Raw genomic sequence first — 115,343 nt, 5'->3', positions numbered from 1 at the left:
TTTTAGGACAAGAGGATTCCCACATACAAGATTCGTTCTCAACGGGTCTTCTAGAGCACCCACATTATACACGCCCTGCTGAATTTCGCGGAATGAAAGTACCTGATGTTTTACTATCGGGCAATCACGCAAAGATTGAGCAATGGCGTACGGAAGAATCTTTGAAAAGAACATTCGAGCGTCGTCCTGATTTACTCGAGAATTATCCATTAACAGACAAGCAAAAATTGTATTTAGAAAAACTTAAAAACAACGATAAAGATGCTTGATTGCTATCTATATTTATGATAACATCTAATCTGTACTTCTATGTGAAGTACTGAATTACGGTGTTCCGCTGTGGCATAGATTGCGTGCAAGAGCATCTGTCTAAGGAGAGAAAAACAATGTCAAACATTATTACAGAGATTACAAAAGCTCAGCTTCGCACTGATCTACCAACTTTCCGTCCTGGTGATACTGTTAAGGTACACGTGAAAGTAGTAGAGGGTACTCGTGAACGTGTCCAAGTATACGAAGGTGTAGTAATTAAACGTCGTGGTGGCGGTATTAGCGAAACTTTCACAGTTCGTAAAATTTCTTACGGTGTAGGTGTTGAACGTACATTCCCTGTACACACACCAAAAATCGCTAACTTAGAAGTTGTACGTCGTGGTAAAGTACGTCGTGCTAAACTTTACTACCTACGTAACCTACGTGGTAAAGCTGCTCGTATTAAAGAAATTCGATAATTATGACTTAAAAGTGAGGGGCTTGTGTAACAAGCCCCTTTTCTTTTTGCTTGTCATCTTAAATAGCTATCAACTAAAATGAGGATAGACAAGGGGGCAAATCTCGATGGAGAAACAGATAAAGGAAAAGAATGAATTATGGGAATGGACAAAGGCACTTCTAATTGCATTTGCGATTGCAGCGATTATTCGTTATTTTTTATTTACACCCATTGCAGTAGATGGCCAATCCATGATGCCAACCCTTGAAGATGGCGACCGTATGATTGTGAATAAAATTGGTTATAAAATAGGTGAACCAAAACGCTTTGATATTGTTGTATTCCATGCTCCTGAGAAGAAAAACTATATTAAACGTGTTATTGGGCTTCCGGGAGAGACATTGGAATATAAAAATGACCAATTATACATTAACGGTGAACCGATAGATGAGCCTTATTTAGATGCTTACAAATCAAAAATTACAGAAGGTACTTTAACCGAGGATTTTACATTAAAAGACATTGATGTAAACCTAAAAGATAATGTAATTCCAGAAGGCTATGTTTTCGTTATGGGAGATAATCGTCGATACAGTAAGGACAGTCGTATTATTGGAGTCGTCGATCAGAAAGAGATTATTGGTAATACAAGTCTGATTTTCTGGCCGTTCAGTGATATTAAAATTGTAAAGTAATTCTTGAAAGGGAGGGCTAAACACTCCCTTTTTCTTTTAGTTTAGGAGGTATAGATATGACTATACAATGGTTTCCGGGGCATATGGCAAAGGCCCGTAGAGAAGTAACAGAAAAATTAAAGCTAGTTGATATTATATTTGAATTAATAGATGCACGTTTACCGCTATCTTCCCGAAATCCGATGATAGACGAAGTGATTAATCAAAAACCGCGTCTCCTTATCTTAAATAAACAAGATATGGCAGATGAGCACGAAACACGTAAATGGGTTGAATATTTTGCACAACGTGGCCATAAAGCAGTAGCAATCAATTCCCTTGAAGGCAAAGGATTACAGCAGGTTACAAAGGCTGCTCAAGAAATATTAAAAGAAAAATTTGACCGTATGAAGTCACGTGGGATGAAGCCAAGAGCTATTCGTGCAATGATTGTTGGAATTCCAAACGTAGGGAAATCGACGCTCATTAATCGTCTAGCAAAGAAAAATATAGCAAAAACGGGGAATACTCCAGGGGTAACTAAGGCTCAACAATGGATAAAGGTAGGCAAGGAGCTAGAATTACTCGATACACCAGGTATTTTATGGCCGAAATTCGAAGATCAAGAAGTAGGCTTTAAATTAGCCTTAACAGGTGCTATAAAGGATACAATAACGAATATGGAGGATTTAGCTGTATATGGTCTACGCTTTTTATCCGTTCATTATCCGGCACGAATGGAAGAACGCTATGGCTTCCAGTTTATCCATGAAGATTTAGTGGATACCTTCGATCATATCGGTAAACTTCGTCGTGTTTTCGGTCCTGGAGGAGAAATCGATTATGATCAAGTAGCTCAACTAATCGTTCGCGATATTCGTGGGTTACAATTAGGCAAACTAACATTTGACTTTGTTGCCGAACAACTTGAAAAAGAAACAGAGCAGTAATAATACGAAACTTTAATTAGTGGCGTTTTTCATCTCCACTGATTATTAGTCTTCACCAATTGGGCATTTACGAGCAGTGAATCCCTCACCTAAAATCTTTGCTTTCGATACAAATAAATTACTGCCCGTTAATGCGGGATAACGAACGTAAAACTGTCATACTCACGCCTTAAATCGTGAGCGTGACAGTTTTTCTTTTAGGAATACTTCTTTTTGCCGATAAATGATATAGAGCGAGAAAAAGAAATTATATTATTATTGATATAGAAAAAAGGGAATACATATTTTTGGTTTATCACCAAAAGTTGAGGATGTCTTTTATTAAAACATATGCTATATATAAGTTGATTGGAGTGGAGGCTGGGCGATTCCTTGGGGATCAGCGTCACAGATGAGACCCTGCAGCGAGCAGCGCGAGTGAAGCGGCTCATCGGACGCCCCCAGGAAGCTTTGCTCTGCGCGAAAGCGAAGCGTCAGCGGCAAATGTTTTATCTGTGCGAAAGCGAAGCGGCAGCAATAAAGCGCCCAGCCGGAACGGAAATCAACCACACGTTATGGTGATGATCCATACTTTGAGAGAATCCACTACCTTCTAGTGAAAAAATGGCTGATATTAGTAGAATGTTCGATAACAATCAGCGCAAAATGTTTTAAACTGTTGATGTAGACAAAAAGGGAGTATATATATGAAAACGATTAAAGAAATTACTACAGCATTGAAGGAAGCGGAGGAATGGCAGGACTGGATGACGGGGGTAGCAGCCGATGAACGTGCAGGCGTGCAAAAGGCTTGGCAAAGCTGGCAAAAGCGTCAAGAGAAAAAGGAACAGATATTGAAGGAACATCAAGCGAAAATTGATTTCGATCGAAGCTACGGAGGAGAAAATACCTTAATTGCAGGGGTAGATGAAGCAGGGCGTGGACCGTTAGCTGGACCAGTAGTAACTGCTGCTGTTATTTTACCTGTAAACTGTGAGGCTCTAGTCGGATTAAATGATTCAAAGCAATTATCAAAAGATAAACGCAATGCGTATGCTGCTTTAGTAAAAGAGCATGCATTATGTTATTTTATCCATTTCCAATCAGCACAACAAATTGATGAATTAAATATTTACGAAGCGACGAAGCAATCGATGAAGACAAGTGTAGAATCATTATCTATTAAACCTAATTATGTGCTAGTTGATGCTATGACGCTACCAATCTCTTTTCCACAGGATTCAATAATTAAAGGGGATGCGAAAAGCTTAGCTATTGCAGCTGCATCCATATTGGCAAAAACGGCTCGAGATGATTATATGGATCAATTGGACGAGGAATTTCCTATGTATGGTTTTGCTCAACATGCAGGATATGGAACAAAACAGCATTTAATAGCCCTTGAAGAATTTGGTCCAACTATTCATCATCGCAAATCATTTGAGCCGATAAAGTCAATGCTTTAACTTGTTTCAGCAATGTTTTATGTAGCGAAAGCGGAGCGACAGCTACAGATGTTTTATATAGCGAAAGCAAAGCGACAGCTACAAATATTTATTGTACAAACATCCGCTGAAATAAGTTAATGTTCCGGCGGATGTCATTTAACAGGCACACCAAGCGAAAATTAGAAATGACATTTGTTAAAACGTATATCATGTGGATAAGTTGATTTGAGCTACGCCTGCGCCCCCCTAGGAAAGCGTTCAGTCGGAGCAGAAATCGTCCCCACGTTAAAAAAGGACGCCAATTACGCCAAGGAGTAGTTGATGAAAGGAGTATGTATATGACAGCCACATCTTTTAATCCGATTCAAATGCAACAAACTGCTTTAACCCCAACTAATCAGCCACTTACTTTAAAACAAGGACAAGTATTTCAAGGAACAATCAAACAATTATATCCAGATCAAATGGCAGAAATACAAGTTGGTCAGCAGAAATTTATTGCTAAACTCGAAGTGCCGCTAAAAGCAGGTGATGCCCACTTCTTCCAAGTAACTGGTACAAGCCCACAAACAGAACTAAAAGTTGTTACCGGCCCTATGGAGCAAACGGCTTCTCAAAGTCAACAAATTAATCAGTTACTTGAATCAATGAATTTGCCCAAAACAGCTGAGATGCAGCAAATTCTAGCTCATTTTATGAAAGCGCAGCTACCGATTTCAAAAGAGCAGCTGATGCAGGCAGAAGTGTGGTTAAAGGCATTACCAGAGGGTGTTACTAAGATGGATGCCCTGCAAGCCATTCAAAAAATGGTGGAGTTTAAAATGCCGATGACAAATGATGTTTTTCAAGCTCTTATTAGTGGACAAAAAACGAATGGCATGATTTCCGTAATGGAAAACTTTACGCAACTTTTAACGAAGGATATAGCTTTACCAGAAAACCTTAAGCAAAATCTAATGCAACAAGTACAGGCTATTGCAAAGCCTTTTGAAGTAGAAACAGGTAGTTTAGTACTTGCCAAGTCCATACAAATATTAACGAATAATGCTGCTTCTATGAGTGAAAAGATTCAAGCCATGAATATCTTAAAAGAGGCAGGGATACTTCCTCAGCAGGCAACTTTGCAAAACTGGTCAAGTCTTAGCGATATAAAGTCTATACAGTCAAATCAGTTCCAACAAGCTGGAGAAGTTATTCAAACCATTTTAACGACAAAATCTGACAATATAAATCATCTTGTTGACCAGCTTAAATCTTGGACAGCAAATCAAAGTTTGCTTACCAATGAACAAAAGCAGTCATTAAATCAACTTATCGATCGATTTAATCAGCTACCAGCAACTAAACAAACGCTAGAGATTTTCGCAAAACAGATGCAAGAACAGCTTATAAAAGCGTTTGCAGAAAATTCTTCGGAGCGTTTATTTACACAAGACGCCAATGCTCTTTCAGTAAAGGACCATTTATTATCGCTTTTAAAGCATGAAGCTACTACTCCACTACAAAATGAAGCATTCATGCGAAGTCTTATGAAAAATAGTGTTGAATCCCCGCAATCAATGATTCAACAGATCGTTACGCAGGCAGATGCCCATGTACAAAATTCTATGGACAGTAAAGCAATGGAACATGCACTTAAAACGGTATTAAAAAATCTAGGAGTTAGCTATGAAGCGACACTTAGTAATAAGTCAGCAGATTTACAGCAGATTGCCCATCAATTAAAACCGCAGCTACATACATTATTGCAGGAAACACATGTTACTCCGCAGCTGAAGGAAGCTGCGGAAATGTTAATGGCACGTATGAACGGCATGCAGCTAGCATCAGGAGAGAATGGCCATCAGCACCAGCTTATTATGCAAGTACCATTGGAATTCTTCGGCAAGAAAATGGATGCAACATTACAGTGGAATGGACGCATGAAGGAAGATGGTAAAATTGATGCCAATTATGCGCGTATATTATTTTATTTACAAATGGAATCTATGAAAGAGACGGTTATTGATATGCAGGTTCAAAATCGTGTAGTTTCTGTGACAGTATTTAATGAAAATAATGATATTATTCCGCTTGCAGAACCACTAAAAGCAGCATTAAAAAAAGGACTAGCTGAAAAAGAGTATCAACTTTCAGGCGTTTTTATTAAACAATTTGAAAAAGCCCAACCTGAAATAACCCCTGTAGTAGAACAGCAGGAGGAACATAGTGGGGTGGATTTTCGCATATGAGTGAAGAAAAATTTACTCGAAAAGAGGCTATCGCTCTCACGTATAAGTTAGGACGTTTTGATAGTCCAACAGTCGTAGCAAAAGGAAAAGGGAAAATAGCGGAAAATATATTAGCACGCGCGAACGAGCACGATGTCCCGGTTTATGAGGATCCTAACCTTGTTCAATTACTTGGACAATTAGATTTAAATGAGTCAATTCCAGAAGAATTGTACGAAGCTGTCGCTGAGGTATTTGCATTTATATATCGATTAGATCAACAATATGCGCAAAAATACAGAAAAAACGAAGAATTCTGATTTTCATAAAACTCTGTTTTAGTACACTAAACAGAAGAAAACGTCATATTAAAAGATAAAAAATGAATAAAAGACAAAGTGTAGACTTTATCAGAATCTTTCGTTAGAATAGATTATGTTAGTAAAACAATTTTATGCAAATGTTTGATGGGAGGATGTATTATGAATATCCATGAATATCAAGGGAAAGAGATTCTTAGAAAATATGGTGTAGCTGTACCGAACGGAAAAGTTGCTTTTTCCCCTGATGAAGCAGTGAAAGTAGCAAAGGAACTTGGCTCTAATGTGACAGTAGTCAAGGCGCAAATTCATGCAGGTGGACGCGGTAAAGCAGGTGGCGTAAAAATCGCTAAAAACCTTGACGAGGTGCGTACATATGCAAAAGAATTACTAGGCAAAATTTTAGTAACTCATCAAACAGGTCCTGAAGGAAAAGAAATAAAACGCTTATATATTGAAGAGGGTTCTGATATTCAAAAAGAATACTATTTAAGTTTAGTATTAGACCGCGCAACATCCCGTGTAACAGTGATGGGATCAGAAGAGGGCGGCATGGATATTGAGGAAGTAGCGGAATCACATCCAGAAAAAATCTTCAAAGAAGTTGTGGATCCTGTTGTGGGATTAACAGGTTTCCAGGCACGTCGCATGGCGTTCAATATGAATATTCCAGCTAACCTAGTAGGGAAAGCTGTTAAATTAATGTTAGGCTTATATCAAGCATTTATCGACAAAGATGCTTCTATTGTAGAAATTAATCCACTTGTTATAACTGGGCAAGGAGAAGTTTTGGCGTTAGATGCTAAATTTAATTTCGATGCAAATGCGTTGTATCGTCATAAAGATATTGTCGAATTACGTGATTTTGATGAAGAAGATCCAAAGGAAATCGAAGCATCAAAATATGACCTTAGCTATATTTCGTTAGATGGCAATATTGGCTGTATGGTTAATGGAGCTGGTCTTGCGATGGCTACAATGGACACAATTAGCTATTATGGCGGAAGCCCCGCTAACTTCTTAGATGTAGGTGGCGGCGCTACGGCAGAAAAAGTAACAGAAGCTTTCAAAATCATCCTTTCTGATTCACATGTAAAAGGCATCTTTGTAAACATTTTTGGCGGAATTATGAAATGTGACATTATCGCTGAGGGTGTTGTAGCAGCTGCCAAAGAAATTGGACTAGCTGTGCCGTTAGTTGTACGTTTAGAAGGTACAAATGTAGAACTTGGAAAAGAAATTTTAAATGCATCTGGTTTGAACATCGTTGCAGCGGATTCAATGGCTGACGGTGCACAAAAAATTGTGGGACTAGTAGGCTAAGGAAGGCAGGGAGAACAATGGCTGTATTTATTGATAAAGATACGAAGGTAATTGTACAAGGGATTACGGGCGAAACAGCGCTTTTCCATACGAAGCAAATGCTTGAGTATGGTACTAAAATTGTAGCTGGTGTAACACCAGGTAAAGGTGGTCTTGAAATCGAAGGAGTGCCTGTATTTAACACTGTAGTGGAAGCTGTAGCTGCAACAGGTGCGACAACTTCAGTTATTTATGTACCTGCTCCATTCGCGGCAGATGCTATTTTAGAGGCAGTTGATGCTGAATTAGAATTAACAATCTGTATTACTGAACATATTCCTGTCCTTGATATGGTTAAGGTTAAACGTTATATGGAAGGTAAAAAGACACGTCTAGTAGGTCCAAACTGTCCAGGTGTTATTACGGCAGATGAATGTAAGATTGGTATTATGCCAGGGTATATCCATACAAAAGGGCATGTAGGAGTTGTTTCCCGCTCTGGTACGTTAACATACGAGGCTGTACACCAATTAACACAAGCTGGTATTGGCCAAACTACAGCTGTAGGTATCGGTGGAGACCCTGTCAATGGTACAAACTTTATCGATGTTTTGGAAGCGTTTAACAACGATCCAGAAACATATGCAGTTGTAATGATCGGGGAAATTGGGGGTACAGCTGAAGAAGAAGCGGCTGAGTGGATTAAAGCAAATATGACGAAACCTGTCGTTGGCTTTATCGGTGGACAAACAGCACCTCCAGGAAAACGTATGGGTCACGCTGGTGCTATTATCTCAGGTGGTAAAGGAACAGCAGCAGAGAAAATTAAGGCAATGAATGCTGCTGGTATTGAAGTAGCGGAAACGCCATCTGTCATTGGTGACACACTTATTAAAGTAATCAAAGAAAAAGGGCTATACGAAAAGTGTAAAACCCATTAAAATGGAAGATGTAGCACACTGTGGCTACATCTTTTACTTTATGTAGACACGGCTTTAATATGCTTCTAACGGAATTGTGTTCAAGAACTTCCCACTTCCTACTTACTTTTAAGAACCTTTCCTAAAAAAGCTGTGTCATTAAAGATGCGGTCATTTAATTTCTTCTATTTAAAAGGAGGTTTTTAAATGATTTTTTCAGTCGATACACAGAGATTACTAGCTTTACATTATATATACCCATTACCACTTCAAAAACTTCAGCAATTACTGTCCCCGGTGGATATACTAAGTTATTTTGAAGACGCGCCCCCTTACGAGATTGCAAAAGCACTGCAACTACCATCTCAAAGAGCATTGGAAATATCCCGGAGCTTTCGACAAATTATGACATTCCCTTTTAGGGAAGCTTATGAACGGGCCAATATTTCCCCTATTCCTTTTCATCATCCTTTTTACCCGGCGCAATTATTTGAAATATCAAGTCCACCTACTGTATTGTATGTGAAAGGTCGGTATTCTCTATTAACGGACGAAAAACAAGTAGCCATTATAGGCTCTAGAAAGGCTACAACTTATACAAAGATTGCGATGGATCTAATCGTCCCACCACTTGTTGAACACGGATATACTGTCGTAAGCGGGCTTGCAAGAGGGGCAGATACGATCGCTCATGAGACAACCATAAAGGTTGGTGGTTCCACAATTGCAGTGCTTGGTCACGGGTTTAATTATTTATACCCTATGGAAAACCAGCCTCTCGCTGAGCATATGGCGGAGCATCAGTTACTTGTCACGGAGTATCCTCCGTATATGAAGCCTGAGAAATGGCATTTTCCAATGCGTAATCGAATAATTAGCGGATTGTCCAAAGCTTTAGTTGTAACCGAAGCAGCATTAAGAAGTGGAACGCTTATTACAACAGATTATGCATTAGAGCAAGGAAAAGATGTATTTGTTGTGCCGGGTCCAATTAATGCGGAGCAATCAAAAGGCACAAATAAACTACTATTAGAAGGAGCTATTCCGGTGTGCAATGGTCACGAAATCGTTGAAACACTTACTCTCTTTTCTAACAAAAATTGAAAAAAAGTTGCATTATCTTAAAATCTGTTATACATTTTGCAACAGGTAACTTAAAAAATTAGCAATAGACCTCTCTAAGGGGGAGACATAGATGGCGGATTATTTAGTGATTGTAGAATCACCAGCAAAAGCAAAAACAATTGAACGATATTTAGGGAAAAAATATAAAGTGAAAGCGTCAATCGGGCATGTTCGTGATCTACCACGTAGCCAAATGGGTGTTGGTCCTGAAAATGATTTTGAACCTAAATATATTACTATTCGTGGTAAAGGTCCTGTTTTACAGGACTTAAAGTCAGCAGCTAAAAAAGTGAAGAAAGTCTTTCTAGCGGCCGATCCAGACCGCGAGGGAGAAGCGATTGCTTGGCACCTTGCGACTGCGTTAAATATTGATATTCATTCAGATTGTCGTGTCGTTTTTAATGAAATTACAAAAGATGCGATTGTAGAATCTTTTAAAAATCCACGTCCTATTAATATGGATTTAGTAGATGCACAGCAAACACGTCGTATATTGGACAGACTTGTTGGTTATAACATTAGCCCGATTCTTTGGAAAAAAGTTAAAAAAGGATTATCAGCAGGACGAGTTCAATCTGTAGCACTACGCATGATTATTGATCGTGAAAATGAAATTAAAAACTTCCAACCGGAAGAATATTGGACAATTGAAGGTTCTTTTGAAAAAGGTAAGAAAACGTTCGATGCGCTTTATTATGGTAATGGCAAAGAAAAAATTAAATTAACAAATGAAGAACAAGTAAAATCTATTTTAAAAAATGTTAAAGGTACAAGTTTTGAAGTTGTCAATGTATCTAAAAAAGAACGTAAACGAAATGCAGCACCTGCTTTTACAACATCTTCTTTACAGCAAGAGGCCGCACGTAAGTTGAATTTCCGTGCTAAGAAAACGATGATGCTTGCGCAACAATTATATGAAGGTATCGATGTTGGTAAAAAAGAGGGAACAGTCGGTTTAATCACTTATATGCGTACCGACTCAACACGTATTTCGGATACAGCAAAAACAGAGGCAATTGCCTACATTGAATCTAAATACGGCAAAGAATTCATCTCCACAGAATCGAAGCAGGCTAAAAAAGCATCCAATGCACAAGATGCCCATGAGGCCATTCGTCCAACTAGTACGATACGAACTCCAGATGAATTAAAAGCAGTGCTTAGTCGCGACCAATTGCGCTTATATCGTTTAATTTGGGAGCGCTTTATCGCTAGTCAGATGGCGCCGGCTGTACTTGATACAGTTGCTGTTGATTTACAAAATGGGGATGTTTTATTCCGTGCAAACGGCTCACAAGTTAAATTTGCTGGCTTTATGAAGTTATATATTGAGGGTACGGATGATCAAACTGAAGAAACAACAAAGCTTCTACCTGAAATGGAAGTTGGCGATCAAGTAAAATCTCTTGAAATTGAGCCAAAGCAACATTTTACACAGCCACCACCACGCTATTCAGAGGCGCGTCTTGTAAAGACAATGGAAGAGTTAGGTATAGGGCGCCCGTCCACATATGCACCGACCCTCGATACAATTCAGCGCCGTGGCTATGTCGTATTAGATGCAAAACGATTTATGCCGACTGAGCTGGGAGAAATCGTGCACCAACTCGTATTAGAGTTTTTCCCTGATGAAATAAATATCGAATTCACAGCACAAATGGAGCAAGATTTGGATGATATTGAAGAAGGTAGTCGTCAGTGGAAAGAAATTGTCCGTGAGTTTTATAAGGATTTTGAGGTCCATGTAAAGCATGCAGATGAGGCTATGGAAAAGGTTGTTATAAAAGATGAACCGGCCGGCGAGGATTGTGAGCTTTGTGGATCTCCAATGGTCTTTAAGCTTGGACGATATGGGAAATTTATGGCTTGTTCAAACTTCCCAGATTGCCGCAATACAAAAGCTATTATGAAACCTATTGGCGTAAAATGCCCATCCTGTGAAACAGGCGAAATTGTAGAACGAAAGAGTAAAACAAAGCGTTTATTCTATGGCTGCAATCAGTACCCTGAGTGTGAATTTGTTTCTTGGGATAAGCCAATTAGTAGACCATGTCCGAAATGTAGTGCATTATTGGTAGAGAAAAAAATTAAAAAAGGTGTGCAAATTCAGTGTACGAAATGTGACTATGAAGAGACACCTACTCAATGATAGAAAGATGGTAAGAACATGACTGAACAAGTAGTAAATGTAATAGGCGCAGGTCTTGCGGGCAGTGAGGCTGCTTGGCAAATTGCTCAACGTGGTGTGAAAGTTAGACTTTATGAAATGCGTCCAGTAAAGCAAACACCAGCTCACCATACTGATAAATTTGCAGAGCTTGTTTGTTCAAACTCACTACGTGCAAATGGATTAACAAATGCCGTAGGTGTGATTAAAGAAGAGATGCGTATTTTAGATTCTGTTATTATGAAGGCAGCAGATGCATGTTCAGTACCAGCAGGCGGTGCCTTAGCAGTGGATCGTCATGAATTTGCGGGCTATGTGACAGACTCGGTGAAAAATCATCCTCTTGTCGAAGTAATTCATGAAGAAGTCACGGAAATTCCAGAAGGCATTACTGTGATCGCTACAGGACCACTAACATCGAAAGCTTTAGCTGAAAAAATTCAGAGCTTAACAGGTTTAGATTATTTATATTTCTATGATGCAGCAGCACCAATTATTGAAAAAGACAGCATTGATATGGAGAAAGTTTATTTAAAATCTCGTTATGATAAAGGGGAAGCAGCTTATTTAAACTGTCCTATGACAAAGGAAGAATTTGATCGTTTCCGTCAAGCGTTAATCGAAGCAGAGGTTGTGCCATTAAAAGAATTTGAAAAGGAAATTTACTTTGAAGGCTGTATGCCAATCGAAGTAATGGCTGCTCGCGGGGAGAAAACAATGTTATTTGGACCAATGAAGCCAGTAGGTCTAGAAGATCCAAAAACAGGGAAACGACCTTATGCTGTTGTTCAATTACGTCAGGATGATGCAGCAGGAACTCTTTACAATATAGTTGGCTTCCAAACACATTTAAAATGGGGACCACAGAAAGAAGTATTGCAATTAATTCCGGGATTAGAGAATGTTGAAATCGTTCGTTATGGAGTTATGCATAGAAATACATTCATTAATTCACCAAAGGTTCTAGAGAAAACTTATCAGCTTCGCGAGCGAAAAAATATTTTCTTTGCTGGCCAAATGACAGGTGTCGAGGGATATGTTGAATCTGCTGGTAGTGGATTAATTGCTGGTATAAATGCAGCTCGATTAGCATTAGGGCAAGAACAACTTATCTTCCCATTCGAAACGGCGTTAGGAAGTATGGCGCGTTATATAACAGAAGCACAATCTAAAAACTTCCAGCCAATGAACGTCAACTTTGGAATTTTCCCTGAACTACCACCAGGACGTCGTTCAAAACCAGAGCGTGCAGAGATGCATGCTACACGTGCAATAAGCACAATTCGTAATTTTGTGAATTCACAAACAATTTGATTGCAAAAAGCCTCTAAAAGTTGATATACTCTTAGAGGCTTTTTCTTTTTTGTAGGCAAAATGCTAATTTACACGAATTTTATTATTTTGTATGGAGATTTTCTCAAAATATAAACATTTCCACTTGCTATATGATGAAGATAGGTATAGTGTCAATATGTATGTTTTCTACATTAACAATACCCAAAGTGACAAACTAAAGAGGATCATCGAAAATTGACATTCTTTTAATGGCAAGTGAAAGCACTTTAGGCTCATCAGCCAACGTTGAATTGCATTTGTAAAAAACGTATGCCATGTATATAAGTTGATTGGAGTGGAGGCTGGGCGACTCCTTGGGGATCAGCGATAGAGGAACGAAGGCTAAAAACATCACGTCCTGTGATAACGCCTTCGTGACCAACATCTTGCTGCTGACGCTTCGTTAGCACTACGCTTTCGCGCAAAAAACATCTGTTGCCCCAAGTGGCTCATCGGACGCCCCCAGGAAGCTCTGCGCGAAAGCGAAGCGTCAGCGGCAAATGTTTTATCTGTGCGAAAGCGAAGCGTCAGCGGCAAATGTTTTATCTGTGCGAAAGCGAAGCGGCAGCAACAAATGTTTTCTGTAGCGAAAGCAAAGCGACAGCAACAAATGTTTTATCTGTGCGAAAGCGAAGCGACAGCAACAAATGTTTTCTGTAGCGAAAGCGAAGCGACAGCAACAAAGCGCCCAGCCGGAACGGAAATCAACCCCACGTTATGGTGATGACCCATAATTTGAGAAGATTATCAATAAATCCATTGGTGGTGAATCTTTTAATGTTAGTTTCGTCCCAAGATGCACTTGAGCAGTTTATGCTTTATATCCAAATTGAAAAAAACTTCTCTGTTCATACAGTGCGAGAGTATGAATCGGATCTACTAGATTTTTTAGCGTTTTTGCAGGCGGAGGGCGTAAATGATTTAGCTAGTGTTGAGTATATACATGCACGTCTTTATGTGACGAAGTTGTACGATGAAAAGAGAGCAAGATCATCGGTATCAAGGAAAATCTCCTCAATACGCTCCTTCTATCGCTTTCTAAATAGACAGTACGGATTAGATGATGGGGCATTTCGATCACTTTATCATCCCAAAAAAGAATCACGCTTACCTAGTTTTTTCTATGAAGAAGAGTTGAAGCAGTTATTTGATGCGAATGTTGGCGATGATTTGAAATCATTAAGAAATACGGCTATATTAGAGCTGTTATATGCGACAGGTATTCGTGTAAGTGAGCTCACATCTATTCAAGTAGAAGATGTTGATTTCCATTATTCAATTATTAGGGTAATGGGAAAAGGGCGAAAAGAACGTATTATTCCATTCGGGCAATTTGCGAGTTTAGCTATGCAGGATTACATAGAGCAAGCTCGTCCACGATTGATGAAAAACACAAGTCATCAGCAATTGTTTGTCAACATGCGCGGTGGGGAACTTACTCCTCGAGGTGTACGTCATATTTTAACTGAAATGATTGACAAGGCCTCGCTCCATACGAAAATATATCCACATATGCTTCGCCATACTTTTGCCACACATTTATTGAATAATGGCGCAGATTTACGTACGGTGCAGGAGTTATTAGGCCACGCTCATTTAACTTCTACACAAGTTTACACACATGTAACAAAAGAGCATCTTCGTCAAACATATATGAATGCTCATCCAAGGGCATAATAAGCTAAGGAGGAAGGCAAATGGGACAAATTCATGCGACAACGATATTTGCGGTTCATCATAATGGAGCTTGCGCTATGGCAGGTGATGGTCAAGTAACCCTAGGGAATGCGGTTGTAATGAAGGGTACAGCAAGGAAGGTCAGACGTCTGTTTAATGGGCAGGTACTTGCCGGATTTGCCGGATCGGTTGCCGATGCTTTTACACTTTTTGAAATGTTTGAAGGAAAGTTAAATGAATACAATGGCAACTTACAACGTGCAGCGGTTGAAGTAGCTAAGCAATGGCGCGGTGATAAAATGCTACGTCAATTAGAGGCCATGCTGCTTGTAATGGATAAAAGTACGCTCCTTCTTGTTTCAGGTACGGGAGAGGTAATTGAACCGGATGATGGGGTTTTGGCAATTGGTTCTGGAGGAAACTATGCATTATCAGCAGGTCGTGCTCTGAAAAAATATGCGGGTGATACAATGTCTGCTCGCGAAATTGCAGAAGCAGCATTAGAAACTGCTGCTGAAATCTGTGTGTTTACGAATCATAATATTATCGTGGAGGCGCTTAACTAATGACAAAAAATAATTTAACGCCAAGACAAATTACTGAGCATTTGGATCGTTATATCGTTGGACAAAATGAAGCGAAGCGAGCGGTAGCTATTGCGTTACGTAATCGATATCGTCGCTCACTGTTAAGTGATGAGATGAAGGCTGAGGTAATTCCAAAAAATATTTTGATGATTGGACCTACAGGTGTCGGAAAAACAGAAATTGCACGAAGAATTGCAAAGCTAACGAATGCACCATTTGTGAAGGTAGAAGCAACAAAGTTTACAGAAGTAGGGTACGTTGGACGCGACGTAGAGTCAATGGTACGTGATGTAGTAGAAGCTTCTCATCGTCTTGTAAAAGAAGAAATGACGGAGTCTGTAAAGGACCAAGCAGAAGAATTAGCAAACGAAGCCATCGTTAAGCTATTGGTTCCTTCCTTACGAAAAAAACAGTCTATGCAAAATCCATTTGAAATGTTATTTGGTGGGAAAGAACCGCAAGCCAATGACGATTCCTCTGAAGAAACTGAAGTACGCTCCAAACGTGCGCAAATCGCTATCGATTTACGCAATGGTAAATTAGAAAATGAATGGGTTACAGTTGAAGTAACGGAACAAAATTCTTCTATTTTCGATGCGTTACAAGGAACTGGCATGGATATGTCAGCTAACAGTGGCATGCAGGATATGTTATCTAATTTGATGCCTAAAAAGCAGAAGAAACGCCGTGTACAAGTGAAAGACGCGCGCCGTATTCTAACAATAGAGGAAGCAAATAAGCTTATAGATGCAGATGAAGTTGCCCAAGAAGCTATTTCAAGAGCTGAACAGTCAGGTATTATTTTTATTGATGAGATTGATAAAATCGCTAGTAAGGATGGTAACTCCTCTGCGAATGTATCACGTGAGGGTGTGCAACGTGATATTCTGCCAATCGTTGAAGGTTCTACTGTAACGACGAAGTACGGTGCTGTCAAAACAGACTTTATGTTGTTCATTGCTGCTGGAGCATTTCATATGTCAAAGCCATCAGATCTAATTCCTGAATTGCAAGGACGATTCCCGATTCGAGTAGAGCTTGAAAAATTAACGAAACAAGATTTTGTACGTATTTTGAAAGAGCCAGACCAATCACTTATTTTGCAATACAAGGCATTATTAGAAACAGAAGGCGTGGAAATAAACTTTACGGAAGACGCGATTGAACGAATTGCAGAAATTGCAACCGAGGTCAATCAAGCGACAGATAATATTGGAGCTCGACGTTTACACACAATTTTAGAACGTTTATTGGAAGAATTATCGTTTGAAGCTGCAGAAATTGCGCCTGCGAATATTCCAATTAATGCTGCATATGTAGATCAAAAACTTGCGGGTATAGTAAAAAACAAAGATTTGTCACAGTTTATATTGTAAGCTAAGGCTGAATAGTTTCATTCAGTTATAAAAAACTTTAGAATATTAAGTAAATACTCTTCGGATTATTTATAGGAGGAACATATAATGAATTTATTAGAAAAAACACGTAAAATTAACTCGATGCTCCAAGCATCTGCTGGTAAGCCGGTAAACTTTAAAGAAATGGCAGATACATTAGGAGATATTATTGACAGTAATGTTTATATTGTGAGCCGTAAAGGGAAGCTTTTAGGCATTTCAATTCATCAACAAATTGAAAACGAACGTATGAAAAAGATGTTCGAAGAGCGTCAATTCCCAGAAGCGTATACACATAGCTTGTTTACAATTTCTGGAACATCTTCAAACCTAGATATTAATGACGAACATACTGCTTTCCCAGTTGAAAACAAAGAGCTATTCCAAAATGCATTAACAACGATTGTTCCGATTGTTGGTGGTGGTGAGCGTCTAGGTACATTAATTCTTGCTCGTTTATCTTCACAATTCGAGGATGATGATTTAATTTTAGCTGAGTATGGTGCAACAGTAGTTGGTATGGAAATTTTACGTGAAAAATCTGAGGAAATTGAAGAGGAAGCTCGTAGCAAAGCTGTTGTACAAATGGCAATTAATTCTCTTTCATACAGTGAGTTAGAAGCTATTGAACATATCTTTGAAGAGCTTGACGGCCATGAAGGTCTACTTGTTGCTTCAAAAATTGCAGACCGAGTTGGCATTACACGTTCAGTAATCGTAAACGCATTACGTAAACTAGAATCTGCAGGTGTAATCGAATCTCGCTCTCTAGGTATGAAAGGTACTTACATTAAAGTACTAAACGGTAAATTCTTAAATGCATTAGCTGAAATTAAAATGAAATAATAAAACGTTCTTTAGGAACGATGTTAGGCATCTGGAATGGATTTTCCAGATGCCTTTTAACTTCTCTCATATCTTTTTTTAACGTTAGTGAAACGACAGGTACAGAAGTCTTCCACCACTATAGATGGTGAGATAAATGTGGATTTAAGTTACTTTTCTATAGGTGTCCAAACACCTGAAACTGTCCTATGCTTCCTTTTTTGCGCAGATAAACAAAAGCAGCTCATTGGACGCCCCAAGTCGGTACAGAAATCACCCCCCTCGTTTTGCATAAAGATTTAATATGACACTTAAAATTCATTAGTAACATGAAGGCATCAGGAATAATTGTGTTCCAGATGCCTTTTTGAACTTTTCCGTATTTCGACAAGAAATCGACGAAAATTTCAGCTGATTTACAATGCTCTAATTAAGTCGAACTATGTTATAGTACTAAATAGGGGGGAGAAATAATCTATGTTTTAATTCTTTTCCTCATCTCCTATAGGTATGTTTTCAACCCTTATAGACGCAATTATCATTGCTTTCTCCCTAAATTAGATTTTTTGAGTATGCATTACTTTTTGCATAAATGAAAAAAATAGATGCTCCAATTGATACTTATAAGACAGTCTAGAATAACTATTCTGAATTTTAAGTATTTTTTACAACTTGTACTTAAATAGTAAAAAGGAACTCTAATATAGACATTGTGTCTACTGATATTTTGTTAAAAAAAGGAAAAAAATCAATCCTAAAACCGTAAACACTGTCTGAGTAGTGTAAATTAACTAGATATGTGTTGTGTCCTGTGAAGCCTGTAGTAGCAAGGGGTGCGGAAGTATTGTCCTGGTTATTTGCGAATAAAAATAGGTCTGATATACTATTAAAAAGGGACAAAAGACAATAGACACTAGGTATCATCTTAATTACAATTGTGTTATTGGATAAAAAATGAAATACATAAATGAGGTGAGTGTTTTGGATTTGTTTGGAGGAACTATTAGTAGTTTGGAAAACGGACTTTCCTATGCAACTTTGAATCATAAAACGATCGCTAATAACATTGCGAATGTCGATACGCCGAACTATAAGGCGAAAAGTGTAAGTTTTAAAGATATGTTGGAGAAAGAACAACAAATGTCACTGTCGGCATATCGTACTGATAGTAGACATTATGATTTCGAGATTCGACAATCAACACCTGGAGTGAATAATGTTGATGGCTTACGTTATCGAAATAACGGTAATGCCGTAGATATGGATGCTGAACAGGCGAAACTAGCGGAAAATCAAATTTATTACAACGCATTAATTGAACGTATGAACGGTAAGTTAAACACATTAAATACTGTTATTAAAGGAGGTAAGTAATAGATGTCTATTTTTCATGGAATGAATACCACTGCCTCAGCTTTAACAGCACAGCGTTTACGAATGGATGTCATTTCTTCAAATATGGCAAACATGGATTCAACGCGATCTAAACAAGTGAATGGGGAGTGGGAACCATACCGTCGAAAGTCTGTGACATTTACAGCACAAGAGGGACAGTTTTCAAATTTCTTTAATGTAGCACTTGGTAAAAACGCAAAAAGTGGCGTTGGTAACGGCGTAAAAGTTACACAAATAAAAGAGGATACAGAAACACCTTTCAAACTTGTGTATGATCCAACTCATCCCGATGCAAATGCAGATGGTTATGTAAATATGCCAAATGTAGATCCATTAAAAGAAATGGTAGATTTAATGTCAGCTACTCGTTCCTACGAGGCAAACGTAACTGTATTGAATGCAAATAAATCCATGCTGACAAAGGCTTTAGAGATTGGAAGATAAATAAGAAGAAAGGAAGATACATAATGACAATTTCGTCCGTTTCACAAATGACACCTATGCAGGTTGTAAATGAAACAAATAAACTTAAAACGACACCTTATGAAGCACAACAGAGCTTTGCGAACTCGTTAAAAGAAGCAATATCGAAAGTAAATGATCAACAAATTACTTCTGACAATCTTACTCAAAAGTTAATTAATGGAGGAGATGTAGAGTTGCACGAAGTGATGATTGCATCACAAAAAGCGAGCATTACATTAAATGCAACAATTGAAGTTCGCAATAAGGTGATTGAAGCTTACCAAGAAATAATGCGAATGAGTGTCTAACTTTATTTGAACAAGTGATTACATTCACTATTGAAGTAAAGAATATATCCCATAATTTATACTTTTTTAAATGAATGATTGATGTAGAGGATTGACGACTCCTTAAGGATTACGTTACAGATAATACCCTGGAGACAGAAGTGGCGAAGGTTAAAAGCATCAAGTCTTGAGATAATGCCTTGACCAACATCCTGATTGCCACAAGTGTGGCTCATCGGACGCTCCTAGGAAAAAGACTAATCGAAACGGAAATCAACCCGTTATGGTGATGATATTGATTGAATGTTATGGGATACCACTGTTTTCGCGAATTATTAGATGGATAGGTTATTCACTATAACCGGAGGATCATAATGAATGAACGATTGACGAAAATAAAAAACGACACCAGCCAATTTTGGACAAGTCGTAGTAAAAAACAAAAAATTGTGATGATTGGTTCTTTAGTAGGGGTTGTAGCACTTGCTATAGTTATTACAATTTTTGCTACAAAAACTACATATGTACCACTTTATAAGGATTTATCGACAAGAGAAATCGGACAAGTGAAGGAAGCGCTAGACACTCAAGGTGTAAAGTATGAAATTGAACCGGGAGGGACATCGATTTCAGTCCCTGAAGACCAAGTAGATTCATTGCTAGTGCAGTTGGCATCGGACGGATATCCGCAAACAGGGTCGATTGATTACTCTTTTGCAAAGGGCTCTGGATTTGGTATGACAGATAATGAGTTTAACCTCTTAAAAAAAGCAGCAACTGAAACAGAAGTTGCAAAGCTCATTAAAAATCTAGATGGTGTAAAAGATGCAAAGGTAATGATCAACGTTCCAGAAGAGGGCGTTTTCTTAAAGGATGTTAAAGATGAAGCGACAGCATCTATTGTTTTAAATACAGACCCTGGCTATAAATTTACAGAGCAACAAATTGCCACTATGTACAATTTAGTAGCAAAAAGTGTTCCGAATTTAAACACGGATAACATTGTTATTTCTAACCAATTCTCCGAGTACTTTGATCTACATGCTGCAACTGCTGATGGAACTTCAACAACGACAGCTGAAGGTCAGCTACAAGCGAAGAAATTGGTTGAGCGCGACCTACAGCGACAAGTTCAAAGTATGCTAGGTACGCTTATGGGACAAGACAAAGTAGTAGTTTCTGTGACAACAGACATTGATTTCAAAAAAGAAAATCGTGAAGAAAACCTAGTTACACCGGTTGACGAAGAGAATATGGCAGGAATAGAAATTAGTGCTCAACGTATTTCGGATCAATATTCTGGTACAGCTGCGGCTACTGGTACACCTGAAGCTGAAACGACAACAGATAACTTTACCACTTATAACGAAGGTACCATGGGTAACGGGGATTCCGAGCATACCGAAGAAACAATTAATTATGACGTAAACCGTATACGCAAAGAGATCCAAGAGGCACCATATAAAGTTCAAGATATAGGTATCCAAGTAATTGTTGAACCACCGACAGGAGCTGACGCAGGAACGTTACCAAATGGGGTTCAAGAGGATATCCAGAAAATTTTAAGTACTATTGTTCGTACGACGATTTCTAAAGATGTAGCAGCAGAACTTACTCAAGATCAAATCGATGAAAAAGTAGCTGTTTCAGTGCATCCTTTAAATGGTAAAGCAACAGAGACAGCTAGTGAAAAATCTGTTATTCCATGGTGGGTTTGGGTAATCGGCGGCATATTACTAGCTGTAATATTATTGCTTGCATTCTTCATTATCCGTTCACGTAAACGTGCGGAAGAAGAAGAAGAACTTAGTATCCTAGATGAACAAGAAGAATTAATGATTGAAGATATTAATGAAGAAATTGAAACGGAAGCTACAATGCGTCGTAAGCAGCTTGAAAAAATGGCAAAAGATAAGCCAGACGATTTTGCGAAGTTACTGCGTAGTTGGATTGCGGAAGACTAACTAGGAGGTTCGACTGTGTCCAAGAAAGATAAAGAATTAACTGGAAAACAAAAGGCCGCGCTCTTGTTAATTTCATTAGGGCCTGAGGTTTCAGCTTCTGTTTACAAACATTTAACAGAAGAGGAAATTGAACGCTTAACATTAGAGATTTCAAGCGTTAAAAAAGTAGAAGCAAACGTTAAAGAAGAAATTATTGAAGAATTTCACAATATTGCACTTGCGCAAGACTATATTACACAGGGTGGTATTGGTTACGCGAAGACAGTATTGGAAAAAGCACTTGGTGTAGAACAGGCGCAAACAATTATTAATCGTCTAACATCTTCTTTGCAAGTGCGTCCATTTGACTTTGCGCGTAGAGCTGATCCAGCACAGATTTTTAACTTTATTCAAAATGAACATCCACAAACAATTGCCCTTATTCTATCTTATTTAGAGGCAGGGCAAGCGGGTGTTATTTTATCTTCATTACCACAGGAAGTACAAGCTGATATTGCTAAACGTATAGCCGTAATGGAATCAACTTCTCCAGAAGTTATTAGTGAAATTGAATCTGTATTAGAGCGTAAATTATCATCAACCGTTACACAGGATTACACGGAAACGGGTGGCATTGACGCAGTTGTTGAAGTGTTAAATGGTGTAGACCGACAAACGGAAAAAACGATTCTCGATGCACTCGAAATTCAAGATCCAGAGCTTGCTGAAGAAATCAAAAAACGTATGTTTGTATTCGAGGATATTGTTACGCTCGACAACCGCTCAATTCAACGTGTTATTCGTGATTGTGAAAATGAAGACTTACTGCTTTCAATGAAAGTTTCAAGCGAAGAAGTAAAAGATATTATTTTCCGCAATATGTCACAACGTATGGCTGAGACATTTAAGGAAGAAATGGAAATTATGGGACCTGTACGTCTGCGTGATGTAGAGGAGGCACAATCTCGAATTGTTGCTGTCATTCGTCGCTTAGAGGATGCTGGTGAGATTATTATTGCACGTGGTGGAGGAGATGACGTCATTGTCTAGAATCATCCGTTCTGTATATACACAGTCCAATGGCGATCATGTCAAAAAAATTCAAATTCGTGACATGTTTGAGATGCAAGAGGTAGAGAACGGAGAAGTTCCACCTCAAAAACAAATTACTATCGAAGAAGTGCTAGAAGAGCGCGAACGTTTATTTGCAGAGGCTAGAGCTACTTTACAAGCTGAACGTGAGGCTTTTGAACAAGAAAAGCAAATGTTCTTTCAGGAAATTGAACATTTAAAGCAAGGTTGGGAAGAAGAACGACCTAATCGAGTGCAAGAAGCTTATGATGAAGGATTTGGTCAAGGCTATGAGGACGGGATAAACAAAGCTAATGAAGCGATGGCGCAATCTCTCCAAACGGCCAATGAAATAATCATTCATGCAGGGGAAAATGCTCGGAAATATATTGAAGATCAGGAATCGATTATTTTAGAGCTAGGCTTAACTACAGCAGAGCGAATTATTGATGCATCTTTAGAGCGAGACAACGAATTATTTGTTTCAATCGTTCATAGAGGACTTAAAGAAGCGAGAGAAATGAAAGAAATAAAAATTTATGTTTCGCCTACCTACTATGCTTTAATTACTGCTAATCGGGATGAACTAGCTGAAATGTTCCCAACTGACGTACCATTTATGATTTTTGTAAATGAGGAGTTAGAAAATGAAACAGATTGTTATATTGAAACAAATCATGGCCGTATTGTTGTAAGTATTGATGAGCAATTGAACGAACTAAGATTGAAGCTACATGAAATATTAGAAAGTAAGGAATGATCTAGATGAAAACGGCTCAATTAATCGAACAAATTCCTCAAATACCAACCTTTAAAAAATTTGGTAGAGTAACTAGAGTTGTCGGCTTGATGATTGAGTCACAAGGTCCAGATAGTTCTATTGGTGATGTCTGTAAAATTCATGTGGAAACTTCTAAAAACGGCCATCAAATCATCTTAGCAGAGGTTGTAGGCTTCAAAGATGAAATTGTCGTCTTAATGCCTTTTACTTCGCTTCGAGAAATATCAATTGGCTGCCTAGTCGAAGGTACAGGGGCACCGCTTGAGGTAAAAGTGGGCCCTGAGCTAATCGGTAAGGTACTTGATTCTATGGGGAATCCAATAGATGGAACTGTATTACCGAAAGGATTAATGACAGTTCCGACAGAGCAGGACCCACCCAATCCACTAACGCGCCCGCCGATAAATGAAAGACTTGAAGTAGGTGTTAAAGCAATTGATGGCATGCTAACAGTGGGTAATGGACAACGTGTTGGTATTTTCGCTGGTTCTGGGGTCGGGAAAAGTACATTGCTCGGTATGATTGCGCGAAATACCCAAGCAGATTTAAACGTAATCGCGCTAATTGGGGAACGTGGTCGTGAGGTTCGTGAGTTTATAGAGCGTGATTTAGGACCAGAGGGTTTAAGTCGATCGATAGTAGTAGCTGCTACCTCTGATCAGCCTGCACTAATGCGAATTAAAGGGGCCTTTACCGCAACAGCGATTGCTGAATATTTTAGAAATCGCGGCTTAAATGTCATGTTGATGATGGACTCTGTGACTCGTGTTGCTATGGCGCAGCGTGAAATCGGTCTTGCGACAGGTGAACCACCAGCTCAAAAAGGTTATACACCATCTGTATTTGCGATTTTACCTAAACTATTAGAACGCACAGGTACTAATGAGAAAGGCTCTATTACTGCCTTTTATACAGTGTTAGTAGATGGTGATGATATGAATGAGCCAATTGCAGATACGGTGCGAGGGATTTTAGATGGTCATATAGTCCTTGATCGAAACCTTGCTAATAAAGGTCAATATCCAGCTATTAATGTATTAAAAAGTGTCAGCCGTTTGATGAATCATGTGGCAGAGCCAGAGCACAAAAAGGCTGCAGAACGATTAAGGGAGCTCTATTATACATATGACAAGTCAGAGGATTTAATTAATATCGGTGCCTATAAGACAGGAACATCAAAAGAAATTGATGAAGCCATTTACTATGAACCTCTCATTACCGCTTATTTAAAGCAAGGCTATTTAGATAAGGTGACCCTAGAGGAAAGCAAGAATGAGTTAATTTCATTATCGATTGGTGGTGGAAAATAGGGTGGTAAGCTATATATATCGTTTTGAAAAAGTGTTAACCATTCGAGAGCAAGAAAAAAATGAAACAGAAATTGCCTATAAAGAATCTGTACGTTCTTTTGAAGAAATTGCAACTAAGCTATATGAGTTGTTAAAAAAGAAAGAAGATTTAATAGAGTTTCAGCAGGAGCGTTTAGCTGTAGGTTCATCAATAGAAGAAGTTCATCACTATGCACGGTTTATTGATAGCCTCGAAAAAACAATTACTGATGTACAGCAAAAAGTTGTTCAAGCTCGTGCAAAAATGAATTGGCACGAAGAAAAATTATTAGAAAAAAACTTGGAAGTACGTAAATTTGAAAAAATGCGAGAGAAAGATTTTAAAGTGTTTCAGCAGGAACAGGATCGTATCGAAGGCATTTTTTTAGATGAGATTTCATTGCTTACGTATAACAAGAGAGAAATCAGGTGATTTCATGGCGAAAACAGACAATCGACTTAAAGCAGAATTAGTAGAACAACCGCCTAAACGTAAATCAGGAGGCTTGCGAAAGTTTTTTACGTGGTTTGTAATACCTATTATGTTTGTAGCGGCAGTTCTACTTGTTGTTGCAACCCTAATGAATACGAATGTTTTTGATTTAGGGAAAAAGGCAGTTCAAAGCTTACCATTCGTTCCTTCAGAAGAACAACAAGCAAAAGATGCTGTCGTTAATAATGATTCCAAAGTTGTAAAGTTACAGGCCGAAATACAAGAAAAAGAAGCGGAAATCGTACAGCTTCAAAAAAAGATGGATACGGCAACAACTGAAAAAGAAAAGTTAACGACAGAAAATGAACAGTTAAAATTTGAAATTGAAAAATTAAATAGGGAGCAAAGTGATGTAAAGCGTGACTTTACTGATATTTTAAAAACATTTGATAAAATGTCCCCTAAAGCAGCAGCGCCAGTTCTTATTAAAATGAGCGATACTGAAGCACTTCGTATTTTAACAAACTTAAAACCAGATAAATTAGCTGCGATTTTAGAAAAAATGGATCCACAAAATGCTGCTAAATATACAGAAATGATGGCTAAACAATAAGGAAATCTGAAGGGGGGTGAAAAAATGGATGTGGCAATGATGCAAATGATGTCTAAGGCTATACCAGCTAAAACAGCAGCTACAAAACCTACAACATCAGGTGATTCCAATGTGAATGCAAATGGACCGTCGAACAAGTTTGGGTCTGTTTTTGGACAGATTATTTCTTCTTCAAATCAAATACAGCAGCCTACACAGTCAACAGACATAAAAGATACATCTGATTTGACAGCAGTTTTAAATGCTGAATCTATAGAAGACGTACTAGACTTACTGGGTATTCCACACGACGATGGCTTGTTAATGCTTCAAATTGGTGATGAAGGCAAAGCTGTTGCAATTGATGAAATGTTAAATCTGGATAACCTAATGGATGCATTGGGGATTGATACCGAGCAACTTCAACAATTAGTACAACAGTTGCTAGGAGAAGATAAAGAAGCAAAAGATGTATGGGAGCTTTTAGCAATAGTAGACGCTCAGGCACCAATGCTTCAAACGCAAATCGTAGCAGCTTTACAAGGCGAAGGACAAGTGACTCCAAAGGAAACAGCGCCATTACTTCAAGTGTTAAAGTTAGCACAATTAGTTGGGCAAAAAACGGACTTAACAGCATCACAAGAAAACTTGCTAACTGACATAAAAAGTCTTTTGACAACGATTCAAACACAAGTAGAGACGACTCTATCTGAACAGCAAGTAACAACTAAAACAACAGTAACGCTTCCGTTGCAAGGCTTCCAAAAAGTAGTTCAACAAGTTCAGGTTACAAAGCAGACAGACACAAGTCCTAATGAAATGGTGACTTCTAATACAGTCCAAACAAAAGCAGACACGTTCCAAGTGACACTGCCGGCCGCAAAGCCAGCACAGTCTGAGGCATTTTTGAAAGAGATGCAAGCAATCATCAATAAAGCCCAAATCTCGAATGCACAAGGTGTTACACGCTTAACTTTGAAATTGTATCCTGAAAATCTAGGAACAATACGTATCGAGCTTGTGCAAAATGACGGTGTCCTGACAGCACGACTACTGGCTTCTACGGCTCATGGACGTGAATTACTTGATAGCCAGGCACATCAATTAAAGCAAGCCTTTGTACAGCAAAATATTCAAGTTGATCGCCTCGATATTGCTCAATCATTGCAAGACGCAGATCGCCAACAACGCGACCAAAGCTTCTTCAATAATTTCTTCAAGCAACAACAGCAAGATGAGCAGGAGCAAAAAAACGACGATGACGATGAAGGCAAGACCTTTAGTGACTATCTAATAAGTGAGGAGGTGTAGGAGTGGCAGATACAACGACTGATAAAATGACTGGAAAAATAACCGATGACTTTTACTATAAGAATTATAAGAAGCCAGTTAGGGAAACGGGTAATAGCGAACTAGGTAAGGATGCTTTTCTACAATTACTAATTACGCAATTACGAAATCAAGATCCAACGAACCCTATGGACGACCGTGAATTCATTTCTCAAATGGCACAATTCTCTTCTTTAGAGCAAATGCAAAATATGACAAAAGCGATGGTATCATTACTTGCCTCACAGCAACAAACACAGCTTATGAGTTATACAACATTTGTTGGTAAGGAAGTAAAGTGGCATGAGAAAACGGATGAGAAGGATGAAAAAGGTAATTTTATAGTCAACGAAGGAACGGGCATTATTGAATCATTAAAATTTGTTGACGATGATGTAGTATTCGTATTAGCTGATGGTAAGGAGATAACACCTAGCAATATCTCAGCTGTTTTAGGCGGTTCAGGAACGAATTCGAATGATAACAATACTGAAAAAGAATCTCCTCTTGTACAAGCAAGCAAGCTAATTGGTAAAAAAGTTACCTATAAAGATGGCGAGCAAGAACTACAAGCGCGTATTGTTTCTGTTTCGAGTAAAGATGGCGTTATTTATTACGTATTAGACAATGACAAAAAATTAACAGATAAAGAATTTACCGAAATAAGCGAATAAAGGTGGAGAAGAATGATGGATCAGTTTTCAATACATCGTGTACCATTACATCCATCTATTCGCCAGACTCAACCAACGCCAATAAAATCACAACAATCGTTTAAAGCTCATTTACAGGATGCTACTAAGCAACAAGAACTAAAAGTGAGCAAGCATGCGCATGAACGTATTATCCAGCGTAATATTGCGATTACTGAACAAGAATGGCAGGTTGTATCGGACAAGGTATTTGAAGCGCACTCAAAAGGTGTCAAACAACCATTAGTCTTGATGGATCAAGCAGCTTTAATTGTCAGTGCTAAAAACGCAACTGTCATTACAGCAATGGATCGCACGGAGGCAAAGCAGCAAATATTTACAAATATTGATGGCACAATCGTGCTGTAAGGGCTGGACCTGTAATAGGAGGCCTAGGTGTGCTGATTGATAGAGGCACACAATTAAAAGACGAAGGGAGAACGACATTATGTTACGTTCTATGTATTCTGGTATTTCAGGTTTAAAAAACTTCCAAACGAAGCTGGATGTAATTGGGAACAATATTGCTAATGTAAATACTTATGGCTTTAAAAAAGGACGTGTAGTATTTAAAGATTTAATTTCTCAAACGCAAGCAGGTGCATCTTCACCATCTCAAACTCGTGGTGGTGTTAATGCTAAACAAATCGGTTTAGGCTCACAACTTGCTGCAATCGATACAATACACGGTTCAGGTTCACTACAATCAACTTTTCGTGACTTAGACTTAGCTATCGCTGGTGATGGTTTCTTCATGGTAGGGGATGCAAATGGTGCACCTGATGAAGATGGGGCACTAGATGCAGAGGGTTACAGCAATATTCTCTATACACGTGCCGGTAATTTTTATATGGATAGAAATGGATATTTAGTAAATGCTGATGGTAAATATTTAGTTGGTATGCCAAGTGATCAGTTATCGACTCCTGAGGATCCAATCGATGGTTCTGAAGCTGACAAACAAAAAGCGGACAATGGACTAGCTGATATAGAAGGTAATATAGCAGATGAAATAGATTTCTCAGCTGATGTTTCACCAATTCGTATCCCTACAACAGCGCAATCAATGTCTATTAGTCAAGATGGTACAGTTACCTACGTAGACCATAATGGTAAAAATCAATATGCAGGTCAGCTCATACTCGCGAAGTTCCCAAATGCGGGCGGTCTTCAAAAAGTTGGAGGGAATTACTTCCAACCAACAGCTAACTCTGGCGAACCTTACGCTCAAGTAGGAACTGTAGGTGGGATTGGTGGTATTGAATCTGGCTACGTTGAAATGTCCAATGTCGACCTTTCTGAGGAGTTTACTGAAATGATTGTGGCACAACGTGGTTTCCAAGCAAATACACGTATTATCACAACTTCTGATGAAATTCTTCAAGAGCTTGTGAATCTAAAACGCTAGATTTTAGTATGAGGTTTATACTTAATATGTAGGTAAAGAAAATACCGGTTAAGATTACAAAGTACTCAAAACTAAAAACATAATTTCATATGAGGGAGGGTCGGGCCGGCTCTCATGCTAGACCCGGCCCTATTTCAATGATTGAACTAACACGTTTAAATGGCAAAGCATTTACATTGAATGCTTTATACATAGAAACGGTCGAATCTTTTCCGGATACGACCATTACATTAACGACTGGAACCAAAATCATTGTTTTACAGAGTCAAGATGAGGTGCGACAAAAGGTAACAGCCTTTTATAAAAATATACAAATACTATCAAACCCGCATCTACGAGGTGAAGAAGATGAAGAATAACAAAGTGTTAACGATGATTATCATCGTACTAGTAGCAATCATACTTATCGGGGGTATTTGCTTTGTATTATTTACCCAATTTAATAAGCCGGCAAAGTCTCTTGAGCCAACTATTGATGAAATCGTAGAAGCTTCTGTTGAAATTCCGGAGATTACTACAAATCTAGCTGATAACAAAATTGTACGCTTTTCGTTAAAAATTCAAACATCAAATAAAGATGCTGCTGCTGAATTAACGAAACGTGATTTCCAAGTGAAAAATATTGTTATTCAAGAGCTTTCAGAAATGGAGCAAAAAGATTTAGAAGGTAAGCAAGGGAAACAAGTTTTCCAAAAATCATTAAAAACAAAAATTAATGAATTGATGCAAGAGGGAGAAATTCAGGAAGTTTATTTTACCTCCTTCATCACCCAATAATAAAGAAACTGCTTGAAATGGAGGTGGGCAAATGGCAGGAGATGTGTTATCTCAATCTGAGATAGATGCGCTGCTTTCCGCAATATCAACTGGGGAAATGTCAGCGGACGACATAAAAAAAGAGGACGAGGGGCGCAAGGTTAAAGTATATGACTTTAAACGAGCACTTCGTTTCTCAAAAGATCAAATCCGAAGTTTGACCCGAATACATGAAAATTTTGCACGATTGCTGACAACCTTCTTTTCTGCACAGCTGAGAAGCTATGTGCAGATTACTGTTGCATCAGTGGACCAAATACCATTTGAAGAGTTTGTACGTTCGATTCCGAATATGACACTCATTAATGTGTTTGAAGTGCCGCCATTAGATGGTAATATATTGATGGAAATAAACCCAAACATTGCCTACTCGATGTTAGATCGTTTAATGGGCGGTAGTGGGGCGAGTCATAGTAATGTAGATAACTTAACAGAAATAGAAACTAAAATTATGACAAACCTTTTTGAACGTTCATTCGACAATTTACGCGAGGCATGGGAAAATGTTGCGGAAATTGATCCAATCTTAGTAGAGCTTGAGGTCAACCCTCAATTTTTACAAATGATTTCACCAAATGAAACAGTTGTCGTTATTTCCTTAAACACGATCATCGGTGAGACAAGCGGTATGATTAATATTTGTATCCCGCATGTTGTATTGGAGCCAATTGTTCCAAATCTTTCTGTTCGTTACTGGATGCAGACGAATACAAAAGAGATGTCTCCAGAGCAAACAAAAATGCTTGAAACACGTGTGAAACAAGCGCAACTACCTGTTTCCGTTGAACTAGGTATTACAGACATTACCATTGAGGATTTCCTCACAATGCAAGTTGGAGATGTTATTCAATTAGAACAAAAAATTGAAGATCCACTACTGTTAAAAGTAGGGACATTACCGAAATTTACAGTTCAACCAGGAAAACAAGGCAAAAAATTAGCAATCCAGATTATCGACCCTTTGAAAGGAGGAGACGAAGATGAGTGATGAAATGCTCTCCCAAGAAGAAATTGAAGCGTTATTAAGGGGCGAAACGTTGGAAGATAAAAACAGCGGCACTGAAGCTTCTACAAATGAGGAAATTAATGATTTAAAAGTAGAGGATTACCTCGATTCGTTTGCCCAAGATGCATTAGGTGAGGTAGGGAATATATCTTTTGGTAGCTCTGCTACAGCGCTGTCAGCGTTATTAGGTCAAAAAGTAGATATTACTACCCCAAGTATTTCAATGATTAACCGAAATAAATTAGAAGAGGAATTTCCTCATCCTTATGTAGCCGTACAGGTTGAATATACAATCGGATTGACAGGAATGAATTTACTTGTCATTAAGCAATCCGATGCAGCGATTATTGCTGATTTAATGTTAGGTGGAGATGGCTTAAATCCGAAACCAGATTTAGGTGAAATTCAGCTAAGTGCCGTGCAAGAAGCTATGAATCAAATGATGGGTTCTGCGGCTACTTCAATGTCGACAGTATTTAATAAAAAAGTGGATATTTCTCCACCTACTATTGATTTAATGAATATTTCTCAGAACGAGGGACGAGAAAATATTCCTGAAGATGATTTACTCGTAAAAGTATCTTTCAGATTGAAAATTGGTAATTTAATTGATTCGAATCTAATGCAATTATTACCTCTGAAGTTTAGCCAAAACATTGTAAAATCTCTATTAGGAGAAACGGAATCAATCGAGGAACCTGTGGCTGCAACTATAGCGCCTGAAGCGCCAGTAGCACCGACACCTGTACAACCACAAGCGTCTATGCAACCACAAGCACCTGTAACACCACCGCCTGCACAGCCAGTTTATCAACAGCAGACAGCGCCTGTGCAGCAACCAATGTATCAAGAGCAACAACAGATTCCGATGCAAGCAACAAGACCTGTTCAACCGGTCAATGTTCAACAAGCACAGTTTGCTAGTTTTGATCCAAATGTTATCTCGCAATCTGAAGCTAGAAATTTAAATATGCTACTTGATATTCCATTGCAAGTTACTGTAGAGTTAGGACGTACAAAGCGTTCTGTAAAAGAGATATTAGAACTATCTAGTGGTTCGATTATTGAACTAGATAAATTGGCTGGTGAACCAGTTGATATTTTAGTAAATAGCCGTTTAATCGCTAAAGGTGAAGTCGTTGTTATTGATGAAAACTTCGGTGTCCGCATTACAGATGTTTTAAGTCAAGCAGAGCGTTTAAATAATTTAAGATAGTTTCAATTGGAGGAGTTAACCATGTCTAAAAGAATTTTGATTGTAGACGATGCCGCATTCATGCGCATGATGATCAAGGATATTTTATCGAAAAATGGGTTTGAAGTTGTTGGAGAGGCTGCTGATGGTTTACAGGCTGTTGAAAAGTACAACGAATTAAAGCCAGATTTAGTAACAATGGATATTACGATGCCAGAAATGGACGGTATTGCTGCTCTTAAAGCAATTAAAGGTTCAGATCCAAATGCAACTGTAATTATGTGTTCGGCAATGGGACAACAAGCAATGGTAATCGATGCAATTCAAGCTGGTGCGAAAGACTTTATTGTTAAACCTTTCCAAGCTGATCGTGTAATTGAAGCGATTCAAAAAGCTCTAGGATGATTGAATGCAAATGTTAAAATCATTTCGTCTAACGATGATTTTCGCATTTCTTGTATCCTTCCTGTTTTTGTACCCTACAACAACTCCTGTGTATGCAGAATCTAACACAAAATTTGTCGACGACTGCATTAATAAAAAAGGAGATTGCAAAGAAGATAGTACTCCAGCTGCTGAGAAAGATTCAGATTTACAAGCGGCTGGAGACGTATCTGCGTGGGAATACATAAAAATGGTGTTGGCGCTTATTTTTGTTATAGCTTTATTTTATGGATTAATGAAGTTTTTAAATAAAAGAAATTTGAACTTTCAACGTAATCAATTAGTACAAAATTTAGGCGGTTTATCGTTAGGTGCTCAAAAGTCGGTACAACTATTACAAGTAGGTAAAACACTCTATTTAGTTGGGGTCGGTGAGGATGTCCAGCTATTACGTGAAATTACTGATCCTGATGAAGTTGCAACACTTTTAGCACTATATAATGAACGACAAGAACTTGCAGTAACATCACCGTATATTGCAGAAGTATTATCTAAGTTTAAGAGAAAAAGTAATGAAAGTTCACCAGCGCAGCAAAAACAAGGCTCTTTTGGTGAGCTATTTGAAAAAAAGATTTCCGAAATTAAACAGGAGCGTAGTGAAGAACTGGAGAAATGGAAGCAAAAGGAGAATGATGATAAATGAATGATGTAATCAGTGTTTTTTCCAACAGCGACCCGACAAATGTCTCTAGCGCTGTTAAGCTTCTTTTGTTGTTAACAGTTCTTTCACTGGCACCAAGTATTTTAATTTTAATGACATCATTTACACGAATAGTTATCGTATTATCGTTTGTTCGTACTGCGTTAGCGACACAGCAAATGCCACCGAACCAGGTCATTGTGGGCCTTGCCTTGTTTTTAACTTTCTTTATCATGGCCCCAACATTTCAAGAGGTCAATAAAGAGGCATTGCAGCCACTATTTTCTGAGAAAATTGGAATTGAAGAAGCGTATGATCGTGCCAGTGTGCCGTTTAAAGAGTTTATGAGTAAGCATACAAGGCAAAAGGATCTTGATTTATTTTTAACCTATAATAAAGCAGAAAAGCCAGCATCAGTAGAAGAAATTCCCCTTACAATGCTCGTACCTGCTTTCGCATTGAGTGAGATTAAAACAGCGTTTCAAATTGGCTTTATGATATTTATTCCATTCCTAGTAATCGACATGATTGTTGCAAGTACTCTAATGTCGATGGGGATGATGATGTTACCACCGGTTATGATTTCATTGCCGTTTAAGATTTTATTATTTGTACTCGTTGATGGTTGGTACCTTGTGATGAAATCATTACTACAAAGTTTTTAGGGGATGATACAGTATGACAGGTGAATTGGTTATTTCAATTGCAGAGCGTGCCATTATGGTTATCCTTCTAACAAGCGGTCCGCTATTATTAGTTGCTTTAATCACTGGTTTAGCGGTAAGTATTTTTCAGGCAACAACATCGATTCAAGAGCAAACTTTAGCATTCGTTCCAAAAATCATCGCTGTATTAGCAGCCATCGTATTTTTCGGTCCTTGGATGTTATCACAAGTGACTAGCTATGCGAGAGATATTTTTGAGAATTTAACGCGTTATATAGGGTGAGTAGATGAATGAATTAATCCCGCATTTTACGGTTTTCTTATTAGTGCTTGTGCGCGTATCGGCATTTTTTGTCACTGTGCCTTTTTTCTCGTACAGAACGATTCCGCCACAAGTTAAAATAACGCTCGCATTAGTTTTAGCTTGGATGATGTATTACACAATTGACGTTGAACCATTTGTATTTAATGGTGATTACATACTTTTAGTGATGAAAGAAGCGCTCATTGGACTGTTGCTCGGTCTAGTTGCTTATATCATCATGTCGGCAATTCAAATTGCCGGAAGCTTTATAGATTTTCAAATGGGTTTTGCCATTGCCAATATTATTGACCCGCAAACAGGTGCACAAAGTCCATTGATAGGACAATTTTTTAATACGCTAGCATTACTTTTTCTACTAGCTATAAATGGACATCATATGATTCTCGATGGAATTTATTATAGTTATCAATTCTTACCGATGGATCAAGGATTTCCAAATTTCGCAAATGCCAATTATATAGAGTTTATCATCACAACATTTACAGCTGTTTTTGCGATTGCCTTTCAAATGGCTGCTCCTGTTGTAGCAACTTTATTTTTAGTTGACTTGGCGCTAGGAATCACGGCGAAAACTGTACCACAATTAAATATTTTTGTTGTTGGTTTTCCTATTAAAATTGGTGTTAGTTTTCTAGTGTTATTCACAATGATGACTGTAATGGTTCAAGTGATACAAAAGCTTATTACAATTATGATATATGCGATGCGTGATTTAATGGCTATTTTAGGTGGTGGATAAAATGTTGCTACTGCTGGATTTAGATTTACAGTATTTTGCGGGAGAAAAAACGGAAAAGGCGACGCCCAAAAAACGACAAGATGCTCGAAAAAAAGGTCAGGTCGTCAAAAGTCAGGATATTTCCAGTGCGATTGTCATGCTCATGGTATTTATCTTTTTATTCTTCTTTGCAGGTTCGATGCGAGACGATCTTTTAGCTTTTTTCAGGCAAACTTTTATTCATAACATACGCGTAGAAACACTAACGATTGATAGTGTGATGAGCTTATTTACAGAAACATTAGTGCAAATGGCTTTTATTATTGTCCCAATAATGGGAATTGCATTTGTTGGAGCATTGGCAGGTAACTTCCTACAGTTCGGTTTCCTATTTACATTAGAGCCGATGAAGTTTGATTTAAAAAAAATGGACCCGATTAAAGGGTTAAAAAAGATATTTTCTGTTAAAGCCATTATAGAGCTTCTCAAATCGGTATTAAAGATTGGCTTCATCGGTGGCGTTACGACAATTATAGTTTGGACGAATTTGCCGGAAGTTTTGGCGTTATCCTTTAAAAGCCCATGGATAACTCTTATTACAGTGGGTAAGCTTGTTGGTATCATGGGGATTGCTGCTTCGCTCGTCTTACTATGTGTATCCCTTTTAGACTGGATGTATCAAAAACATGATTACGAAAAAAATCTTAAAATGTCTAAGCAAGATATTAAAGATGAATATAAAAATAGTGAGGGCGATCCACTGATAAAATCGAAAATCAAACAACGCCAACGCGAAATGGCGATGCGTCGAATGATGTCAGAGATTCCAAACGCCGATGTTGTCATAACAAACCCAACTCACTATGCGATTGCCATCAAATATGATGAGGAAAGTATGGATGCCCCACGCATCGTTGCTAAGGGTACAGACTTTATCGCTCAAAAGATTAAACTGATTGCGAAAGAACATGATGTGATTATGGTTGAAAATAGGCCATTAGCACGAGCAATGTACGATCAAGTAGAAATTGGCGATCAAGTACCAGAAGAGTTTTTCAAAGCAATAGCCGAAGTGCTTGCTTATGTTTATCGAATTAAGCGGAAAATTTAAAGCTTTTTGTAGGAGGGACACAAATGAAAGTTCGCGATATAGGGGTTTTAGGTGCGGTTATTTTAATCGTTGCGATGCTCATCATTCCTCTTCCTCCGTGGATGTTAAGTTTCTTAATCGTCATTAATATTACATTAGGATTAATAGTACTGTTAACAGCAATGAGTATGAAGGAAGCATTAGACTTTTCTATTTTCCCTTCAGTTATTTTATTGTTAACTTTGTTCCGACTCGGACTGAGCGTTTCTACAACACGTGCCATTTTAGCCAAAGGTGATGCTGGTGCGGTTGTTGAAACGTTTGGTGATTTTGTAGTCGGCGGGAATGTACTAGTTGGTTTAGTTGTATTCTTAATTCTTGTGTTAATTCAGTTTATCGTTATTACAAAAGGAGCGGAGCGTGTAGCTGAAGTAGCAGCACGTTTCACACTGGATGCGATGCCGGGTAAACAAATGAGTATTGATGCTGATTTAAATGCAGGAGTTATTTCTGAAAGGGAAGCACGTGAACGGCGCGAGAAAGTAGCGGGTGAAGCGGACTTCTACGGAGCGATGGATGGTGCCACAAAATTCGTAAAAGGGGATGCCATTGCCTCAATGGTCATGGTTATTATCAACTTATTATTTGGTATCATCATCGGTGTTGTGCAGATGAAGCTTCCATTTGCAGAGGCAGCAAATCATTTTTCTAAGTTAACAGTAGGAGATGGTATTGTCTCACAAATTCCCGCGCTACTGATCTCTACAGCGACAGGGATTGTCGTAACACGTGCATCCTCTAAAGGTAGTCTTGGTGAAGACATTACAGGTCAGTTATTTGCTCAAGCAAAACTGCTTTATGTAGCGGGTGGAACAATACTTTTACTTGGATTTTTCACACCTATCCCTATCTGGATAACAATCCCAATTGGTGGTTCACTAATTGCTGGTGCTTATATGATGGATCATAAAAAACCAGAGGATGAAGAAGAATTACTTGAAATTGAGGAAGAAGTGGCAACTGACGGCATGAAGAGCCCTGAAAACGTTGTGAATTTATTAAATGTGGACCCAATCGAGTTTGAATTTGGCTATGGTTTAATACCGTTAGTAGATGCTACTCAAGGCGGCGATTTATTAGATAGAGTCATTATGATACGTCGACAGTTAGCATTAGAATTAGGGATTGTCATTCCGGTTGTCCGTATTCGCGATAATATTCAATTACAACCAAATGAATATCGAATTAAAATAAAGGGTAACGAAATGGCGCGTGGTGAACTTCTACTTGATCATTATTTAGCAATGAGTCCAGGAGATGATGATTCCATCGAAGGAATTGACACAGTTGAACCGTCATTTGGCTTACCTGCAAAATGGATTACTGAGCAAGTGAAAGAGGATGCAGAAATGTTCGGCTACACAGTTGTTGACCCACCGAGCGTAGTGTCGACTCACTTAACCGAAATGATTCGTGCAAATGCTTATGAATTACTTGGTCGTCAAGAGACGAAGCAGTTAATTGATCATTTACGTGAAACACATCCAATTTTAGTCGAAGAGCTGACGCCTACACCGTTATCGACTGGAGAAATTCAAAAAGTACTGGGTAAACTCCTACGAGAAAATGTTTCAGTCCGAAACTTACCAATTATTTTTGAGGCGCTAGCAGACTATGCAAAGTTAACGAGCGATACCGATATATTAACTGAGTATGTACGTCAAGCATTAGCACGTCAGATTACTTCTCAATACGTAGGAGACAGCTCGTCACTAAAGGTTATAACTGTTTCGGGTAAAGTAGAGAAAATGATTGCTGATAGTATTCAACAAACTGATCACGGAAATTATTTAGCGATGGATCCACAAGATTCTCAAACTGTCTTGGAGACTATTGCTGCAGAAGTAGAACGCGTTTCCTTTATGGAACAATCTGCTATTATCTTATGCTCTCCAGCAGTTCGTATGTATTTACGTCAACTAACGGAGCGTTATTTCCCGCAAATTCCAGTTCTATCATACAATGAACTTGATGCTACGGTTGAAATTCAAAGTGTTGGGGTGGTGAATGTTGAATGAAAATGAAAAAATATTATGCATCCTCCATACCAGAAGCGATGAAGCTTGTGCGTGCTGAATTAGGTGAGGACGCTGTCATTTTGAATTCGAAAGTAGTAGTGACAAAAAAGTTTTTTGGAATCATTAAAAAGAAAAGTTTTGAGGTTGTTGCAGGGATTGATTCAATGGAGCCAGGTAATGCGGCTCCAGCACCTGCAGCTTTACCTATAAAAACAGCTAAAAAAGAAAATGTAAGGTTACAAGAGATTACGAATGCTGTACAAGCTAACATGCACCAAGTACAGCCCCAGAATGATGCGCCCTTGCATGAGGAAACTGGCATTTCTGAAGATTTGAGGAAGGAAATTGCAGATTTAAAATCTTTAATGCATTCTATGCATAAGAAGACTATCCAGGATCAATATCCCGATGAACTCTTACCCTTCATTGAATACTTAAGACAGCAGGAGCTATGTGAGGAGCTCATCACAACGATTGGTGATGAGCTTTTTACGCATTTCAAAGAAGCGTCAGAAATCAATTTTTCTCAATATAAGATGGTTACGAAAAATTTATTGCGCAAAGAGCTAGAGAATCTCCCAGTCGGGGGATTATCCTATGAAAAAAAATATATTAATGTTCTAGGTCCAACAGGTGTCGGAAAGACTACGACAATTGCTAAAATGGCAGCTAGAGCAGTTTTAGAAAAAAAGAAAAAAATAGGATTTATCACGACAGATACTTACCGTATTGCTGCAATTGAGCAATTAAAAACGTATGCTGGACTGTTACAAGCTCCTGTCGAAATTGCCTATAATGCAACAGATTTTGAGCAAGCAATCCATCGATTGTCCCATTTAGATTTAGTGTTTATAGATACAGCAGGCCGCAATTATAAAGAGGTAAAATATGTAGACGATTTACAGCGTCTCATAAAATTTGATGATCAAGCTGAGTCCTTCTTAGTACTTGCTATGACAACGAAAGAGAAGGATATGGCAAACATTGTAGAGCAATTTAAGCAATTACCAATTGAAAAATTCATTTTTACAAAAATTGATGAAACAAATTCTATTGGCACAATGATTAATTTAATGATTAAATATAATAAAGGACTTGCTTACTACACGAATGGTCAAGAAGTACCAGAAGACATTGAAGAAGCTGATCTAGAAGCAGTACTAAATTTATTTTTTCAAGGTGAAGAAAAATGAGAGACCAAGCTGAAACATTACGCTTGAAAATGTTGAAACAGCAGGGCGAATTAGGCAGGGCAATTGCGGTTGTAAGTGGTAAAGGTGGGGTTGGTAAAAGTAACTTCACGATGAATTTTGCCATTACATTGGCCAATAAAGGGAAAAAAGTTGTCATCGTTGATATGGATATTGGTATGGGGAATATCAATATTTTAATTGGAAAAAGTGCATCTTATAGTTTAAAAGATTACTTAGAAGGAAATAAGTTACTAGATGAGGTAATATTTGAAGGTCCTTACGAATTAAAGTATATTTCAGGTGGGTCTGGTATGTCGGGCGTCTTAGAATGGTCAGATATTATGTTTGATCGACTCATTCATGCATTTGAGCAGCTTCAAAAAAGCTTTGATTACATCTTATTTGATATGGGAGCAGGAGCAACTAACTGGTCATTAGATTTACTAACTTCTATAGATGAAATCATTGTTTTATCAACAGCAGAGCCAACTTCTATTACAGATGCATATTCAATGATGAAATATATTCATACGAGAGATGCGGACAAGCAATTTTATATACTCTGTAATCGAGCTTATAGTAAAGAAGAAGGACTGGAAACCAATGAACGACTGAAGCGTACGATGAAGCGTTTTTTGGACAAAGAGGTTACGGTATTAGGCTCATTACCTGAAGATTCTGTTGTGCGTAAGGCTGTGCGTGAGCAAGTGCCTTTTTCACTTGCCTATCCAGACGCACTTATTACAAAGACACTTCATCTTATAGTGGCACGTTTTATGGAATACCGTGTGGAGGAAGTTCATGCACATGATCAGTCAGCAGGTAATTTCTTAACTAAATTAAGAAGTATTTTTTCGAAAGGACGTGATTAATTGGACTTTTTACATAAAAGCAAGCTATTAGTTGTTGATGATTCTGCTTTTATGAGAAAGCTAATTAGTGACTTTTTTGTTGGCAACTCGAAGGTTGAAGTAGTTGGAACAGCACGAAATGGGAAAGATGCGATAAAAAAGATTCAATCATTGCGGCCAACAGTTGTGACAATGGATATTGAGATGCCTGAAATGAATGGGCTTGATGCTTTAAAAGAAATTATGACTATATGTCCAGTACCTGTTGTTATGCTCTCGAGTACAACTCAACGAGGAGCAGAGAATGCCTTATCAGCAATTGAACTTGGTGCAGTAGATTTTGTCGCGAAGCCAAGCGGAACAATTTCTCTTGATTTACATAAAATCCAAACCGAACTTGTCCACAAGGTTGAACAAGCATCATTGGTACCTGTTTCAAAATTAAAGAAACCTTCTGGTAGTAAAAGACAACAAGAACATTCATTAATAGCGAGTACCGTTAGAAGAGAATCATTTAGTGAAGGTATGATGACTCCTCCTGTCAATGTTTTTCCGACAAGGGCAGAATCATCAAAGCCACATGTGGAATGGAATAAAGTAGGCCGGAAAATTGTACTGATTGGGACTTCCACCGGCGGACCTAGAGCATTACAAGAAGTAATAACAAAAATCCCAAAATCCATTCAAGCACCAATTTTAATTGTCCAGCATATGCCAGCAGGATTTACAAAATCTCTTGCTACTCGTTTGGATCAATTGAGTGAGATTACCGTAAAGGAAGCTGAGCAAGGAGATATTCTTCAAAATGGAACGGCGTATATTGCACCTGGTGGGTATCATTTAAAACTTAGAAAAGTAGGTACCTCCTTTGGCATAGTCCTTGATAATAATGAACCACCTAGATCTGGACATCGCCCTTCTGTAGATGTGATGTTTGAAGATGTCAGCCAATTTAAAGATTTTGATAAAGTGGCAGTTATTATGACAGGTATGGGCCATGACGGCTCTGACGGACTAAAAGCACTAAAAAGTACTGGAAATGTGATTGCAATCGCTGAGTCAGCTGAAACTTGCATAGTGTATGGTATGCCGAAAGCAGCAGTGGAAACGCAGCTTGTCGATGAAGTAGCAGATGTAGATGATATTGCACAAACAATAATGAAATATTTGCCTTAAAGGGGTGTCCTCTTATGGAAGTCAATCAATATTTAGAGATGTTTATTGAAGAAAGTAAAGACCATTTACAAGCGTGTAGTGAACATTTATTAGAACTAGAAAAAAATCCAGACGATTTGGCGATTGTTGGAGAAATTTTCCGTTCAGCGCATACATTAAAAGGTATGTCTGCGACAATGGGCTTTGAAGATCTAGCAGATTTAACTCATAAAATGGAAAATGTGTTGGATGCGATCCGAAATGAGAAAATCCATGTAACTCCTGAAATTTTAGATGTTGTCTTCGAGTCTGTAGACCATCTAGAAGAAATGGTGATGGACATTGCAAATGGCGGAGATGGAAAACGTGATGTATCTTCAACCGTTGCACAATTAAAGCGTATTGAATTAGGTGAGGAAGCGATTCCTGAAGTAGTAGCAACTACTGAGACACCCGCTACTGCTGTAGCAAGTGTGTTAGAGTATGACGGTTTTGAACAAACAGTTATTTCTCAATCTACTGAACAAGGTTTCAATGCACTCGAAATTTCAGTTAAATTACGTGAGGACTGTCTTTTAAAAGCAGCACGAGTATTTATGGTGTTTGAGATTTTAGAAAAAGATGGGGATGTTATTAAATCAAATCCATCTGTAGAAAAGCTTGAAGACGAACAGTTTGATCAACAATTTTACGTAGCTTTCGTAACAAAAGAATCTGCTGAAGATATGCAGAAAAAGATTATGAAAGTTTCAGAAGTTGAAGAAGTGATTGTCGCAACTATCGAACAAAAGCAATATAGTGAAAATGGACAAGCAATTCAAGAAGTAGCGGCAACAGCAACGGTAGAAGTTGAGGCTCAACCTGCTACTGCAACAGAAACAAATACTGCAGCACCTACACCTGCAAAAGCAGCCGCTCCTGCTAAGGCTGATAAAAGCCATGCGCCGGTTGGTAATAAAACAATACGTGTAAATATCGAGCGACTTGATATATTAATGAACTTATTTGAAGAGCTTGTTATAGATCGAGGACGACTACAGTCTATTGCAACTGAGGTTAACCATGGAGAGCTAAATGAAACAGTGGAGCGTATGAGCCGCGTCATGGGTGATTTACAAACTATTATTTTAACGATGCGTATGGTTCCGGTTGAAACAGTATTCAATCGCTTCCCAAAAATGATTCGTCAGTTATCTCGTGATCTAAACAAGAAAATTAACCTCGAAATTATTGGTGCTGAAACAGAGCTAGATCGTACAGTAATCGATGAAATTGGGGATCCTCTTGTTCATTTAATTCGTAATTCTGTTGACCACGGTATTGAAAATCCGACAGCTCGTCTTGCAAAAGGTAAACCAGAAGAAGGAACAGTTGTCCTGCGTGCTTATCATAGTGGTAACTATGTCTTTATTGAAATTGAAGATGATGGAGCAGGTATTAACCGTGAAAAAGTACTTGCGAAAGCTATTTCTAAAGGTATTGTTACACAAGAACAATCATATTCAATGTCAGATAAGCAAATCAATGAGCTTATTTTGGCTTCTGGTTTCTCAACGGCAGATGTTATTTCTGACGTATCAGGCCGAGGCGTTGGATTAGACGTTGTTAAAACAACAATAGAATCATTGGGTGGAAATATTTCAATTGACTCTACACAAGATGTAGGATCAGTATTCTCGATTCAATTACCACTGACATTATCGATTATTTCTGTCATGCTAGTAGAAATAGAGAAAGAGATTTATGCCATTCCGCTTTCATCAATTATCGAAACTTCAATTATCCGTTCATCTGAAATTATGAATGCGCATAATCAAAAAGTAATCGACTTCCGTGGCAAAGTAGTACCACTAGTATTTTTAGAAGAAATCTTTGAGGTACCTCGTAAAGAACCACAGGGTGACGAATTCCATTCAGTGGTCATCGTTCGAAAAGGTGAGAAACTTGCTGGTTTAGTTGTGGATTCATTCATTGGCCAACAAGAAATTGTGCTGAAATCATTAGGAAACTACTTAACGAATATCTTTGCAATTTCAGGTGCAACAATTTTAGGTAACGGAAAAGTAGCCTTAATTGTGGATTGTAACGCACTTATTAAATAAGGTGAATGAATAAGAGAGGTGTAAACAATGACAAATGCAGTGGAACAAGAAAGTATTAAAGTAATTGTTTTTCAATTAGCGGATAAAGAATATGCGATTCCAGTGTCACATGTACAAGGAATTGAAAAACTTATGCATATTACGCGCGTACCGAAAACGGCGAAATATGTAAAAGGTGTTATTAACCTACGCGGTGTTGTAACGCCAATTGTAGATTTACGTGAACGGTTTGAATTACCTGTCTCTGAGCACGAAGAAACAACACGTATTATCATCATTTCATTAGAAGATATGGAAGTAGGTTTCGTCGTAGACTCTGCAAATGATGTGTTAGACATCCCTGCTGACTCAATTGAACCACAGCCCGAAGTAGTAGGCTCATTGGAAGAAGAGTTTATTTCAGGGGTGGCTAAAATAGATAAACGATTATTAATTTTATTGCATTTAGAGAAAGTACTAAATCCACTAAAGTAGGGATCGATAATGACATATAATCAAAAGATTACATCACTACATTTAGATGTATTGAAGGAAATTGGTAATATAGGTGCTGCGCATGCTGCGACAGCACTTTCCAATTTGCTTGGTAAAAAAATTGATATGCGAGTACCAAAGGTTGAAATGGTGTCATTTAATGACATGATGGAGCTTGCTGGAGGATCTGAAAATGTCGTAGTTGGAATCTATCTACGCATTGAAGGTGATGCTGAAGGTAGTATGTTCTTTATTCTGCCAATTGAACAAGCAAATCGTTTTATTCGTCGTCTCATATTTGATGAATCATTCGACTTTAAAAAACGACCTGTTTCAGAGTTAGGTTTATCAGCTATGCAAGAGATGGGTAATATTTTATCTGGCTCTTATTTATCGGCGTTATCTGACTTTACAAATTTAAAAATTTATCCAACTGTGCCAGGACTAAGTGTTGACATGTTTGGTGCCATTATTAGTATTGGTTTGATTGAATTATCACACGTTAGCGATAATGTTATCGTCATAAACACATCCATTTTTGAAGACGGTGTAGAGGATCAGGAAACAGTAAGAGGGCATTTCTTCTTATTACCAGATCCAGACTCATTTGATGCTATTTTTAAAGCATTAGGAGTTTCATAGATGATGCTAAACAGTAGTAATGGGCAAGTTGTAAAAGTTGGAATTGCACAAATGGATGTAGTAAAGTTACCAAATACGATAAGAACATCAGGTCTTGGATCTTGTGTAGGTGTTATTTTATATGATGAATCCAAAAAAATAGCTGGTTTAATTCATGTGATGTTGCCGGATTCGAGTTTAGGTAGACAAGAGTCAATAAATGTGGCTAAATTTGCTGACACAGGCATTGCGGCAATGATTGACTTATTAAAGTTAGAAGGCGTTCAAAAATTCAAGCTAAAGGCAAAAATTGCGGGTGGTGCGCAGATGTTTCAATTCACTTCAGATAAAGATTCCATGCGCATCGGCCCACGTAATGTAGAAGCTGTGAGGCATGAGCTAAAGCGTCATGGAATTCGTTTAGTTGCCGAAGACACGGGCGGTAATAGTGGTAGAACAATTGAATTTAATCCTGCGACTTCGACATTAAATATTCGAACGGTTAACCAAGGAGTGAGCGAAATATAATGTTTGGTTCTATTTTTTATAACCTATGGGGAGCTTTAACTGCCTTTTCTATATATTTTTTTAGTACATTTCTAAAACCTTATACACCACTACGTATTATCATAGGGTCATTTGTGGCGGGAATAATTGTGTTTTTCGTCATGTATATTGTAAGATTTTTAATTGCCTATATTTTATTCACACCGGAGGACGCTGAAGAAGTCGTTGAAGGTGAGCATGAAGAAAACGAATCCGGCAATCAGGAGGAAGACAATCAAGAAACACCTACGGCCAACTCTACCGTTGAGTTTCAAGATGAAAACTCAGAAGAAATTGCTCAAGTTGTACGCACAATGATGAATCGTGAGGATGATCCTCAATTAAATAATGTTTAAAAATGGGAGTCGCGAGTAGCGGCTCTTTTTATAGTTATCTTAATTCTTTTGCATTAGTAAGTTTTAACTATGCCAAACTAAAAAATGCCTGACACAAAAATGTAAAGAATCTGTGATAGAGTCTGAGAAACAAATGAAATTATAGTCGATTCTTGTTATAATATAGGAAAGAATTACATTGGTTATTTATGTTAGAGGCTCATAGCTAGTAACTCTTTGTGCCATCTACGAATAACTACATCAGGAAGAAGTACAACGGAAAATATCAAGGTAATATAAGACAGTGGCAAACAGGCGCGTAAATGCGTTTTTCTTAGAGAGGTGGATTACATGACACAACCAATTCTGAACGATGAACAAAAGCTGTGGAACCGCTGGATAAATGAACGTGATACAGATGCTGGTGATTTACTTATAAAAAAATATATTTCTCTAGTATCCTATCATGTACAACGTATTGGAGCGAGCTTACCAAAGAGTGTATCGCGAGACGATTTAACGAGCTTAGGTATGGTAGGTCTTTTTGACGCGTTAAATAAATTTGATATAAATAGAGACTTGAAATTTGATACATATGCTTCTTTTAGAGTAAGAGGAGCAATTATTGATGGTTTACGTAAGGAAGATTGGTTGCCGCGTTCCGCACGTGAGAAGGCAAAAAAATTAGATGCACAGATTGAACAGTTAGAACAAAAGTATATGCGTCATGTAACACCTGAAGAACTTGCGGAACATATGACTTTACCTGTTGAGGAAGTTTACCAAACTGTACAGGAGCATTTCTTTTCAAATGTTCTTTCCATTAATGAGCAGCAAGATCAAGATGAGGCTGATGGAAAGTCATTTGTTATTCGTGATGATACGACAACGACACCTGAACAAGCTGTCGTTAAATCAGAACTGCTTGGGGATTTAGCAGAAAATATCCAAAAGCTCAATGATAAGGAGCAGCTGGTGCTTAGTTTATTTTATACTGAGGAATTAACATTAACAGAAATTGGAGAAATGCTTGGATTATCAACATCACGTATCTCACAAATCCACTCTAAGGCGCTATTAAAACTACGGAAATTATTATCTAATGAAATGATTAATGCATAATATCCTTATATACATATCGTTGAAGGAGGGAGTCTCATGAGTTTAAAGGGTGTCGAACTACAAATAGCTATTCCAAAAACTTTTGAAGCAGGGAAAATGGCGGATCAGGCACAACAACAAACTTTGGCTCAGCAAGCACATGCAAATGAAGCGTTAAAAAAAGAAATAGAACGCAAGCAAAAAGTTGTGAATACTTCAGAGGGTATGGATGAGATTAGCGAAGATGAAGAAGCAGGTGGCGAGTATATAAAAGGTACTCGAAAAAAGAAAAATAAGGATAACGAGAAGCGAGAAACGCAAGCACAGCATCCGTTTAAAGGAAATTTTGTGGATTTTAGTGGATAGGAGCTTACTATGACAATCATACTAATAGCGGTTCTTTTTATTTTACAGCTACTTTCATTTTATTTCCTTATTATATTAAATACGAAGCTAGCAAAATTTAAGGACTTAGAAAAAAAACAGGAGCGCTTAATGCGTGAAATGGATGACACCATTAGTGTCTATTTAGCGGAGATGAAAGATGAAAATGATCGCCTAATTCAAGAGATGCAACGAGTTTCAAAGTCTGAAACTCAAACGAATGCTGTGAAACAGGAAGAACAGATTGTGAGACAAAAGGAGCAGGAGCAACCGCCTTCTCTGACAAAGGAAGAAAGTACAGTAGACGGTTCTATTAGTCTCGATCATGAACCGCGTATTTATGTGCCCAAAAATATCGTAGCCAATGCTTATTCACGTCAACAGCAAACTGGAGCTAAAGCTGAAGCTAAGATGGTACATTCGGCCCAACAACCAACTGATGCAACCGAAAAGGAAGAAACTAAACCATTAACAGTGGAACAACAAGTTGTTGAATTAGCGAAACAAGGTAAAACATCAGAAGAAATTGCAAAACAGCTTCAAAAAGGAAAAACAGAAATCGAGCTTTTATTGAAATTTCATAACTAAAACAGTTGCGAATGGGGTAAAGCTATGATATAGTTGCAAATGGTGTTATTAATACACACGCATTTTGATGTAGTAAGTGGTGCTCTAAGCTTAGGGTAGCTTGTTGCAAGTGATAAATGCGGAGGATAAAAACCAAACATACTAGGAGGAAATACACATGTCAGTAATTTCTATGAAACAATTACTTGAAGCTGGTGTACATTTCGGTCACCAAACTCGTCGTTGGAACCCAAAAATGAAGAAATATATCTTCGTTGAACGTAACGGGATCTACATCATCGACTTACAAAAAACTGTTAAAAAATTAGAGGAAGCTTATGACTTCATGCGTCAAGTTGGTCAAGACGGTGGTAAAGTTCTTTTCGTAGGTACGAAAAAACAAGCACAAGAAGCGATCAAAGATGAAGCTGAACGTTCAGGCAACTACTACATCAACCAACGTTGGTTAGGTGGTACTCTTACAAACTTCGGTACAATTCAAAAACGTGTTGCACGTATGAAAGCAATCGAAAAAATGGAAGAAGATGGAACTTTTGAAGTTCTACCTAAAAAAGAAGTAATCCAACTTAAAAAAGAACACGAACGTCTAATCAAATTCTTAGGCGGTATCCGTGATATGCACGCTCTTCCGGACGTAATGTTCGTGGTTGACCCACGTAAAGAACGTATTGCTGTTGCAGAAGCTATTAAATTAAACATCCCTCTAGTAGGTATTGTTGATACAAACTGTGATCCAGATGAAATCGACTACGTAATCCCTGCTAATGATGATGCTATTCGCGCTGTTAAACTTTTAACTGCTAAAATGGCTGACGCTTTAATCGAGTCAAAACAAGGTGAAGAAGAAGCTCCAGCTGTAGAAGCTGCTGCTGAGTAATTCACGTTTAGAAAAAGGTGATAAGTGGCTCAAAACCCTTATCACCTTTTTTAGAACCTATCACTAAAATTTGTACAACCAATTTGAGGAGGAAACACTAAATGGCAAACATTACTGCACAATTAGTAAAAGAATTACGCGAAAAAACTGGCGCTGGAATGATGGATTGTAAAAAAGCGTTAGTACAAACTGATGGCGATATTGATGCTGCGATCGATTTCCTACGTGAAAAAGGTCTTTCTTCAGCTGCTAAAAAAGCTGACCGTATCGCTGCAGAAGGTACAACTTTCATCTTAGAACAAGGTAACGAAGCAATCATCCTTGAAGTAAATGCTGAAACAGACTTCGTTTCTAAAAACGAAAAATTCCAAGTATTAGTTGCTTCTTTAGCTGAGCAATTACTTGCTGCTAAACCTGCAACAGTTGAAGCTGCTTTAGAGCTTGCAAATGCTGAAGGTGTGAAAATTGCAGACCAAATTTCAACTGCAGTTGCAACAATCGGTGAAAAAATCACTCTTCGTCGTTTCGAAGTGAAAACAAAAACTGATGCAGATGCATTCGGTTCTTATTTACACATGGGCGGTCGCATCGGTGTGTTAGTTTCTTTAGAAGGTTCTACAGATGCTTCTGCTGCAAAAGATGTTGCTATGCATATCGCAGCTATTAACCCTACTTATGTTTCTCGCGATGAAGTTTCTGCTGAAGAAGTTGAACGTGAGCGTAAAGTATTAACTGAACAAGCTCTTAACGAAGGTAAACCAGAAAACATCGTAGCCAAAATGGTTGAAGGTCGTCTTGGTAAATACTTCGAAGATGTTTGCTTACTTGACCAAACATTCGTTAAAAACTCAGATCAAAAAGTACGTGACTTCGTTGCTTCAACTGGCGGTTCAGTAAACGGCTTTGTACGTTACGCTGTAGGTGAAGGTATCGAAAAACGTGAAGATAACTTTGCTGAAGAAGTAATGAGCCAAGTTAAAGGTAACTAATTTACTTGCGTTAGATCCTAATCAAATAATATCTAGATTTTCTAGACAAAAAAATGGGGAACACAACATAGCGTGTTCCCTATTTTTCCGAAATGAGCGAAAAAAAAGATAAAAATGTTTCATCCATCAAAAGTTGTGGATGTTTGTTAAAACGTATACTATGTACTATGTATATAAGTTGATTGGAGTGGAGACTGGGCAGGAAAGCGCCCAGTCGGAACGGAAATCAACCACACGTTATGGTGATGAGCCATATAATTTCCTATTCTGCCTTATTCATAACTAGCAATTATTGTTATTTATACTATAATGGAAAAGGGAATAGAGATGTTTTAAATAAAGTCTGACGGAGGTTTACAATGAGTGTGCCACAATATAAACGAGTAGTTATAAAATTAAGTGGTGAAGCGTTAGCTGGGGAAGCGGGCTTCGGTTTATCACCAAAAATTATCAAGTCTGTTGCAGAAGAGGTAAAAGAAGTAGTAGATCTTGATGTAGAAGTTGCTGTTGTTGTAGGTGGCGGTAATATATGGCGTGGAAAAATCGGTAGCGAAATGGGGATGGATCGTGCAGCAGCCGATTATATGGGTATGCTAGCAACGGTTATGAACTCTTTAGCGTTACAAGATGCGCTTGAGAAATTAGGAATTGAAACACGTGTGCAATCTTCTATTGTTATGACACAAGTAGCGGAGCCATATATTCGCCGTAAAGCAGTTCGTCATCTAGAGAAAAAACGTGTAGTTATTTTTGCAGCAGGTACTGGTAACCCATTCTTCTCTACTGATACTACAGCTGCGTTACGTGCAGCTGAAATCGACGCAGATGCTATTTTAATGGCAAAAAATAATGTAGATGGTGTTTATTCTGCAGATCCAAAAGTAGATGCTACTGCCATTAAATATGATACACTCACATACTTAGACGTTATCCAACAAGGCTTACAAGTAATGGATTCAACAGCTTCTACTTTATGTATGGATAACGATATTCCGTTAATTGTCTTCTCAATTATGGAACCAGGTAACATTAAACGTGCCGTACAAGGCGAAAAAATTGGAACAGTTGTTAGGAGGAATGCATAATGGCTAAACAAGTTTTAGAACAAGCTAAAGAAAAAATGAACAAAACAATTGCCGCTTTTTCACGTGAACTATCTTCAATCCGTGCAGGTCGTGCAAATGCTGCTTTATTAGATCGCATTACAGTTGATTATTATGGTGCACCAACACCGATTAATCAGCTTGGAGGTGTTTCGGTACCAGAAGCACGCTTATTAGTTATTACACCTTACGATAAAACAATTTTAGGTGAAATCGAAAAAGCAATTATGAAATCAGATATTGGTATTACACCAACAAATGATGGATCTGTTATTCGTTTAATGATTCCTGCTTTAACAGAAGATCGTCGTAAAGATCTTGTGAAGCAAGTGAAAAAAGAAGCAGAAGATGCAAAAATCGCTGTACGTAATGTTCGTCGCGATGCGAATGATGATCTGAAAAAACTTGAAAAAGCTGGCGAAATCACAGAAGATGATCTACGTGGCTACGGTGAAGATATTCAAAAATTAACGGATGACTTCATCGTTAAAGTAGATCAAGTGGCGAAAGAAAAAGAAAAAGAAATTCTAGAAGTGTAAGCAACTCGTTTTGCATATCTATGATGGAACTTTTTGATGAGATGAAGGCGTCCTATATATATAAAGGACGTCTTTTCTCTTTACTGTTAAAGTATCTTCATTCAGCGGGTGTCCAAACACATACTGAGACAGAGCATCTTTAATTGTTTTAAGGGAAATATCTTTCATCTATTTTTGCTTTCATTTAAGATTAAGAAGAACTATTCTTAACGTGAACCGAAATACATTATTGAATAATGAACAAAATAAGGGAAACAATAACCCTTTTTAACCTTCAGTTGAGTGGGGTAAAAGTCTTAAAAGCCCCTCTAATAAAGAGTTCATCACCAAAAGTTGAAATATGTCATGATCAGTTGATGTTCTTTCGCCTACACTCAGTTGTAACGAAAGTTAACTCAACATATGGTGATATCTTAAAATGTGTGTAGTTCTAAAATAAGGTAGTTCATACATAGTCAATTTAGAGGGAAAAAAAAGACAAAACGCGCTTTTGTTTGTTATGATAGGTTAGTATACGTCCGATTAGTTGTAGTGGGGGAGTTAGCATGTTTAAAAAGCTATTAGGTAAACAAATAAATATAGATTCACTATCATTGGAGGAACGTGTTGCCCTTGCTAAAAACGAGCCGATTCCTGCCCATGTAGCGATTATTATGGACGGAAATGGACGTTGGGCAAAGAAACGTGCCATGCCACGTGTTGCAGGGCACCATGAAGGTATGAAGACGGTACGAAAGGTAACTAGATTTGCGTCAGATCTAGGTATTAAAGTTTTAACGGTGTACGCGTTCTCTACAGAAAATTGGAAGCGGCCAAAACCAGAGGTCGATTTCCTAATGCGTTTACCTGTCGAATTTTTAGGTTCATTTTTACCTGAAATGATGGAACGTAATGTACGTGTTGAGATGATAGGAGATCCATCTTTATTACCTGCACATACGCAAAAAGCGTTGTATGAAGCGATGGAGGAGACGAAGCATAATACAGGATTAATTCTAAATTTTGCTCTGAATTATGGAAGTCGTTCGGAAATGGTTAACGCCATGAAAACAATGCTTCAGAAGGTGCAGGATGGTGAATTAACGATGCAAGACATAACAGAAGAATGCTTGACATCGCATTTAATGACGGCTCATTTACCAGAGCCAGATTTATTAATTCGTACAAGCGGTGAAGTGCGATTAAGCAACTTTATGTTATGGCAGCTCGCCTATACAGAATTTTGGTTTACAGATACATTGTGGCCAGATTTTAGCGAGGAAAACTTACTGAAAGCGGTGGAAAACTACCAGAAACGTAATCGCCGTTACGGTGGGTTGAAGGGAGAAGAAACAACTTGAAACAACGAATTATTACAGCAATAATTGCAGCAGCACTATTTATTCCATTTGTTATTTATGGAAAAGTGCCATTTACAATACTTGTGCTTGCAATGGCTGTTGTCGGCTTTTATGAAATACTAAAAATGAAAGGTATTTCACTTTTTTCAATACCAGGTTTTTTAGGGTTACTAACATTAATACTACTTGTTATACCAACAGACTGGTCAAGTAAGGTAGTAGATGCAATTGGCTATTCCTCCAATTTAATGGTTGTGTATGGTCTAATGATGCTATTACTCATATATGTAGTCCTTGTAAAAAATAAAATTACATTCGATGAAGTTGCATTTATATTATTAGGTGCGTTTTATGTCGGGTTAGGCTTCCATTACTTAATCGAAACACGAAGCTATGGTCTAGAGTTTGTCGTATATTGTTTACTTGTAGTTTGGACAACTGACTCAGGTGCATATTTTGTAGGAAGAAAATTAGGAAAAAATAAGCTATGGCCTGAAATTTCACCTAAGAAAACCGTGGAAGGTTTTATTGGGGGAATTGTCATTGCAGTAATCTTTGCTGTTGGGATGCAAGCAATATATCCGTTTGCGAATGGTTATGTCTCACTTATTTTCATCACAATCTGTGCGTCAATTATTGGCCAAATGGGCGATTTAGTGGAATCGGCTATCAAGCGCCATTTTGACGTAAAGGATTCAGGAAATATTTTACCTGGGCATGGCGGTATTTTAGATCGCTTTGATAGTCTATTGTTCGTAGTCCCTTTACTACATTTTTTCCATTGTTTTTGGTAACTAGGAACAATAGTGGCTCATCGGTCGCTATAGGATAACGTCTAGTCGGAACCGAGATCAATTCTACGTTATGGTGATGTGCCATAATAATAGCATTTTCCTCTAAACAGAGTGATAATAATCGTGCTATATCATTTGCTGAGATAGAAAAAGGGGACAATTTGTCGTGAAAAAAATTAGTTTACTTGGTGCAACTGGTTCAATCGGTTGGCAAACCTATGATATTTTAAAAGAACAACGCGATGCCTTTCATTTAGTGGCATTTTCTTCAGGGAAAAATATCGAAAAAACTCGTGAAATGATTGAAACTTTAAAGCCTGAACTTGTATCTGTCCAATTAGAAGAAGATGCAATGATGCTCGCTAAAGAATATCCACAAGTACACTTTACGTTTGGTGCAAAAGGGCTTGTAGAGGTCGCTACACATCCTGATTCGACAGTGCTAGTAAACGCGGTTCTTGGAAGTGTTGGACTAGAATCGACATTAGCTGCAATTCGCATGGGCAAAACAATTGCCATTGCCAATAAAGAAACACTTGTAACCGCTGGACATTTAGTGATGGCAGAGGCCAAGAAATATAATGCAGCAATTTTGCCGGTTGATAGTGAGCATTCTGCGATTTTCCAATCGATGAATGGAGAGAATCCGAAAAATATTGAGCGATTAATTATTACGGCTTCTGGTGGTAGCTTCCGTGACAAAACACGCGAGGAGTTGAAGCATGTAACGGTTGCAGATGCACTAAATCACCCGAACTGGTCAATGGGTGCGAAAATTACGATAGATTCAGCTACAATGATGAATAAAGGGCTAGAAGTCATTGAAGCACATGTGTTATTTGATATGCCTTATGATAAAATTGATGTACTTTTGCATAGAGAAAGTATTATTCACTCCCTAGTTGAGTATCATGATACTAGTGTCATTGCACAGCTAGGTACGCCGGACATGCGTGTACCAATCCAATATGCATTAAGCTACCCAGATCGTATGCCGCTACATAACGGACAACGACTTAATTTAGCGCAAATTGGTCAGCTCCATTTTAAAGAAATGGATTTTGAACGTTATCCAGCATTGAGACTAGCATATGAGGCTGGGCGCACAGGCGGTACAATTTTAACAGCGATGAATGCAGCGAATGAAGCGGCAGTTGCGGCATTTTTACAAGGGAAAATAACATTCCTTGAAATTGACGAAACGATTGAGCGTGTAATGCAAGCACATAACAACATATTAGTGCCAGATTTGCAAACAATTTTGCATGTAGACGGTGAAACAAGAAAAACAGTGTTAGACATGGTAAAATAAAGAGAGAAGATATCGTTAACTATTCGCTTTTTAAAGGTGGGGTATTATGCAAACAGCTATTGCATTTATTTTAATATTTGGCCTACTTGTATTCTTCCATGAATTTGGTCATTTCTTATTCGCGAAACGAGCAGGAATTATGGTTCGGGAATTTGCAATCGGTATGGGACCAAAAATTTATGGAAAAACACATGGTGAAACAATCTATACGATACGTTTATTGCCAATTGGCGGTTACGTGCGTATGGCTGGTGATGACATGGATGGCGCCGAATTACAGCCGGGCTATCGAGTAGGGCTTATTGTAGATGAAGATAATGTTGTAAAGAAAATTATCTTTAATCAAAATAATAAGCAATTACCAGATTTGTTATTTTTAGAAGTTGAGCGTGCCGATTTAGAAAAGGATTTGTTTGTAGAAGGCTATGATGAAGAGGAAAAATTAGTTCGTTATAATGTTGCAAGAGATTGTATTCTCGTAGAAAACGGTAAAGAAACGTTAATTGCACCATATGATCGCCAATTTAACGCTAAAACAGTCGGTCAACGAGCTATGACAATCTTTGCAGGCCCGTTATTTAACTTTATATTAGCTTTTATTATTTATATGATGATTGGCTTAATTCATGGTGTACCTACGTATGAGCCAATCATCACAGAAGTAGTAGAAAATGATCCAGCTGCACAAGCAGGAATGCTTGCAGGTGATAAAGTAGTTGGCATAGACGGACAAGTAGTTAAAAAATGGCAGGATTTGGCTGCTATTGTACAAGATCACCCTGGTGAAGATATTACTGTAACAGTTGATCGAAATGGTCAGCAAGTTAACCTAAATATGAAGGTAAAAGAAATAGAACAAAATGGCGATAAGTATGGCCAAATAGGGGTTAAGTATGAGAGCCCACGTGAATTTAATCCATTAAAGGCTGTTGTTTATGGCGCACAAGAAACTTATAATATGACTGCTAAAATATTTGAATTGCTTGGTATGTTAATTACCGGTAAATTCACGATAGATGCTCTATCAGGTCCAGTAGGAATTTATAAAGCGACAGAGCAGGTAGCTCAATATGGATTCATCAATTTAATGAATTGGGCTGCGATGTTAAGTATTAACCTTGGAATTATGAATTTATTACCGCTTCCAGCACTTGACGGTGGTCGTCTATTGTTCTTTGGTTTCGAAGCAGTAAGAGGCAAACCAATTGATCGTCAAAAAGAGGGTCTTGTGCATTTTGTCGGTATCGTACTATTGATGATCTTAATGGTCGTAGTTACATGGAACGATATACAACGATTTTTCTTTTAACTTATTTCAGCAGATGCCAAACATCCGCTGAAATAGAGGAACTCAGTCTAAGAACGCCACGTCCTGTGGCAACGACTGAGTGACCAACATCGGTGCTGTTGCTGTCACTTCGTTGCACTACGTTTTCGCACAGAATGAAACCCTTTTGCTGACGCTACGTTAGCACTACGCTTTCGCGCAAAAAACATCTGTTGGCCTAAAGCCTCCGGCGGATGTCACGGAATCGGAAAGGAGTTCTTAAAGGATGTTAGCCTAAAATCATCACATCCATGCGATAACGGCTAACTGACCTGCATCACGCAGGCCTAAGCACAAAGCCGATTCCGGACGCAATTATGCCAAGGCATAATTGATCTAAATAAATGAAGAGTTAAGTTAAGTTTTTCAAGTAAAACATCTTTAAAGGAAGCCATGGCAATTACGCTAAGGTGAAAATTGATTGAAAAAACATAGCTTTGAACGCAATTTTTTTGAAACATTGCGTTCAAAGCTAAATTTGTTTATGCTAATTAGAGTATAAAAACTTATCTATTAAAAAGGTGGAACACTGAATGAAGCAAAGTAAAACACTTATCCCAACGCTACGTGAAGTACCTGCTGATGCAGAGGTAAAATCACATAAGCAATTACTACGTGCAGGGTTTATTCGTCAAAATACAAGTGGGGTATACTCGTATTTACCGCTTGCAAAACGTGTGTTAACAAAAATAGAAAACATTGTTCGTGAAGAGATGGAAGCAATCAATTCAATTGAGCTTTTAATGCCTTCATTACAATCTGCGGAACTTTGGCAGGAATCAGGTCGCTGGGAAAAATACGGTCCAGAATTAATGCGTTTAAAGGACCGTCATGATCGTGATTTCGCATTAGGGCCAACTCATGAAGAAGTAATCACAACTTTAGTACGTGATGAAATTAAATCATATAAAAAATTACCGCTAACACTTTATCAAATTCAAACTAAATTCCGTGATGAAAAACGTCCTCGCTTTGGTTTACTACGAGGCAGAGAGTTTATTATGAAAGATGCATACTCTTTCCATGCATCACGTGAAAGTTTAGATGAAACATATGATGATATGTATCGTGCTTATTCAAATATATTCTCTCGTCTAGGTTTAAACTATCGTGCAGTTATTGCAGATGCAGGCTCAATTGGTGGGAAAGGTACACATGAATTTATGGTGCTTTCTGAAATTGGGGAAGATACAATTGCATACTCTGATACGTCTAATTATGCTGCAAACATCGAAATGGCAGAAGTTCTTGTAGACTATCAACCATCAGATGAAGCATTAAAAGAGCTTGAAAAAGTGGCAACACCAGACCAAAAAACAATCGAAGAAGTATCAGCTTTCTTAAATGTTGAGCCTTCGAATGTCATTAAATCATTAGTGTTTGATGTTGACGGTGAATTAGTTGTTGTACTTGCTCGTGGAGATCACGAAATTAATGATATTAAGCTGAAAAATGCGCTTGAAGCTGGTTCTGTTGAACTTGCTAGTGAAGCGGCAATCCGTGATTTATTAGGCTGTGGAGTTGGTTCAATCGGTCCTGTTAAATTACCAGTAGACGTAAAAGTAGTAGCTGACAATGCTATTAAATCTATTCGTAACGGTGTAGCCGGTGCAAATGAAGATGGTTTCCATTTAGTTAATGTTAATCCAGAGCGTGATTTTGCAGTGAATGAATATTTAGATATTCGTTTTATTCAAGAGGGTGATCCATCTCCAGATGGCCAAGGAATTATCAAGTTTGCAGAAGGTATCGAGGTTGGTCATATATTCAAATTAGGAACAACTTACTCTGCAAAAATGAATGGTACATTCTTAGACGAACAAGGTAAATCACAACCATTTATTATGGGATGCTATGGTATTGGTGTGTCACGTATTTTAGCTGCTGTTGCAGAGCATTTCCAAGATGAAAATGGTTTTGTTTGGCCAACACAATTAGCTCCTTATGATATCCATGTTGTCCCTGTTAATACAAAGGATGAAACACAGGTTGCCTTAGCTGATGAGCTATATGGCTTATTGAAATCATACCGTTATGATGTGCTATTAGATGATCGTGCTGAGCGCGCTGGAGTTAAATTCGCAGATGCTGACTTAATTGGCTTACCTGTCCGTGTAACAGTAGGTAAAAAAGCAACTGAAGGTATTGTTGAGGTTAAATTCCGTCAAACAGGTGAAACGTTCGAATGGAAAAAAGAAGAGGTCATTGATCGCTTAAATGAATTTTTCCGCAAAAATTAAATGCTTGTCCCAAAAAGGATGAAAATGGCATTAAATAGATAAAAGATTCGCGCCACTTCTCGGGGACAGCGAGCCAAGCATGAATTCATAGATGTTTAGGATTTGTGAGGCTTGACGGTCGCCCGCGGAAAGGGAGCGAATTTTTTCTTTGATTCGTTAACGTTGGTGAGGAAATAAAACAAGGGGCTTTTAAGACTGCCTCTTTCTGAAAGTAGGTGTCAATAGATTGGAACAGCAACAAGAAGCAAGAACGAAGTTTCAAATGCTCTTGCAACAACTAGAGTTAACAGAAGATGTGTATATGTCCTTTTTTGAAGAAGGTGAATTATCACGACTAACTGTACACAAAAAGAACAGGCTATGGAATTTTACCATTAAATTACGAGATATACTTCCTTTTCAACTATACCAACTATTTCGTACTCGTTTGACTGAAAAATTTTCAGCGATTGCTCAAATCCACACAACTTTCGATACGGTAGAGAAAAATGTTACGGAAGAACTTGTCCAACAATATTGGCTAACAGTAGTAGAACAAATAGATGAGATGGCGCCACCTTTAAAAAATTGTCTAGCATCGCAAATGCCTATGTGGAATGGGCAAAAAATCACTTTATCTTGCATGCAAGAAATGGAATTTATGATGCTGAAAACGAAGTATGCAGAAAAGCTTTCCGAAAGCTATAGTTACTTTGGCTTTCCACACATTGTGATAGATTTTGTGCTTCAAGAACAAACGGAAGAAATGATTGCGGCACAGGAAGCTTTCATGGAACAGAGGCGTTTAGAGGAAGCAGCTTTAGCTCAGCAAGCGATACAAGATTACCAAAAACGTGAGCAAGAGAAGAAAGAAAATCCAGCTATTGCGAACCTTGGTGACCGTCCATTCCAACTTGGTATGTTAATTAAAGATGATGAAACAATGGAAATTAAACGCATTGTTGAGGAAGAACGCCGTGTTATCATAGAAGGTTTTGTTTTTGATACGGAAATTAGGGAGCTGAAAAGTGGTCGGTCTTTATTACAAATTAAAATTACCGACTATACGGATTCTATAGTAGTAAAAATGTTCTCACGTGATAATGATGATGCGGAACTTATGAAGTATTTGAAAAAAGGCATGTGGGTAAAAGTCCGAGGCTCTGTACAAACTGACACATTCATTCGTGATTTAATTGTTATGGCAAATGATATCAATGAAATTAAAAAAGCAACACGACAGGATAAGGCGCCAGAGGGAGAAAAACGAGTTGAATTACATTTGCATACACCAATGAGTCAAATGGATGCTGTGACACCAGTTGGTAGACTCGTTGAGCAGGCTGCAAAGTGGGGTCATCCAGCTGTGGCTATTACTGACCATGCTGTTGTGCAATCCTTCCCAGAGGCCTATGCAGCAGGGAAAAAGCATGGCATAAAAGTTATTTATGGCTTGGAGGCTAATTTAATAGATGATGGTGTACCGATTGCGTATGCACCTGAAAACCGATTATTAGCTGATACTACCTATGTCGTGTTTGACGTAGAGACGACAGGTCTATCTACTGCTTACGATACTATTATTGAGCTTGCTGCAGTTAAAATTCAAGATGGAAATGTGATAGACAAATACGAAAGCTTTGCCAATCCACATCATCCACTTTCAGCAACGACCATCGAACTGACAGGTATTACAGATGATATGGTACGTAACGCGCCAGAAGTAGAGCAAGTCATTAAGGAGTTCCATGAATTTATCGGAGATGGCATAGTAGTAGCCCACAATGCATCGTTTGATATGGGCTTTTTATACACAGGCTATAAAAAATTTGGGCTAGAGGGAACGATTCATCCAGTTATTGATACGTTGGAGCTTGCGAGAATGCTTTATCCAACGATGAAAAACCATCGTTTAAATACACTTTGTAAAAAATTCAATATTGAATTAACCCAGCATCACAGGGCTATTTATGATACAGAGGCAACGGGTTATTTACTTTTACAGCTGTTAAAAGATGCAGATGAATTAGAAATTAAATACCACGACGACTTTAATAAGCATGTTGGTGGTGGAGATGCTTATAAAAAGGGACGACCAATGCACTGCACAATATTAGCGGTAGATAATGCTGGACTAAAAAATTTATTTAAACTAGTCACCCACTCCCATACAAAAACTTTCTATCGTGTACCTCGCGTAACAAGAGCGGTTCTAGAGCAATATAGAGAAGGTTTATTAGTCGGATCAGGTTGTAGTAATGGCGAATTATTTGAGACGATGATGAATAAATCCCCAGAGGAAGCAGAACAAGTTGCGAGATTTTATGATTATATTGAAGTTCAACCAAAGGCGGTGTATGCACCGTTAATTGAGCGCAATGTCGTACGTGATGAATGGACACTTGAAGATATTATTCGCAAGCTTGTAAAGCTAGGGAAGAAAATCGATAAGCCAGTTGTAGCTACCGGTAATGTCCATTACTTAGACCCGACAGATGGGATGTTCAGACAAATACTAATTGGCTCTCAAGGTGGTGCCAACATCTTAAATAGATCAAAGCTACCTGAAGTTCATTTTAGAACGACTGATGAAATGCTTGAAGAATTTGATTTTTTAGGGCCGGATCTTGCGAAGGAAGTAGTTGTCACCAACTCTCAAAAAGTAGCAGATATGATTGGTGATGTTAAGCCGATTAAAGATGATTTATATACACCAAAAATTGAAGGTTCAGATGATGAGGTTACAAATTTAACCTATGAAATGGCACATCTTATATACGGAGAAGAACTACCAGAAATCGTGAAGGCCCGAATTGAAAAGGAATTAAAGTCAATTTTAGGCCATGGTTTCGGCGTAATTTATTTAATTTCTGCGAAGCTTGTGAAAAAATCATTAGCGGATGGCTATCTAGTAGGTTCTCGTGGATCAGTTGGATCTTCATTAGTAGCGACCTTTATGGAGATTACTGAAGTAAATCCTCTGCCACCTCATTATGTTTGTCCAAATTGTAAGCATTCCGAGTTTTTTAATGATGGTTCAGTAAGCTCAGGCTTTGACTTACCAAATAAAGATTGTACGGAATGTGGGACACCCTATAAAAAAGATGGGCAAGATATCCCATTCGAAACGTTCCTTGGCTTTAAGGGAGATAAGGTACCTGATATTGATTTGAATTTCTCGGGGGAATATCAACCACAAGCCCATAACTATACGAAGGTATTATTCGGTGAAGATTATGTATATCGTGCTGGAACAATCGGTACAGTTGCGGAAAAAACGGCGTATGGCTATGTAAAGGGCTATGCTAGTGATAACAACTTGCATTTCCGCGGTGCCGAGGTAGATCGCTTAGTACAAGGTTGTACAGGCGTAAAACGTACATCAGGGCAACACCCTGGTGGAATTATCGTAGTACCAGATTATATGGATATCTTTGACTTCTCACCAGTGCAATTCCCTGCGGATGCTCAGGATGCAGAATGGCGTACGACGCACTTTGATTTCCATTCTATTCACGATAATATTTTAAAGCTTGATATTCTAGGGCACGATGATCCGACTGTGATTCGTATGTTGCAGGATTTATCAGGGATAGATCCAAAAACGATTCCAACAGATGATCCAGTCGTTATGAAAATCTTTAGTTCTCCAGAATCTTTAGACGTAACAGAAAAACAAATTGGCTGTAAGACGGGAACACTCGGTATTCCTGAGTTCGGTACTCGTTTTGTACGCCAAATGCTTGAAGATACGAAGCCATCAACATTCTCAGAGCTTGTGCAAATTTCAGGACTTTCACACGGAACAGATGTATGGCTTGGTAATGCGCAAGAGTTAATTCAAAACGGTACATGTGTGCTGAAAGAAGTAATTGGCTGTCGTGACGATATTATGGTGTATTTAATTTACCAAGGGTTAGAACCTTCACTGGCATTTAAAATTATGGAGTCCGTGCGTAAAGGGAAAGGTTTATCTGAAGAGTTTGAGGCAGAAATGCTGGCGAATAAAGTACCAGGTTGGTATATCGATTCATGTAAAAAGATAAAATACATGTTCCCGAAAGCCCATGCGGCAGCTTACGTGTTAATGGCTGTTCGTATTGCATGGTTTAAAGTACATTTCCCGATTCTTTATTATGCAGCGTATTTCACAGTACGTGCAGATGATTTTGATTTAATTGCCATGGTACAGGGCTCGCAAATGATTCGTGCAAAAATTGATGAAATCAATATAAAGGGCTTAGATGCTTCAACAAAAGAAAAAAACCTATTAACTGTGATGGAACTAGCACTTGAAATGTGTGAGCGTGGGATGAGCTTCCAGAAGGTCGATTTATATCGTTCGCAGGCTAGTGAATTTATCATTGATGGGAACTCTTTAATTCCACCATTCGATGCGATTCCTGGACTTGGTACAAACGTTGCGAAACAAATTGTGGCAGCACGTGAGGACGGCGAATTTTTATCGAAGGAAGATTTACAGCAACGAGGTCGAGTATCCAAGACATTGATTGAATACATGGATCAATTGGGTTGTTTAGAAGGAATGCCTGATGCGAATCAATTATCACTTTTCTAAAATAAGAAGGTTAGTCTAAAGGGATCATCATCAATAACGAATAACTTATAAGCCTTATGTTCAAATTAAGGCTTATAAAGCTGAGGGTGAAATTTGTTTAAATGTATATCATGTAAATAAGCTGATTGAAGTGAAGGCTGGACGCCCCTAGGAAAGCGCCCAGCCGGAACGGAAATCAACCCACTCGTTATGGTGAAGAGCCTAATTTAAGCACAATTTTCAATTTCCAGACGCAATTAAGTCGAGGCATAATTGATTAGATGAGATGTCTAGAAAAAGGAAATTTGCATTGTGCTGTAAACTATGCTATCCTAATGGTAATAATTTGTTGATATTTTTCCAGCAAAAGAGTGGGACCTTCCCGCTCTTTTCTGTTGTTATACCGTAGCAAAACAAATTTTTGACTAACAGCAGGTAAGACCGTTAAATTTCACCAAAGCTACTGGTGGAATTTCTGTTTTATTACGCCAGAATTTGATAGATGCAGGAGGAAATAATGAGCAAAGTACCATCTTTAATTGAAGAGCTCGCCAAACCGATTGTTGAAGAGTTAAATCTTGAGCTTGTAGATGTCGAGTTCGTAAAAGAAGGACGTAACTGGTTTTTACGTGTTTATGTGGATACACCTGAAGGTGGAATTGACATTGAACAATGTGCTCAAGTTAGTGAACGACTAAGTTTGCTATTGGATGAAAATGATCCAATTACACAAAACTATTATTTAGAAGTTTCTTCACCTGGAGCAGAACGTCCATTAAAAAAAGATACTGATTTTGAAAATGCGATTGGCAAATTTATTTATGTTAAAACCTATGAGCCCATCAAGGACATGAAGGAATTCCAAGGCTACTTAACGTCATACGATGAACATACATTAGTGATGGAAGTACGCATTAAAACGCGTAAAATTACTGTAACAATTGAACAAGAAAAAATCGCATTGGCACGACTAGCCATCGATTTCTAAGCATAATGCATATTTAGGAGTGAAAACAAAAATGAGTAGTGATTTGTTAGATGCGCTAAATGCGCTAGAAGAACAAAAAGGAATTTCAAGAGATGTGTTAATTGAAGCAATAGAAGCGGCATTAGTTACAGCTTACAAACGCAACTTCAATCAAGCACAAAATGTTCGTGTTGACTTAAATTTAGATAAGGGCTCTATTCGTGTCTTCTCACGCAAAGATGTTGTCGAAGAAGTAGAAGATGACCGTTTACAAATCTCTGAAGAAGATGCCAAGGCAATCAACCCTGCATACCAGTTAGAAGATGTGGTTGAGCAGGAAGTAACACCTCGAAACTTTGGTCGTATTGCTGCACAGACAGCGAAACAAGTTGTTACACAACGTGTTCGCGAAGCAGAACGCGGCTTAATTTACGAGCAATATGTGGACCGTGAAGATGATATCGTGACGGGTGTAGTTGAGCGTCTAGATGCTCGTAATATTTACGTAGGTCTTGGAAAAGTAGAGGCTGCATTACCACAAAACGAACAAATTCAAGGTGAAACATACCATCCACACGATCGCATTAAGGTTTATATTACAAAGGTTGAACGTACAACGCGCGGACCACAAGTTATTGTTTCACGCACACATCCTGGTTTATTACGTCGCTTATTTGAAATGGAAGTACCTGAAATTTATGAAGGTATTGTAGAAATTAAATCAATTGCTCGTGAAGCAGGAGATCGTTCTAAAATTTCTGTTTATGCACATAACGAAGAGGTAGATCCAGTAGGTTCATGTGTAGGAGCAAAAGGCGCTCGTGTGCAAACAATTGTCAATGAATTAAACGGCGAAAAAATCGATATCGTTGAATGGTCAGAAGACCCAGTTGTATTTGTAGCAAATGCTCTTAGTCCATCTAAAGTTTTAGACGTTCAAGTCAATGAAGAAGAAAAATCTACTACTGTTGTTGTTCCAGACTATCAACTATCACTAGCAATTGGTAAACGTGGTCAAAATGCTCGTTTAGCTGCTAAGCTAACTGGCTGGAAAATTGATATTAAGAGTGAAACAGATGCTCGTGAGTTAGGTATTTATCCATCTGCAACAAGCACTTTCGTACCTGCTGAGGATGAAGAAAGTGATTTTGATGATGTGACAGTTGACTTATATCAAGACGACGAAGAATAAGTAAGAAAGCCCGTGTGACTAGTTAGCTGCCATTATTCAGTGGACGTTGGGCTGCGTCGACTGAATAATGGCAGAGCCTACATTGAAAAATATAAATATATATAACGAATGTAGTGCATGGCTAGTCCACCTCTTACGACAAGCTTCAGAGAGGAAAGGTGATTCTTATGGCTATTAATAAAAAAGTACCTCTTCGAAAATGTGTAGCTACCGGAGAAATGCTACCAAAGAAAGAAATGATTCGTGTCGTTCGTTCGAAAGAGGGCGAGGTAAGTGTTGATATCTCCGGAAAAAAACCCGGACGTGGTGCCTATGTATCTAAATCGGAAAAAGCGATTGAAATCGCCCGTAAGAAAAATGTTTTAGGGCACCAACTTGATGTAAAAATCCCTGAAGAAATCTACGATGAGCTTATTTTGTTAATTCGTAGGGAGTCTATTATATGATTAATAATCAAGCGGTGTATAATTTGCTTGGAATAGCGGCAAGAGCCCGTAAAGTGATTTCAGGGGAAGAGTTAGTAGTAAAGGAAGTCCGCAATGGTAATGCTAAGCTAGTACTGCTTGCAAACGATGCTTCTAAAAACTCTGGCAAAAAAATTCAAGATAAATGCACGTATTACAACGTTGAGTATCATGTAATTGGTGATCGTTATGATCTAGGACATGCTACAGGTAAGGAGGCCCGAGTGGCTTTAGCTATTACCGATAAAGGTTTTGCAAGCAAATTGTCTAGTCTACTCAACGAAAAATAATCGGGGGTGAGCAGATGACCAAAATCAGAGTTCATGAATATGCGAAACAAGTGAATAAAACGAGTAAAGAGGTTATTGAAGCACTAAATAAATTAAATGTTAGCGTAACAAACCATATGTCAATGTTAGAAAAAGACATAGTGTCAAAGTTAAACCAAACATTTAAAACTATAAGAGACGTAAAGCAACCTACTCAAAATGTATCGCAAAAATCACAGCAATCGGTGAAAAAGCAAGATGGGCAAAAGCAGCAATCTGCTACTTCCAAGCCTAAAGCAAATAATCAGCAACAAACGTATCAAAACTCAAATTCGTCTAACGAAAAATCTAAGAATACAAAAGGTAGTCAAAATCGAAATATGACAAATAATAATAATAACAATAATAATAATAATAATCGTAGAGGCGGCGGAGGTTACAACCAACGTCCAAAACCAGGAATTCATGGCGGAAAACGTCGCCATCCAAAAACACATCAACCAAGTCTACCAGTGAAACAAAAGGAATTACCAGAAAAAATTACTTTTGTTGAATCACTTTCCGTAGCGGAATTAGCAAAAAAATTACACCGTGAGCCATCAGAAGTTATTAAAAAATTATTTATGCTTGGTGTAATGGCAACAATTAACCAAGAATTAGATAAGGATGCAATTGAATTAATTTGCGCAGACTATGGTGTAGAAGTTGAAGAAGAAATTCGTGTAGATATTACGGATTTAGAAACACACTTCGAACAAACAGAAGAAGTTAACGAGGCAGAATTATCAGAACGTCCTCCGGTAGTAACAATTATGGGTCACGTTGACCATGGTAAAACTACATTGTTAGACTCTATTCGCAATACTAAAGTTACAGCTGTAGAAGCTGGCGGTATTACTCAGCATATCGGTGCTTATCAAGTAACTGAAGGCGACAAAAAAATTACGTTCCTAGATACACCAGGACACGCTGCGTTTACAACTATGCGTGCGCGTGGTGCGAAAGTAACGGATTTAACGATTTTAGTAGTAGCTGCGGATGATGGTGTTATGCCACAAACAGTAGAAGCGATTAACCACGCAAAAGCAGCAGAAGTACCAATTATCGTTGCAGTCAATAAAATGGATAAACCTTCAGCTAATCCAGACCGTGTGATGCAAGAGTTAACAGAGCATGGCCTAGTTCCCGAAGCTTGGGGTGGCGAAACTATTTTCGTACCAATCTCTGCATTAAAAGGTGAAGGCATTGACACATTACTTGAAATGATTTTACTTATCGCTGAAGTTGGAGAATTGAAAGCAAACCCTGATCGCTTAGCACTTGGTACAGTAATTGAAGCACAGCTAGATAAAGGTCGAGGCTCTGTTGCAACACTTTTAGTACAAGATGGAACATTAAAAATTGGAGACCCAATTGTTGTCGGCCATACTTATGGGCGAGTACGTGCTATGGTGAATGATAAAGGCCGTCGTGTGAAAGAAGCTGGACCATCAACACCAGTAGAAATCACAGGCTTAAATGATGTACCACAAGCTGGTGACCGTTTCGTTGTCTTTGAAGACGAAAAAACAGCACGCCAAGTTGGAGAAACTCGTGCAATGTCAGCAATTCAAGCACAACGCTCAGAAAAACAACGCGTAACGCTTGATAACTTATTCGAACAAATGAGTCAAGGCGAAATGAAAGAGCTAAACTTAATTGTTAAAGCTGACGTTCAAGGTACTGTAGAAGCTATGGCTGCATCATTAATGAAAATTGATGTTGAAGGCGTAAACGTGAAAATTATTCACACTGGCGCTGGTGCGATTACAGAATCAGATATTTCTCTTGCTGCGGCTTCAAATGCAATTGTTATTGGCTTCAACGTTCGTCCAGATGTCAATGCAAAACGTGCAGCAGAAGAAGAGGGCGTAGATATTCGTCTACACCGCATTATTTATAAAGTAATCGAGGAAATTGAACAAGCAATGAAAGGTATGCTTGATCCAGAATTCGTAGAAAAAATTATTGGTCAAGCAGAAGTTCGACAAACAATTAAAGTATCAAAAGTTGGTACAATTGCTGGTTCATACGTAACAGAAGGTAAAGTAACTCGTGATTCTGGCGTACGTGTAATCCGTGACAATGTAGTAATTTTTGAAGGTGAATTAGATACACTTAAACGTTTCAAAGATGAAGTTAAAGAAGTTGCAAGAGGTTATGAATGTGGTATTACAATCACAAACTTCAACGATATTAAAGAAGGCGACATTATTGAAGCCTATATTATGGAAGAAGTTAAACGTGCATAATGATTGTTTATGCAGAGGTTGAATTCATGATTCAAACTGCCCATTCTTTGAAGGAAAAACGTGCTGTCCTACAGCGTATGCTTACCCGCACTAAGCAAAAATTTAATATATCCATTGCTGAAATTGACCATCAAAATGTATGGCAACGCACTAAATTAGCGCTTGTTGCTGTTTCTTCTTCAAAAGAAGCAGCCGAGCGTGAAATTAATCATGCGCTTCACTACTTACAGTCAAATCCGGCTTGGGAACAGTTAAATGTGTGGCGAGACTATTTATAAGTAACATTAGAAGTTGTGTTGTATGATTTAGTCATACCTTGTATGTAAATATATGTACAAGTGAAGACATAACTTTCTGTACATCGAAATTGAGGTGACAAACTATGTCTCTACGCTCAAACCGTGTCGCTGAGCAAATGAAAAAAGAGCTCGGTGACATTATTGGACGTAAAATAAAAGATCCGCGTGTTGGTTTCGTTACTGTTACTGGTGTTGAGGTGACAGGTGATTTACAACAAGCGACAATTTATATTACAACTCTAGGCAATGAACGTGAAAAAGAGGAAACATTAAAAGCTTTATTAAAGGCTTCTGGTTTCATTCGCTCAGAAATTGGGTCACGAATCCGTTTACGTCGTACACCAGAACTAATCTTTGAATTCGATTCATCGATTGAATATGGTAACCGTATTGATTCATTGCTACGTGGTTTACACGAAGAATAAGTTTAACTAAAAAAGTCTGCCATATGCATGTTCATGCAGGCAGACTTTTTACATTCAACGGAAAGGCAACAGAACATTTGTGGCTCTATCATTTTTGCAAAGCTTCATTAAACGTTCTGGCGGCTTTCCATCGATTGCCCAGTCTCCTGCTAGTCATGTTTTCAGCAGAAGTGTCAGGGCATTCATCTATATAAAACTGTAGCGGAAAAACAAAGCTAAAAATGAATTGAGGAGGAAATTTATGAACGGTATTTTACCGCTTTGGAAAGAACGTGGCATGACAAGTCATGATTGCGTCTTTAAATTACGAAAAATTTTACGTACTAAAAAAGTTGGCCATACAGGCACACTTGATCCAGGTGTTGAGGGAGTTCTTCCTATTTGTATTGGTCAAGCAACACGCATCGCAGAATACTTAACTGATGCAGGAAAAACCTATGAAGCTGTTATTTCAATTGGCCGTACAACGACAACTGAGGATGCAGAAGGGGAAACGGTTGAGCAAAATAGTACGAATAAAAAGTTCACACGTACTCAATTGCAAGAGGTTTTAGCATCGCTAACAGGTGTTATTCAACAAACGCCACCGATGTTTTCAGCTGTCAAAGTAAATGGTAAACGTCTCTATGAATATGCTCGAAAAGGCGAAATTGTCGAAAGACCTACACGACAAGTTACTATTTATGCATTAGAACTACTAGATGATGTAGAAATATATGAAGGGGAAGAAATTACATTCCCAGTACGTATAGAGTGTAGTAAAGGGACGTATATTCGAACACTAGCTGTGCAAATCGGAGCGGCACTTGGCTATCCAGCACATATGAAAGAGCTCGTACGTACAGCCTCAGGTACATTTACGCAAGAGAATTGCTTTACGTTGGCACAAGTTGCTGAACTGATGGAAGCTGAACAAATTGATACATGCATTTTACCAGTTGAGTATGCATTAACAGATTATCCATATATGGAGATCACTTCCGCGAACGAAAAAGAAATTTTCAATGGACAAGTGCTTCCCGCAGATGCATTATTAAAGATACATGATAAAATTGTTTTTGGAATCAGTGGGAAAGCAATTGCGGTCTATCATGCCCATCCTACAAAGGAAGGGTTTATGAAGCCACATAAGATGTTTCCGACGATAGAGTAGGAGGATTTTTAGTATGGAGGTCATTCATTTAAAATACCCACACCAACTACAGCAACGAGAAAGCATACAGCCATATTCATTGGCACTTGGTTTTTTTGATGGTGTACATAGAGGGCATCAGGCAGTTATTAAGGCAGCGAAGGAAGAAGGAGACAAGCGTCAAATTCCAACGGCTGTTATGACATTCGATCCACATCCTTCTTTAGTGCTTGGCGGACGTAACGAAAAAGTATTTTATATAACGTTATTACAGCAAAAATTGCAGCTTTTTGAAGAACTGGGTGTTGATACAGCATTTGTTGTGCATTTCACATCTGATTTTGCAAAGCTGTCACCTGATGCATTTATTGATACATTTATTCGTGGGTTGAACATTCAACATGTTACAGCTGGCTTTGATTATTCTTTTGGTGCATTTGGTAAAGGTACAATGGAAGATATGCGTGCATTGAGCAATGGAGATTACGGCGTAACGGTTGTTGAAAAGAAAACGGATGATATCGAAAAAATTAGCTCTACACGTATCCGTAAGCTTTTGCAAGAGGGAGATATGGAAGAAGCAAGATTGCTCCTAGGACGACCATTTGAAGTTACGGGTATCGTTATACATGGTGATAAGCGAGGACGCACAATAGGTTTCCCAACTGCAAATGTCCAAGCGTTAGAGGGGACTTATATTCCAGCAAGCGGTGTATATGCGGTTCGAGTACTTGTACAAAATAACTGGTATGATGGTGTATGTAATGTAGGCTATAAACCAACATTTAAAGATCCAAACGACAAACAATTATCCATCGAAGTCCATATATTAAACTTCGAAAAAAATATTTACGGTGAAGAAGTGCATGTCGCTTGGTATAAACGTATAAGAAGTGAACGAAAATTCGATGGCATTGAAGCTTTGAAAGCCCAAATCGAAAAAGATAAACAGGAAGCAATTGAATATTTTAAGGTTATTAGCAAAAGTTAAAACGTATACCATGAATATAAGTTGATTGGAGTGGAGGCTGGGCGACTCCTTGGGGATTAGCGATTAAGAGGAACGAAGGCTAAAACCATCACGTCCTGTGATAACGCCTTCGTGACCAACATCGTGTTGGCCGAGACCCTTGAGCGAGCATCGCGAGTGAAGCCTCAACGGACGCTCCTAGGAAGCTTTGCTCTGTGCGAAAGCGAAGCGGCAGCAACAACAAAGCGCCCAGTCGGAACGGAAATCAACCCCACGTTATGGAGATGAGCTTAAATCTGCTTCAGCCTATGAATAGGCGCTTACGTTAACACTTGCTTGACCTTTTGATTTATGGTAACATTCATAAGTGCATAATATGCTTAACCTTAGCTCGGTATATCGATGACTCCAACGAATACTGTGCTAATGGGGATAAACAATTATTTAGGAGGTCCATACAAATGGCTATTTCAAAACAACGTAAAAACGAACTAATTGCTGAGTTCCGTACTCACGAAAGTGACACTGGTTCTCCAGAAGTACAAGTTGCAGTATTAACAGAGGAAATTAACGCTCTAAACTCGCACTTACGTACACACAAAAAAGATTTCCACTCTGAGCGTGGTCTTCTTAAAATGGTAGGTCGTCGTCGTCACTTATTAAAATATCTTCGTGAAACTGACGTACAACGTTACCGTGAACTAATCACTCGTTTAGGCTTACGTCGCTAATTGCAATCGAAAAGCGGGATTAATCCCGCTTTTTCTTTATGTTTATAAACATTAAGAAGACAGTAAGCTTTAAAAAAGCATATATGACATGAATTTCAAGCAAAAAAATTTGTTTCAATCAAATATAGAAATAAATCCTAAATAAATTGGCAATAACTGAATTTAAATGTATGATTATTTGATGAAATATTTAGCATAGAACAAGCATTTTTGGTACACTTACTATTAGTACATACAGACGAAGTAAGTGTTTTTATAATAGAGAGGGGTTCATTGAATGAACGAAAAGAAAGTCTATTCCTATGAATGGGCTGGCCGTCCACTAGTAATCGAAGTTGGACAGTTAGCAAAACAAGCAAATGGGGCCGTATTAGTACGCTATGGTGATACATCAGTACTTTCAACAGCAACAATGTCAAAATCACCGAAACCACTTGATTTCTTCCCATTAACAGTAAACTATGAAGAACGTTTATACGCAGCAGGTAAAATTCCTGGTGGCTTTATTAAACGTGAAGGACGTCCATCTGAAAAAGCAATACTAGCAAGCCGTTTAATCGACCGTCCAATTCGTCCGATGTTCCCAGACGGTTTCCGTAATGAAGTACAAGCGATTTCGATGGTCATGTCTAACGATCCGGATTGCACGTCTGAAATGGCTGCAATGGTTGGTTCATCATTAGCGTTAGCTATTTCGGATATTCCATTTGATGGACCGATTGCAGGTGTACAAGTTGGATATATTGACGGTAAATTTATCGTGAACCCAACAGTGGAACAATCTAATCAGTCAACAGTCCATTTATCTGTAGCAGGTAACAAGGATGCTATCAACATGGTTGAAGCTGGTGCACTAGAAGTACCGGAAGAAGTAATGCTTGAAGCCATTATGTTCGGTCATGAAGAAATCAAAAAAATTATTGCTTTCCAAGAGCAAATCGTTGCAGAAGTAGGGAAAGAAAAATTACCTGTAACATTATTTGAAATTGATGAAGCGATTCAAGCAGATATAAAAGCAATTTGTGAGACTGACATGCATGATGCTATTCAAACTGCTGAAAAACATGCACGTGATGAGGCTATTAAAGCAGTAAAAGATCGTGTTATTGCTTCTTATGAAGAGCAAGAAGCGGATGAAGTAACAATGAAGCAAGTTCATACAATTCTAGATAAAATGGTGAAAGACGAAGTACGTCGTCAAATTACAGAAGATAAAGTTCGTCCAGATGGTCGTAAGTTAGACGAAATCCGTCCACTTTCTTCTGAAACAGGCTTATTGCAACGTACTCATGGTTCAGCATTATTTACGCGTGGACAAACACAGGCCCTTTCTATTTGTACATTAGGTGCACTTGGGGATGTACAAATTATCGACGGTTTAGGTGTAGAAGAATCAAAACGCTTTATGCATCACTATAACTTCCCGCAATTCTCTGTAGGGGAAACTGGCCCAATTCGTGGACCAGGTCGTCGTGAAATCGGTCATGGTGCACTAGGAGAGCGTGCTCTTGATGCGGTTATTCCAGATGAGTCTGTATTCCCATATACAATCCGTTGTGTATCGGAAGTACTTGAGTCAAACGGTTCTACATCTCAAGCTTCTATCTGTGCTTCAACGTTAGCGATGATGGATGCTGGTGTTCCATTAAAAGCACCTGTAGCAGGTATTGCGATGGGTCTTATTAAAAAAGACGAACATTACTCTATTTTAACTGATATTCAAGGTATGGAAGACCACCTTGGAGATATGGACTTTAAAGTTGCTGGTACAGCTAAAGGTGTAACAGCACTTCAAATGGACATTAAAATTGATGGTTTATCACGTAATATTTTAGAAGAAGCATTAACACAAGCTAAAATTGGCCGTATGCACATTTTAGAATCAATGCTTGCTACTCTTGCAGAACCACGTGGAAAATTATCTACATTTGCACCGAAAATTGTAATCGTGAAAATCAATCCTGATAAAATTCGCGATGTCATCGGACCTGGTGGTAAACAAATTAACAAAATTATTGAAGAAACTGGCGTAAAAATTGATACTGAGCAAGATGGTACAATTTACATCTCTTCTGCAGATGAAGAAATGAACGCTCGTGCAAAACAAATTATCGAAGACATCGTACGTGAAGCAAAAGTTGGCGAGTATTACTTATCAACAGTTAAACGTATTGAAAAATTCGGTGCGTTCTGTGAAATATTCCCTGGGAAAGACGGCTTACTTCACATCTCTGAAATTCAAGAGGAACGTACAAAACAAGTTGAAGATGTCTTAAAACTTGGCGATCAATTACTTGTAAAAGTTATTGAAATTGACAAGCAAGGTCGTGTGAATTTATCTCGTAAAGTTGTAATCCAAGAGGAAAAAGAACGCGCTGAGCAAGATAAATAATAAATTGTAGAAAAGGCTGCGTATAATGCGCAGCCTTTTTTAAATCAAGTATAAGGAAAATGGTTCAATAAGGGATATTTTGGGGGAAGCTTCACATTATGGTTCATCACTAAAAGTCGTGAATGACTTTTGGTAAAACGTATACTATGTAAATAAGTTGATTGGAGTGGAGAATGGACGCCCATAGGAAGCTTTGCGCTGTGCGAAAGCGAAGCGACAGCAACAATTGTTTTATCTGCGCGACAGCGGCAAATGTTTTCTGTAGCAAAAGCAAAGCGTCAGCTACAAATGTTTTCTGTGCGAAAGCGAAGCGGCAGCAATTGTTTTATCTGTGCGAAAGCGAAGCGACAGCAACAACAAAGCGCCCAGTCGGAACGGAAATCAACCACACGTTTTGGTGATGATCCCACATTATGCCTTTGATGTAGAACCAGAGATAAATTGGGGGAGATTTTTTGGTACAAGTACATACATGTCAGAATGGTGTTCGTATTGTGTCTGAGCAAATCGATCATGTAAGATCCGTTGCGCTAGGCATTTTTGTTAATGCAGGATCTCGTTATGAGCTTCCAGAGGAAAATGGCATTACGCATTTTATAGAACACATGCTTTTTAAAGGGACAAAAACTCGAACAGCTCGCCAAATTGCTGAAGAATTTGACCGAATTGGTGGAGAGTTAAATGCCTTTACATCCAAGGAAAACACTTGTTATTATGCAAAGGTTTTAGACCATCATGCAGAGCTTGCAGTTACAATATTAGCGGATATGTTCTTTAATTCTTCGTTTGCAGAGGAAGAGTTAGAGAGGGAAAGACAAGTTGTACTAGAGGAAATATTAATGAGTGAAGACGCAGCTGATGACGATGTTCATGAAAAGCTATGGGGAGTCATGTATCCAAACGACGCACTCGGTCGTCCAATTCTCGGAACTGCGACTACTTTAAAAACATTTACAGCAGATATGATACGTAACTATATGGCGAAACATTATGGTCCAGAATCAGTTGTTATTTCAATAGCGGGAAATATTTCTGCGAAGCTCATGCAAACAATTGAAGACTTATTTGGCCAATACCAGCCATCTCCACTTGCGGTAGAGCCTGTGCTTTCGAATCCTCATTTTTATCCAGGAGAGATTTCAAAAACTCGCGATACGGAGCAAGCGCATTTGGCCATTTCTTATCCAGCAATTGGTGTGAAAAATCCAGATATGTATAGCTTTATTGCACTTAATAATATTATTGGTGGTAATATGAGCTCTCGTCTGTTCCAAGAAGTACGCGAAGAACGTGGTTTAGCCTATTCAATATTTTCTTATCAATCCTGTTATGCAGATGTTGGCGCATTTACGATTTATAGTAGTACAAGTCGTCAGCAATTATCACAGCTTCAACATACAATTGATGCGACATTACTTGATATCGTAGCAGGTGGTGTGACCGAGGAAGAACTTATGAATGCGAAGGAGCAGCTGAAGGGTAGTTTTGTACTCGGTCTAGAGGGGACAGGCGCTCGAATGAATCGCAACGGTACAAGTGAGTTAGTGCATCGCAGACATCGTTCTGTAGACGAAGTATTAGCGTCCATCGAGGCCGTATCTATGGAATCGGTAGATCGCTTAATAGCAAAAATCTTGAAAGCTGAGCCAGCCATTTCAATTATTGGCCCAGAGGCTTAAAAAAGGTTGCCATTTAGGCAACCTTTTCTCTATTCAGTCGCTTTAAAAAACCTCTCTTGCTAAATATAAGGTATGGGTTTGAAGTAAAATAAAATTACTAATGATTATACTTATGATTGAAGGAATTAAAATAATTATCAAAAAGTTTTCGACTACTTGTGATAAAAAGTAATGGATAGGGAAATTAATTATAAAAATAAGGAAGATGGCTGTTATCATTCTAAAATAACGCATCCGCTTTGTCTCGTCTAGATGATGGATATAAAACTGAATGGAGATGAGTAAAGAAGCACTGCTAATATAGGCGAAGTACATGGCAAAATGCTCTGGAAAATTACCATCAGCTGCATTTTGAGAAAAATAAGCAGGTGCGATTAGAACAAAAAGTAGCATCACGAAGCCGTGACAATATAGAAAATCAGCTTGTAGCTGTGTTTTTCTCGTCAAAGGCAGACTATTGACAAACAATTCCCATTTTACTTTTTGATCGTCCTCATAGATTCCTCCAACAATGGAAGCAGAAAAAACTACAGCAAATATTACTATTGCGGGATTATCTAAAAAAGGTATTTTCATGTAACTTATGATCATACAAATAATAACTGCAAAAAGAATGGACCATTTTTGGACCATAATTCTTTGTAAAAGTAAAGCCTGCATTGTCTCTTTCCCTCCTAGAATTCTTTACGTTGATAAATTGCGGTTGAAATAAGAGAGGACAGCCATAAGATTAAAAGTCCAGCAAAAGGAGCAAAAAACATATACTTTTTTAAGCTGGATAATGTTAATGTCATATCTGGAACATACTCTTTTAAAAGACCAAATAAGAAACCGGGTATGAAGCAAAGAGCAATAAGAACCATTCTTCCCTTTATAGAACCAAATTTAATGTAGATCGGTAATAATAGTGCTAACATACAAAAGGCTAATGTCACAAGAAGATTAAATGTTGGAAAAAACTCTGCTGATGCCCAGTTATTCGTAAAACGATGAATAATAAATACAATCGGTAGTGCGAGTATAAGCCCAAAAAGCATAAGAAGGATGCTAAGTATATATTTACTAAGTATTATGTCCCCTTTTGAAATGGGTAAAGTATTTGCATATTTATCCCAACTGCTTTGATCATCATAGGTAAGAGCAGTTATAGTTTGAAAGGTCACGATAAATATAATTATTGTAAAGAGCATTAAACCTTGTTGCATAAAAATTGATATAAATAGGAAAAAAATTAGCACGAAGGCCTGTGTTTTAATTTGACGTTGAATCGACATTAAATCTTTTAAGATAAGACCTGCCATGTTCAAACACTACCCTTCACATAAAATAGCATGATATCTTCTATAGAAGGCTTTTCAAGGGAAAATACCTCATTTACTTCATTTTTTAGAACCAAGGCTTCTATTCCAAAGGCTCCATTACGTTTTCTTATAATGGCATGTTCTGGTATTACGCTTACTTCCTCATTATTTCCTTTAAATATGCCGTACTCATAGACAAGTACATCCTTACTTTCGCTAAATAAAATTTCCCCATTATGAATGAGTGTAATGTAGTCAGCTATCTTTTCTAAATCACTTGTTATATGAGAAGAAAACAGGATGCTATGTGTTTCATCCTGCATAAACGTTAAAAATAAATCGAGAATTTCATCACGTATAATCGGATCTAGCCCACTCGTTGGTTCATCTAAAATTAAAAGTTTTGGATGATGCGACAATGCTAATGCTATGGAAAGCTTCATCCTCATTCCTCGGGATAATTCTTTAACCTTCTTCCTCTCCGGAACTTTAAATTGTGCTAATCGCTCAAAATAATAGCCTGAATCCCATGTTTTAAAAACTTTTTTCATAATTTTGTCGAGTTGCGCCGCATTAAGTGTTTCAGGCACATGTAAATCGTCAAAAACCACACCGATGTCGTTTTTTATCGATAATTCATGTTCGACAATATCCTTACCAAATAGCAAAATTTCGCCATATTCTTTTTTGAGTAGGTTAAGTATGCATTTAATTGTAGTAGACTTCCCAGCACCGTTTTCTCCTACAAAACCCATGACAGTGCCTTGAGGTACTGAAAAACTTACATCATTAAGAGAAAACCCTTCAAAGCTTTTATGTAAATCATGAACTTCAATAGCATTCATTTAGTTGTCCTCCTCCAAAATTAATGAAAGTAACTCCTGTACTTCTTCTTTTGTCAGCCCAGCAGTTTTGGCCGTTTTCACTGCTTTTTGCATATGCTCCTCAACTTGACGTAATAATTCCTCTCGTAGAAAATCTTGATTTCGTTCTGTAACAAAACTTCCTTTTCCAGCTACTGTTTCGATAAATCCATCTCGCTCTAAATCAGCATAAGCTCGCTTCGTTGTCATAACGCTAATTTTTAAATCCTTTGCAAGTGCACGAATAGATGGTAGTGCGTCACCTGCCTGTAATTTATTGGCTAGTATCGCTTCCTTAAGCTGTACGGTTATTTGCTCATAGATGGGTTTATCACTTGCGTTGCTTAAATGAATATGCACAAATTTCTCACCTCACACTACTGTATATACACACTATACACAGTATGGTTAATAAATGCAATATTTTCATACTTTGGGTAAGGGTCACGAATTGCAAAAACTCGGCATATATTGGGGTAACGGTTCAAGGAGGGAGATGAGGAATGCTACTATCAGAGATGGTGGATAAAGAGTTAATTCAAGTTGAGGGTGGCGTACATTTTGGTATATTGGCACATACAGAATGTCTAATAGATGTGCAAACAGGAAAGATTCATGGTTTTGAGATTGTTAAAGATAAATTGCCATTCCAAAAAAAGAAAGTAAAAGTTAGTGAAATGATACCTTGGCATGAAATTATACTAATTGGAGAAGATCGTATTTTATTTAACAAAACAACGACGGTTCAGTCAGAATTTTTACAGTGAGGTGAGCTTTTGGAAAATGAAAAATGGCTTGTTATCGGTGAGGATCTAAGGTTAAAGGAATTAGCTACAATGCTAAGAAGCCCATCGAGAACGGTATTTTATAAAAGAACATCAGTTTGGAATGAAGAGTTAAATAAACTTGTATTAGAATTTCAACCAAATAGAATTATTCTTCCCATCCTTCCACTAAAAATTGAAGTGGAACAGCTTTATGGGATATCTCAAGTTAAGTTTTATACAGGGCGTTTGACTATGCATTGGAAGCAATTGCTTGAGAAGAATGAAACAAATTGTTATTTACAACAAGAATCTTTTATTTGGCAAAACGCACGATTAACAGCCGAGGGATTTATCGCCACGTTTTACGGACTCGAGCAAAAATGCATTTACGGACAAAACTTTACTATCGCAGGTTTTGGACGCACAGCCAAAATGCTCGCCTCTTTACTCGTCAAGATGGGCGCTAATGTCCATATAGTTGCGCGTTCAGTTGTACAAGTGAGTGAAGCAAAGGCATATGGTTATAAAGCTACGAATTTAGACGACCGCAAATGGTCAATTAATGATGGGATTTTTATCAATACGATTCCAGCTAAATGGATTACAGAATCATTCCTAGATCATGTCCCAGCTGTCCTATATGATTTGGCTTCAGAGCCTGGCTGTTTAGATATAGACACTGAGCAATTACAAACGTACGTACTATTGCCATCATTACCTGGGAAATACTTTGCACATGATGCAGCTACAATATTGTGCAAGGCAATAGAGGAGGAAGAAAATTGCTATTAGGTAAACGAATTGGTTTAGGTATTACAGCCTCTCACTGTACGTATGAGGATGTAGTACCTAAAATTCAAAACTTTATAGATGCAGGAGCAACAGTTGTTCCAATAATTACGCATTCCGTGTTACATGCGGCTACGCGTTTTGGTACCGGGGAGGAGTGGATTGCAAAAATAGAGGAATTGACTGGAGAAAAGGTTATATCCTCTATTAAAGAGGCAGAACCATTCGGACCATCCAATCCATTGGATGCGATGGTTATAGCGCCGATGACTGGCAATAGTATTAGTAAATTTGCTAATGCAGCAACAGATAGTCCGGTCTTGATGGCTGCTAAGGCAACATTACGTAACGGTTCGCCTGTTGTCCTAGGCATCTCAACAAATGATGCACTTGGCTTAAATGGTATGAATATTATGAGACTGCTAAATGCTAAAAACATTTACTTTATTCCATTCGGGCAAGACTCCCCACATTCCAAGCCAAATTCCTTGATTGCTGATTTTGATCAAATGGTCGCAACTGTTCATGAAGCGATTACGGAGAAAAAGCAATTACAACCACTGTTTATACAATATTTCAAATAATTCACGAATTGCACACAATTTTCAGTATTTTTGTGATACAATAGCACACATTATGTAACATGTATTCAAGGAGAGATGACAGATGACAAAGCAGTTAACAGTTGCGGTTGTTGGAGCAACAGGGGCAGTAGGCACAAAAATGATGGAACAGCTAATTAAACGGAATTTTCCAATCGGAGATATTAAGTTCTTAGCTTCTGCACGTTCAGCAGGGAAACCAATCGAATTTAATGGTAAGACATATACAATTGAAGAAGCGACACCTGAAGCTTTTGAAGGCGTCAATGTCGCTTTATTCTCAGCTGGTGGTTCTGTATCAGCGGAGTTGGCGCCAGAAGCGGCAAAACGTGGTGCCGTAGTGATCGATAATACGAGCCATTTCCGCATGGATCCAGAGGTACCACTAGTTGTGCCTGAAGTAAATCGTGGCGATCTTGCTAAGCATAAAGGGATTATTGCGAATCCAAACTGCTCTACAATTCAAATGATGGCTGCACTTGAACCTATTCGTAATGAATTTGGCTTAACAAAAATTATTGTATCAACATACCAAGCAGTTTCAGGTGCAGGTATTTCTGCTATTCAAGAATTAAAGGCACAAAGTGAAAATTGGGATGCAGGTAAGGATGTAGAAGCAAATATTTTACCTTCTGGTAGCGACAAACGTCATTATCCAATCGCTCGTAATGTCATTCCACAAATTGATAAATTTACAGACAATGGCTTTACATACGAAGAAATGAAAATGATTAATGAAACGAAGAAAATCATGCATGCACCAGAGCTAAACGTAGCAGCAACTTGTGTTCGTGTGCCAGTCGTTTCAGGACACTCTGAATCTGTTTATATTGAAGTAGAAAAAGAAGCAACGGTACAGGAGATTTTTGAAGTATTACGCAGTGCACCAGGTGTAGTATTACAAGATGATATCGCAACACAAACTTACCCAATGCCTATCTATGCAGAAGGGGAAGATGCTACTTATGTAGGACGTATCCGACAAGATTTAGACAATAAAAAAGGATTCCATCTATGGATCGTTTCTGACAATCTTTTAAAAGGCGCTGCATTAAACTCTATTCAAATTGCAGAAGCAATGCTGGAGGATAACTTACTATAAGAGGGGTGTAAGGATGAATTTAGGTCGAATTGGAACGGCGATGATTACGCCGTTCAAAGAAGATGGCACGATTAATTATCCAGAACTAGAACGTATTATTAATTATTTGATTGATAATGGTACAGATTGTATTGTCGCATGTGGCACAACCTCTGAAAACCCAACTATGTCCACAGAAGAAAAAATTGAAGTTGTACGCTTTACAGTAGAAAAAGTAGCAGGCCGTGTACCCGTAATTGCAGGTACAGGGGATAACGAGACTGCTTACTCTATTGCAATGACGCACAAGGCAGAAGAAAATGGTGCAGATGGTATCATGCTTGTAGCACCATATTATAATAAGCCAAATCAACGCGGTATTTTTGCGCATTTTGAAACAATTGCAAAAGAAACAAGTTTACCTGTCATGCTTTATAACGTGCCAGGACGTACAGGTGTCAATGTTGCCTATGAAACTTCCGTTGCTTTAAGTAAAATTCCTAATATTTCATGGATTAAAGAAGCGAGTGGAAATTTAGATCAAATGGGCGATATTATTGAGAATGTTGATTCAGATGATGATTTCTTCGTGTATAGTGGGGACGATGGTTTAACACTTCCACTACTAGCAATAGGTGGAGCAGGGATTATTTCAGTTGCTGCTCATGTTGTTGGAAATGATATGCAATTAATGATTAAAGCGTTTGAAGAAGGAAATCACGAGCTAGCAGCCAAAATTCACCGAGCATTATTACCACTTGTACGTGCGTTGTTCGCACAGCCAAACCCATCGCCTGTAAAATACGCGATGACCAAATTAGGCTTTGATACACTTAATGTTCGCCTGCCAATGATGGAAATGACAGATGAAGAAAAAGCAAACTTTGACCGAATTTGGGATACGTATCAAGAAAAAGCGAAAAGCTTTAGAAAAATAAGTACCTTTAGTTAAATCCTTAGACCGTAAACAAACGTGAGATTTTTTAGTTTGTTTACGGTCTTTTTTCTTTTGTTAGAAAATAAAGAATAAGACCGTTGATCCGGAGGGAGGCCCCCTCAGGTAAGGCGGAGATCCGCTCGGGTAGGAGTGAAAACTGCTCAGGTGAGGCGGAAATCCGCTCGGGTAGGAGTGAAAACTGCTCAGGTACAGCTAATATCCGCTCAGGCGCTAGAACAACCATACAGAGAATGGTTTACAAACGGCGATATATCCCATTCCAAAAACCTACGTTACTTAATAAAAGACAAAAATTAGACCTTTCACAATGCCACATACTCAACCTGCTTTCCATCTATTAGTAATAAAATTAGCAATAAATTTCTGTTTCTATCATGAAAGTTGAATTTTTAATTTGTGCAAAAGCTTTGCAAACCGTATAATAAATTTTAAGTGGTTGCTGTTCGGGATATTTTTTAGGAGGAAATAAATTGACAAAAAAGAAAAATGAATTAATTCGCATCATCCCACTTGGTGGCGTGGGCGAAATTGGGAAAGCAATGTACGTAGTAGAAATTGACGAAGAGCTATTTGTAGTGGATAGCGGCTTAATGTTCCCTGAAGACGAAATGCTGGGCATTGATATCGTGATTCCGGATATTACGTATTTAGAAGAAAATAAAGATCGTGTGAAAGGCATTTTCTTAACACATGGTCATGAAGATGCAATTGGCTCGATTGCCTATGTATTACAAAAAGTGAAAGCGCCAGTGTACGGATCAAAATTAACAATTGCACTTGCAAAGGAACATTTAAAAGAATTGCCTGCACCACATCAGGTGAAATTCTTTGAGGTTACGAACCGTAGTCGTATGAATTTCAACTCAACGTATGTGACATTCTTCCATACAACACATAGTATTCCCGATTCGTTAGGGGTAGTGTTCCATACATCTGAAGGAGCAATTGTTCATACAGGGGAGTTTAAATTTGATCAATCAGCGACAGGTAAATTTAAGCCTGATTTAGCAAAAATGGCTCAGTTAGGGGAAGAAGGCGTATTTATTCTATTATCTGAGTCGAGTGAAGCTGAACGACCAGGTTATACGACATCTGAGATTGTGATTGAAGAGCAATTATCAAAAACATTCCATTCAGCACCAGGTCGTATTTTAGTTGCTGTTTATGCATCGAATTTTATCCGTGTTCAACAAGTATTTACACAAGCTCAAAAGTCTTTCCGTAAAGTAGTCATCGTAGGAAAACCTTTAGAAAAAGCTGTGGATTTAGGTGTACAGCTAGGTTACTTAACTGCTGGGGAAGATACAATCATCCCTATCTCAGAAATGCAAAAGTATCAAGATGATGAGATTATTATTATTGCTACAGGTAATAAAGGGGAGCCACTTGATGCATTAGAGAAAATCGTCCGCAAACATCACCGAGACATTAAAATAAAGCAAGATGATACAGTATTAATTACTTTTACACCATCTCCTAGTATGGAAGTACAGATGGCTAATACGATGAACTCTATCGCAAAAGCAGGCGCTGAGATTCTAACATCTAGCAAAAATGTACATGTGTCGGGTCACGGTAGCCAAGAGGATTTAAAATTAATGCTAAATTTAATGCAACCGAAGTACTTTATCCCTGTGCAAGGTGAGTACCGTATGCTTATTGCTCACTCTAAGCTTGCTCAACAACTAGGTATGCAAAAATCACAAATTTTTATCGCCGATAAAGGGGATATTGTAGAATATAAAAATGGTAAAATGCGAATGAGTGGCCGTGTACAAGCTGGTAATGTATTAATAGACGGTATTGGTGTTGGCGATGTAGGCAACATCGTACTTCGCGATCGTAAGTTATTATCGCAAGATGGAATTTTCATTGTTGTTGTAACGTTAAACCGTGCTCAAAAGAAAATTGCATCTGGTCCGGAAATTTTATCGCGTGGTTTCGTATATGTACGCGAATCAGAAGAATTAATGGTAGAAGCTTCTGAGATTGCGAAAACTGTTATTGAAAAATACGTTGGTAAAGATACATTTGAATGGACAAACATTAAACAAGAAATTCGAGATACACTGAATACGTATTTATTCCAAAAAACGAAGCGCCGCCCAATGATTATCCCAATCATTATGGAATATTAAAAATGAAACATCATCGTTGAATGAAAAAGGATTTTCTAACCGAATGTAAACGGTGGAAAATCCTTTTTTTGGCTCAAACCTAAAAGTTGGGAATGGCATTTGTTGAAACATATATCATTTGTATAAGCTGATTGGGGTGAAGGCTGGGTGACTCCTTGGGGATTAGCAATAGAGAAACGAAGGCTAAAATCATCACGTCCTGTGATAACGCCTTCGTGGCCAACATCGTGCTGCTTTCGCTACGTTAGCACTACGCTTTCGCGCAAAAAACATCCTGCCGCTGCGTCAGCGACAAATGTTTTATCTGTGCGAAAGCGTAGCGACAGCAACAACAAATGTTTTCTGCGCGAAAGCGAAGCGTCAGCGACAAAGCGCCCAGCCGGAACGGAAATCAACCACACGTTATGGTATTGAGTCTATTTTTTGAAATAATCAAGTTCTACATGTTATTATTCGCTACATATATAGAATGGATTACAAAAGAAGGTGAAATAGATGGCGACTAGTAGAAAAAGAAAAGTCTCGAAAACAAAAGCGACTACAGAAAAAAAAGAAATGCATCCGCTTATGTATGAAATTTTAGGGCTTATCTTAATTGCATTAGCAGTTATTATGATTTTTGAATATGGCATGATTGGACGTATTCTCCAAACAATAGCAATGTTTCTTTTAGGAAATTTACATTTTGCTGTGCCATTTATGCTTATATTTGTTGCGTTATTACTGATGATTGGGCGGAAAAAAGTAAGTATTTATGATCGTCTCATATTAGGTATGCTCCTCATTGTTATGAGTTTAACAATTTTTAGTCACGGCATTCTTTTTGAACAATTATCAAAATCTGGAGGTTTATTATCAGATTCTGTGTTGCGAGAATCTTGGCGAATTTTAATTAATTCAGAGGGTATTATCCATCGAAGTAATGCACTTGGCGGAGGTATGATTGGTGCACTGTTATTCAGTGCTCTACATGTATTATTTGAGGCAACAGGTGCGAAGGTCGTTGCATGGGTTATTTTCTTTATCGGCTTAATTTTAGTAACAGGAAAGGCGCTTGTTCCATATTTAGCGGACAAAATGCCTGATCTTTTTGGAAAATGGCAAAAGAAACATCGTGAAAAGAAAAAAAATGTGCCAAAGAAACCTAAGAATCGCCGTTCAAAAGTAGAAAGCAAGGATGAAATCGCAGCTGTCGAACAGGAGCCTGAGGTACAAGCTGAGGAAGAAGCTTCTCATGAACCAATTATCTCTGCCTTTACTCAAAATGTATCTCATGAACGAGAAGAATATGCAACAGCTGAAAATGAAGATATTGAACATGGAGAAATTGTTGATGATGTCCATATCGAAGGGGCAGATGCTGTAGAAAATGCAGATTATCAACTGCCGTCTTATAATCTATTACAATTACCACCACAGCATGACCAAAGTGGCGAATATTCTGTCATTCAGGCAAATGCGAAAAAGCTTGAGCAAACTTTGCAAAGCTTTGGTGTAAAGGCAAAAGTAACGCAGGTTCATTTAGGCCCAGCTGTAACGAAATACGAAATATTACCAGATATAGGCGTGAAAGTAAGTAAAATTGTAAACTTACAGGATGATCTTGCCTTAGCACTTGCTGCAAAGGATATTCGTATGGAAGCACCTATTCCTGGAAAGTCTGCGATTGGCATTGAAGTACCAAATAGTGAGGTAGCAATTGTTACACTTCGGGAAGTGTTAGAGTCTAAAGATGGTGCAAAGCCAGAAGCTTTATTACAAGTCGCATTAGGTCGTGATATTACTGGACAAGCAGTACTCGCCGAGCTCAATAAAATGCCACATTTACTTGTTGCAGGTTCGACGGGTAGTGGGAAAAGTGTGTGTATAAATGGTATTGTCGTATCAATTCTAATGCGTACAAAACCACATGAGGTAAAGCTAATGATGATTGACCCGAAAATGGTGGAGTTAAATGTTTATAATGGAATTCCTCATCTACTGGCACCAGTTGTTACGGATGCTCGTAAAGCGTCTCAGGCGCTGAAGAAAGTTGTGGCTGAAATGGAGCGCCGTTATGATTTATTTTCTCATACAGGTACTCGTAATATTGAAGGTTACAACGGTCATGTACAAAAAGTCAATGAGCAAACGGATGAAAAACATCCGAAATTACCTTATATTGTGGTAATTGTAGATGAGTTAGCGGACTTAATGATGGTTGCCTCAAGTGATGTAGAGGATTCTATTACACGTTTAGCACAAATGGCACGTGCAGCAGGGATTCATTTAATTATTGCAACCCAACGACCAAGTGTTGATGTATTGACAGGTGTTATTAAAGCAAATATTCCTTCGCGTATTGCCTTTGCGGTTTCATCATCAATCGATTCTAGAACGATATTAGATATGGGTGGAGCAGAACGTTTACTCGGTCGAGGAGATATGCTGTTTTTACCTGCTGGTGCATCTAAACCAAAACGTGTGCAAGGTGCCTTTTTATCAGATCAAGAAGTTGAGTCAGTTGTTACCTTTGTTATAGAACAGCAAAAAGCACAGTATCAGGAGGAAATGATTCCGACCGAAGAAGAGACAATTTTAGAGGAAACGGACGAATTATTTGATGAGGCTGTGCAGTTAGTTGTGAGTATGCAGACGGCCTCTGTTTCGATGTTGCAGCGCCGCTTCCGTATCGGCTATTCGAGAGCTGCTCGTATTGTCGATCAAATGGAACAACGTGGTATTGTCGGGCCTCCAGAGGGTAGTAAGCCTCGACAAGTGCTCATTCATCAATACGATAATTAGTGCCAAAACAACGACAAAAAATGAATAATGTTGAATATATCAAGTAGGCCCAAATTCATTTCAAATTTCGGAAGCAATTACGCTAAGGTGTAATTGCTTTCAGTCTATAAAAATGTTATATTTATGAACGATTAGTAGGAATGTTGTACATCAGATGTCTGATCTCTGATTTTGGTGGTGATATATGTGACTATTAAAGCTGATCATCGTCATCTCTATCTTCAAGTAATTGATCGTTTAAAGTCTGACATTGAAACAGGCATTTTTAAAGAAAATGAAAAACTGCCTTCAGAGTTTGAATTATCGAAATCACTAGGAGTCAGTCGAGCAACTCTTAGAGAAGCGCTACGACTGTTGGAAGAGGAAAATGTTATTGTACGTCGACATGGGGTAGGGACTTTTGTAAACCCTAAACCGTTGTTTACTTCAGGAATCGAGCATTTATCGAGCATTTCTTCTATGATCGAGGCAGCAGGTATGGAACCCGGTTCCCGCTTTTTAAAGGCGACGGAAAGCATACCTTCTGAGGAAGATTTAAAACGCTTCCAATGTGATGGCGAAGATAAATTACTCACAATTGAACGTGTCAGAACAGCGGATGGCGAGCCGGTAGTATACTGCATAGACAGATTACCAGCAAGTTTCCTGCCAACTGACTTTGTTGAAAAAAAAGAAGTTTCACTTTTCTCTGCACTTGAACAATCTGGTAAAATTCATGTTGCCTATGCCGTTACATATATTGATCCAATCGGGTATCATGAGCAAGCTTCACCGATTTTAAATTGCGGGCGTGAAACAGCTCTTTTAGTATTAAAGCAGTTGCATTACGATGATCATGATCAAGTAGTGCTGTATTCAAAAAATTATTTCCGAGCTGATAAATTCAGCTTCCATGTAGTTCGTAAACGGGTGTAGAACATTTCTAAATATTTTTCCTGCTAATTACAATACCTTTGGGGGGTTAAAAAAATGAAAAAACGTAAATTTGGCTTAGTATTATCATCAGTTTTAGCTGCAAGTGCAATCTTAGGTGCATGTGGTACGAAAGACGAAGAAAAACCTGCAAAAGAAAAAGAGAACGCGTCAACAGACGAAAGCAAAAAAGAAGATGTGTTCTCAGTAGCAATGGTTACTGACGTTGGTGGCGTTGATGATAAATCATTCAACCAATCTGCTTGGGAAGGTGTTCAAGCTTACGGTAAAGAACATAACCTAAAAAAAGGTGAAGGTGGTTTCGACTACTTACAATCAAAATCAGACGCTGACTATGAATCAAATTTAAACGCATTATTACGACGTGACTTTAACTTAATCTATGGTATTGGTTACATGATGGAAGATGCTATGACTGCAATAGCTGAAGAAAATCCAGATAATAAATTCGCAATCGTTGACGCTTCAGTAAAAGCAGACAACGTTGCATCTATTATGTTCAAAGAGCAAGAAGGTGCCTTCTTAGCTGGTGTAGCTGCTGCAAAAATGACTAAAACAGGAAAAATTGGCTTCATTGGCGGAGGAGATATTCCCGTTATTAATCGCTTTGAAGCTGGCTTCGTTGAAGGGGCTAAAGCAGTAAATCCGGATATTAAGATTCAAAGAAAATATACTGGCGCATTTGATAAAGCTGATCTTGGTAAAATGACAGCTAACAGCATGTATTCTTCAGGCGTAGATATTATCTTCCACGCTGCTGGTGCAACTGGTAACGGTGTATTCTCTGAGGCGAAGGAACGTAAGAAAAAAGATCCTAATGCAAATGTATGGGTAATTGGTGTAGATGCTGACCAATACGAAGAAGGTAAAGTAGATGATAAAACAAACGTTACTTTAACTTCTATGTTAAAAGGTGTTAACGCAGCAGTTATAGATATTTCAAATAAAGCTAAAAACGGTGAATTCCCTGGTGGCAAAACGCTAACTTATGGTTTAGCTGAAGACGGCGTGAAACTTGCAGATTCTCGTGGTGCAATCCCAGCAGATGTTCAAACTGTTATTGATGAATATAAAGAAAAAATTGCTAAAGGTGAAATTAAAGTTCCAGAAAAAGTGAAAAAATAATTCATCTTTTGATCATCATAAGGACTTTTAAAAGGCCCTTATGATGATTTTTCAATCTATCGTTATATTTTGACTATTTGCAATACTCTATTTGATTCTATTTGTTTACCATAGAGGTAGTAATTTTTCTATGAGTTTATCGTAAGAATAGTAATGATGGTAACAAGTTAATAGAAGAAAGGTTTCTAACGATGACCTTTCCTGTATTAATTTATCTTCATTCAGAAGAATATCTACCTCTATTAGTGAGACAAGACATGCATGAATTTTTTGTTAATAGGGTATATAATGCCACTGAACGAAGATGGAACCTCTGGCTGAGGTCATTGCTGTCGATGTTAAAAAACGTTGAACTAACAGTGACTATGGCTAGTATTATTAAGTTTGTCTCAAACAAATATAGAAAACGGTTTCAAAAACTGGACGTATTGTTTATCTTTGCGAAATGGAGTGTTAACGAAGCGTCAGTAACACATGTTTTCTGTAGCGAAAGCAAAGCGACAGCTACACATGTTTTCTGTAGTGAAAGCGAAGCGGTAGCTACAAAATGTTTTACGTAGCGAAAGCAAAGCGACAGCTACGAAATGTTTTCTGTGGCGAAAGCAAAGCAACAGCCACAATTACGCCAAGGCGAAATTGATAAAAGTGCCTATTAAGGGAGTGACGAAATTGGAATACGTGATTGAGATGCTAGGAATCCGAAAAGAATTCGGTAATTTCGTGGCAAATAATAATATCACCCTCCAACTGAAAAAAGGCGAAATCCATGCATTACTAGGTGAAAATGGTGCAGGTAAATCGACTTTAATGAACGTCCTTTTTGGTTTGTATCAACCAGAAGGCGGCGAAATTCGAGTTCGTGGGAAGGCTGTTAAAATTACAAATCCAAATGTGGCCAATGATCTAGGGATTGGTATGGTACATCAACACTTTATGTTGGTGGAAAATTTTACAGTAACAGAGAATATTATTTTAGGTTCTGAACCTACAAAAATGGGTGTTATTAATATTAAAGATGCGGCAAAGAAAGTACAGGCACTTTCCGAAAAGTATGGTTTAGATGTTGATCCATATGCCAAAATCGAGAATATTACAGTAGGGATGCAACAGCGTGTTGAAATTTTAAAGACATTATACCGCGGTGCAGAAATTTTAATCTTTGACGAACCTACTGCATCTTTAACACCACAGGAGATTACAGAGCTTATTCAAATAATGCGCCGTTTAATTGAAGAAGGCAAATCCATTATTTTGATTACCCATAAGCTAAAAGAAATTATGGAAGTCTCTGACCGTGTGACGATTATCAGAAAAGGGGAAGGGATTGGAACAGTTACAACTGCTGAAACAAATCCTAACCAATTAGCTGAAATGATGGTTGGTCGCCAAGTCGAATTTAAAACAGAAAAAACAGAAGCAAATCCAACTGATGAAGTACTTGCAATTGAAAACTTGATTGTTACAGACTATCGTAATATCGATAAAGTAAAAGGGTTGAACTTAAAAGTACGCAAAGGTGAAATTGTTGGTATTGCGGGTATCGATGGAAACGGACAATCTGAGTTAATCGAGGCCATAACGGGTCTACGTAAAATTAAAAGTGGTAACGTTAAATTAAATGGCAAAGATATAACAAATATGAAGCCTCGGAAAATTACGGAGGAAGGCGTTGGACATATCCCACAAGACCGTCATAAACACGGTTTAGTATTAGATTTCCCAATTGGCCACAATATCGCACTGCAAACATATTATCAGTCTCCAATCGCTAAGGGCTTTGTTATGGACTACAAGAAAGTGTCTGAAAAAGCGCGCCAAATTATTGAAGAATATGATGTTCGTACTGGTAATGGTGAAATGACACCGGCTCGTGCCCTTTCAGGTGGTAACCAGCAAAAAGCGATTATCGGTCGTGAAATTGATCGTAATCCTGATTTATTGATCGCAGCATTACCAACACGTGGTCTTGACGTAGGGGCAATTGAATTTATTCACTCTCGCCTTATTGAGCAACGTGATAAAGGAAAAGCAGTACTGTTAATTTCATTTGAATTAGATGAAGTCATGAATGTTTCGGACCGTATTGCCGTTATTTATGATGGTCAAATTGTGGATGAATTAAATCCAAAAGAAACAACAGAACAAGAGCTAGGTCTATTAATGGCAGGACAAAATAGTAAAAATAATACGAATGGTGCGAAGGAGGGGAACGACTAATGTCAAATCGTGTCATTAATATACTCGTTCCTATCATCTCTATCATTATCGGTTTAATCGTTGGTGCTATCGTGATGGTAGTCAGCGGCTATGACCCAGTACAAGGTTATAGCGCCCTTTGGACAGGTATTTTTGGAGATTCATATTCAATTGGGAACACAATCCGTCAAATAACACCGTATATATTGGCGGGTCTTGCGGTAGCATTTGCCTTCCGCACAGGGTTATTCAACATCGGTGTTGAAGGTCAGCTAATTTTAGGTTGGCTAGCAGCAGCTTGGGTAGGATATGCATTTGATCTACCTAAAATCATTCACTTACCATTAGCATTACTTGCGGCAGCAGCTGCAGGTGCATTTTGGGCCTTTATTGCAGGTTTCTTAAAAGCGAAATTTAAAGTTCACGAAGTTATTGCGACAATTATGTTAAACTACACTGCGCTTTATATTGCGAATGCAGTTATTAAAAACTTGTCTGACGGTGGCTTTAAAACAGAACGAGTTCATGAATCAGCTTCATTACGTTCTCCGTTTTTAAGAGAGCTAACAGACAATTCAAGTCTTCACTATGGCATCATTGTTGCACTGTTAATGGTAATAGTTATGTGGTTCATTTTAGAAAAAACAACACGCGGATATGAGCTTAAAGCGGTAGGATTTAATAAGCATGCTGCAGATTATGCTGGTATGAGCGTCAACAAAAACATTATTTTAGCTATGACGATTTCAGGTATGTTCGCAGGTCTTGGTGGTGCTATGGAGGCACTAGGTACTTTCGGAAACGTCTCTATTAAACCAGGCTTTACAGGTATTGGTTTCGATGGGATCGCTGTTGCCTTACTTGGTGCCAACACGCCACTAGGGGTAGTATTCGGAGCTTCATTATTCGGCTCACTTAAATACGGAGCGCTAAATATGCCGAATGCTGCAGGTATTCCAGAGGAAATCGTGTCTATTATTATCGCGTTAATTATTTTCTTCGTGGCATCAGGCTATATTATTCGAGTAGCATTACAAAAGTTGAGCAAGAAAAAGGAGGGACAATAACATGGGCTTTTTAGAAATGTTATATTTCATCATCCCTTCGGCGATTCTTTATGCAACACCTTTAATTTTTACAGCAATCGGTGGTGTATTCTCTGAACGTTCTGGTGTAGTAAACATCGGATTAGAAGGTTTAATGATTGTTGGCGCATTTGTTGGTATTTATGTCAATTTAGAATATGCTGCAACATTCGGTTCAGCAACAATTTGGATGGCAATGCTGGCAGCTTTCATTATTGGGGGAATCTTCTCACTTCTCCATGCAGTTGCGTCTATTTCCTTCCGTGCCGATCAAACAGTATCGGGGGTTGCTATCAACTTATTAGGTTTAGCGGTATCTGTATTCTTGGTAAAAATGATTTATGATAAAGGTCAAACAGATATGATTGACCAAACCTATGCAATAAATCGTTTCGCTATCCCTTATTTAGAGGACATACCGTTCTTTGGTCCATTATTATTCCAAAATGTCTACAGTACATCGATATTAGCTTTTGCAGTAGCTTTTGGAGCATGGTTTATCATTTATAAAACACCTTTTGGGTTACGTTTACGCGCTGTCGGTGAACATCCAATGGCTGCAGATACGATGGGTGTAAACGTTAATAGAATGCGCTATATTGCTGTTGTTATCTCTGGGGCATTAGGTGGTCTTGGTGGTGCAGTGTACGCGCAATCGATTGCAGGCAATTTCTCACATGCAACAATTGCGGGTCAAGGCTTTATGGCCATTGCTGCAATGATTTTCGGTAAGTGGCATCCGATCGGTGCATTAGGTGCAGCTTTATTCTTCGGAGTAGCACAAACGTTAAGTGTTGCAGGAAGCGGAATTCCTTATATTCAAGATATTCCTGCTGTGTACCTACAAATTTTACCGTACGTCTTAACGATCTTTGCATTAGCAGGATTTATCGGTAAAGCAAATGCACCAAAAGCTAGTGGCCAACCTTATATAAAAGGGAAACGCTAATAACAAACAGATAATTGTTGACACTAAAGACTGGGCGAAAATGCTCAGTCTTTTTCCTTGTACATATCTCAAGTGTTTGGGAAAATAATGGTTGGAGGATGATCTTTATTTGCTAATATGAACAGGTTCATCAATCAATAAAAGTAACTTCCATACATTTCATATACATACTTTGGATTCTTTTTGCAATTATAGACAATAGACATGTATAGTATGTGTAGTACTTTGTTATATTAAGAAAGATAAGGAGGGTTCTATATATGTTTAAAACAATACCTTTAGCAAAAGGTGTCAATTTGCATATCCGACAAACGACCCAATTTAAAACCGTAAATTTTTCAATTAAATGGAGAAGAGCTTTAACGGCGACAAATGCGTCTGAACGTACAGTGTTAACAAATGTATTGCAACACAGTAATGCTAAATATAAGACAACCGCTGCATTCCGAAGTTTCTTGGATGACTTGTATGGCACAGTGTTATATTTTGACACATCTAAACGTGGTAATGAACATACAGTACTGATGAATGTAGAAGCCGTTAATGATCATTATTTGGCAAATGCAAGTGTTTTAAACGAGGTACTTGATTTATTGCACACAGCAATATTTGAACCGAATTTAGAAAATGGTGTATTTAAGGAATCGATTGTGGAACGTGAAAAGAAAACAGTCATTCAGCGTATTGAGTCCATTTTTGACGATAAATCTCGTTTTGCGCAGCAACGCATTCAACAAATATTACGTCCGAATGAACCGGCCTCTATTTCTGCTAATGGAACTGTCGAGGACATTCAACAAATTACCCCTACATCATTGTTTGAAGCATATCAATCCATGCTTGCTAACGATAAAATAGACATTTATGTCGCGGGTGATATCAATGAAGACGAAATCGTAGCGAAACTAAAAGAAGCGCTACCGTTTAATGATCGTACACCTGAAGAAATTCCTGCTGTACTTCCACAACAGCATCCACAAAATGATTATGTACGTGAACAACAAGAAATGAAGCAAGGAAAGATGCATATTGGCTTTAGTACACCAGTACGATTTGGTGACGCTGATTTCGCCAAAATGCAAATCTTTAATGGCGTATTCGGTGGCTACCCTCACGCCAAATTATTTATGAATGTTCGTGAAAAGGAAAGCTTAGCCTACTATGCGTCTAGCTCATTTGCATCACATTATGGCTTAGTCTTTGTTGTGTCTGGGATTGAACCAAAGAATGAAGAAAAAGCGCTATCACTAATTAAGGAACAACTTGCTGTTATGCAAGCGGGCGATATTACAGATTTGGAAATAGAGCAAACAAAAGCAATGCTGACGAATCAGCTAAAAGAAGCATTGGATTCTGCCCGAGGACAAATAGAAATTTTTGACCAATATAAAGATTTACCCGAGGAGTTCTCTGTTGAAGCTTGGGCAAATAAATGGAAAGCTGTGACAAAGCAAGATATTGTTGAAATGGCGAAGCAAGTACAGCTAGAAGCGGTCTATTTCTTATGTGGAAAGGAGCAAGCCGCACAATGAAAACAATTGAATTCAAACAATTAGATGAAACATTGTATTATGAAAAATTAGAAAATGGCTTAGACGTCTATATATTACCGAAAAAAGGCTTTTCCAAAACATTTGTAACGTTCACCACAAAATACGGCTCTGTTGACCGTACATTTGTGCCAATTGGTGGAACTGAAAGCATTACAGTACCAGATGGCATTGCCCACTTCTTAGAGCATAAAATGTTTGAAAAAGAAGATGGAGATGTCTTCCAAAAGTTTAGTGAATTCGGTGCTTCAGCCAATGCCTTTACATCATTTACACGTACAGCGTATTTATTTTCTTCGACGAACAATATTTATAACAGCACAGAAACATTATTAAATTTTGTTCAAGAGCCTTACTTTACAGAAGCAACTGTTAATAAGGAGAAGGGCATTATTGGTCAAGAAATTACGATGTACGACGATCAACCAGATTGGCGCCTATATTTTGGTACAATCGAAAATATGTATCATAATCATCCAGTAAAAATTGATATCGCTGGTACAATAGAGTCGATTGATGGCATTACTGCGGACCATTTATATACGTGCTACAATACATTTTATCATCCGTCCAATATGTTATTGTTTGTCATTGGTGCAGTAGATCCTAATGAAATGATGACGTTTATTCGTGACAATCAAGACAAAAAAGAATTCCCTGAACCAACACCAATTCAACGTTTCTTCGATCAAGAACCGACAGATGTTGCTATCAAAGAACGTGAATTGCATATGGATGTACAAAAGCCTAAGGTCTATATCGGCTTAAAAGCGAAAGAAACAAATCTTTCTGGGCGTGACATGTTAAAACATGAGCTGTCTGTTCAAATTGCACTTGAACTTATTTTTGGACGTACATCTAAATTTTATGAGACCGTCTATGACGATGGATTAATCGATGAAACGTATGCATTTGATTTCACGTTAGAAAATGGCTTTGGATTTGCTATGATTGGCTCAGATTCTACAGACCCGGCTGCATTAGAGAAAGCTATTAAGGAAGAATTAGCAAAGTATGATAGAGATGCACATTTTGAAAGTGCCGATTTAGAACGAGTAAAACGTAAAAAAATAGGTTTCTTCCTACGTGCACTGAACTCTATTGAATTTATCGCCAACCAATTTACACGTTATTCGTTTAATGATATGAATTTGTTCGATGTTGTGCCTGTACTAGAAGAACTAACGATTGAAGATTTGAAAAAAGCATTTTCTTCAGTTCAAGGTGAATCTCAACAAACTGTCTTTAAAATTTTACCTACAGAAAAGGGCGTACAGTGAAAAAGTTTGCCCTCGTTTTAGGTGCATCGGGTGAGATTGGCCGTGCTATTTGTCGAAGTCTGGCAGAAGATGGTTGGTCCATCTACATACACTTTTCAAACAATGAAAAAGCAGCACAGGCTCTATACTGCTCCCTTTCAGAAAGTTTCCCTGCACAGGAGTTTATGCTTGTACAGGGAGATTTTTCGAAAGCGTCCGGGGCACAATTGCTAGCATCACAAATTTTTAATGTGCAAGCGATTGTCTTTGCAAATGGTCAAGCACATTATTCTCTGCTTGAAGATACTACGGTGGAGGATATGGATGCATTATGGCGTGTCCATGTACAAAATCCAATGCGTCTGACGGCATTGCTGTCATCAAAGCTACGCGCTCATGATGTCAGCTATGTGCTTTTTATTGGTTCAATTTGGGGAGAAGCTGGATCGGCTGGTGAAGCACTTTACGCAACTGTGAAGGGCGCCCAACATGCTTTTGTGAAGTCATATGCGAAAGAAGCCGCACTATCACGTATTCGTGTTAATGCCATTGCACCTGGTTTTATTAATACCTCGATGAACAATCATTTAAGCGAAGAGGAACTTGAATATATTTTAGAGGACATTCCACTAGGTATAACTGGACAAACAACGGATGTTGCTGAAATGGTACGTTTCTATCTTTCTGGAAAAGCAGATTATGTAACGGGACAAGTTATTCGATTAAACGGTGGCTGGTACATATAATGTTCTTTTTTGCACATACTACATGTGTAAAGGAGGAGAAACATATGACTATTTTAGAAAACTGGCAAAAATGGACATCGTTTTTAGGTCAAAATGTTATGCGAGCAGAATCAAGTGGGATGCCAACGAAAATGATCCAACAAGCTGCTGTACAAATTGGAGAATATTTGGCGACAAATGTCGATCCTAAAAATGAACAAGAGCGAGTGCTGTCGGATTTATGGGGCGTTGCCTCTGAAGAAGAAAAACATGCATTGGCGAATTGTGTCATTAAACTTGTAGAAAATAAGCCTGTGCAGTAAAACGAAGAGGAGAACTATCTCCTCTTTTTTTTCTGTATAAAAGAGGATTTTTGCATTGAAAAGGGAACGTATGTAAGCCTATTCTGTATGTTCAAAAAAAAAATAGTAAGTTTTTAAAAATAACGCCATAATTCCACGTATTCTAACTTTCCATTACATAAAAAATCAGCTATGATGGAACTTATAAAGGATTTTTTACGTTAACTAATAGGAAGGGAACGAGTGTGTTTGAGCGATTGGTACTTTGAATATGAAATTCAGGTGAATCGCCCTGGATTATTAGGAGATATTGCTTCACTTTTAGGGATGCTTCGTGTCAATATTATTTCAATAAATGGTGTCGATGAGGATCGACGTGGTATGTTAGTGCATACAGACAACGATGAGACAATTGAGCGTTTTCGTACAATTGTTTCGACAATGGAACATATTAACGTTACCAAATTTCGACAACCAAAGCTCCGTGATCGTTTAGCCATTAGGCACGGTCATTATATTCCACGAGATGCAGATGAAAAAAATACCTTCCGCTTCGTACGAGATGAACTTGGTATTTTAGTTGACTTTATGGCTGAGCTCTTTAAAAAAGACGGGCATAAGCTTATTGGGATACGTGGAATGCCTCGTGTTGGAAAAACTGAATCGATTGTAGCGGCAAGTGTATGTGCCAATAAAAAATGGATTTTTTTATCGTCTACAATGATTAAGCAAACTGTTCGCAATAAACTTGCTGGTGATGAATTCAGTGACAATAATATTTTTATATTAGATGGCATTGTGACACGTCGTTCGTCTGATGAGCGACATTTGCAACTAGTGCGTGAAATGATGAGTATGCCTTCCATTAAGGTCATCGAGCATCCAGACATGTTTGTTCAGCATTCAGAATATAAGATAGAGGACTTTGATTATATCATTGAATTGCGTCATCACCCAGATGAAGAAATTACGTATGAAATAATGGAAAAAAGCCAAATGATGTCCGAATCTAATTCATTTGGTGGATTTAATTTTTAATTTGATATTAAAGTAGGTGTTATGAGTGGCAGAATTAGGGACTCGACTGAAAGAGGCGAGACTGTCTAAAGGCTACAGCTTAGACGATTTACAAGAAATAACAAAAATTCAAAAGCGTTATTTAATAGGTATTGAAGAAGGCAATTATTCGATTATGCCTGGTTCGTTTTATGTACGAGCTTTTATTAAACAATATGCTGACGCTGTTGGCTTGGACGCAGAGGAGCTTTTAGAAACTTATAAAAGCGAGCTACCAGGTACTCCAAACAATCAAGTAAGTCAATCGATGACGACTAGTCCAAGTAGAAGAAAAGTTTCAAAAGGCCCTTCTACTAAAATGATGGAAGCAATGCCGAAAATAATCGTTGGTTTATTTATCATTGTCATTATTGTGGTGATTTGGGTGCTAATGCAGTCTAAAAATAAAGCAGTGCCAGATGTTATGGAAGATACTCCATCAGAAATAGAATATGATACAAAAGCAAAACCAATAGATACAGAAAAAGAAAAAGAAAAAGAGAAAAAAGCTCAAACAAATAACAAACAAGACTCAGCAGATTCAAAAGATTCAGCACAGGAAACACCTGATGAAAAGCAAACTGAAGAGGTTAAGCAATCGATTTCAGCTGGGGCTATTGAAGCGGATGGTGCTACAACTTCTTATACGTTAACAGGTGCAGACGCATTTAAAATACGTATTGAAGTATCCGGTCCTACATTTATCGGTATTCGAAACCAACAGCAACAAGAATTACTATCAGATACTCGTGTCTATAATGCAGGAGAAGTAGTAGAATTCGACGCAACATCTCAAAATTACGCCCGTATCCGCTTAGGTAATTCAGCGCAAGCTAAAGTATACATTAATGACGAGCCTTTAACGTATGCACAGCAAATTGTAACGCAAAACATCGTCATCAATTTCAATAAAGAACAGTAGTCATCTAGTGATGACTACTTTCTTTCATCATGAAAGGTGTTAGAAAAATGAACATTCCAAATAAAATTACCATCTCTCGAATCTTACTTATTCCGTTCTTTGTCATTGTTATGATGTTTGATTTTGGCTGGGGAACAATGTCACTATTCGGTGCGACGATGCCTGTTCATCATTTTGTAGGTGCACTCATTTTTATTATTGCTTCAGCGACTGATTGGGTGGATGGTTATTATGCACGTAAGTACAATCTTGTGACAACATTTGGGAAATTTTTAGACCCACTTGCTGACAAGTTGCTAGTTTCAGCAGCTTTTATTTTAATGGTAGAGCTTGATATGGCGCCTGCATGGATAATAATAATTATTATTAGCCGTGAATTTGCAGTAACTGGCCTTCGTTTAATATTGGCAGGTGAAGGAGAAGTTGTTGCGGCGAACCAGCTTGGTAAAATTAAAACATGGGCCCAAATTGTGGCCATCGGAGCAGCACTTTTACACAATACAGTCTTTACACTTATCGGTTTTCGATTCGATTCAATTATGCTATATATTGCATTGTTCTTTACGCTATGGTCTGGATGGGATTATTTCTATCTAAATCGACGTGCCTTACTTGAGTCTAAATAAGAGAGGTCTTGAGGATCATGAATGCTGAAATTCTTGCAGTTGGCTCAGAGTTATTGCTTGGTCAGATTTCGAACACAAATGCCAGATTTATTTCTAGTCAGTTGTCCGAATTAGGGATAAATGTGTATTATCACACTGTTGTTGGAGATAATGCACAACGTTTAGAAGAGGCTATTTCCATTGCAGAGACTCGTGCTGATTTAATCATTTTCTCTGGTGGGCTTGGTCCTACAAAGGATGATTTAACAAAGGAAACGATTGCGCGTCATCTTGACGTTTCTCTCGATTTTGATGATATCGCACTGGCTAATATTGAGCAGTTTTTTGCCAAACGAGGACGTCCAATGACGGATAATAATCGTAAGCAAGCTTTAATACTAGCGGGTAGTGAGGTGCTTGCAAACCATCACGGCATGGCACCTGGCATGATATTAACAAAGGATGAACGTACGTATATTTTACTTCCGGGGCCACCTAAAGAGCTTGAGCCAATGTTCCAGTTTGAAGCAAAGCCAAAACTCGGTGCGATGTTAAATGCTGGAGAGGTAATTACATCGCATGTTATGCGTTTTTATGGCATTGGAGAGGCTGAGCTTGAGGTTCGTGTCCAACATATTTTAGATGCGCAAACAAATCCAACTGTTGCTCCACTTGCTTCTGACGGCGAGGTTACATTACGTGTAACAGCTAAAGCAGAAACGGAGCAAGAAGCGCAGCATCTTATTGCCGCAAAGGTAGCTGAGATTCAAGCGCTTGTTGGGGACTATCAATACGGTATAGATGATGATTCTCTTGCCTCTAAAACAGTAGAAATGTTACTAGATAATAAGTTAACAATTTCTGCAGCAGAAAGTTTAACAGCAGGTTTATTTCAGTCAGAATTAGCTGAAATACCAGGTGTAGGAGATGCCCTTGTTGGTGGCGTTGTTACGTATACGGAAGAGGCTAAAATTAAGCAACTCGGTATTTCAAAGGAATTATTAACTACACATGGGATTGTAAGCAGTGAATGTGCAGCAGTTATGGCAAGTGCTGTACGTGAAAAGTTTGATACGGATATTGGTATTGGATTAACAGGTGCGGCAGGTCCTACAGCCCATGATCATCAACCAGCGGGAACGGTTTGGATAGGTATTGCCATTGGCGATGAAAAACCAATAACGTATTTACTGCATTTATCGGGTATGCGTAATACAAATCGACTGCGTGCGGCGAAATTTACTTGTCATTATTTAATGCAGCTTTTGGAAGAAAGAGGCTTTAAAAAACGTTAATCAATTATGCCCCGGCATAATATAGGTTCATCCCAAAAAGTTGCGGATGACTTTTGTTAAAACGTCTACTATGTAAATAAGTTGATTGGAGTGGAGGCTGGGCGACTCCTTGGGGATTAGCAATAGAGGAACGAAGGCTAAAATCATCACGTCCTGTGATAACGCCTTCGTGACCAACATCGTGTTGGCCCGAGACCCTGGAGCGAGCAACGCGAGTGAAGCGGCTCATCGGACGCCCCCAGGAAAGCGCCCAGTCGGAACGGAAATCAACCACACGTTTTGGTGGTAATCCATAATATAGTTGAAAATAGAAATTTGGGTAATGGAAAGTTACCCAAATTTTTATTTTGAAGAAAAACGAATAAACGTTCGCTTTTTTCTTGCGTCTTCTCTCAAAAACAAGTATAGTAGAGATAGAGAAAAACAGTGAACAGTTTTCGAAGGAGGAAAATGAATGAGTGATCGTAAAGCTGCCTTAGAACAGGCGTTAAAACAAATTGAAAAGAATTTTGGTAAAGGTTCCATCATGAAACTTGGCGAAAAGACTGATTTAGAAATCGCTACATCTTCAAGTGGTTCGCTAGCACTTGATGCTGCATTAGGTGTTGGTGGATATCCACGTGGACGTATTATTGAAGTATATGGCCCTGAATCATCAGGTAAAACAACGGTTGCTCTTCATGCCATTGCAGAAGTACAGGCAAATGGTGGACAAGCAGCGTTTATCGATGCTGAGCATGCACTAGATCCAATTTACGCACAAAAATTAGGCGTCAATATTGATGAACTTCTATTATCTCAACCAGATACAGGAGAACAGGCGCTTGAAATCGCAGAAGCATTAGTACGTAGTGGTGCTATCGATATCATCGTTATTGACTCCGTAGCAGCATTAGTTCCGAAAGCGGAAATCGAAGGAGATATGGGTGATTCGCATGTTGGTTTACAAGCCCGTTTAATGTCTCAGGCCTTACGTAAGCTTTCAGGTGCTATTAATAAATCAAAAACAATCGCCATTTTCATAAACCAAATTCGTGAAAAAATTGGTGTTATGTTCGGAAACCCAGAAACAACACCTGGTGGACGTGCGCTTAAATTCTACAGCTCAGTACGTTTAGAGGTTCGTCGTGCGGAAGCTATTAAACAAGGCAATGACATTATGGGTAACCGTACAAAAATTAAAATTGTCAAAAACAAAGTGGCACCACCATTCCGTACAGCTGAAGTTGATATTATGTACGGTGAAGGAATTTCAAAAGAGGGCGAAACAGTTGATTTAGGTGTTGAACTAGACATCGTTCAAAAAAGCGGTTCTTGGTATGCTTACGGTGATGAGCGCCTAGGTCAAGGTCGTGAAAATGCTAAACAGTATTTAAAAGAAAATCCAGCAGTACTAGACGACATCGCAAATAAAATCCGTGCTTCTTACGGTATTGCATCTTCATCTTACACAATTGCTGCGCATGATGAAGAGGAAGATATGGATGAGGAATTAAAGCTTCTTCTTGAAGATGAATAATATAAATGCATTGTTCCCACTCTTTATAGTGTGAGCAATGCATTTTTTTATTTACATATACTGGAGAATGTGGTTTTATAATATTTGTTAGGTTATCCATATATTTGGCTCATCTTCAAAAGTCGTGTATGCCATTTTTTAAAATAATTCCTAAGTACTGCTTCTACGCATTAATGATAAAAGTTAAAATAAGCATTAGTGTAAAAGTATTAGGTAATTAATTCTCTTAATGGATATGACTTACTTTTTCTCTTTAGAGGGCGAACAGATGCCCGACTATCCTTGACAGAGCTTAAGGCTAGCTATACAATTAAAAATGTATAATTTCTGAATTATGACTTTAAATAGGCAGTACATTCTGACTTCATTTTAAGTGAAGATGAAGACTCTGGCAGATGTTATGGATTTTGAAAGAAATGAATAATAAGAAGGTAGCCTTAGATCTTCGCATCCTGCGAAAACGGCTGACGTATCTGCATCGGTAAAACGCCACTTCCCGTGACTATACCGAATGCCCGACATCGTGTCGGCTCCTCGTGCAGACCTAAACATTTCAAAATCTGAGACACAATTAGTATGCCGAGGCGAAATTGATGTATGCGCCGACTGAAACTGTAATACCCAAATAGCAAGAGGAGGTGTTCATATGGATGGAATTACTATCATCTCCGCTTTGCTTGGACTCATCGTTGGTGCCGCTGTTAGCTATATCTACATGAAAAAAGTGAATGACTCAAAAATCACTGGTGCTAAACATGTCGCTGAAACAATCGTTGAAGAAGGAAAACGAGAAGCGGAGGCATTGAAGAAAGAAGCACTACTTGAAGCCAAAGATGAAACTCACAAATTTCGTACTGAAGCAGAAAATGACATTCGTGAACGTCGTTCAGAACTTCAGAAACAAGAGAACCGTTTATTGCAAAGAGAAGAGAATCTTGATCGCAAAGATGATGCTCTAAATAAGAGAGAAGCAAGCTTAGAGCGTAAAGAACAAGCGCTAAGCGAAAGACAACAGCATATGGAACAGATGGAAAGCAAAGTGGACGAGCTCGTTGCCTTGCAAAAATCAGAGCTAGAGCGAATTTCTGCTTTAACTAGAGATGAAGCAAAAGCTATTATCTTAGGAGAAGTAGAAAAAGAGCTAACAACTGATATTGCTGTGATGACGAAGGAAGCTGAAACACGTGCGAAGGAAGAATCAGATAAAAAAGCACGTGAAATTTTATCACTGGCACTGCAACGTTTTGCAGCGGATCATGTTGCTGAAACAACAGTATCTGTCGTGAACTTGCCAAATGATGAAATGAAAGGTCGTATTATTGGTCGTGAAGGTCGTAACATCCGTACTTTGGAAACGTTAACAGGTATAGATTTAATTATTGATGATACTCCAGAGGCGGTTATTTTATCAGGCTTTGATCCAATTCGTCGTGAAACGGCTCGACTTGCACTTGAAAAACTTGTACAGGATGGCCGCATCCACCCTGCTCGAATTGAGGAAATGGTAGAAAAATCTCGACGTGAAGTGGATGAACAAATCCGCGAAACAGGTGAGCAGACAACATTTGAAATTGGCATTCATAATTTACATCCAGATTTAATGAAGATTTTAGGCCGCATGAAATATCGTACAAGTTATGGACAAAACGTTCTAAAACACTCAATTGAGGTCGCATATTTAGCAGGCTTGCTCGCTGCTGAACTTGGTGAAGATGTAGCATTAGCTCGCCGTGCAGGCTTATTACATGATATTGGTAAGGCAATTGACCATGAAGTTGAAGGTAGCCATGTCGAAATCGGTGTGGAATTGGCAACAAAATACAAGGAACATCCGGTCGTTATAAACAGTATTGCTTCTCACCATGGTGATACAGAAGCAACATCTGTCATCGCGGTATTAGTGGCTGCAGCTGATGCGTTATCAGCAGCTCGTCCAGGTGCTCGAAGTGAAACGCTTGAAAACTATATCCGCAGACTTGAAAAGTTAGAGGAAATTTCTGAAAGCTATGATGGCGTAGAAAAATCCTTTGCGATTCAAGCTGGTCGTGAAATCCGTATAATTGTACAACCTGAAAAAATTGATGACTTAGCTTCACATCGCTTAGCGAGAGATATCCGTAAGCGAATTGAAGAAGAACTTGATTATCCAGGTCATATTAAAGTAACGGTTATTCGTGAAACACGTGCCGTGGAATATGCGAAATAAAATCATTAATAGATTTTATTTCAAAAGAAAGAATAGAATTTTCGAGTCGATATGCTAGGTGGATAATTGTACTAGATAATCACAGGAAAACCTTGTCGCGGATTGCGGGCTCGAAATGTTTTAATGAAGCACTGAAAACTTTAGCAATTAAAGTTAATTTCTTGAAAAAATAGGCAACTTCTTGTTCGGTTTCGAACAAAGAGTTGCCTATTTTTATTTGCTCTTTAGTTATCCAATAAGCACTTCCTTAATAGTACTCATAATATTTATAGATTGAGCATAATAAAAGTATTGGACCTTTTCTAATTAGAGAGGAGGATATTGATGGTTGATATGCATAGTCATATCTTATGGAATGTAGATGATGGACCAAAAACAATGGCAGATACTATGCGATTGTTTGAACAAGCGGTTAAAGAAGGAATTAAAGAAATAATAGCCACTCCCCATTGCCATCACCCACAATATCATGCAAATTACAGCGCAGTGAAAAATCAAATTCACTTATTACAATCTGAACTCATAAAAAAAAGTATTCCTCTCACACTTTTTACCGGTCATGAAGTACGATTATCAGAAAAAATCATGCCACTCTATAAAACAAATCAAATCCACACATTAGCACGCTCTAATTATATGTTGTTAGAATTACCTTCCTATACTGTACCTGCTTATACAATAATAATTATTCGTGCATTACTGTCTGAAGGAATTACCCCAATTATTGCGCATCCAGAACGAAATAAAGCCATTGTTGAAAGGCCAGTTTACTTAGAACGATTAATTTGCGAAGGAGCAAAAGCACAAATAACTGCTGGCAGCTTAGCTGGTTATTTTGGTCGCACAATACAAAAGCGCTCACTTGAGCTAGTTAGGGCTAATTTAGTTCATACCTATGGATCGGATGTACACAATCTATCATCTCGACCATTTTTTTTTGATGCAGGACTTTGTTATTTAGAAAAGAAAAAAGAGTTAGATGCGATCGATATATTACTCGAAAATAATGCAAGAATAATTGAAAACCAGCCTTTTATTATACAAGAACCTTGTAAAATCGAAGAGAGGAAATGGTGGAAGATTTTTTAGGATTAAGAAAAAAGAAGTGTAATTATCTTGAGATATATGTAAATGAAAAATACGGACAGCTTTAATGTCATTATTGAAATCGTTGACGGTAAATTGCTGTGGCCAGATGGGTCTTGTCGACACCAATTGGACCTAGGGATATATCCGACAAGCGTAAACGTCTCTACAGATTTGAAATTATTGAATGAACAGAAGGTGTCATATTGAGTATTGTAGATGATCACTATAGGCAATGGATAAAGGAAACTGTCCCCTCCTATTTAAAAGAAGAATTACTAGCCATTGTCAATGATGCAACACAAATTGAAGATCGATTTTATCAATACCTACAATTTGGTACAGCAGGTATGCGTGGTGTGTTAGGTGCTGGTACAAATCGGATGAATATCTACACAATTCGCAGAGCTGCATACGGGCTAGCGCAGTATATCACAGAAAACGGGGAAATAGCCAAACAGCGGGGTGTTGTCATTGCCTATGATACACGGCATTTCTCAAAGGATTTTGCTATTGAAACAGCTCAAGTGCTGGGGGCATTAGGGATAAAAGTATTCGTTTTTCGCGATGCACGCCCAACACCTGAATTATCTTTTGCAGTAAGATATTTAAACGCTTTTGCAGGTGTGGTCATTACCGCTAGTCACAATCCAAAACAATATAATGGATTTAAAGTTTATGGGGGGGACGGGGCACAACTGACGCCATCTGCTATTCAAACGATCGTTGAAAAACTCGATGATATCCAAAATATTTTTGACATTCCAACAACATCATGGCACACATTAGAGCAGCATCGAACTGTAGAATGGATGTTACTTAATATTGACCAAGCCTATCAAGAAAAATTACTCGGTTTAAAACAACGTACAAATATTGACTTCACCATACCAATTGTTTACTCACCTCTTCATGGTGCAGGGCTAATATCGGTACAACAAGGTTTACAAGCATTTGGTTTTACAAATGTCCATATTGTAGAACAGCAAGCCGTACAAGATGGAGATTTTCCAACGGTTCCTTATCCAAACCCAGAGGAAGCAGCAGCCTTTACGTATGCAATACAAAAAGGTAACGAAACAGGTGCACAAATACTATTAGCAACCGACCCAGATGCCGATCGATTAGGTGTGGCAGTAATAACAGAGCATGGTTATCAATTATTAACAGGTAATCAGCTAGGTGCACTTATCTTACAGTATTCGCTTGAGGCGAAAAAAGAAAAAAATGCGCTACCTGAAAACGGCGTATTATTCAAAACAATTGTTACCTCTGAACTTGGTGCAGTAATTGCTAAACAATACGGAGTTGAAACTGTGAACACACTGACAGGTTTTAAATACATTGCAGAAAAGATTGCTGAGTATGACGAATCGAAGGAAAAAACGTTCCTATTCGGCTATGAAGAAAGTTATGGCTATTTGGTTCAAAGCTTTGTGCGTGATAAAGATGCTGTTCAAGTTGCGTTGGTAGTAGCAGAGATGGCAGCCTATTATGCAACAAAACAACAAACATTACTAGATGCTCTGGACAGTTTATTTAATAAATATGGCTATTATCAAGAAGCATTACAGTCACAAATATTTGAAGGTATTTCTGGTCAAAAGGAAATGCAAGCTTTACTTCAAAACCTTAGGGAAAATAGAATTTTTGATATTGCAGATCAAAAAGTAATGGTAATAGAAGATTACTTAACGCAACAAGCCATTCATCAAGATGGCTCGATTTCCTCAATTAAATTACCTAAAGAAAATGTTTTAAAGTTTATTTTAGAAGATCAATCATGGATAGCGATTCGCCCTTCCGGAACAGAGCCAAAATGTAAGTTTTACTTTGGTACAGTAGCTAATACGAAAGAACAAGCACAGCATAAGCTACAACAATTACAGGCAGCCTTTATGACAAGCAATTAGTTGAAAGAATGGACATAGAGCGATGAAGAAAGCCAAAAAAATAATTATCCCAGCAGCAGGTCTTAGTTTTTGGCTTGATTCCAAAAAAAATTTATACTATAAAATCTGTACTTTTAAGAAAAGGAGTAAATAGATCCAAAGATGTTAATAGGCCTTTTTTATAGAGCAAGATGAAAAAAAGTTCCTATTATTAACCTTAAAGGAGAAATGCCGGATGAATATTCTTATTAGCTGTCCTGGAAAAAGAGTAGAAATGTTAGAAGTGTTTAATCGTGAATTTGCGAAATTTAACATGGAGATAATAGCTACAGGTAATTCAAATATATTACCAGCCCTATATTCGGTGGAAAATTCATATATAGTACCATCGTTAGAAGCTGATAATTATGTTGAAGAACTTTTGGAAATTTGTAAAGAGAATAAAGTTAAAGCAATTCTAACTATGTTAGATAAAGATATAATGGTTCTCTCTAAAAATATTGATAAATTTAAAGAAATTGGGGTTATCCCAATCTTACCTAATTTAAGTATTGCAAAGACTTGTGATGACAAGTATTTAACGTATGAATTTTTGACAACAAATGGGATTCGCTGTGCAAAGTCATACAATGATTTAGAAACTTTTGAAGATGATTATAGTAAAAATAAAATCTCGTTCCCTGTAATAGTCAAACCAAATAGTGCTGATGGTAGTAGGGGAGTTATTAAATGTACCAATTTGAAAGAACTAGAAAAGAGTTTTCATAATGGACATAAAAATATAATACAGGAGTTTTTAAATGGTACTGAGTATGATATAGATGCATATATTGATATTAATTCACAAAAAATGGTATCAATATTTGCAAAGGAAAAACTCTCAGTGACTATAGGTGGTGCTGATAAAGTCATTTCTTATAAGGATCTTAAGCTATTTGACCTTATTGAAGATTTATCTAATAAACTCAATATTACTGGTCCTATTGATGTAGATGTGTTCAAGGTTAATGGAGAATATTATATAGGGGAAATCAATCCTAGGTTTGGTGCGAACTATATATGTGCTTACGGGTGCGGTGTAAACTTCCTTGAATTATTAATAAACAATATAAATGGTAAAACGAATGTGAAGAATATTGGCAACTACAGTGATGGTATTTTAATGATGAAATATGAAAGGATTATGTTTAAAGCAGCAAACGAAATAATAGGTGTTTAGAATTAACAGAGAGGGAGCGGATGTTTTTCGTGTAAACTTATCCATGCTTATGTCCTTTATTTTGGATTTGGATGATTTACTACCACCCAACCATTATAAAGGCTTTTTTTATGTCTAAATAATATTGCAGAAAATTCGTTTCCAGAAACGCGTTGAATTATTTTAATGCGACGCTGGTGGAATAAAGTATAAACTAACTTCGTATATTAGGATAAAAATCGAGTATACCTTCCTGTTTTGGTTTTATTAATAATTAATCGCTATAAAGCGGAAATGAATTTATAGATTGAGAGAAAAAAACAGTTAGTACTACAATCAGGGGGAGAATATCAGGTGGAAAATATCTTGGTCAGTATTCACTGCCTCGCGTATAATCACGAACAATATATAGCGGATGCGATTGAAAGTTTTTTAATGCAAAAAACAAATTTTAAATTTGAAATATTAATACATGATGATGCCTCGACAGATAGAACTGCAGACATTATTAGAGAGTATGAGAAGAAATACCCTAATTTGATAAAGCCTATCTATCAAACTGAAAATCAGTATTCCAAAGGTGTTTCTGTAAGTACAATTAATATTAGCAGAGCAAGCGGGAAATATATTGCTATTTGTGAGGGGGATGATTATTGGATAGATCCTTATAAATTACAAAAACAATTCGATTATATGGAGAAGCATCCTGAATGTAGCCTATGTGTTCATGGTGGAAATGTAGTAAATGCTTCGGATAAGAAATGTGTATTATTTAACCGTCTAAATAAAGGAAATAAGGAATTCTCAGTTGAAGAAGTAATTGAAGGAGGAGGAGGTCTTTTTTTAACAAATTCCATGTTTTACCGACTGAAGTTTGGGAAGGAGGGACCAGACTTTCTTGTAAATGCCCCTGTTGGCGATTACCCTTTAGCTATTTATTTATCATTGCTAGGTACGGTGTACTATATGGATGAGTTGATGTCTTCGTATCGAGTAGGTGATAGTACTTCTTGGACGGGCAGAACTTTTTCTGATATAGAAACAAAGAAGCAGCATTATCTTGAAATAGAAGATATGTTGGATGAAATAAATCTATATACGAACAATAAATTTAAGGATGCTATTGATAGGAGAAAGAATAGTACTCAGTTTTTCCTTTTACTTGAACAGGGGAGATTTAAAGACGCAAAAACAGGAGAATATAGAGAGCTATATTTAAATTTAGGATTAAAGAAAAAAACAATATTATTTATAAATCAATATAGTCCAAGTATCTCAAAGCTTCTTAGATTTGTTAAAAGGAGGATCATAAATTGGACGATGATATAACAAAATCTAAAGTCCTTTCTTCTCTATTATGGAAGCTGTTAGAACGAGGAGGGACGCAGGGAATTCAATTTATGGTGTTGATTGTACTAGCTCGTCTACTTCTTCCAGAGGACTTTGGGTTACTCGTTCTAGTTACCATTTTCATAACAATAGCTGGTGTGATAGTGCAGAGTGGATTTAACACAGCATTGATACAAAAGAAAAAAGTGGATGAAGCGGATTATTCATCTGTATTTTATTTAAACTTATTTGTTGCCATTAACCTGTATGTCATACTCTTTTTTATAGCCCCATTCATAGCCTCATTTTTTGCAGAACCCCAACTACTATCTGTCTTAAGAATTCTTTCCTTAACATTGTTTTTCGGTGCGTTTAATTCAATTCAACATGCGGTTATTGCACGCAATATGCAGTTTAAAAAACTGTTCTTTAGTAGTTTGGGAGCCGTTATTATATCTGGTGTTGTTGGTATAACAATGGCCTATGCAGGATATGGAGTTTGGGCTTTAATTGGACATCAAATTACAAACCAGCTTATAGTAACGGTCATTTTATGGTTTACAGTAAATTGGCGACCGAAGCTTATCTTTTCAATGGAGAGGCTCGGAAGTTTATTTGTGTTTGGATGGAAATTATTAGCTTCATCATTGATTGATACCATTAATTCCAACATTCGAAATCTACTAATTGGTAAAATGTATAGCCCTGCATTATTAGGTTTTTATAATCGGGGTGAGCAATTTCCTAGCGTAATTATTAACAACATTAATGGTTCAATACAATCCGTAATGTTTCCTACTTTATCCTTCCATCAAGATAATACAGAAAGAGTTAAGGCTATGGTACGCCGTTCAATCATTATGAGCTCATTTGTAATTTTTCCGATGATGTTCGGACTTGTAGCTATTGCTGAGCCTTTAGTTAAAATTTTGTTAACAGAAAAATGGCTACCTTCCGTGCCATTCTTACAAATTTTTTGTATTAGTTATGCATTATGGCCTATACATACTGCAAATTTACAAGCAATTAACGCTTTGGGACGTAGTGATATTTTTTTAAAACTAGAAATTGTGAAAACTATATTAGGATTGATTATTTTAGCTGTCAGTATCCCATTCGGTGTTCATATGATGGCTTTAGGAGTGCTCGGAGTTGGAATTTTATCGACTTTTATTAACGCATATCCAAATTTACAATTACTAAACTATAGCATTCAAGAACAGTGGAGAGATATAAAACCATCTTTGCTAACATCTTTAGTGATGGGGGCTATTGTTTTTCCAATCCACTTGATTGGGTTGACTGAGATTGTGACGCTCATTATTCAAATAATTGTAGGGATCGTTTTATATGTAGGGTTAGCAAAAGTATTTAATTTTGATGCCTTTACTTATTTACTATCGATTATAAAAGGTCTGTTTAGAAGGAATACCACTACTAAAATTATTGTAAATGAGGAGGCCACAGAATGAAAAAATTATTAATGCTTGGTGGTGCACATTCTCAAATTCCAGCAATAAAAAAAGCAAGAGAAATGGGTCACTATGTTATTACTTGTGATTATATAAAAGAAAATCCAGGGCATCAATATGCTCATGATTACTATAATGTCAACACTACGGATAAGGAAGGTGTCTTATCATTAGCAAAATCGTTAAACATTGATGGCATAGTTAGTTATGCGTCTGAACCTGCAGCACCTACTGCGGCTTATGTTGCTGAAAGGCTAGGACTACCGTCACATCCTTATGAATCTGTAGAGATATTGTCAAATAAGGATTTGTTTCGGGAGTTTCAGAAGAATAATAATTTTAACGTTCCAAGAGCAAAGGGCTATCGAGCGGTGGAAGAAGCTAAAGCTGATTTTCATGATTTTAAAATGCCTGTAATGATAAAACCTGTTGATTCTTCAGGCAGTAGAGGAGTCTCAAAAATAGATTCCATTGACATTTTGCAGGAAAAAATAGAGTACGCTTTAAGTTTTTCGAAAGTGAAACGTTTTATTGTGGAAGAGTATATAGAAAAGCATGGTTATCATGTTGGGGGGGATGGTTTTTCTGTAAATGGAAAGCTTGTTTTTCGTAGTTTTACGAATGAGCACTTTCCGACATTAGCATCACCAAATCCATTTGTCCCAGTTGGTTCAAGCTGGCCATGCAAAATGTCTGAGCATATTCAACAAAAAATTCATAAAGAGATTCAAAGAGCGTTGACTTTACTCAATATGAAATCAGGTGCCTATAATTTTGATATTCGAGTGGACGAACAAGAAAATATTTATCTTATTGAGATAGCTGCTAGGAATGGTGGCGATTGGATTCCACAAGTAACAAAATATGCAACTGGTGTAGATATGATCGAATATACTATTAAGGCGGCTTTAGGTGAGGATTGTAATGATTTGACTATGGTTGAACCACAAGGATATTGGTCGGTGAATGTATTGAATAGTGAAACTAGCGGAGTATTTATAAATGTGGAAATGCATGATGAAATAGAAAATGGCATTGTTGAATATGAATTGCTAGTTAAATCAAAAAGTCACATTAAAGCATTTTCAGGATCTAATGAAAAATTGGGCACTATGATACTACAATTTCCTTCAGAAGATGACATGTTAGAAAAAATGGAGCATATCACAAACTTCGTGAAGGTAAATGTTGAGTATTCATTTGTGAAAATAAATAACGTCAAGAAGGTGAATATATGAAGCCTATTCAAGTAACACAATCATCAATGCCTGGTTTTACGGAATTCTCTGAAGAAATTAGAGATCTTTGGGATAGTCGCTGGTTGACCAACATGGGTGTAAAGCATAATGCTTTAGAAACTGAATTGAAACGGTATTTGAATACAAAAAATATTACGCTATTTTCTAACGGGCACCTAGCATTAGAATACGCGATTGAAGCATTTCAATTAACTGGCGAAGTTATCACCACACCTTTTACATTTGCATCGACAACGCATGCAATCGTACGAAAAGGTTTAACACCAGTTTTTGCTGACATTAATCTTAATGATTACACCATAGAAACAGATAATATTGAAAGGTTAATAACAGATAAAACTTCCGCTATTATAGCCGTTCATGTGTACGGAAATGTATGTAATATAAAAGAGATTGAAAGTATAGCAAGTAAATATAATCTAAAGGTCATATTTGATGCTGCTCATGCCTTCGGGGTAACGGTAGGTGGTGAAAGTGTTGCAAACTTTGGTGATGCTTCCATGTTTAGTTTCCATGCAACTAAAGTTTTTCACACTATTGAGGGTGGAGCACTAACCATTAAAGATTCTAACATAAAAGACTTATTAAATATTTATAAAAATTTTGGTATTACTGGACCTGAAACAATTCAGTATATAGGTGGTAATGCTAAGATGAATGAATTTCAAGCAGCAATGGGTTTGTGCAATCTCCGGAATATAGATGTGGAAATAGGGAAGCGAAAGAAAGTATTTGAGAGATATGTTGAACATCTCAGTGGTATCAGAGGTATTAAATTATTGCCTCCTCCAAAAGATGTGTCGAGTAATTATGCATACCTCCCTGTTGTATTTGATGGTTTCCAACTTTCGCGGGATGAAGTGTATGAGAAATTAATGAAACATAATATTTTTCCCCGAAAGTATTTTTATCCTTTAACGAATAGCTTTGAATGTTTCAGAGAAAAGTTCAATGCTGAAGATACACCTGTCGCAAAATATATTGCAGAGAGAGTTTTAACACTACCATTGTATGGGGATCTCATGCTAGAAGATGTAGATAAAATTTGTATACTTTTGAAAGAATAGTGTACAAGTTATCTGTAAAACAAAAGAATTTGCAAGCCATAAATTATATAGAAGAAGGGCTATTTAATTTAATGAAAAAATATTGGAATGGGAGAGAACAATATCTTTACTTCGTTCCTCTAATTTCCAAAAGATGATCTTTATATTGTATTTTGTAGACAAGAGGAAATTTACATGGAGTTAGAATTCCATGATGATCAAGATACTTATTAGTAGTTTTATTAACTTAAGAAGGGACACTTAGAATGAGGATAGCCTTAATGCAACCTTATTTTTTTCCGTATCTAGGATATTTCCAACTGATACACTCGGTAGATGAATTTGTCATTTTTGATAATGCTCAATATACGAGAAGAAGTTGGATAAATAGGAACCGAATCTTGAGTGAGCATGGAAAAAGTATATATTTCAATGTTCCAGTATGTAAAGCTTCTAGAGAAACTAAAATTAAAGACATTGTCATAAATAGTAATATGCATTGGCAAGAAAAGATTCTCAATCAATTAATATTTTATAAAAACGCGCCATTTTTTATGAATGTTATGGAATTCGTAACGGATTGTTTAACAAATAGTAACAGCAATTTAAGTCAATTCATTACTTTAGTTCTAAGAAAGACTTGCACATTATTAGGTATAGAAACGAGTATTACTATTCTGTCGCAAAAATTCCCTACTATTAAAGAGGCTAATGCAGCAGATGAATGGGGAATTAAAGTATCTAGGGCATTAAATGCGACTACCTATATTAATGCGATTGGTGGCAAGGATTTTTACAATCAGCAAAAATATATAGACAATGATTTGGAAATTCAATTTATTCAGCCAATACTAACACCATACAAACAATACTCAAATGATTTTATGCCTGGCCTTTCAATAATTGACGTCATGATGTTTAACGATATTAGTAAAATTAAAGAAATGTTAGATATTCATGAATTAGTTAGATGATAAAAACGAAAAATAACGATATTGAGCAATATAAAAAGAAAGAGGAGCTTGCTCAACCACTTATGAAAACAGAATATGGTAAGTATTTGCTGGAAGTACCTTATGCCTTGGATCATTCACTTACAACAATACATTGAAAGAGGTAGGAATGATGGTAAAGAAAAAAATATTAGTTACTGGCGGTGCAGGCTTTATCGGAGGTAATTTTATCCAATATTTAATTTGTAAGTATCCTTCCTATGAAATTTATAATTTAGATTTATTGACGTATGCAGGTGATCTAGGTAAACATCGAGCATTTGAAACAAATGATAACTATACATTTGTAAAAGGCGATATTGTAAATCGTGAGTTGGTTATGACTTTTTTTAAGAAGGAACAATTCGATTATGTGGTTCATTTTGCAGCAGAAAGTCATGTGGACCGCTCAATTACAGATCCATCGGTATTTGTTCGAACAAATGTATTAGGGACACAAGTATTATTAGAAGCAGCGATGCAAGTAGGTATTTCAAAATTTGTCCATGTA

The 115,343-nt window shown here is 37.9% G+C and carries 110 protein-coding genes (2 of these 110 cut by a window edge); 105 read left to right on the top strand and 5 right to left on the bottom strand.

Translation table 11 applies throughout. The annotated features are described in order from the left end of the window. The 12 genes from trmD to trmFO form a co-directional block, all read left to right on the top strand. A protein-coding gene (trmD, locus tag ACMZ42_RS06520) for a tRNA (guanosine(37)-N1)-methyltransferase TrmD (RefSeq protein WP_370075342.1) crosses the window boundary here: on the top strand, window positions 1-269 show its final stretch. It extends 469 nt beyond the left edge of the window; only the last 269 of its 738 coding nucleotides appear in the window; the start codon falls outside the window, past its left edge; it ends in the stop codon at window positions 267-269. A gap of 117 nt (window positions 270-386) precedes the next feature. Then, window positions 387-731, top strand: coding sequence for a 50S ribosomal protein L19 (gene rplS, locus ACMZ42_RS06515; protein WP_049668419.1), 345 nt, complete (start codon window positions 387-389; stop codon window positions 729-731). A gap of 106 nt (window positions 732-837) precedes the next feature. Beyond that, window positions 838-1,407, top strand: a complete 570-nt coding sequence (gene lepB / locus ACMZ42_RS06510; RefSeq protein ID WP_337991310.1) for a signal peptidase I — start codon at window positions 838-840, stop codon at window positions 1,405-1,407. A gap of 56 nt (window positions 1,408-1,463) precedes the next feature. Then, the gene (gene ylqF, locus ACMZ42_RS06505; protein WP_415730929.1) at window positions 1,464-2,336 is read left to right on the top strand and encodes a ribosome biogenesis GTPase YlqF; all 873 of its coding nucleotides are present in this window, start codon (window positions 1,464-1,466) and stop codon (window positions 2,334-2,336) included. 686 nt (window positions 2,337-3,022) lie between these two features. Beyond that, entirely contained in the window at window positions 3,023-3,781 is a 759-nt protein-coding gene (locus ACMZ42_RS06500) for a ribonuclease HII (RefSeq protein ID WP_415730928.1), read from the top strand. 320 nt (window positions 3,782-4,101) lie between these two features. Beyond that, a complete protein-coding gene (locus ACMZ42_RS06495) occupies window positions 4,102-5,994 on the top strand; it encodes a hypothetical protein (RefSeq protein WP_415730927.1) in 1,893 nt (630 codons plus the stop codon). Beyond that, entirely contained in the window at window positions 5,991-6,293 is a 303-nt protein-coding gene (locus ACMZ42_RS06490) for an EscU/YscU/HrcU family type III secretion system export apparatus switch protein (RefSeq protein ID WP_370075242.1), read from the top strand. Before ACMZ42_RS06495 ends, ACMZ42_RS06490 begins: the two co-directional genes overlap by 4 nt. Before the next feature lie 162 nt (window positions 6,294-6,455). Continuing rightward, entirely contained in the window at window positions 6,456-7,616 is a 1,161-nt protein-coding gene (gene sucC, locus ACMZ42_RS06485; RefSeq protein ID WP_370075241.1) for an ADP-forming succinate--CoA ligase subunit beta, read from the top strand. Between the two features lie 17 nt (window positions 7,617-7,633). Then, window positions 7,634-8,536 carry a succinate--CoA ligase subunit alpha gene (gene sucD, locus ACMZ42_RS06480; RefSeq protein ID WP_370042877.1) on the top strand — a complete coding sequence of 301 codons (903 nt, stop codon included), beginning with the start codon at window positions 7,634-7,636 and terminating at the stop codon, window positions 8,534-8,536. A gap of 186 nt (window positions 8,537-8,722) precedes the next feature. Further along, window positions 8,723-9,619 carry a DNA-processing protein DprA gene (gene dprA / locus ACMZ42_RS06475; protein WP_370075239.1) on the top strand — a complete coding sequence of 299 codons (897 nt, stop codon included), beginning with the start codon at window positions 8,723-8,725 and terminating at the stop codon, window positions 9,617-9,619. Between the two features lie 91 nt (window positions 9,620-9,710). Continuing rightward, window positions 9,711-11,789 carry a type I DNA topoisomerase gene (topA, locus tag ACMZ42_RS06470; protein ID WP_370075238.1) on the top strand — a complete coding sequence of 693 codons (2,079 nt, stop codon included), beginning with the start codon at window positions 9,711-9,713 and terminating at the stop codon, window positions 11,787-11,789. An 18-nt stretch (window positions 11,790-11,807) separates the two neighbouring features. Continuing rightward, complete coding sequence (gene trmFO, locus ACMZ42_RS06465; protein WP_402868145.1) at window positions 11,808-13,121, top strand: FADH(2)-oxidizing methylenetetrahydrofolate--tRNA-(uracil(54)-C(5))-methyltransferase TrmFO; 1,314 nt, start codon at window positions 11,808-11,810, stop codon at window positions 13,119-13,121. Between the two features lie 257 nt (window positions 13,122-13,378). Here the strand turns inward: trmFO and ACMZ42_RS06460 are convergent, their stop codons facing one another. Beyond that, complete coding sequence (locus tag ACMZ42_RS06460) at window positions 13,379-13,567, bottom strand: hypothetical protein (RefSeq protein WP_370075236.1); 189 nt, start codon at window positions 13,565-13,567, stop codon at window positions 13,379-13,381. Between the two features lie 352 nt (window positions 13,568-13,919). Between ACMZ42_RS06460 and xerC the strand changes: the two genes are divergently transcribed. The 61 genes from xerC to ACMZ42_RS06155 all read left to right on the top strand — a co-directional run bounded on the left by xerC (window position 13,920) and on the right by ACMZ42_RS06155 (window position 75,548). Continuing rightward, the gene (gene xerC / locus ACMZ42_RS06455) at window positions 13,920-14,819 is read left to right on the top strand and encodes a tyrosine recombinase XerC (protein ID WP_370075235.1); all 900 of its coding nucleotides are present in this window, start codon (window positions 13,920-13,922) and stop codon (window positions 14,817-14,819) included. 20 nt (window positions 14,820-14,839) lie between these two features. Further along, complete coding sequence (gene hslV / locus ACMZ42_RS06450) at window positions 14,840-15,385, top strand: ATP-dependent protease subunit HslV (protein ID WP_132357448.1); 546 nt, start codon at window positions 14,840-14,842, stop codon at window positions 15,383-15,385. Continuing rightward, window positions 15,385-16,782 (top strand): ATP-dependent protease ATPase subunit HslU, encoded by a 1,398-nt coding sequence (hslU, locus tag ACMZ42_RS06445; RefSeq protein ID WP_370075234.1) that lies wholly within the window; start codon window positions 15,385-15,387, stop codon window positions 16,780-16,782. Before hslV ends, hslU begins: the two co-directional genes overlap by 1 nt. Before the next feature lie 87 nt (window positions 16,783-16,869). After that, the gene (gene codY, locus ACMZ42_RS06440; protein WP_370075233.1) at window positions 16,870-17,649 is read left to right on the top strand and encodes a GTP-sensing pleiotropic transcriptional regulator CodY; all 780 of its coding nucleotides are present in this window, start codon (window positions 16,870-16,872) and stop codon (window positions 17,647-17,649) included. 960 nt (window positions 17,650-18,609) lie between these two features. Beyond that, entirely contained in the window at window positions 18,610-19,002 is a 393-nt protein-coding gene (gene flgB / locus ACMZ42_RS06435; protein WP_370075232.1) for a flagellar basal body rod protein FlgB, read from the top strand. 3 nt (window positions 19,003-19,005) lie between these two features. Next, on the top strand, window positions 19,006-19,467 hold the full coding sequence (flgC, locus tag ACMZ42_RS06430) for a flagellar basal body rod protein FlgC (RefSeq protein ID WP_370075231.1): 462 nt from the start codon (window positions 19,006-19,008) through the stop codon (window positions 19,465-19,467). Between the two features lie 23 nt (window positions 19,468-19,490). After that, window positions 19,491-19,796: a flagellar hook-basal body complex protein FliE gene (fliE, locus tag ACMZ42_RS06425; RefSeq protein WP_370075230.1), complete on the top strand. Its 306-nt coding sequence runs from the start codon at window positions 19,491-19,493 to the stop codon at window positions 19,794-19,796. 353 nt (window positions 19,797-20,149) lie between these two features. Then, window positions 20,150-21,739 (top strand): flagellar basal-body MS-ring/collar protein FliF, encoded by a 1,590-nt coding sequence (fliF, locus tag ACMZ42_RS06420; RefSeq protein ID WP_370075229.1) that lies wholly within the window; start codon window positions 20,150-20,152, stop codon window positions 21,737-21,739. Between the two features lie 15 nt (window positions 21,740-21,754). Further along, window positions 21,755-22,768 (top strand): flagellar motor switch protein FliG, encoded by a 1,014-nt coding sequence (gene fliG, locus ACMZ42_RS06415; protein WP_053594207.1) that lies wholly within the window; start codon window positions 21,755-21,757, stop codon window positions 22,766-22,768. Continuing rightward, on the top strand, window positions 22,761-23,549 hold the full coding sequence (gene fliH, locus ACMZ42_RS06410; protein ID WP_370075228.1) for a flagellar assembly protein FliH: 789 nt from the start codon (window positions 22,761-22,763) through the stop codon (window positions 23,547-23,549). Before fliG ends, fliH begins: the two co-directional genes overlap by 8 nt. Window positions 23,550-23,554: 5 nt before the next feature. Further along, on the top strand, window positions 23,555-24,880 hold the full coding sequence (gene fliI, locus ACMZ42_RS06405; protein ID WP_132357440.1) for a flagellar protein export ATPase FliI: 1,326 nt from the start codon (window positions 23,555-23,557) through the stop codon (window positions 24,878-24,880). A 1-nt stretch (window position 24,881) separates the two neighbouring features. Next, complete coding sequence (gene fliJ, locus ACMZ42_RS06400; RefSeq protein WP_370075227.1) at window positions 24,882-25,331, top strand: flagellar export protein FliJ; 450 nt, start codon at window positions 24,882-24,884, stop codon at window positions 25,329-25,331. A gap of 4 nt (window positions 25,332-25,335) precedes the next feature. After that, complete coding sequence (locus ACMZ42_RS06395; protein WP_323652765.1) at window positions 25,336-25,944, top strand: MotE family protein; 609 nt, start codon at window positions 25,336-25,338, stop codon at window positions 25,942-25,944. 24 nt (window positions 25,945-25,968) lie between these two features. Beyond that, a complete protein-coding gene (locus tag ACMZ42_RS06390; protein ID WP_415730926.1) occupies window positions 25,969-27,234 on the top strand; it encodes a flagellar hook-length control protein FliK in 1,266 nt (421 codons plus the stop codon). Window positions 27,235-27,236: 2 nt separating this feature from the next. Next, window positions 27,237-27,926, top strand: coding sequence for a flagellar hook assembly protein FlgD (gene flgD, locus ACMZ42_RS06385; protein WP_415730925.1), 690 nt, complete (start codon window positions 27,237-27,239; stop codon window positions 27,924-27,926). A gap of 15 nt (window positions 27,927-27,941) precedes the next feature. Then, a complete protein-coding gene (locus ACMZ42_RS06380; protein ID WP_415730943.1) occupies window positions 27,942-28,313 on the top strand; it encodes a TIGR02530 family flagellar biosynthesis protein in 372 nt (123 codons plus the stop codon). A gap of 79 nt (window positions 28,314-28,392) precedes the next feature. Further along, the gene (locus tag ACMZ42_RS06375; protein WP_415730924.1) at window positions 28,393-29,352 is read left to right on the top strand and encodes a flagellar hook-basal body complex protein; all 960 of its coding nucleotides are present in this window, start codon (window positions 28,393-28,395) and stop codon (window positions 29,350-29,352) included. 137 nt (window positions 29,353-29,489) lie between these two features. Next, window positions 29,490-29,711, top strand: coding sequence for a flagellar FlbD family protein (locus ACMZ42_RS06370; protein ID WP_402868127.1), 222 nt, complete (start codon window positions 29,490-29,492; stop codon window positions 29,709-29,711). Further along, window positions 29,701-30,129 carry a flagellar basal body-associated protein FliL gene (gene fliL / locus ACMZ42_RS06365; RefSeq protein ID WP_370075222.1) on the top strand — a complete coding sequence of 143 codons (429 nt, stop codon included), beginning with the start codon at window positions 29,701-29,703 and terminating at the stop codon, window positions 30,127-30,129. The genes ACMZ42_RS06370 and fliL overlap by 11 nt, the downstream gene beginning before the upstream one ends. A gap of 31 nt (window positions 30,130-30,160) precedes the next feature. Next, a complete protein-coding gene (gene fliM, locus ACMZ42_RS06360; protein WP_370042860.1) occupies window positions 30,161-31,156 on the top strand; it encodes a flagellar motor switch protein FliM in 996 nt (331 codons plus the stop codon). Next, window positions 31,149-32,390, top strand: a complete 1,242-nt coding sequence (fliY, locus tag ACMZ42_RS06355) for a flagellar motor switch phosphatase FliY (protein ID WP_415730923.1) — start codon at window positions 31,149-31,151, stop codon at window positions 32,388-32,390. Before fliM ends, fliY begins: the two co-directional genes overlap by 8 nt. 21 nt (window positions 32,391-32,411) lie before the next feature. Continuing rightward, entirely contained in the window at window positions 32,412-32,774 is a 363-nt protein-coding gene (locus ACMZ42_RS06350) for a response regulator (RefSeq protein WP_049668450.1), read from the top strand. Between the two features lie 4 nt (window positions 32,775-32,778). Beyond that, window positions 32,779-33,456: a flagellar biosynthetic protein FliO gene (locus ACMZ42_RS06345; protein WP_370075220.1), complete on the top strand. Its 678-nt coding sequence runs from the start codon at window positions 32,779-32,781 to the stop codon at window positions 33,454-33,456. Next, complete coding sequence (gene fliP, locus ACMZ42_RS06340; protein WP_415730922.1) at window positions 33,453-34,118, top strand: flagellar type III secretion system pore protein FliP; 666 nt, start codon at window positions 33,453-33,455, stop codon at window positions 34,116-34,118. Before ACMZ42_RS06345 ends, fliP begins: the two co-directional genes overlap by 4 nt. Window positions 34,119-34,131: 13 nt before the next feature. Continuing rightward, entirely contained in the window at window positions 34,132-34,401 is a 270-nt protein-coding gene (gene fliQ, locus ACMZ42_RS06335; protein ID WP_132357429.1) for a flagellar biosynthesis protein FliQ, read from the top strand. 4 nt (window positions 34,402-34,405) lie between these two features. Further along, window positions 34,406-35,182 carry a flagellar biosynthetic protein FliR gene (gene fliR / locus ACMZ42_RS06330; protein WP_370075217.1) on the top strand — a complete coding sequence of 259 codons (777 nt, stop codon included), beginning with the start codon at window positions 34,406-34,408 and terminating at the stop codon, window positions 35,180-35,182. 1 nt (window position 35,183) lies between these two features. Next, window positions 35,184-36,272 (top strand): flagellar biosynthesis protein FlhB, encoded by a 1,089-nt coding sequence (flhB, locus tag ACMZ42_RS06325; protein WP_370075216.1) that lies wholly within the window; start codon window positions 35,184-35,186, stop codon window positions 36,270-36,272. Between the two features lie 23 nt (window positions 36,273-36,295). Then, entirely contained in the window at window positions 36,296-38,329 is a 2,034-nt protein-coding gene (gene flhA / locus ACMZ42_RS06320; protein WP_370075215.1) for a flagellar biosynthesis protein FlhA, read from the top strand. Beyond that, on the top strand, window positions 38,326-39,522 hold the full coding sequence (gene flhF / locus ACMZ42_RS06315; protein WP_370075214.1) for a flagellar biosynthesis protein FlhF: 1,197 nt from the start codon (window positions 38,326-38,328) through the stop codon (window positions 39,520-39,522). Before flhA ends, flhF begins: the two co-directional genes overlap by 4 nt. Further along, window positions 39,519-40,394 carry a MinD/ParA family protein gene (locus ACMZ42_RS06310; RefSeq protein WP_402868120.1) on the top strand — a complete coding sequence of 292 codons (876 nt, stop codon included), beginning with the start codon at window positions 39,519-39,521 and terminating at the stop codon, window positions 40,392-40,394. Before flhF ends, ACMZ42_RS06310 begins: the two co-directional genes overlap by 4 nt. Beyond that, window positions 40,395-41,549 carry a protein-glutamate methylesterase/protein-glutamine glutaminase gene (locus ACMZ42_RS06305; RefSeq protein ID WP_370075212.1) on the top strand — a complete coding sequence of 385 codons (1,155 nt, stop codon included), beginning with the start codon at window positions 40,395-40,397 and terminating at the stop codon, window positions 41,547-41,549. 14 nt (window positions 41,550-41,563) lie between these two features. Then, entirely contained in the window at window positions 41,564-43,630 is a 2,067-nt protein-coding gene (locus tag ACMZ42_RS06300; RefSeq protein WP_370075211.1) for a chemotaxis protein CheW, read from the top strand. 27 nt (window positions 43,631-43,657) lie between these two features. Further along, window positions 43,658-44,104: a chemotaxis protein CheW gene (locus tag ACMZ42_RS06295; RefSeq protein ID WP_370042849.1), complete on the top strand. Its 447-nt coding sequence runs from the start codon at window positions 43,658-43,660 to the stop codon at window positions 44,102-44,104. Window positions 44,105-44,113: 9 nt separating this feature from the next. Then, entirely contained in the window at window positions 44,114-44,746 is a 633-nt protein-coding gene (locus ACMZ42_RS06290; protein ID WP_132357421.1) for a chemotaxis protein CheC, read from the top strand. Continuing rightward, complete coding sequence (locus tag ACMZ42_RS06285; protein ID WP_370075210.1) at window positions 44,747-45,253, top strand: chemotaxis protein CheD; 507 nt, start codon at window positions 44,747-44,749, stop codon at window positions 45,251-45,253. Continuing rightward, window positions 45,253-45,627, top strand: coding sequence for a hypothetical protein (locus tag ACMZ42_RS06280; RefSeq protein WP_415730921.1), 375 nt, complete (start codon window positions 45,253-45,255; stop codon window positions 45,625-45,627). The genes ACMZ42_RS06285 and ACMZ42_RS06280 overlap by 1 nt, the downstream gene beginning before the upstream one ends. 330 nt (window positions 45,628-45,957) lie before the next feature. Next, window positions 45,958-46,728, top strand: a complete 771-nt coding sequence (locus ACMZ42_RS06275) for a FliA/WhiG family RNA polymerase sigma factor (protein WP_415730920.1) — start codon at window positions 45,958-45,960, stop codon at window positions 46,726-46,728. A 36-nt stretch (window positions 46,729-46,764) separates the two neighbouring features. Continuing rightward, on the top strand, window positions 46,765-47,073 hold the full coding sequence (locus tag ACMZ42_RS06270; RefSeq protein ID WP_370075207.1) for an RNA polymerase subunit sigma: 309 nt from the start codon (window positions 46,765-46,767) through the stop codon (window positions 47,071-47,073). Between the two features lie 9 nt (window positions 47,074-47,082). Further along, a complete protein-coding gene (locus tag ACMZ42_RS06265) occupies window positions 47,083-47,679 on the top strand; it encodes a DUF6115 domain-containing protein (protein WP_370075206.1) in 597 nt (198 codons plus the stop codon). Window positions 47,680-47,836: 157 nt separating this feature from the next. Beyond that, window positions 47,837-48,556, top strand: a complete 720-nt coding sequence (gene rpsB / locus ACMZ42_RS06260; RefSeq protein WP_049668466.1) for a 30S ribosomal protein S2 — start codon at window positions 47,837-47,839, stop codon at window positions 48,554-48,556. A 101-nt stretch (window positions 48,557-48,657) separates the two neighbouring features. Further along, window positions 48,658-49,545, top strand: coding sequence for a translation elongation factor Ts (gene tsf / locus ACMZ42_RS06255; RefSeq protein WP_370075205.1), 888 nt, complete (start codon window positions 48,658-48,660; stop codon window positions 49,543-49,545). Window positions 49,546-49,904: 359 nt separating this feature from the next. Then, on the top strand, window positions 49,905-50,630 hold the full coding sequence (gene pyrH / locus ACMZ42_RS06250) for a UMP kinase (protein ID WP_370075204.1): 726 nt from the start codon (window positions 49,905-49,907) through the stop codon (window positions 50,628-50,630). Continuing rightward, the gene (frr, locus tag ACMZ42_RS06245) at window positions 50,630-51,187 is read left to right on the top strand and encodes a ribosome recycling factor (protein WP_370075203.1); all 558 of its coding nucleotides are present in this window, start codon (window positions 50,630-50,632) and stop codon (window positions 51,185-51,187) included. The genes pyrH and frr overlap by 1 nt, the downstream gene beginning before the upstream one ends. 545 nt (window positions 51,188-51,732) lie before the next feature. After that, window positions 51,733-52,527 carry an isoprenyl transferase gene (locus tag ACMZ42_RS06240; RefSeq protein WP_370075202.1) on the top strand — a complete coding sequence of 265 codons (795 nt, stop codon included), beginning with the start codon at window positions 51,733-51,735 and terminating at the stop codon, window positions 52,525-52,527. Next, complete coding sequence (locus ACMZ42_RS06235; protein WP_415730919.1) at window positions 52,524-53,321, top strand: phosphatidate cytidylyltransferase; 798 nt, start codon at window positions 52,524-52,526, stop codon at window positions 53,319-53,321. Before ACMZ42_RS06240 ends, ACMZ42_RS06235 begins: the two co-directional genes overlap by 4 nt. A gap of 166 nt (window positions 53,322-53,487) precedes the next feature. Then, complete coding sequence (gene dxr, locus ACMZ42_RS06230) at window positions 53,488-54,633, top strand: 1-deoxy-D-xylulose-5-phosphate reductoisomerase (protein ID WP_415730918.1); 1,146 nt, start codon at window positions 53,488-53,490, stop codon at window positions 54,631-54,633. 46 nt (window positions 54,634-54,679) lie between these two features. After that, window positions 54,680-55,942 (top strand): RIP metalloprotease RseP, encoded by a 1,263-nt coding sequence (gene rseP, locus ACMZ42_RS06225; RefSeq protein WP_370075199.1) that lies wholly within the window; start codon window positions 54,680-54,682, stop codon window positions 55,940-55,942. Window positions 55,943-56,493: 551 nt separating this feature from the next. Then, complete coding sequence (locus ACMZ42_RS06220; protein WP_402868109.1) at window positions 56,494-58,200, top strand: proline--tRNA ligase; 1,707 nt, start codon at window positions 56,494-56,496, stop codon at window positions 58,198-58,200. A 226-nt stretch (window positions 58,201-58,426) separates the two neighbouring features. Then, the gene (locus ACMZ42_RS06215; RefSeq protein WP_402868107.1) at window positions 58,427-62,758 is read left to right on the top strand and encodes a PolC-type DNA polymerase III; all 4,332 of its coding nucleotides are present in this window, start codon (window positions 58,427-58,429) and stop codon (window positions 62,756-62,758) included. A 496-nt stretch (window positions 62,759-63,254) separates the two neighbouring features. Beyond that, the gene (gene rimP, locus ACMZ42_RS06210) at window positions 63,255-63,725 is read left to right on the top strand and encodes a ribosome maturation factor RimP (protein WP_142507439.1); all 471 of its coding nucleotides are present in this window, start codon (window positions 63,255-63,257) and stop codon (window positions 63,723-63,725) included. A 31-nt stretch (window positions 63,726-63,756) separates the two neighbouring features. Beyond that, window positions 63,757-64,896, top strand: a complete 1,140-nt coding sequence (nusA, locus tag ACMZ42_RS06205) for a transcription termination factor NusA (RefSeq protein WP_337991268.1) — start codon at window positions 63,757-63,759, stop codon at window positions 64,894-64,896. Between the two features lie 167 nt (window positions 64,897-65,063). Beyond that, complete coding sequence (rnpM, locus tag ACMZ42_RS06200; RefSeq protein ID WP_053594244.1) at window positions 65,064-65,342, top strand: RNase P modulator RnpM; 279 nt, start codon at window positions 65,064-65,066, stop codon at window positions 65,340-65,342. Continuing rightward, window positions 65,339-65,650 carry a YlxQ family RNA-binding protein gene (locus ACMZ42_RS06195; RefSeq protein ID WP_370075196.1) on the top strand — a complete coding sequence of 104 codons (312 nt, stop codon included), beginning with the start codon at window positions 65,339-65,341 and terminating at the stop codon, window positions 65,648-65,650. Before rnpM ends, ACMZ42_RS06195 begins: the two co-directional genes overlap by 4 nt. A gap of 14 nt (window positions 65,651-65,664) precedes the next feature. Beyond that, window positions 65,665-67,920, top strand: a complete 2,256-nt coding sequence (gene infB, locus ACMZ42_RS06190) for a translation initiation factor IF-2 (RefSeq protein WP_415730917.1) — start codon at window positions 65,665-65,667, stop codon at window positions 67,918-67,920. After that, complete coding sequence (locus ACMZ42_RS06185; protein WP_370075194.1) at window positions 67,920-68,198, top strand: DUF503 domain-containing protein; 279 nt, start codon at window positions 67,920-67,922, stop codon at window positions 68,196-68,198. The genes infB and ACMZ42_RS06185 overlap by 1 nt, the downstream gene beginning before the upstream one ends. A 104-nt stretch (window positions 68,199-68,302) precedes the next feature. Beyond that, the gene (gene rbfA / locus ACMZ42_RS06180) at window positions 68,303-68,644 is read left to right on the top strand and encodes a 30S ribosome-binding factor RbfA (protein WP_100543905.1); all 342 of its coding nucleotides are present in this window, start codon (window positions 68,303-68,305) and stop codon (window positions 68,642-68,644) included. Between the two features lie 241 nt (window positions 68,645-68,885). After that, complete coding sequence (gene truB / locus ACMZ42_RS06175; protein ID WP_370075193.1) at window positions 68,886-69,797, top strand: tRNA pseudouridine(55) synthase TruB; 912 nt, start codon at window positions 68,886-68,888, stop codon at window positions 69,795-69,797. Between the two features lie 13 nt (window positions 69,798-69,810). Continuing rightward, window positions 69,811-70,767, top strand: a complete 957-nt coding sequence (gene ribF, locus ACMZ42_RS06170) for a riboflavin biosynthesis protein RibF (RefSeq protein WP_370075192.1) — start codon at window positions 69,811-69,813, stop codon at window positions 70,765-70,767. Between the two features lie 440 nt (window positions 70,768-71,207). Further along, window positions 71,208-71,477 (top strand): 30S ribosomal protein S15, encoded by a 270-nt coding sequence (rpsO, locus tag ACMZ42_RS06165; protein ID WP_370075191.1) that lies wholly within the window; start codon window positions 71,208-71,210, stop codon window positions 71,475-71,477. Between the two features lie 277 nt (window positions 71,478-71,754). Further along, window positions 71,755-73,869 (top strand): polyribonucleotide nucleotidyltransferase, encoded by a 2,115-nt coding sequence (pnp, locus tag ACMZ42_RS06160; RefSeq protein ID WP_370075190.1) that lies wholly within the window; start codon window positions 71,755-71,757, stop codon window positions 73,867-73,869. A 455-nt stretch (window positions 73,870-74,324) separates the two neighbouring features. Continuing rightward, complete coding sequence (locus ACMZ42_RS06155) at window positions 74,325-75,548, top strand: M16 family metallopeptidase (protein ID WP_415730916.1); 1,224 nt, start codon at window positions 74,325-74,327, stop codon at window positions 75,546-75,548. A 42-nt stretch (window positions 75,549-75,590) separates the two neighbouring features. Here ACMZ42_RS06155 and ACMZ42_RS06150 read toward each other — a convergent pair whose 3' ends face one another. Genes ACMZ42_RS06150 through ACMZ42_RS06135 form a run of 4 tightly spaced genes read right to left on the bottom strand, consistent with a single transcriptional unit; the run spans window position 75,591 to window position 78,072 of the window. Beyond that, window positions 75,591-76,208 carry an ABC-2 transporter permease gene (locus ACMZ42_RS06150; RefSeq protein ID WP_415730915.1) on the bottom strand — a complete coding sequence of 206 codons (618 nt, stop codon included), beginning with the start codon at window positions 76,206-76,208 and terminating at the stop codon, window positions 75,591-75,593. 14 nt (window positions 76,209-76,222) lie between these two features. Further along, window positions 76,223-76,849 (bottom strand): ABC-2 transporter permease, encoded by a 627-nt coding sequence (locus ACMZ42_RS06145; RefSeq protein WP_415730942.1) that lies wholly within the window; start codon window positions 76,847-76,849, stop codon window positions 76,223-76,225. Window positions 76,850-76,851: 2 nt separating this feature from the next. Next, window positions 76,852-77,694 (bottom strand): ABC transporter ATP-binding protein, encoded by an 843-nt coding sequence (locus ACMZ42_RS06140; RefSeq protein WP_370075186.1) that lies wholly within the window; start codon window positions 77,692-77,694, stop codon window positions 76,852-76,854. Next, window positions 77,695-78,072: a GntR family transcriptional regulator gene (locus tag ACMZ42_RS06135; protein ID WP_323645092.1), complete on the bottom strand. Its 378-nt coding sequence runs from the start codon at window positions 78,070-78,072 to the stop codon at window positions 77,695-77,697. A 143-nt stretch (window positions 78,073-78,215) separates the two neighbouring features. Here ACMZ42_RS06135 and ACMZ42_RS06130 point away from each other — a divergent pair, with 143 nt between their 5' ends. The 32 genes from ACMZ42_RS06130 to rfbB all read left to right on the top strand — a co-directional run. Beyond that, entirely contained in the window at window positions 78,216-78,479 is a 264-nt protein-coding gene (locus ACMZ42_RS06130; protein WP_370075185.1) for a YlmC/YmxH family sporulation protein, read from the top strand. Window positions 78,480-78,488: 9 nt separating this feature from the next. Then, complete coding sequence (locus tag ACMZ42_RS06125; protein WP_370075184.1) at window positions 78,489-79,271, top strand: dipicolinate synthase; 783 nt, start codon at window positions 78,489-78,491, stop codon at window positions 79,269-79,271. Next, window positions 79,262-79,852 carry a dipicolinate synthase subunit B gene (locus ACMZ42_RS06120; RefSeq protein WP_370075183.1) on the top strand — a complete coding sequence of 197 codons (591 nt, stop codon included), beginning with the start codon at window positions 79,262-79,264 and terminating at the stop codon, window positions 79,850-79,852. The genes ACMZ42_RS06125 and ACMZ42_RS06120 overlap by 10 nt, the downstream gene beginning before the upstream one ends. An 82-nt stretch (window positions 79,853-79,934) precedes the next feature. Next, the gene (locus tag ACMZ42_RS06115) at window positions 79,935-80,972 is read left to right on the top strand and encodes an aspartate-semialdehyde dehydrogenase (RefSeq protein WP_415730914.1); all 1,038 of its coding nucleotides are present in this window, start codon (window positions 79,935-79,937) and stop codon (window positions 80,970-80,972) included. A gap of 13 nt (window positions 80,973-80,985) precedes the next feature. Next, window positions 80,986-81,903 (top strand): 4-hydroxy-tetrahydrodipicolinate synthase, encoded by a 918-nt coding sequence (gene dapA, locus ACMZ42_RS06110; protein ID WP_370075181.1) that lies wholly within the window; start codon window positions 80,986-80,988, stop codon window positions 81,901-81,903. Window positions 81,904-82,379: 476 nt separating this feature from the next. Next, entirely contained in the window at window positions 82,380-84,047 is a 1,668-nt protein-coding gene (locus ACMZ42_RS06105) for a ribonuclease J (RefSeq protein ID WP_370075180.1), read from the top strand. Between the two features lie 495 nt (window positions 84,048-84,542). Then, a complete protein-coding gene (locus tag ACMZ42_RS06100; protein WP_370075179.1) occupies window positions 84,543-86,831 on the top strand; it encodes an FtsK/SpoIIIE family DNA translocase in 2,289 nt (762 codons plus the stop codon). A gap of 186 nt (window positions 86,832-87,017) precedes the next feature. After that, window positions 87,018-87,746 carry a GntR family transcriptional regulator gene (locus ACMZ42_RS06095; RefSeq protein ID WP_402868096.1) on the top strand — a complete coding sequence of 243 codons (729 nt, stop codon included), beginning with the start codon at window positions 87,018-87,020 and terminating at the stop codon, window positions 87,744-87,746. 54 nt (window positions 87,747-87,800) lie between these two features. After that, the gene (locus tag ACMZ42_RS06090) at window positions 87,801-88,889 is read left to right on the top strand and encodes a BMP family protein (protein WP_402868094.1); all 1,089 of its coding nucleotides are present in this window, start codon (window positions 87,801-87,803) and stop codon (window positions 88,887-88,889) included. Between the two features lie 669 nt (window positions 88,890-89,558). Next, window positions 89,559-91,106 (top strand): ABC transporter ATP-binding protein, encoded by a 1,548-nt coding sequence (locus tag ACMZ42_RS06085; protein ID WP_370075177.1) that lies wholly within the window; start codon window positions 89,559-89,561, stop codon window positions 91,104-91,106. Next, entirely contained in the window at window positions 91,106-92,152 is a 1,047-nt protein-coding gene (locus ACMZ42_RS06080; protein WP_370075176.1) for an ABC transporter permease, read from the top strand. The genes ACMZ42_RS06085 and ACMZ42_RS06080 overlap by 1 nt, the downstream gene beginning before the upstream one ends. A 1-nt stretch (window position 92,153) precedes the next feature. After that, window positions 92,154-93,119 (top strand): ABC transporter permease, encoded by a 966-nt coding sequence (locus ACMZ42_RS06075; protein WP_370075175.1) that lies wholly within the window; start codon window positions 92,154-92,156, stop codon window positions 93,117-93,119. A gap of 260 nt (window positions 93,120-93,379) precedes the next feature. Beyond that, the gene (yfmF, locus tag ACMZ42_RS06070) at window positions 93,380-94,651 is read left to right on the top strand and encodes an EF-P 5-aminopentanol modification-associated protein YfmF (RefSeq protein ID WP_402868090.1); all 1,272 of its coding nucleotides are present in this window, start codon (window positions 93,380-93,382) and stop codon (window positions 94,649-94,651) included. Further along, window positions 94,648-95,949, top strand: coding sequence for an EF-P 5-aminopentanol modification-associated protein YfmH (gene yfmH, locus ACMZ42_RS06065; RefSeq protein WP_370075173.1), 1,302 nt, complete (start codon window positions 94,648-94,650; stop codon window positions 95,947-95,949). Before yfmF ends, yfmH begins: the two co-directional genes overlap by 4 nt. Next, window positions 95,946-96,674 carry an elongation factor P 5-aminopentanone reductase gene (gene ymfI, locus ACMZ42_RS06060; RefSeq protein ID WP_370075172.1) on the top strand — a complete coding sequence of 243 codons (729 nt, stop codon included), beginning with the start codon at window positions 95,946-95,948 and terminating at the stop codon, window positions 96,672-96,674. Before yfmH ends, ymfI begins: the two co-directional genes overlap by 4 nt. 44 nt (window positions 96,675-96,718) lie before the next feature. Further along, on the top strand, window positions 96,719-96,976 hold the full coding sequence (locus ACMZ42_RS06055) for a DUF3243 domain-containing protein (RefSeq protein WP_370075171.1): 258 nt from the start codon (window positions 96,719-96,721) through the stop codon (window positions 96,974-96,976). 228 nt (window positions 96,977-97,204) lie between these two features. Continuing rightward, complete coding sequence (locus ACMZ42_RS06050; protein WP_142507413.1) at window positions 97,205-97,993, top strand: DUF3388 domain-containing protein; 789 nt, start codon at window positions 97,205-97,207, stop codon at window positions 97,991-97,993. Window positions 97,994-98,018: 25 nt separating this feature from the next. Continuing rightward, complete coding sequence (locus ACMZ42_RS06045) at window positions 98,019-98,933, top strand: helix-turn-helix domain-containing protein (protein WP_370075170.1); 915 nt, start codon at window positions 98,019-98,021, stop codon at window positions 98,931-98,933. Window positions 98,934-98,980: 47 nt separating this feature from the next. Next, the gene (gene pgsA, locus ACMZ42_RS06040) at window positions 98,981-99,559 is read left to right on the top strand and encodes a CDP-diacylglycerol--glycerol-3-phosphate 3-phosphatidyltransferase (RefSeq protein ID WP_370075169.1); all 579 of its coding nucleotides are present in this window, start codon (window positions 98,981-98,983) and stop codon (window positions 99,557-99,559) included. A gap of 17 nt (window positions 99,560-99,576) precedes the next feature. Further along, complete coding sequence (locus ACMZ42_RS06035) at window positions 99,577-100,833, top strand: competence/damage-inducible protein A (RefSeq protein ID WP_415730913.1); 1,257 nt, start codon at window positions 99,577-99,579, stop codon at window positions 100,831-100,833. Window positions 100,834-101,287: 454 nt separating this feature from the next. Continuing rightward, window positions 101,288-102,352, top strand: a complete 1,065-nt coding sequence (gene recA / locus ACMZ42_RS06030; protein WP_370075167.1) for a recombinase RecA — start codon at window positions 101,288-101,290, stop codon at window positions 102,350-102,352. Between the two features lie 646 nt (window positions 102,353-102,998). Beyond that, a complete protein-coding gene (gene rny, locus ACMZ42_RS06025; RefSeq protein WP_370075166.1) occupies window positions 102,999-104,558 on the top strand; it encodes a ribonuclease Y in 1,560 nt (519 codons plus the stop codon). Between the two features lie 324 nt (window positions 104,559-104,882). Beyond that, the gene (locus tag ACMZ42_RS06020; protein WP_415730912.1) at window positions 104,883-105,647 is read left to right on the top strand and encodes a tyrosine-protein phosphatase; all 765 of its coding nucleotides are present in this window, start codon (window positions 104,883-104,885) and stop codon (window positions 105,645-105,647) included. A gap of 203 nt (window positions 105,648-105,850) precedes the next feature. Next, window positions 105,851-107,557, top strand: coding sequence for a phospho-sugar mutase (locus ACMZ42_RS06015; RefSeq protein WP_415730911.1), 1,707 nt, complete (start codon window positions 105,851-105,853; stop codon window positions 107,555-107,557). Between the two features lie 214 nt (window positions 107,558-107,771). Continuing rightward, the gene (locus ACMZ42_RS06010; protein WP_415730910.1) at window positions 107,772-108,755 is read left to right on the top strand and encodes an ATP-grasp domain-containing protein; all 984 of its coding nucleotides are present in this window, start codon (window positions 107,772-107,774) and stop codon (window positions 108,753-108,755) included. Window positions 108,756-109,088: 333 nt separating this feature from the next. Continuing rightward, window positions 109,089-110,063: a glycosyltransferase family 2 protein gene (locus tag ACMZ42_RS06005; RefSeq protein ID WP_415730909.1), complete on the top strand. Its 975-nt coding sequence runs from the start codon at window positions 109,089-109,091 to the stop codon at window positions 110,061-110,063. After that, window positions 110,048-111,535 (top strand): lipopolysaccharide biosynthesis protein, encoded by a 1,488-nt coding sequence (locus ACMZ42_RS06000; RefSeq protein WP_370075161.1) that lies wholly within the window; start codon window positions 110,048-110,050, stop codon window positions 111,533-111,535. The genes ACMZ42_RS06005 and ACMZ42_RS06000 overlap by 16 nt, the downstream gene beginning before the upstream one ends. Beyond that, on the top strand, window positions 111,532-112,773 hold the full coding sequence (locus ACMZ42_RS05995; RefSeq protein WP_415730908.1) for an ATP-grasp domain-containing protein: 1,242 nt from the start codon (window positions 111,532-111,534) through the stop codon (window positions 112,771-112,773). The genes ACMZ42_RS06000 and ACMZ42_RS05995 overlap by 4 nt, the downstream gene beginning before the upstream one ends. Continuing rightward, complete coding sequence (locus ACMZ42_RS05990; RefSeq protein ID WP_415730907.1) at window positions 112,770-113,861, top strand: DegT/DnrJ/EryC1/StrS family aminotransferase; 1,092 nt, start codon at window positions 112,770-112,772, stop codon at window positions 113,859-113,861. The genes ACMZ42_RS05995 and ACMZ42_RS05990 overlap by 4 nt, the downstream gene beginning before the upstream one ends. A 260-nt stretch (window positions 113,862-114,121) precedes the next feature. After that, a complete protein-coding gene (locus ACMZ42_RS05985; RefSeq protein ID WP_370075158.1) occupies window positions 114,122-114,814 on the top strand; it encodes a WbqC family protein in 693 nt (230 codons plus the stop codon). Beyond that, window positions 114,811-114,951 (top strand): hypothetical protein, encoded by a 141-nt coding sequence (locus tag ACMZ42_RS05980; protein WP_415730906.1) that lies wholly within the window; start codon window positions 114,811-114,813, stop codon window positions 114,949-114,951. Before ACMZ42_RS05985 ends, ACMZ42_RS05980 begins: the two co-directional genes overlap by 4 nt. Window positions 114,952-114,965: 14 nt before the next feature. After that, a protein-coding gene (rfbB, locus tag ACMZ42_RS05975; protein ID WP_402868071.1) for a dTDP-glucose 4,6-dehydratase crosses the window boundary here: on the top strand, window positions 114,966-115,343 show its start. Its footprint extends 639 nt past the window's final position; only the first 378 of its 1,017 coding nucleotides appear in the window; the start codon lies at window positions 114,966-114,968; its stop codon lies beyond the right edge, outside the window.

Origin of the sequence: Lysinibacillus sp. NPDC056185 (assembly GCF_047737915.1) — a bacterium.
In the GTDB taxonomy this organism is placed as follows: Bacteria; Bacillota; Bacilli; order Bacillales_A; family Planococcaceae; genus Lysinibacillus.
The sequence above is the reverse complement of the archived record's forward strand: the minus strand, read 5'-3'. Positions and strand labels throughout refer to the sequence as shown.

What these genes read in the sequence shown, in the direction of transcription:
- rplS (WP_049668419.1), top strand. Translation starts at nt 387, where the DNA reads ATGTCAAACATTATTACAGAGATTACAAAAGCTCAGCTTCGCACTGAT.
- lepB (WP_337991310.1), top strand. Translation starts at nt 838, where the DNA reads ATGGAGAAACAGATAAAGGAAAAGAATGAATTATGGGAATGGACAAAG.
- ylqF (WP_415730929.1), top strand. Translation starts at nt 1,464, where the DNA reads ATGACTATACAATGGTTTCCGGGGCATATGGCAAAGGCCCGTAGAGAA.
- ACMZ42_RS06500 (WP_415730928.1), top strand. Translation starts at nt 3,023, where the DNA reads ATGAAAACGATTAAAGAAATTACTACAGCATTGAAGGAAGCGGAGGAA.
- ACMZ42_RS06495 (WP_415730927.1), top strand. Translation starts at nt 4,102, where the DNA reads ATGACAGCCACATCTTTTAATCCGATTCAAATGCAACAAACTGCTTTA.
- ACMZ42_RS06490 (WP_370075242.1), top strand. Translation starts at nt 5,991, where the DNA reads ATGAGTGAAGAAAAATTTACTCGAAAAGAGGCTATCGCTCTCACGTAT.
- sucC (WP_370075241.1), top strand. Translation starts at nt 6,456, where the DNA reads ATGAATATCCATGAATATCAAGGGAAAGAGATTCTTAGAAAATATGGT.
- sucD (WP_370042877.1), top strand. Translation starts at nt 7,634, where the DNA reads ATGGCTGTATTTATTGATAAAGATACGAAGGTAATTGTACAAGGGATT.
- dprA (WP_370075239.1), top strand. Translation starts at nt 8,723, where the DNA reads ATGATTTTTTCAGTCGATACACAGAGATTACTAGCTTTACATTATATA.
- topA (WP_370075238.1), top strand. Translation starts at nt 9,711, where the DNA reads ATGGCGGATTATTTAGTGATTGTAGAATCACCAGCAAAAGCAAAAACA.
- trmFO (WP_402868145.1), top strand. Translation starts at nt 11,808, where the DNA reads ATGACTGAACAAGTAGTAAATGTAATAGGCGCAGGTCTTGCGGGCAGT.
- xerC (WP_370075235.1), top strand. Translation starts at nt 13,920, where the DNA reads ATGTTAGTTTCGTCCCAAGATGCACTTGAGCAGTTTATGCTTTATATC.
- hslV (WP_132357448.1), top strand. Translation starts at nt 14,840, where the DNA reads ATGGGACAAATTCATGCGACAACGATATTTGCGGTTCATCATAATGGA.
- hslU (WP_370075234.1), top strand. Translation starts at nt 15,385, where the DNA reads ATGACAAAAAATAATTTAACGCCAAGACAAATTACTGAGCATTTGGAT.
- codY (WP_370075233.1), top strand. Translation starts at nt 16,870, where the DNA reads ATGAATTTATTAGAAAAAACACGTAAAATTAACTCGATGCTCCAAGCA.
- flgC (WP_370075231.1), top strand. Translation starts at nt 19,006, where the DNA reads ATGTCTATTTTTCATGGAATGAATACCACTGCCTCAGCTTTAACAGCA.
- fliE (WP_370075230.1), top strand. Translation starts at nt 19,491, where the DNA reads ATGACAATTTCGTCCGTTTCACAAATGACACCTATGCAGGTTGTAAAT.
- fliF (WP_370075229.1), top strand. Translation starts at nt 20,150, where the DNA reads ATGAATGAACGATTGACGAAAATAAAAAACGACACCAGCCAATTTTGG.
- fliI (WP_132357440.1), top strand. Translation starts at nt 23,555, where the DNA reads ATGAAAACGGCTCAATTAATCGAACAAATTCCTCAAATACCAACCTTT.
- ACMZ42_RS06395 (WP_323652765.1), top strand. Translation starts at nt 25,336, where the DNA reads ATGGCGAAAACAGACAATCGACTTAAAGCAGAATTAGTAGAACAACCG.
- ACMZ42_RS06390 (WP_415730926.1), top strand. Translation starts at nt 25,969, where the DNA reads ATGGATGTGGCAATGATGCAAATGATGTCTAAGGCTATACCAGCTAAA.
- ACMZ42_RS06380 (WP_415730943.1), top strand. Translation starts at nt 27,942, where the DNA reads ATGGATCAGTTTTCAATACATCGTGTACCATTACATCCATCTATTCGC.
- ACMZ42_RS06375 (WP_415730924.1), top strand. Translation starts at nt 28,393, where the DNA reads ATGTTACGTTCTATGTATTCTGGTATTTCAGGTTTAAAAAACTTCCAA.
- ACMZ42_RS06370 (WP_402868127.1), top strand. Translation starts at nt 29,490, where the DNA reads ATGATTGAACTAACACGTTTAAATGGCAAAGCATTTACATTGAATGCT.
- fliL (WP_370075222.1), top strand. Translation starts at nt 29,701, where the DNA reads ATGAAGAATAACAAAGTGTTAACGATGATTATCATCGTACTAGTAGCA.
- fliM (WP_370042860.1), top strand. Translation starts at nt 30,161, where the DNA reads ATGGCAGGAGATGTGTTATCTCAATCTGAGATAGATGCGCTGCTTTCC.
- fliY (WP_415730923.1), top strand. Translation starts at nt 31,149, where the DNA reads ATGAGTGATGAAATGCTCTCCCAAGAAGAAATTGAAGCGTTATTAAGG.
- ACMZ42_RS06350 (WP_049668450.1), top strand. Translation starts at nt 32,412, where the DNA reads ATGTCTAAAAGAATTTTGATTGTAGACGATGCCGCATTCATGCGCATG.
- ACMZ42_RS06345 (WP_370075220.1), top strand. Translation starts at nt 32,779, where the DNA reads ATGCAAATGTTAAAATCATTTCGTCTAACGATGATTTTCGCATTTCTT.
- fliP (WP_415730922.1), top strand. Translation starts at nt 33,453, where the DNA reads ATGAATGATGTAATCAGTGTTTTTTCCAACAGCGACCCGACAAATGTC.
- fliQ (WP_132357429.1), top strand. Translation starts at nt 34,132, where the DNA reads ATGACAGGTGAATTGGTTATTTCAATTGCAGAGCGTGCCATTATGGTT.
- fliR (WP_370075217.1), top strand. Translation starts at nt 34,406, where the DNA reads ATGAATGAATTAATCCCGCATTTTACGGTTTTCTTATTAGTGCTTGTG.
- flhB (WP_370075216.1), top strand. Translation starts at nt 35,184, where the DNA reads ATGTTGCTACTGCTGGATTTAGATTTACAGTATTTTGCGGGAGAAAAA.
- flhA (WP_370075215.1), top strand. Translation starts at nt 36,296, where the DNA reads ATGAAAGTTCGCGATATAGGGGTTTTAGGTGCGGTTATTTTAATCGTT.
- flhF (WP_370075214.1), top strand. Translation starts at nt 38,326, where the DNA reads ATGAAAATGAAAAAATATTATGCATCCTCCATACCAGAAGCGATGAAG.
- ACMZ42_RS06310 (WP_402868120.1), top strand. Translation starts at nt 39,519, where the DNA reads ATGAGAGACCAAGCTGAAACATTACGCTTGAAAATGTTGAAACAGCAG.
- ACMZ42_RS06300 (WP_370075211.1), top strand. Translation starts at nt 41,564, where the DNA reads ATGGAAGTCAATCAATATTTAGAGATGTTTATTGAAGAAAGTAAAGAC.
- ACMZ42_RS06295 (WP_370042849.1), top strand. Translation starts at nt 43,658, where the DNA reads ATGACAAATGCAGTGGAACAAGAAAGTATTAAAGTAATTGTTTTTCAA.
- ACMZ42_RS06290 (WP_132357421.1), top strand. Translation starts at nt 44,114, where the DNA reads ATGACATATAATCAAAAGATTACATCACTACATTTAGATGTATTGAAG.
- ACMZ42_RS06285 (WP_370075210.1), top strand. Translation starts at nt 44,747, where the DNA reads ATGATGCTAAACAGTAGTAATGGGCAAGTTGTAAAAGTTGGAATTGCA.
- ACMZ42_RS06280 (WP_415730921.1), top strand. Translation starts at nt 45,253, where the DNA reads ATGTTTGGTTCTATTTTTTATAACCTATGGGGAGCTTTAACTGCCTTT.
- ACMZ42_RS06275 (WP_415730920.1), top strand. Translation starts at nt 45,958, where the DNA reads ATGACACAACCAATTCTGAACGATGAACAAAAGCTGTGGAACCGCTGG.
- ACMZ42_RS06270 (WP_370075207.1), top strand. Translation starts at nt 46,765, where the DNA reads ATGAGTTTAAAGGGTGTCGAACTACAAATAGCTATTCCAAAAACTTTT.
- ACMZ42_RS06265 (WP_370075206.1), top strand. Translation starts at nt 47,083, where the DNA reads ATGACAATCATACTAATAGCGGTTCTTTTTATTTTACAGCTACTTTCA.
- rpsB (WP_049668466.1), top strand. Translation starts at nt 47,837, where the DNA reads ATGTCAGTAATTTCTATGAAACAATTACTTGAAGCTGGTGTACATTTC.
- tsf (WP_370075205.1), top strand. Translation starts at nt 48,658, where the DNA reads ATGGCAAACATTACTGCACAATTAGTAAAAGAATTACGCGAAAAAACT.
- pyrH (WP_370075204.1), top strand. Translation starts at nt 49,905, where the DNA reads ATGAGTGTGCCACAATATAAACGAGTAGTTATAAAATTAAGTGGTGAA.
- frr (WP_370075203.1), top strand. Translation starts at nt 50,630, where the DNA reads ATGGCTAAACAAGTTTTAGAACAAGCTAAAGAAAAAATGAACAAAACA.
- ACMZ42_RS06240 (WP_370075202.1), top strand. Translation starts at nt 51,733, where the DNA reads ATGTTTAAAAAGCTATTAGGTAAACAAATAAATATAGATTCACTATCA.
- rseP (WP_370075199.1), top strand. Translation starts at nt 54,680, where the DNA reads ATGCAAACAGCTATTGCATTTATTTTAATATTTGGCCTACTTGTATTC.
- ACMZ42_RS06220 (WP_402868109.1), top strand. Translation starts at nt 56,494, where the DNA reads ATGAAGCAAAGTAAAACACTTATCCCAACGCTACGTGAAGTACCTGCT.
- rimP (WP_142507439.1), top strand. Translation starts at nt 63,255, where the DNA reads ATGAGCAAAGTACCATCTTTAATTGAAGAGCTCGCCAAACCGATTGTT.
- nusA (WP_337991268.1), top strand. Translation starts at nt 63,757, where the DNA reads ATGAGTAGTGATTTGTTAGATGCGCTAAATGCGCTAGAAGAACAAAAA.
- rnpM (WP_053594244.1), top strand. Translation starts at nt 65,064, where the DNA reads ATGGCTATTAATAAAAAAGTACCTCTTCGAAAATGTGTAGCTACCGGA.
- ACMZ42_RS06195 (WP_370075196.1), top strand. Translation starts at nt 65,339, where the DNA reads ATGATTAATAATCAAGCGGTGTATAATTTGCTTGGAATAGCGGCAAGA.
- infB (WP_415730917.1), top strand. Translation starts at nt 65,665, where the DNA reads ATGACCAAAATCAGAGTTCATGAATATGCGAAACAAGTGAATAAAACG.
- ACMZ42_RS06185 (WP_370075194.1), top strand. Translation starts at nt 67,920, where the DNA reads ATGATTGTTTATGCAGAGGTTGAATTCATGATTCAAACTGCCCATTCT.
- rbfA (WP_100543905.1), top strand. Translation starts at nt 68,303, where the DNA reads ATGTCTCTACGCTCAAACCGTGTCGCTGAGCAAATGAAAAAAGAGCTC.
- truB (WP_370075193.1), top strand. Translation starts at nt 68,886, where the DNA reads ATGAACGGTATTTTACCGCTTTGGAAAGAACGTGGCATGACAAGTCAT.
- ribF (WP_370075192.1), top strand. Translation starts at nt 69,811, where the DNA reads ATGGAGGTCATTCATTTAAAATACCCACACCAACTACAGCAACGAGAA.
- rpsO (WP_370075191.1), top strand. Translation starts at nt 71,208, where the DNA reads ATGGCTATTTCAAAACAACGTAAAAACGAACTAATTGCTGAGTTCCGT.
- pnp (WP_370075190.1), top strand. Translation starts at nt 71,755, where the DNA reads ATGAACGAAAAGAAAGTCTATTCCTATGAATGGGCTGGCCGTCCACTA.
- ACMZ42_RS06150 (WP_415730915.1), bottom strand. Translation starts at nt 76,208, where the DNA reads ATGCAGGCTTTACTTTTACAAAGAATTATGGTCCAAAAATGGTCCATT.
- ACMZ42_RS06145 (WP_415730942.1), bottom strand. Translation starts at nt 76,849, where the DNA reads ATGGCAGGTCTTATCTTAAAAGATTTAATGTCGATTCAACGTCAAATT.
- ACMZ42_RS06140 (WP_370075186.1), bottom strand. Translation starts at nt 77,694, where the DNA reads ATGAATGCTATTGAAGTTCATGATTTACATAAAAGCTTTGAAGGGTTT.
- ACMZ42_RS06130 (WP_370075185.1), top strand. Translation starts at nt 78,216, where the DNA reads ATGCTACTATCAGAGATGGTGGATAAAGAGTTAATTCAAGTTGAGGGT.
- ACMZ42_RS06115 (WP_415730914.1), top strand. Translation starts at nt 79,935, where the DNA reads ATGACAAAGCAGTTAACAGTTGCGGTTGTTGGAGCAACAGGGGCAGTA.
- dapA (WP_370075181.1), top strand. Translation starts at nt 80,986, where the DNA reads ATGAATTTAGGTCGAATTGGAACGGCGATGATTACGCCGTTCAAAGAA.
- ACMZ42_RS06100 (WP_370075179.1), top strand. Translation starts at nt 84,543, where the DNA reads ATGGCGACTAGTAGAAAAAGAAAAGTCTCGAAAACAAAAGCGACTACA.
- ACMZ42_RS06090 (WP_402868094.1), top strand. Translation starts at nt 87,801, where the DNA reads ATGAAAAAACGTAAATTTGGCTTAGTATTATCATCAGTTTTAGCTGCA.
- ACMZ42_RS06080 (WP_370075176.1), top strand. Translation starts at nt 91,106, where the DNA reads ATGTCAAATCGTGTCATTAATATACTCGTTCCTATCATCTCTATCATT.
- ACMZ42_RS06075 (WP_370075175.1), top strand. Translation starts at nt 92,154, where the DNA reads ATGGGCTTTTTAGAAATGTTATATTTCATCATCCCTTCGGCGATTCTT.
- yfmF (WP_402868090.1), top strand. Translation starts at nt 93,380, where the DNA reads ATGTTTAAAACAATACCTTTAGCAAAAGGTGTCAATTTGCATATCCGA.
- yfmH (WP_370075173.1), top strand. Translation starts at nt 94,648, where the DNA reads ATGAAAACAATTGAATTCAAACAATTAGATGAAACATTGTATTATGAA.
- ACMZ42_RS06055 (WP_370075171.1), top strand. Translation starts at nt 96,719, where the DNA reads ATGACTATTTTAGAAAACTGGCAAAAATGGACATCGTTTTTAGGTCAA.
- pgsA (WP_370075169.1), top strand. Translation starts at nt 98,981, where the DNA reads ATGAACATTCCAAATAAAATTACCATCTCTCGAATCTTACTTATTCCG.
- ACMZ42_RS06035 (WP_415730913.1), top strand. Translation starts at nt 99,577, where the DNA reads ATGAATGCTGAAATTCTTGCAGTTGGCTCAGAGTTATTGCTTGGTCAG.
- recA (WP_370075167.1), top strand. Translation starts at nt 101,288, where the DNA reads ATGAGTGATCGTAAAGCTGCCTTAGAACAGGCGTTAAAACAAATTGAA.
- rny (WP_370075166.1), top strand. Translation starts at nt 102,999, where the DNA reads ATGGATGGAATTACTATCATCTCCGCTTTGCTTGGACTCATCGTTGGT.
- ACMZ42_RS06020 (WP_415730912.1), top strand. Translation starts at nt 104,883, where the DNA reads ATGGTTGATATGCATAGTCATATCTTATGGAATGTAGATGATGGACCA.
- ACMZ42_RS06010 (WP_415730910.1), top strand. Translation starts at nt 107,772, where the DNA reads ATGAATATTCTTATTAGCTGTCCTGGAAAAAGAGTAGAAATGTTAGAA.
- ACMZ42_RS05995 (WP_415730908.1), top strand. Translation starts at nt 111,532, where the DNA reads ATGAAAAAATTATTAATGCTTGGTGGTGCACATTCTCAAATTCCAGCA.
- ACMZ42_RS05990 (WP_415730907.1), top strand. Translation starts at nt 112,770, where the DNA reads ATGAAGCCTATTCAAGTAACACAATCATCAATGCCTGGTTTTACGGAA.
- ACMZ42_RS05985 (WP_370075158.1), top strand. Translation starts at nt 114,122, where the DNA reads ATGCAACCTTATTTTTTTCCGTATCTAGGATATTTCCAACTGATACAC.
- ACMZ42_RS05980 (WP_415730906.1), top strand. Translation starts at nt 114,811, where the DNA reads ATGATAAAAACGAAAAATAACGATATTGAGCAATATAAAAAGAAAGAG.